This window comes from Janthinobacterium sp. SUN118, from assembly GCF_030397695.1.
Taxonomy (GTDB): Bacteria; Pseudomonadota; Gammaproteobacteria; order Burkholderiales; family Burkholderiaceae_D; genus Janthinobacterium.
In genome coordinates, this window is sequence record NZ_JAPUBV010000004.1 from 341025 (window position 1) to 456367 (window position 115343).

98 protein-coding genes and 10 tRNA genes (2 of these 108 cut by a window edge) are annotated in these 115343 nt (G+C 64.2%); 38 read left to right on the forward strand and 70 right to left on the reverse strand.

The features are described 5' to 3' along the window. On the forward strand, positions 1-551 hold the 3' portion of the coding sequence (locus tag O0880_RS23300) for an ATP-dependent DNA helicase (RefSeq protein ID WP_289889021.1). It extends 1723 nt beyond the left edge of the window; only the last 551 of its 2274 coding nucleotides appear in the window; the start codon falls outside the window, past its left edge; the stop codon is at positions 549-551. Positions 552-692: 141 nt separating this feature from the next. Here the strand turns inward: O0880_RS23300 and O0880_RS23305 are convergent, their stop codons facing one another. The 14 genes from O0880_RS23305 to pstS form a co-directional block, all read right to left on the reverse strand. Further along, a complete protein-coding gene (locus O0880_RS23305; RefSeq protein WP_289889136.1) occupies positions 693-1433 on the reverse strand; it encodes a LytTR family DNA-binding domain-containing protein in 741 nt (246 codons plus the stop codon). A gap of 11 nt (positions 1434-1444) precedes the next feature. After that, a complete protein-coding gene (locus O0880_RS23310; RefSeq protein WP_289889022.1) occupies positions 1445-2521 on the reverse strand; it encodes a histidine kinase in 1077 nt (358 codons plus the stop codon). Positions 2522-2527: 6 nt separating this feature from the next. Beyond that, complete coding sequence (locus O0880_RS23315) at positions 2528-3316, reverse strand: DUF5668 domain-containing protein (RefSeq protein WP_071324409.1); 789 nt, start codon at positions 3314-3316, stop codon at positions 2528-2530. Further along, positions 3306-3689 (reverse strand): DUF5668 domain-containing protein, encoded by a 384-nt coding sequence (locus O0880_RS23320; RefSeq protein WP_289889024.1) that lies wholly within the window; start codon positions 3687-3689, stop codon positions 3306-3308. Before O0880_RS23320 ends, O0880_RS23315 begins: the two co-directional genes overlap by 11 nt. Before the next feature lie 399 nt (positions 3690-4088). Further along, the gene (locus tag O0880_RS23325; protein ID WP_289889025.1) at positions 4089-4991 is read right to left on the reverse strand and encodes an NAD-dependent epimerase/dehydratase family protein; all 903 of its coding nucleotides are present in this window, start codon (positions 4989-4991) and stop codon (positions 4089-4091) included. 93 nt (positions 4992-5084) lie between these two features. Further along, the gene (locus O0880_RS23330) at positions 5085-7031 is read right to left on the reverse strand and encodes an ATP-dependent helicase (protein ID WP_289889026.1); all 1947 of its coding nucleotides are present in this window, start codon (positions 7029-7031) and stop codon (positions 5085-5087) included. Between the two features lie 33 nt (positions 7032-7064). Further along, positions 7065-8261, reverse strand: coding sequence for a selenoneine synthase SenA (gene senA / locus O0880_RS23335; RefSeq protein WP_289889027.1), 1197 nt, complete (start codon positions 8259-8261; stop codon positions 7065-7067). A gap of 81 nt (positions 8262-8342) precedes the next feature. Continuing rightward, complete coding sequence (gene phoR, locus O0880_RS23340; protein WP_071324412.1) at positions 8343-9659, reverse strand: phosphate regulon sensor histidine kinase PhoR; 1317 nt, start codon at positions 9657-9659, stop codon at positions 8343-8345. A gap of 11 nt (positions 9660-9670) precedes the next feature. Then, complete coding sequence (locus O0880_RS23345; RefSeq protein WP_034755074.1) at positions 9671-10360, reverse strand: response regulator; 690 nt, start codon at positions 10358-10360, stop codon at positions 9671-9673. 5 nt (positions 10361-10365) lie between these two features. Next, positions 10366-11076, reverse strand: coding sequence for a phosphate signaling complex protein PhoU (gene phoU / locus O0880_RS23350; RefSeq protein WP_070218051.1), 711 nt, complete (start codon positions 11074-11076; stop codon positions 10366-10368). Between the two features lie 49 nt (positions 11077-11125). Then, positions 11126-11920, reverse strand: a complete 795-nt coding sequence (gene pstB / locus O0880_RS23355; protein ID WP_029496304.1) for a phosphate ABC transporter ATP-binding protein PstB — start codon at positions 11918-11920, stop codon at positions 11126-11128. A gap of 26 nt (positions 11921-11946) precedes the next feature. Beyond that, complete coding sequence (pstA, locus tag O0880_RS23360; RefSeq protein WP_289889033.1) at positions 11947-12843, reverse strand: phosphate ABC transporter permease PstA; 897 nt, start codon at positions 12841-12843, stop codon at positions 11947-11949. Continuing rightward, the gene (gene pstC / locus O0880_RS23365) at positions 12840-13811 is read right to left on the reverse strand and encodes a phosphate ABC transporter permease subunit PstC (protein WP_083412161.1); all 972 of its coding nucleotides are present in this window, start codon (positions 13809-13811) and stop codon (positions 12840-12842) included. The genes pstA and pstC overlap by 4 nt, the downstream gene beginning before the upstream one ends. A gap of 342 nt (positions 13812-14153) precedes the next feature. Then, complete coding sequence (pstS, locus tag O0880_RS23370) at positions 14154-15203, reverse strand: phosphate ABC transporter substrate-binding protein PstS (RefSeq protein ID WP_071324415.1); 1050 nt, start codon at positions 15201-15203, stop codon at positions 14154-14156. A 271-nt stretch (positions 15204-15474) separates the two neighbouring features. On the opposite strand from pstS, the gene ppk1 reads away from it, so the two are divergent. The 3 genes from ppk1 to O0880_RS23385 all read left to right on the forward strand — a co-directional run bounded on the left by ppk1 (position 15475) and on the right by O0880_RS23385 (position 18582). After that, positions 15475-17568 carry a polyphosphate kinase 1 gene (gene ppk1 / locus O0880_RS23375; protein ID WP_289889034.1) on the forward strand — a complete coding sequence of 698 codons (2094 nt, stop codon included), beginning with the start codon at positions 15475-15477 and terminating at the stop codon, positions 17566-17568. A gap of 33 nt (positions 17569-17601) precedes the next feature. After that, a complete protein-coding gene (gene sixA / locus O0880_RS23380) occupies positions 17602-18060 on the forward strand; it encodes a phosphohistidine phosphatase SixA (protein ID WP_070304180.1) in 459 nt (152 codons plus the stop codon). A gap of 396 nt (positions 18061-18456) precedes the next feature. Then, positions 18457-18582 (forward strand): hypothetical protein, encoded by a 126-nt coding sequence (locus O0880_RS23385; RefSeq protein WP_257786856.1) that lies wholly within the window; start codon positions 18457-18459, stop codon positions 18580-18582. 207 nt (positions 18583-18789) lie between these two features. On the opposite strand, the gene O0880_RS23390 is transcribed toward O0880_RS23385, so the two are convergent. The 9 genes from O0880_RS23390 to O0880_RS23430 form a co-directional block, all read right to left on the reverse strand. Then, complete coding sequence (locus O0880_RS23390) at positions 18790-19905, reverse strand: polyamine ABC transporter substrate-binding protein (protein ID WP_289889037.1); 1116 nt, start codon at positions 19903-19905, stop codon at positions 18790-18792. A 114-nt stretch (positions 19906-20019) separates the two neighbouring features. Further along, positions 20020-22626: an ATP-dependent chaperone ClpB gene (clpB, locus tag O0880_RS23395; protein WP_289889039.1), complete on the reverse strand. Its 2607-nt coding sequence runs from the start codon at positions 22624-22626 to the stop codon at positions 20020-20022. A 121-nt stretch (positions 22627-22747) separates the two neighbouring features. Further along, complete coding sequence (gene moaE / locus O0880_RS23400; protein WP_289889041.1) at positions 22748-23221, reverse strand: molybdopterin synthase catalytic subunit MoaE; 474 nt, start codon at positions 23219-23221, stop codon at positions 22748-22750. Continuing rightward, positions 23218-25797, reverse strand: a complete 2580-nt coding sequence (locus O0880_RS23405; protein WP_289889042.1) for a DUF349 domain-containing protein — start codon at positions 25795-25797, stop codon at positions 23218-23220. Before O0880_RS23405 ends, moaE begins: the two co-directional genes overlap by 4 nt. A 191-nt stretch (positions 25798-25988) precedes the next feature. After that, positions 25989-26573 (reverse strand): hypothetical protein, encoded by a 585-nt coding sequence (locus O0880_RS23410; protein WP_071324420.1) that lies wholly within the window; start codon positions 26571-26573, stop codon positions 25989-25991. A 182-nt stretch (positions 26574-26755) separates the two neighbouring features. After that, positions 26756-29422, reverse strand: a complete 2667-nt coding sequence (locus O0880_RS23415; RefSeq protein ID WP_071324421.1) for a bifunctional acetate--CoA ligase family protein/GNAT family N-acetyltransferase — start codon at positions 29420-29422, stop codon at positions 26756-26758. 135 nt (positions 29423-29557) lie between these two features. Further along, positions 29558-30034: a serine acetyltransferase gene (locus O0880_RS23420; RefSeq protein WP_289889047.1), complete on the reverse strand. Its 477-nt coding sequence runs from the start codon at positions 30032-30034 to the stop codon at positions 29558-29560. Between the two features lie 229 nt (positions 30035-30263). Then, positions 30264-31256 carry a DUF2804 domain-containing protein gene (locus O0880_RS23425; RefSeq protein ID WP_289889048.1) on the reverse strand — a complete coding sequence of 331 codons (993 nt, stop codon included), beginning with the start codon at positions 31254-31256 and terminating at the stop codon, positions 30264-30266. Continuing rightward, positions 31253-32524, reverse strand: a complete 1272-nt coding sequence (locus O0880_RS23430) for a crosslink repair DNA glycosylase YcaQ family protein (RefSeq protein ID WP_289889137.1) — start codon at positions 32522-32524, stop codon at positions 31253-31255. The genes O0880_RS23425 and O0880_RS23430 overlap by 4 nt, the downstream gene beginning before the upstream one ends. Positions 32525-32940: 416 nt before the next feature. On the opposite strand from O0880_RS23430, the gene O0880_RS23435 reads away from it, so the two are divergent. Continuing rightward, positions 32941-36156 (forward strand): di-heme oxidoredictase family protein, encoded by a 3216-nt coding sequence (locus O0880_RS23435; protein WP_289889049.1) that lies wholly within the window; start codon positions 32941-32943, stop codon positions 36154-36156. Positions 36157-36183: 27 nt separating this feature from the next. Here the strand turns inward: O0880_RS23435 and O0880_RS23440 are convergent, their stop codons facing one another. Continuing rightward, on the reverse strand, positions 36184-37545 hold the full coding sequence (locus tag O0880_RS23440; RefSeq protein ID WP_289889050.1) for an ATP-binding protein: 1362 nt from the start codon (positions 37543-37545) through the stop codon (positions 36184-36186). A 249-nt stretch (positions 37546-37794) separates the two neighbouring features. On the opposite strand from O0880_RS23440, the gene O0880_RS23445 reads away from it, so the two are divergent. Further along, on the forward strand, positions 37795-39948 hold the full coding sequence (locus O0880_RS23445; RefSeq protein WP_289889051.1) for a TonB-dependent receptor: 2154 nt from the start codon (positions 37795-37797) through the stop codon (positions 39946-39948). A 62-nt stretch (positions 39949-40010) separates the two neighbouring features. Here the strand turns inward: O0880_RS23445 and O0880_RS23450 are convergent, their stop codons facing one another. Both O0880_RS23450 and O0880_RS23455 read right to left on the reverse strand, forming a co-directional pair. Continuing rightward, positions 40011-40679, reverse strand: a complete 669-nt coding sequence (locus O0880_RS23450) for a response regulator (protein WP_071324426.1) — start codon at positions 40677-40679, stop codon at positions 40011-40013. Positions 40680-40701: 22 nt separating this feature from the next. Beyond that, positions 40702-41073: a YajD family HNH nuclease gene (locus tag O0880_RS23455; RefSeq protein ID WP_034755042.1), complete on the reverse strand. Its 372-nt coding sequence runs from the start codon at positions 41071-41073 to the stop codon at positions 40702-40704. A 280-nt stretch (positions 41074-41353) separates the two neighbouring features. Between O0880_RS23455 and O0880_RS23460 the strand changes: the two genes are divergently transcribed. The 3 genes from O0880_RS23460 to O0880_RS23470 all read left to right on the forward strand — a co-directional run bounded on the left by O0880_RS23460 (position 41354) and on the right by O0880_RS23470 (position 49443). Beyond that, complete coding sequence (locus tag O0880_RS23460) at positions 41354-44377, forward strand: PAS domain-containing protein (RefSeq protein WP_289889055.1); 3024 nt, start codon at positions 41354-41356, stop codon at positions 44375-44377. Between the two features lie 64 nt (positions 44378-44441). After that, positions 44442-45668 (forward strand): exonuclease SbcCD subunit D C-terminal domain-containing protein, encoded by a 1227-nt coding sequence (locus O0880_RS23465; protein WP_289889056.1) that lies wholly within the window; start codon positions 44442-44444, stop codon positions 45666-45668. A 16-nt stretch (positions 45669-45684) separates the two neighbouring features. Beyond that, the gene (locus O0880_RS23470) at positions 45685-49443 is read left to right on the forward strand and encodes an AAA family ATPase (RefSeq protein WP_289889058.1); all 3759 of its coding nucleotides are present in this window, start codon (positions 45685-45687) and stop codon (positions 49441-49443) included. Between the two features lie 32 nt (positions 49444-49475). On the opposite strand, the gene O0880_RS23475 is transcribed toward O0880_RS23470, so the two are convergent. Further along, positions 49476-49643: a hypothetical protein gene (locus O0880_RS23475; protein ID WP_198043741.1), complete on the reverse strand. Its 168-nt coding sequence runs from the start codon at positions 49641-49643 to the stop codon at positions 49476-49478. A gap of 178 nt (positions 49644-49821) precedes the next feature. Between O0880_RS23475 and O0880_RS23480 the strand changes: the two genes are divergently transcribed. The 5 genes from O0880_RS23480 to O0880_RS23500 all read left to right on the forward strand — a co-directional run bounded on the left by O0880_RS23480 (position 49822) and on the right by O0880_RS23500 (position 52555). Continuing rightward, positions 49822-50031 carry a hypothetical protein gene (locus O0880_RS23480; RefSeq protein WP_034755039.1) on the forward strand — a complete coding sequence of 70 codons (210 nt, stop codon included), beginning with the start codon at positions 49822-49824 and terminating at the stop codon, positions 50029-50031. A 61-nt stretch (positions 50032-50092) separates the two neighbouring features. After that, positions 50093-50941: a hypothetical protein gene (locus tag O0880_RS23485; protein ID WP_289889059.1), complete on the forward strand. Its 849-nt coding sequence runs from the start codon at positions 50093-50095 to the stop codon at positions 50939-50941. 59 nt (positions 50942-51000) lie between these two features. Continuing rightward, complete coding sequence (locus tag O0880_RS23490; protein WP_289889061.1) at positions 51001-52179, forward strand: class I SAM-dependent methyltransferase; 1179 nt, start codon at positions 51001-51003, stop codon at positions 52177-52179. A gap of 90 nt (positions 52180-52269) precedes the next feature. Next, positions 52270-52346 (forward strand) — tRNA-Met (locus O0880_RS23495). Positions 52347-52478: 132 nt separating this feature from the next. Continuing rightward, positions 52479-52555: transfer RNA gene (locus O0880_RS23500), tRNA-Met, on the forward strand. A 59-nt stretch (positions 52556-52614) separates the two neighbouring features. On the opposite strand, the gene O0880_RS23505 is transcribed toward O0880_RS23500, so the two are convergent. Then, positions 52615-53184 (reverse strand): hypothetical protein, encoded by a 570-nt coding sequence (locus O0880_RS23505; protein WP_289889062.1) that lies wholly within the window; start codon positions 53182-53184, stop codon positions 52615-52617. A 142-nt stretch (positions 53185-53326) separates the two neighbouring features. Between O0880_RS23505 and O0880_RS23510 the strand changes: the two genes are divergently transcribed. From O0880_RS23510 to dbpA, 7 genes are all read left to right on the forward strand, one after another. Next, a complete protein-coding gene (locus O0880_RS23510) occupies positions 53327-53491 on the forward strand; it encodes a hypothetical protein (protein ID WP_289889063.1) in 165 nt (54 codons plus the stop codon). Between the two features lie 14 nt (positions 53492-53505). Beyond that, positions 53506-54024 (forward strand): sigma-70 family RNA polymerase sigma factor, encoded by a 519-nt coding sequence (locus O0880_RS23515; protein ID WP_071324435.1) that lies wholly within the window; start codon positions 53506-53508, stop codon positions 54022-54024. Position 54025: 1 nt separating this feature from the next. After that, positions 54026-55048 (forward strand): FecR domain-containing protein, encoded by a 1023-nt coding sequence (locus tag O0880_RS23520; protein WP_289889064.1) that lies wholly within the window; start codon positions 54026-54028, stop codon positions 55046-55048. Between the two features lie 102 nt (positions 55049-55150). Beyond that, positions 55151-57652: a TonB-dependent siderophore receptor gene (locus O0880_RS23525; protein WP_289889065.1), complete on the forward strand. Its 2502-nt coding sequence runs from the start codon at positions 55151-55153 to the stop codon at positions 57650-57652. Positions 57653-57768: 116 nt separating this feature from the next. Then, on the forward strand, positions 57769-59433 hold the full coding sequence (locus O0880_RS23530; protein WP_071324438.1) for an acid phosphatase: 1665 nt from the start codon (positions 57769-57771) through the stop codon (positions 59431-59433). Between the two features lie 217 nt (positions 59434-59650). Then, on the forward strand, positions 59651-59887 hold the full coding sequence (locus tag O0880_RS23535; RefSeq protein ID WP_071324439.1) for a hypothetical protein: 237 nt from the start codon (positions 59651-59653) through the stop codon (positions 59885-59887). 107 nt (positions 59888-59994) lie between these two features. Further along, the gene (dbpA, locus tag O0880_RS23540) at positions 59995-61422 is read left to right on the forward strand and encodes an ATP-dependent RNA helicase DbpA (protein ID WP_289889067.1); all 1428 of its coding nucleotides are present in this window, start codon (positions 59995-59997) and stop codon (positions 61420-61422) included. On the opposite strand, the gene O0880_RS23545 is transcribed toward dbpA, so the two are convergent. The 4 genes from O0880_RS23545 to O0880_RS23560 form a co-directional block, all read right to left on the reverse strand. After that, positions 61409-61960: a hypothetical protein gene (locus O0880_RS23545; RefSeq protein ID WP_289889069.1), complete on the reverse strand. Its 552-nt coding sequence runs from the start codon at positions 61958-61960 to the stop codon at positions 61409-61411. The genes dbpA and O0880_RS23545 overlap by 14 nt on opposite strands. Further along, the gene (locus O0880_RS23550) at positions 61953-62522 is read right to left on the reverse strand and encodes a hypothetical protein (RefSeq protein WP_289889070.1); all 570 of its coding nucleotides are present in this window, start codon (positions 62520-62522) and stop codon (positions 61953-61955) included. Before O0880_RS23550 ends, O0880_RS23545 begins: the two co-directional genes overlap by 8 nt. A gap of 61 nt (positions 62523-62583) precedes the next feature. Next, positions 62584-63960: a cysteine--tRNA ligase gene (gene cysS / locus O0880_RS23555; RefSeq protein ID WP_289889071.1), complete on the reverse strand. Its 1377-nt coding sequence runs from the start codon at positions 63958-63960 to the stop codon at positions 62584-62586. A 238-nt stretch (positions 63961-64198) separates the two neighbouring features. Further along, on the reverse strand, positions 64199-65350 hold the full coding sequence (locus O0880_RS23560) for an MFS transporter (protein WP_071326577.1): 1152 nt from the start codon (positions 65348-65350) through the stop codon (positions 64199-64201). Positions 65351-65587: 237 nt separating this feature from the next. On the opposite strand from O0880_RS23560, the gene O0880_RS23565 reads away from it, so the two are divergent. After that, positions 65588-66415, forward strand: coding sequence for a helix-turn-helix transcriptional regulator (locus O0880_RS23565; protein ID WP_071324444.1), 828 nt, complete (start codon positions 65588-65590; stop codon positions 66413-66415). A gap of 80 nt (positions 66416-66495) precedes the next feature. Here the strand turns inward: O0880_RS23565 and aqpZ are convergent, their stop codons facing one another. The 18 genes from aqpZ to O0880_RS23655 all read right to left on the reverse strand — a co-directional run bounded on the left by aqpZ (position 66496) and on the right by O0880_RS23655 (position 77541). Next, entirely contained in the window at positions 66496-67185 is a 690-nt protein-coding gene (gene aqpZ / locus O0880_RS23570; RefSeq protein WP_071324445.1) for an aquaporin Z, read from the reverse strand. Positions 67186-67388: 203 nt separating this feature from the next. After that, positions 67389-67802, reverse strand: coding sequence for a GNAT family N-acetyltransferase (locus O0880_RS23575; RefSeq protein WP_289889072.1), 414 nt, complete (start codon positions 67800-67802; stop codon positions 67389-67391). An 11-nt stretch (positions 67803-67813) separates the two neighbouring features. Next, on the reverse strand, positions 67814-68272 hold the full coding sequence (locus tag O0880_RS23580) for an Ivy family c-type lysozyme inhibitor (protein ID WP_289889073.1): 459 nt from the start codon (positions 68270-68272) through the stop codon (positions 67814-67816). A 74-nt stretch (positions 68273-68346) separates the two neighbouring features. Continuing rightward, entirely contained in the window at positions 68347-68757 is a 411-nt protein-coding gene (locus tag O0880_RS23585) for a hypothetical protein (RefSeq protein ID WP_289889074.1), read from the reverse strand. A 34-nt stretch (positions 68758-68791) separates the two neighbouring features. Beyond that, entirely contained in the window at positions 68792-69919 is a 1128-nt protein-coding gene (locus tag O0880_RS23590; protein WP_289889075.1) for an amidase family protein, read from the reverse strand. Positions 69920-70179: 260 nt separating this feature from the next. After that, positions 70180-70755, reverse strand: a complete 576-nt coding sequence (locus O0880_RS23595) for an elongation factor P (RefSeq protein ID WP_034778059.1) — start codon at positions 70753-70755, stop codon at positions 70180-70182. 135 nt (positions 70756-70890) lie between these two features. Then, positions 70891-72060, reverse strand: coding sequence for an elongation factor P maturation arginine rhamnosyltransferase EarP (earP, locus tag O0880_RS23600; protein ID WP_289889076.1), 1170 nt, complete (start codon positions 72058-72060; stop codon positions 70891-70893). A 97-nt stretch (positions 72061-72157) separates the two neighbouring features. Continuing rightward, positions 72158-72233, reverse strand: a tRNA-Glu gene (locus O0880_RS23605). A 78-nt stretch (positions 72234-72311) separates the two neighbouring features. Beyond that, positions 72312-72387, reverse strand: a tRNA-Glu gene (locus tag O0880_RS23610). Between the two features lie 122 nt (positions 72388-72509). After that, positions 72510-72585 (reverse strand) — tRNA-Glu (locus O0880_RS23615). A 242-nt stretch (positions 72586-72827) separates the two neighbouring features. After that, the gene (locus O0880_RS23620) at positions 72828-73904 is read right to left on the reverse strand and encodes a DUF5694 domain-containing protein (RefSeq protein ID WP_289889077.1); all 1077 of its coding nucleotides are present in this window, start codon (positions 73902-73904) and stop codon (positions 72828-72830) included. Between the two features lie 443 nt (positions 73905-74347). Continuing rightward, positions 74348-74423: transfer RNA gene (locus O0880_RS23625), tRNA-Ala, on the reverse strand. Between the two features lie 49 nt (positions 74424-74472). Continuing rightward, a tRNA-Glu gene (locus tag O0880_RS23630) sits at positions 74473-74548 on the reverse strand. Between the two features lie 51 nt (positions 74549-74599). Beyond that, positions 74600-74675 (reverse strand) — tRNA-Ala (locus O0880_RS23635). A 134-nt stretch (positions 74676-74809) separates the two neighbouring features. After that, positions 74810-74885 (reverse strand) — tRNA-Glu (locus O0880_RS23640). 67 nt (positions 74886-74952) lie between these two features. Next, positions 74953-75028 (reverse strand) — tRNA-Ala (locus O0880_RS23645). Between the two features lie 124 nt (positions 75029-75152). Next, complete coding sequence (gene gltX, locus O0880_RS23650; protein WP_289889078.1) at positions 75153-76559, reverse strand: glutamate--tRNA ligase; 1407 nt, start codon at positions 76557-76559, stop codon at positions 75153-75155. A gap of 70 nt (positions 76560-76629) precedes the next feature. After that, entirely contained in the window at positions 76630-77541 is a 912-nt protein-coding gene (locus O0880_RS23655) for a LysR family transcriptional regulator (RefSeq protein ID WP_289889079.1), read from the reverse strand. 101 nt (positions 77542-77642) lie between these two features. Between O0880_RS23655 and lysA the strand changes: the two genes are divergently transcribed. Together lysA and O0880_RS23665 are read left to right on the forward strand one after the other, a co-directional pair. Next, the gene (gene lysA / locus O0880_RS23660) at positions 77643-78887 is read left to right on the forward strand and encodes a diaminopimelate decarboxylase (protein ID WP_071324453.1); all 1245 of its coding nucleotides are present in this window, start codon (positions 77643-77645) and stop codon (positions 78885-78887) included. A 62-nt stretch (positions 78888-78949) separates the two neighbouring features. Then, positions 78950-80515: a phospholipase D family protein gene (locus tag O0880_RS23665; protein ID WP_289889080.1), complete on the forward strand. Its 1566-nt coding sequence runs from the start codon at positions 78950-78952 to the stop codon at positions 80513-80515. A gap of 232 nt (positions 80516-80747) precedes the next feature. Here O0880_RS23665 and O0880_RS23670 read toward each other — a convergent pair whose 3' ends face one another. From O0880_RS23670 to apbC, 3 genes are all read right to left on the reverse strand, one after another. Continuing rightward, positions 80748-82433: an alkaline phosphatase family protein gene (locus O0880_RS23670; RefSeq protein WP_289889081.1), complete on the reverse strand. Its 1686-nt coding sequence runs from the start codon at positions 82431-82433 to the stop codon at positions 80748-80750. A 164-nt stretch (positions 82434-82597) separates the two neighbouring features. After that, a complete protein-coding gene (locus O0880_RS23675; RefSeq protein ID WP_071324455.1) occupies positions 82598-83005 on the reverse strand; it encodes a DUF4399 domain-containing protein in 408 nt (135 codons plus the stop codon). 219 nt (positions 83006-83224) lie between these two features. Then, on the reverse strand, positions 83225-84313 hold the full coding sequence (gene apbC, locus O0880_RS23680; RefSeq protein WP_289889082.1) for an iron-sulfur cluster carrier protein ApbC: 1089 nt from the start codon (positions 84311-84313) through the stop codon (positions 83225-83227). A 147-nt stretch (positions 84314-84460) separates the two neighbouring features. On the opposite strand from apbC, the gene metG reads away from it, so the two are divergent. From metG to panC, 5 genes are all read left to right on the forward strand, one after another. Next, positions 84461-86614 carry a methionine--tRNA ligase gene (metG, locus tag O0880_RS23685; protein ID WP_289889083.1) on the forward strand — a complete coding sequence of 718 codons (2154 nt, stop codon included), beginning with the start codon at positions 84461-84463 and terminating at the stop codon, positions 86612-86614. A 16-nt stretch (positions 86615-86630) separates the two neighbouring features. Further along, the gene (locus O0880_RS23690; protein WP_071324458.1) at positions 86631-87110 is read left to right on the forward strand and encodes a GNAT family N-acetyltransferase; all 480 of its coding nucleotides are present in this window, start codon (positions 86631-86633) and stop codon (positions 87108-87110) included. 106 nt (positions 87111-87216) lie between these two features. After that, positions 87217-87426: a DUF3460 family protein gene (locus O0880_RS23695; protein WP_071324459.1), complete on the forward strand. Its 210-nt coding sequence runs from the start codon at positions 87217-87219 to the stop codon at positions 87424-87426. Positions 87427-87443: 17 nt separating this feature from the next. Then, on the forward strand, positions 87444-88370 hold the full coding sequence (locus O0880_RS23700; RefSeq protein WP_071324460.1) for a ScpA family protein: 927 nt from the start codon (positions 87444-87446) through the stop codon (positions 88368-88370). A 56-nt stretch (positions 88371-88426) separates the two neighbouring features. Beyond that, the gene (panC, locus tag O0880_RS23705; RefSeq protein WP_071324461.1) at positions 88427-89266 is read left to right on the forward strand and encodes a pantoate--beta-alanine ligase; all 840 of its coding nucleotides are present in this window, start codon (positions 88427-88429) and stop codon (positions 89264-89266) included. Between the two features lie 62 nt (positions 89267-89328). Here panC and O0880_RS23710 read toward each other — a convergent pair whose 3' ends face one another. Further along, positions 89329-89799, reverse strand: coding sequence for a hypothetical protein (locus O0880_RS23710; RefSeq protein ID WP_289889085.1), 471 nt, complete (start codon positions 89797-89799; stop codon positions 89329-89331). A gap of 124 nt (positions 89800-89923) precedes the next feature. After that, the gene (locus O0880_RS23715; RefSeq protein ID WP_289889086.1) at positions 89924-90463 is read right to left on the reverse strand and encodes a hypothetical protein; all 540 of its coding nucleotides are present in this window, start codon (positions 90461-90463) and stop codon (positions 89924-89926) included. Between the two features lie 217 nt (positions 90464-90680). Here O0880_RS23715 and O0880_RS23720 point away from each other — a divergent pair, with 217 nt between their 5' ends. Both O0880_RS23720 and O0880_RS23725 read left to right on the forward strand, forming a co-directional pair. Then, the gene (locus O0880_RS23720; protein ID WP_289889087.1) at positions 90681-91433 is read left to right on the forward strand and encodes an SDR family oxidoreductase; all 753 of its coding nucleotides are present in this window, start codon (positions 90681-90683) and stop codon (positions 91431-91433) included. A gap of 165 nt (positions 91434-91598) precedes the next feature. Continuing rightward, the gene (locus tag O0880_RS23725) at positions 91599-92492 is read left to right on the forward strand and encodes an SDR family NAD(P)-dependent oxidoreductase (RefSeq protein WP_289889088.1); all 894 of its coding nucleotides are present in this window, start codon (positions 91599-91601) and stop codon (positions 92490-92492) included. A gap of 70 nt (positions 92493-92562) precedes the next feature. Here O0880_RS23725 and cheY read toward each other — a convergent pair whose 3' ends face one another. The 14 genes from cheY to flhD form a co-directional block, all read right to left on the reverse strand. Further along, positions 92563-92961 carry a chemotaxis response regulator CheY gene (gene cheY, locus O0880_RS23730; protein ID WP_010396677.1) on the reverse strand — a complete coding sequence of 133 codons (399 nt, stop codon included), beginning with the start codon at positions 92959-92961 and terminating at the stop codon, positions 92563-92565. A gap of 147 nt (positions 92962-93108) precedes the next feature. After that, positions 93109-94179 (reverse strand): chemotaxis response regulator protein-glutamate methylesterase, encoded by a 1071-nt coding sequence (locus O0880_RS23735; protein WP_071324464.1) that lies wholly within the window; start codon positions 94177-94179, stop codon positions 93109-93111. Between the two features lie 163 nt (positions 94180-94342). Then, positions 94343-94951, reverse strand: coding sequence for a chemoreceptor glutamine deamidase CheD (cheD, locus tag O0880_RS23740; protein WP_071324465.1), 609 nt, complete (start codon positions 94949-94951; stop codon positions 94343-94345). 9 nt (positions 94952-94960) lie between these two features. Next, positions 94961-95833, reverse strand: a complete 873-nt coding sequence (locus O0880_RS23745) for a CheR family methyltransferase (RefSeq protein ID WP_071324466.1) — start codon at positions 95831-95833, stop codon at positions 94961-94963. Positions 95834-95903: 70 nt separating this feature from the next. Continuing rightward, positions 95904-97631 (reverse strand): methyl-accepting chemotaxis protein, encoded by a 1728-nt coding sequence (locus O0880_RS23750; protein ID WP_289889090.1) that lies wholly within the window; start codon positions 97629-97631, stop codon positions 95904-95906. Between the two features lie 342 nt (positions 97632-97973). After that, positions 97974-98480: a chemotaxis protein CheW gene (locus tag O0880_RS23755; protein ID WP_071324468.1), complete on the reverse strand. Its 507-nt coding sequence runs from the start codon at positions 98478-98480 to the stop codon at positions 97974-97976. Positions 98481-98509: 29 nt separating this feature from the next. Next, complete coding sequence (cheA, locus tag O0880_RS23760; protein WP_289889091.1) at positions 98510-100720, reverse strand: chemotaxis protein CheA; 2211 nt, start codon at positions 100718-100720, stop codon at positions 98510-98512. A gap of 43 nt (positions 100721-100763) precedes the next feature. Continuing rightward, positions 100764-101129, reverse strand: a complete 366-nt coding sequence (locus O0880_RS23765; protein WP_034758362.1) for a response regulator — start codon at positions 101127-101129, stop codon at positions 100764-100766. 83 nt (positions 101130-101212) lie between these two features. Then, positions 101213-101761: a chemotaxis protein gene (locus O0880_RS23770; RefSeq protein WP_071324470.1), complete on the reverse strand. Its 549-nt coding sequence runs from the start codon at positions 101759-101761 to the stop codon at positions 101213-101215. Positions 101762-101807: 46 nt separating this feature from the next. Further along, positions 101808-102785 (reverse strand): flagellar motor protein MotB, encoded by a 978-nt coding sequence (motB, locus tag O0880_RS23775; RefSeq protein WP_289889094.1) that lies wholly within the window; start codon positions 102783-102785, stop codon positions 101808-101810. 58 nt (positions 102786-102843) lie between these two features. Then, positions 102844-103704, reverse strand: a complete 861-nt coding sequence (motA, locus tag O0880_RS23780) for a flagellar motor stator protein MotA (RefSeq protein WP_071324472.1) — start codon at positions 103702-103704, stop codon at positions 102844-102846. 220 nt (positions 103705-103924) lie between these two features. Then, positions 103925-104686, reverse strand: a complete 762-nt coding sequence (locus tag O0880_RS23785; RefSeq protein WP_289889095.1) for a class I SAM-dependent methyltransferase — start codon at positions 104684-104686, stop codon at positions 103925-103927. A 118-nt stretch (positions 104687-104804) separates the two neighbouring features. Then, positions 104805-105368, reverse strand: coding sequence for a flagellar transcriptional regulator FlhC (flhC, locus tag O0880_RS23790; protein ID WP_071324473.1), 564 nt, complete (start codon positions 105366-105368; stop codon positions 104805-104807). Between the two features lie 135 nt (positions 105369-105503). Continuing rightward, entirely contained in the window at positions 105504-105821 is a 318-nt protein-coding gene (gene flhD / locus O0880_RS23795) for a flagellar transcriptional regulator FlhD (RefSeq protein WP_034758381.1), read from the reverse strand. Positions 105822-106428: 607 nt separating this feature from the next. On the opposite strand from flhD, the gene kynU reads away from it, so the two are divergent. The 6 genes from kynU (at position 106429) to O0880_RS23825 (ending at position 113498) form a co-directional block, all read left to right on the forward strand. Beyond that, a complete protein-coding gene (kynU, locus tag O0880_RS23800; RefSeq protein WP_289889097.1) occupies positions 106429-107679 on the forward strand; it encodes a kynureninase in 1251 nt (416 codons plus the stop codon). An 8-nt stretch (positions 107680-107687) separates the two neighbouring features. Next, positions 107688-108575, forward strand: a complete 888-nt coding sequence (gene kynA, locus O0880_RS23805) for a tryptophan 2,3-dioxygenase (RefSeq protein ID WP_071324474.1) — start codon at positions 107688-107690, stop codon at positions 108573-108575. 133 nt (positions 108576-108708) lie between these two features. Next, positions 108709-109257, forward strand: a complete 549-nt coding sequence (locus O0880_RS23810) for an alpha/beta hydrolase (protein WP_354669904.1) — start codon at positions 108709-108711, stop codon at positions 109255-109257. 107 nt (positions 109258-109364) lie between these two features. After that, positions 109365-111419 (forward strand): hypothetical protein, encoded by a 2055-nt coding sequence (locus tag O0880_RS23815; protein WP_289889098.1) that lies wholly within the window; start codon positions 109365-109367, stop codon positions 111417-111419. Positions 111420-111421: 2 nt separating this feature from the next. Next, complete coding sequence (locus tag O0880_RS23820; RefSeq protein ID WP_289889099.1) at positions 111422-112441, forward strand: hypothetical protein; 1020 nt, start codon at positions 111422-111424, stop codon at positions 112439-112441. Between the two features lie 31 nt (positions 112442-112472). Then, entirely contained in the window at positions 112473-113498 is a 1026-nt protein-coding gene (locus tag O0880_RS23825) for a hypothetical protein (RefSeq protein ID WP_289889100.1), read from the forward strand. A gap of 28 nt (positions 113499-113526) precedes the next feature. Here O0880_RS23825 and O0880_RS23830 read toward each other — a convergent pair whose 3' ends face one another. Next, the gene (locus O0880_RS23830; protein WP_289889101.1) at positions 113527-114564 is read right to left on the reverse strand and encodes a hypothetical protein; all 1038 of its coding nucleotides are present in this window, start codon (positions 114562-114564) and stop codon (positions 113527-113529) included. A gap of 134 nt (positions 114565-114698) precedes the next feature. On the opposite strand from O0880_RS23830, the gene O0880_RS23835 reads away from it, so the two are divergent. Beyond that, on the forward strand, positions 114699-115343 hold the 5' portion of the coding sequence (locus tag O0880_RS23835; RefSeq protein WP_289889102.1) for an alpha/beta hydrolase. 87 nt of this gene lie beyond the right edge of the window; the window shows 645 of its 732 coding nt (coding positions 1-645); the start codon lies at positions 114699-114701; its stop codon lies off the right edge, out of view.

The window sequence follows — 115343 nt, forward strand, 5'->3', positions numbered from 1 at the left end:
CCGCATCGCTGCTGCCCATCGCGCAACTGATGGCGCGCCAGTACGCGGAAACGCCAGGCAACTACCTGGCCTTTTTCAGCAGTTTCGACTACATGGAAAAGACGGCCACCCTGTTCGCCCAGCATTACCCGGACGTGCCCATCTGGCAGCAGCCGCGCCGCATGGATGACGCGGCGCGCGCGCAATTCCTCGGCCGTTTTGGCCTGGACACGCGCGGCATCGGCTTTGCCGTGCTCGGTGGCGCCTTCGGCGAAGGCATCGACTTGCCCGGCGCGCGCCTGATCGGCGCCTTCATCGCCACCCTGGGCTTGCCGCAGATCAATCCCGTCAACGAGCAGATCCGCCAGCGCATGGGCGACATCTTCGGCGCCGGCTACGACTACACGTATCTGTACCCGGGCATGCAAAAGGTGGTGCAGGCGGCTGGCAGGGTCATCCGCACGCAGTCGGACAAGGGCGTCGTCTACCTGATCGACGACCGTTTCTCGCGCCCGGAAATCCGCCAGCTGCTGCCGACGTGGTGGGATGTGCAGCCAAGCAGGCCGCTATAAATATTGCGATTTCTGACGTCCATTCGCGGCGCTCTGCGGTGTGGCCCGCCGCTGGCAGTGCCCGCACTGCGTCGCAACGGGCGCCTTGCAGCGCATCCGCTTCTGTTCTTCATAACGTCACAATAATTTCCCACGACCTGCTTAGCCAACCAGTACCTTGAGCTTCTGGTAGCCTGCCTTGCTGACGGGAATGCGCGTGTCGTCGCGCAGGATGGCCACGTGGCTGTCTTTCGTCGCCGCCTCGATGCGGCAGATGCCGTCGATATTGAGCAAGTACGACCGGTGCACGCGCACGAACTTGGCCGGGTCCAGCTGCGCCTCGAGTTCGGCCAGGGTCTGGCTTTTCAGGTAGGACTTGCCTTCCGCGCGAATGCGGATGTAGTCGTCCTGCGCCTCGATGTAGTCGATGCGGGCGCTGGCGATCACGTGGACCTTGGCGCCGTCGCGTATCAGCACGCGGGCCAGCGGCGCGGCGCGCGTGGCCGCCTCGCGCGCCGCCGCGTGCACGGCGGCTTGCACCTGGGCCGGCGCGCTGCGCTGCGCGCGCGCATGCGCCAGCGCCTGCTCGAAGCGCTGCTCGCTGTACGGCTTCAATAAATAATCGAGCGCATGGCATTCGAAGGCCTTCAAGGCGTACTGGTCGTAGGCCGTGACAAAGATCAGCCGCGTCTTCGCGCCGATCAGCTCGGCCACTTCGAAGCCGTCCAGGCGCGGCATCTGGATGTCGAGGAACACCAGTTCCGGCGCCAGTTCGGCGATGGCCTTGACGGCGTCGAAGCCGTTCGCGCATTCGGCCACGATCTCGATATCGTCATGGCGCGCCAGGTATTCGCGCAGCACGCCGCGCGCCAGCGCTTCATCGTCGACGATGGCGACCCGCATTCTTGCCTGCATCATTGCTCCTCCGTGTCGCCGGTCTGCGCCGGCATGGAAATCGTCACTTCGAAAGCGTCGCCGCGCCGCGTCCAGTGCACGCCGGCTTCGTGGCCATACGCGCCGGCCAGGCGCTGGCGCACATTTTCCAGGCCCACGCCATTGCCGCCGGCTGGCCCTTGATCCACGTCAACTGGGTTGCGCACCTCGATCTGCAGCAGACTGCCGGCACGGCGCACGGCCAGCGTGATGCGGCCGCCGTCCGTCAAGCCGCAGATGCCGTGCTTGACGGCGTTTTCCACCAGCGGCTGGATCAGCATGGGCGGCAGCAGGCACGCCAGCGCGGCATCGTCCACGGCAAGCGCCACTTGCAGGCGTTCGCCGAAGCGCACTTGCTCGATGTCGAGAAAATGGCGGATCAGCACCAGTTCCTGTTCCACGGTAATTTTCTTGTGCGCTTCCATGCTCAGGCTCTGGCGAAAGAAACTGGCCAGCTGCAAGGTCATCTGGCGCGCACCCGCCGCATCGATCGAAGTCAAGGCGCTGATGGAATTCAAGCTGTTGAACAGGAAATGCGGATCGATCTGCGTGCGCAGCATGCGCAATTGCGCCTCCTGCGCCACCAGCTGCGCTTCCAGGCCCCGCTGTTCGGCCGTCTTGGCGCGCACGAATTCCAGCAGCAGGTAATGCACGGCGGCGGCCAGGCAGTACAGCAGCACGCCCAGGCCGAAGAACAGGGCCAGCAGCGATTGCGCCAGGTGCACGCCCAGCCAGCTCACCTCGAGCAGCAGGCTGACGCTGTTGAGAAATTGCAGCAGGGTCGCCCACAGCAGGCCGGCGAACAGGGCCGCCACGGCCATCACGCCGGCAATCGCGGCCGGTTGGCGCTTGTTCAGCGGATAGGCGCGGCACAGGTAAAACGCGGAAAAGCCCGTGCCGATCCCATACACGAGCGTGGCGGGCGCCACCAGCAGGACGGCGTTGAGCCAGGGCGCATGGGCCACCCTGGCCAGGATGGAGGCCAGGGCCAGGCCCAGCGCGATGCAGACCAGGAACACCACCACGGCGCCGCGCCGCTTCGACAAGGGCCCCGACATGCGCGCCTAGTTGCGGATTTCCAGGCCGCCCATGATGGCGTAGCCCGTCACGTACAGGCGCTTGTCCTGGTTCGGCGGCACGATGGTCTTCTCTTCAAAACCGCCGAGGATGGGCGTGCCCTGCAGCACGACGCTCCAGTCGGGCGGGATCTTGATGGTGATGCCGCCGCACATGGCAAACACATTGAGCACGGCCTCGCCTTCGATCGACGCCTGGCGCAGGTCGATTTCGCAGCCGGCCATGATGACGTTGATATCGCCGCCCTTGAAGCGCTGCGACGACACGCGCCGCACATAGCCGCCCAGGATGGCCGTCACTTCGATGATGCTGTCTTCATCCACCTGGCCGCTGGCGCCGGGCGCGGCCGGTTCCTTGTCGAGCGAGACGGCGCCCTTGCGCGGCTGGCCGAAGTGATCGGCATCGTCGGCGGGCAGATGGCGGCGGCGCTGGCGCTGCTGTGCGCCGGGCAAGGACTTCGACACGACGGCCATGCCGACGGCGATGATCACCAGCGGCCACAGCATGCTCCAGTTGATGTAGAACAGGCCCATGGCTTTCAGGGTCCAGCTCACGCCCAGCAAGACCATCACGCCACCGACGATGTAGCCGGAGCGGCTATGGCTTTGCGAAATCTTCAGCAAGCCGAAAATGACGAGGATGGTGGGCCAGAAACGGAAGGTGTAGCGCACGTTGATGAAGCCGAGGTTATCGAGCAGGAACAGCAACCCCAGCCCGATGACGATCACGCCCAGCACGATCTGCGACGGCGAGTGCAGCTGCGGTTTATTTTTCATGCTCGGACTCCCGGTAGGCAATAAAATGTTGGTTCAACAGCGGTTCGAGCACCAGCCCCACGCCCCAGGCGATCAGCAGGGCCGGCCAGCTATTGTAGAAGTTCAAGTTCCACAGTTCCTCGTACGACACATACCACCAGGCGGCGAAGAAGATCAGCCACAGGCCGCTCAGTATCTGCCTGGCCGAGACGGGCGCCAGCAGCTTGTTGATGCCGAAGACGACCAGTATCAGCGGCCAATAATGCCATAGAGGATAATAATCGTGGAGGATGATCATATCGAGCCGGTCCAGCAGGATGACGGCGCCTATGGCAATGAGCAACACCCCCCACAGGAGCTGGGTGCGGCGGCAATACGCTTGTTCGGATTTCACGATACCCCCTTGATGTTGGTTGATCGTAAAGATACGCGCGATCGATGCGCAACGATAGCCCGCGTCGGCGAATGGCGGAAACGGCACGGTGAATGGCGGCGGGAACGGCGAATGGCGAAAAAAAGGGCCGGCAAACGCCGGCCCATAAGGGGTTAATGCAGCAGTACACGACTTGGGGAGCCCTTGCGCGATCCCGTGGCGGGACGCGCATGCGCAGGCAAAATCTGGTGCCGATCCTTGAGGCGACCGGCTGACCTGCTGGAAGATCGAACATGCCGCCAACTTCACGGCAGTGCGTCTCAACCAAGCAAAGTCATCATACTCCCGATCGCGAAAAAACACCGTTCGCTAGCGCACACAGAAGTGGCTTTACTGCGCTGTATCAAACCCTGCCCCCATTCAATGCGGCGGATGGAGCATATCGCGCTCGATCCAGTCGATCACCGATGGTCCCCGCGGCTGCCAGCCCAGCAGCTTGCGCGCCCGCTCGCCACGCACGCGGCTGTTCGAGCCGAGGCCGTACGAGGCCATTTCATAGCCCCACTCGGCGATGGCGTCCGGCAAGGGCCAGTCTTGTGCGGGGCCCAGTTGCAGGGCGCCGGCGATGGCGGCCGTCATGTCGCGGAACGCCGCTTCGCCCGACTCGACAAAGTAAAAGGTGCCGGCCGGCGACTTTTCCAGCGCCAGCAGGTACAGGCTGACGACATCGTCGATATGCACGTTGGACCAGATGTTGCGGCCCGGCCCCACGTGGCGCACGATGCCGCTCTTGCGCGCCTGCTTCAGCAGACGCGGCAGCTGCACGCTGTCGCGCGGCAAGGCGCCGTGGCCGTAGATCAGGGTATTGCACAGCACGCTGGCGCGCACGCCCTGCTGCGCGCTGGCCAGCACCAGCTCGTCGATGGCGACCCTGGCCGCCTTGTCGGCCGTGGGCGCCGGCAGCTTGTCTTCGTAATAAATCTGCTGCGTGCCCTCGCCGCCCGAGGCGTCGCCCACGATGGACGAGCCGCTGGTGTGCAGGAAGGGCTTGTTGGTGCCCGCCAGCGCTTCGATGATGGCTTCCACGGCGCCCCGGTGGTCGCTGCTGGCCGCGTTGATGACGGCGTCGGCCGCGCGCGCCTGCTCGATGATCAGTTCGCGATCATTCAGGGTGCCGACGACGCCCTGCACGCCGATGGTGGCCAGCTCGGCCACCTGCTCCGGCTTGCGCACGAGGCCCGTGACCTGGTGGCCGGCGCGCACGAGGCCCGCCGCGATGGAACTGCCGATGAAACCTGCCGCGCCTGTCAAAAATACCTGCATATTTACTCCCTGTCTGGTTAGATTGCTGTCAATCACACCAGCCCAGTATGCCCGCTTTCGTCTTTCGCAAAAAGCGTTCGCGCGGCAAAGGATTTATGACTTGGGCGCAACAATATTCTGTTTGAGCTGCAGGGCGGCGATGTAGCGGCTCCGGTAGGCGGGGTCTTCCGGCGTCAGCAAGGTGAGCCTGTCGCGCGCGCGCGTGGCGGCCACGTAGAAGCGGTTTTCTTCTTCCAGCGGATCGGTTTTGCTGCGCGGGAATTCATCGACGGCCAAATAAGGCAGGATCACATGGTTGTATTCGAGGCCCTTGATCTGGTCGATGCAGGCGATCACCAGTTTGGCCTTGCCGCTGGTCACGGCGACGGCGTCCTCCATCTCGCCCAGCCAGCCGGCAAAGCCGCCCAGCGCCACACCCGCTTCGCTGCAGACGGCGATGAAACCGTGCAGCGAACGGGCCACGACGCGCGCCTGGGCCGGGTCGACATAGATGCGACGCGCCGTCTGTTCCAGCTGCATCAGGCCAAAGATGTGCTGTAGCGCGTCGCCGGCCAGCGCATCGGGAGGCAAGGCGCGCAGGTAATCGACGGCAGCCAGGGTCAGCGCTGCCTTGTCCTGGTTCTGCGACTTGCCCAGCTGGTTGGTCAGGAATCCTTCCAGCAAGTCCGGATAATTGGCCACGTCGGCCTTCGCTTGCTGCAGCTCGCCGCGCGTAAACGGAATTTCCGCGAACGCCACCAGGGCTTCGAGGATCTCGCCGCGGCGCGGGCCGCTCTTGATCGCGTGCAAGTCCTTGCGGGCGATGGCTACCATGCCGCGCAGCATCAGCACTTCCTGGCTCAGCAAATAGCTGTTCATGTCCACCAGTCCATAGGCGATGCCGCTCTGGAACAGCGCCGTTTCCACGCGGATGGCCTGGTCGCGGTCGCGCAGCAGGATGGCCGTCGTGCCCGCATGGGCGTGCTCGAGGGCCGCGATCAGCTGCGCGCTGCACGCCTGCGGCAGCGCATGGTCGTACTGCAGCACCTCGATGTGGGTAGCGCGCGACAGCGCCGACACGCTGGCCTTGTTTTTCAGCACGCCGACGGCGTGCGCCAGTTGCGTGCCGTAGCGGTAGGACGCCGTCAGCGGCAAGCGCTGCAAGGCGGGAAATTCCTGCTCGAAGCGCTGGCGCAGGAAGCGGTGATCGGCGCCCGACCACGTGTAGATGACCTGGTCCTTGTCGCCGGCGCCGCAGAAAAATGCGTTGCCGCGGCGTATCAGCATGGTCAGCAGGCGGAACGATGCCTCGTTCAAGTCGTGCAATTCATCGGCGACGATGATCTGGAAGGCCGGCAACTGCTGGCGCAGCGGCTCGTCGCCATCGAGCATGCGCACCAGGTCGTAGGTGGCGTCGAACGGCGCGCGGAACTGGATATCGCCCGTGTCGGCGCCGCGCAAACCTTCATATTCGCGCAGCCACAGATAATGCGTGCGCGACATGCCCAGCAGCTCCAGGTTGTCGTCCAGGGAATTGCTCTCGAAATCGGGATTCTGGAAATCCAGGCGCGCCTTGGTGCGCAGCTGCAATTTGAGAAATTCGGCAATCGCCCCATTCGTCGTATTGATTTCCAGCGGGTAGCGGTGAGCGTATTTCTCCGACACCACCTCCAGCGCTTCCCACGCCACCGGGCGCAGCTCTTCATCGCTGCGCAGGAACGCCACCTGCATGTGTTCCAGCTGCAGCAGCACCTTGGCGGCAAATGCATCGAAGGTGTCGATGACGAGGCGCTTGACGACGCCGAGCGGCACGCCCACTTCCAGCAGGCGCTGGCGCAGGGCCACGCGCGCCGCTTCCGTGAAGACCAGGGCCAGCATGCGCTCGGGCGCGCGGCCACGGTGCAGCGCTTCGGCCAGGCGCAGGGCCAGGGTCGTCGTCTTGGCGGCGCCGGCATTGGCGTCGATCAAGACCACTTTCTTTTGCGCCGTCTGGATGGCGACCTGTTCCGGCGTAGGCGTGATGCGTTTGGGAAGGAACTGCGGGGCGTTATCTGTACTCAAGGGTATCCTGAAATAATGTCTGTTCTCGGCGCGCTACCAGGCGCAGGTGCGCAAGCCGGCAAAGATGTCGCCGCGCTCGGGCGCATGGAAGGCGCGCATGCGCGCCGACTGCAGGCGCGGCGGCGTGGCGAACGAGGCGCCGCGCAGCACCTGGTGGCGCATGAAATACGGCGCCGAATATTCGCGCCAGGCGTCGGGCGCAAAGCCCGGATACGGCTCGAACGGCGTCGCCGTCCACTCCCACACCTGTCCCCACTGGAAGCGCGGATGGCCGGACAGCGCAGCATACTCCCATTCCGCCTCGGTCGCCAGGCGCCGCCCGGCCCAGGCGCAATACGCTTGCGCCTCGTACAGATTGATGTGGCGCACGGCTTCGTTCGGCGCCAGGGTCACCGGCTGGCCAAAGCGCAGCGTGCGCCACTGCGTGGCGTCGCGCAGCCAGTACAGCGGCGACGAGCGCTCCTGCTGCATCAGCCAGGCGCTGCCGGCCGCGCTCCAGAACTGGCGGTTCTGGTAGCCGCCATCGGAGACGAAATCGGCGAACTGGGCGTTCGACACGGGCACGGCGTCGATGGCGAATGGCGCCACATAGCAAGGGTATGGCGGGCATTCATTGTCGAAGGCGAAGCCGGCGTCGCGGCGCGAGCCCAGCTCGATGCTACCGCCTGGAAAGGCGATCTCGCCCAGGCCCGCCGGCAAGGCGGGACTGGCCGCCAGGGTCCCGGGCGCTGCCAGGCCCAGCCATTGCAAGCCGGCCAGCAACTGCTCGCCGCACAAGTCTTCATGGGCCAGGGCCAGGCGGTACGGGTACAGGGCGCCGTCGACATTGGCTTCGCGCGACAGTTTATCGAGTACCCGGTCGAGCACTTCGTGGCAATACGTTTTCACGGCGCCGGGGCTGGGCAAGTCCAGCTTCCAGCGCGTGCGCTGCTCGACCATATTGGCGTCGAACAGATCGTCGCCGCGCGTCAGCAGGGAATTGTAGACGGCGTCCGCAGGATGGCTGGAAGCCGCTTCGCGCAGGATGAACCACTCGGCGAACCAGGCGATATGCGCGAGTTGCCACAATGGCGGATTGAGCTGTGGATGGCGGGGCATGCGGTCCACCACGTCCAGTCCGGCGGAAACATAACAGTCGAACAGGAACAGGGTGGCTTGGCGCGCGGCGAGCAGCGACTGGGCCAGTTGCTGCGCGCCGGCGTGGCGAAAAGAAGCGTTGATTAAAGTCATGGCCCGATTGTAACGACTTTTGCCAACATCGCACGACTCGCAGGGGAAACGCAGGGGCGCAAGCCCCCCTGCTCCCGCCAGCTACTTGACCAGCAATTCGCCCTGCAGCGGCGTGACGACGGACTTCGGCATGCTGACGATGAAACTGCTGCCCTTGTCGGCCACGGACTGGATGGCCAGGGTGCCCCCGTGGCGCAGCAGCACGTGCTTGACGATGGCCAGGCCCAGGCCCGTGCCCTGGGTTTCGCGCGACCGGCTCTTGTCGACGCGGTAGAAACGCTCGGTCAGGCGCGAGATATGCTCGGGACTGATGCCGATGCCCGTATCCTGCGCGATGAATTGCGGTCCCGCCGCGCCATCCTGCCAGCGCAGGGTGATGGTGCCGCCGGCCGGCGTGTAGCGCACGGCGTTCGAGGCCAGGTTGCCGAACGCGCTGTACAGCTCGTCGTAACTGCCCAGCACGTCAGGGCCCTTGCATTCCATCGTGATTTCGTGCTTGCCGGCCGACAAGCCCTTGGCATCGCGCAAGACCTGCTGCATGAGCTTTTTGACGTCGACGGGCTCGGGGCGCAGCGGATAGTCGACCGATTCCAGGCGCGACAGCGTCAGCATGTCCTCGATCAGATGCTGCATGCGGTGGCCCTGCTCCGTCATCAGCTTGAGGTGGGCGGCGCGCGTGGTGGCGTCCAGGTCCAGCTCGGCGGAGGCGATTTCCAGGAAGCCGACGATGACGGTCAGCGGCGTGCGCAATTCGTGCGAGGCATTGGCGATGAAGTCGCGGCGCATCATTTCGATGCGTTCCGTCTCCGTCACGTCGTGCGTGACGAGGATCTGGCGGCGGTTTTCAAATGGAATGATCTGCACGATCAGCTTGCGGTTGCGGAAGGTGATCGTCAGCGGCTGGTCGTAGCGGCCCAGGATGATGTAATCCATGAACTCGGGGCTGCGGATCAGATTCGTCACGCGCATGCCCTTGTCGCGCTCGTGCGTGAGGCCCAGGTGCTTCTCGGCGGCAGGGTTGCACCATTCGAGGAACAGCACGTCGTCCATGATGACGACGCCGTCCGGCAACAGGTGCATGGCCTGGCGGAAACGCGCCAGCCATTCCGTCAGCTCGGCCTGGTTTTTCTCGTCGTCGCGGCGCATGCGGTACAGGCGCGCGAAAATGCTGGTCCAGGCGCCCCAGCCGTCGGGCAGCTTGGCGCTTTGCGGATTGTCCAGCCAGTTACTCAGCTGGAACAGATAGGACAGCTGCACGAACACCATCATGGCCATCAGCACGAAGGCGATGCCCAGCGCATACGTGGCGCCGAACAGATACCAGACGACGGCCACGCCCAGCAGCGCCAACACCATGCGCAAGGCGGCCGGTACCCAGAACAGCAATTTCGGATTCATAGAGGCTAGCTTTATTTTTCAGACAACATGTAGCCGACGCTGCGCACGGTCTTGATCAGGCTTTCCGCCTCTTTCAAGGCTTTGCGCAAGCGCAATACGTGGACATCGACCGTGCGTTCCTCGATCACCACATGGTCGCCCCACACCTTGTCGAGCAGCTGGCTGCGCGAAAACACGCGCTCCGGATGGGCCAGCAGGAATTTCAGCAGCTTGTATTCGGCATGGCCGATATCGATCTTCTGTTCATCCATCATCACGGTGCAGCTGACGGGATCCAGCGCCACGTTGCCGGCGCGCATGGGCGCCTGCGCGTGTTCCGGGCTCTTGCGTCGCAACAGCGCCTTGGCGCGCGCCAGCAGCTCGCGCGGCGAGAACGGCTTGGTGACGTAATCGTCGGCCCCGCTGTTCAGGCCGGCCAGCTTGTCTTCTTCCATGCTCTTGGCGGTGAGCATGATGACGGGGATGGCGGCAAAATTGCGGTCGGCGCGGATGCGCGACAGCAGGCGCAAGCCCGTTTGATCCGGCAGCATCCAGTCCAGCAGGATCAGGTGCGGCGTGCGGTGCTGGATGAATTCCCAGGCATCGGCGACGTTTTGTACAGAACAGCAATTCCAGCCGGATTCGCGCAGCGAATAGGTCACCAGTTCAACGATGGCCGGCTCATCTTCAACAATCAATACCGTGGTTTTATCAGATGCCATAAAGCTTACTCAGGGAGCTCCTCGGAAATGGCGGGAGCAGCCACCTTGGTGTGGCGGATGTCCTTGCCTTCAACCACGTAAATCACGTATTCGGCGATGTTTTTCGCATGGTCGCCGATCCGTTCGATGGCCTTGGCCACCCACAGGGTGTCGAGCGCCGCCGAAATCGTGCGCGGGTCTTCCATCATAAAGGTGATCAAGTTGCGCATGATAGACCGAAACTCATGGTCGATGATGGCATCTTGTGCAATTAATTGTAATGCCTGCTTGCCATCGTTGCGCGCGAACGCGTCCAGCGCGTCGTGCAGCATGTCGGTGGCCGTGTTGGCGATGCCGCGCACCATCTCGTAATGGTTGACGACGGCGTTGCCGCGCTTGTGCAGATTCTTCGCCACGCGGGCGATTTTTGTCGCCTCGTCGCCTACGCGCTCGAGGTCGGTAATCACCTTGATGGTGGCCATGATGGTGCGCAAGTCGTTGGCGGCCGGCTGGCGGCGCACGATCAGGTGGCTGCAGGCGTCGTCGAGCGACACTTCCAGCTGGTTGACGACGTCGTCTTCGCGCATCACGCGGTCGGCGCGTTCCGGATTGCCGATGCGAAAGCACGTCATCGCGTCGAGGAACTGGGTTTCAACGATGCCGCCCATCAGGAGCACTTTCGAGCGGATCGCTTCGAGTTCGTTGTCGTATTGTTTGGATGAATGTTCGCCTATCATGCCGTCTCTCCGTATTCAGTTGTCTTGTATATATGGCTATGCGGGTGGATCAGCCGAAGCGGCCCGTGATGTAATCCTGCGTTTCCTTGCGGGCCGGATTCATGAAGATCTGGTCCGTTTCGCCGAATTCCACCAGTTCGCCCAGGTACATATAGGCCGTGTAGTCGGAGCAGCGCGCCGCCTGCTGCATATTGTGCGTCACGATGGCGATCGTGTAATCCTGTTTCAGTTCGCTGATCAGTTCTTCCACCTTCGAGGTCGAGATCGGGTCCAGCGCCGAGGTCGGCTCGTCAAGCAACAGCACGTCCGGCTTCACCGCCACGCCGCGCGCGATGCACAGGCGCTGCTGCTGGCCGCCCGACAGCGACAGGCCGCTCTTCGACAGCTTGTCCTTGACTTCGCCCCACAGCGCGGCCTTCTTCAGGGCCCACTCGACGCGCTCGTCCATCTCGCCTTTCGACAGGTCTTCATACAGGCGCACGCCAAAGGCGATATTGTCGTAGACGGACATGGGGAACGGCGTTGGTTTCTGGAACACCATGCCGACCTTGGCGCGCAGCATGTTGACGTCCTGGTCGGCGTCAAGCACGTTGCGGCCGCGGTACAGGATCGAGCCTTCCGCGCGCTGGCCCGGATACAGGTCATACATGCGGTTCAAGGTGCGCAGCAAGGTTGATTTACCGCAACCGGACGGGCCGATGAAGGCCGTCACCTTCTTCTCGTGGATATCGAGATTGACGTTATGCAAGCTTTGCGTTTTGCCGTAAAAAAAGTTCAGGCCCGAAATCTCGATGGTTTTCTTCTTTGGTGCCAGGTCTTGGGCTGGATTCATTTGCGTATTCATGTGGGTTCGCTTCGCTCGATATCTGTTTAATTAGGGACTTTTTGGCTGAACACGGTGCGCGACAGGATATTTAAGGCCAGCACGCTGAAGGTGATCAGCAGTGCGCCGCCCCAGGCCAGCGAGCGCCAGTTGTCGTACGGGCTCATCGCAAACGAAGCGATGACGGACGGCAAGTTGGCCATCGGCGCATTCATGTTGAAGCTTTGGAACTGGTTATTCAGGGCCGTGAACAGCAGCGGCGCCGTTTCGCCGGCGATGCGGGCCAGGGCCAGCAGCACGCCCGTGATGACGCCAGCCTTGACGGCGCGCAAGCGCACCAGGGTGGCGACCTTCCAGCGCGGCGCGCCCAGGGCAAACGCGGCTTCCAGCAGGCTGTTCGGCACCAGGCGCAGCATATTGTCCGTCGTGCGCACCACCACCGGCACGGCGATCAGCGACAGGGCGATGGCGCCGGCGTAACCCGAGAAATGTTTGACGTGGGCCACGTACAGCGCATACACGAACAGGCCGATGACGATCGATGGCGCCGACAGCATGATGTCCGTCACGAAGCGCGTCACTTGCGCCAGCTTGTTTTCTTCGCCGTATTCGGCCAGGTAGATGCCAGCCAGGATGCCGATCGGCGTGCTGACCACGGTGGCCAGGCCCACCATCAGGGCGCTGCCGACGATGGCGTTGATCAGGCCACCGCCTTCGCTGCCCGGCGCCGGCGTCGTTTGCGTGAACAGGTCGACCGACAGGGCGCCAAAGCCCTTCACCACCAGGGTGAACAGGATCCACACGAGCACGGCCAGGCCCAGGGCCATGGCGGCCACCGACAGGGCGATGCCGATGCGGTGCATCAGCAATCGCTTGCGGTAGACGGGGTTCATGGCCGGCTTGGCCGGAGCGTCGAGGGTGCTAACTTGGCTGAGCTGGCTCATTTCGTGCCTTCCTTGCGGGACATGCCAGCCAGCATCAGCTTGGCGGCGGATAAGACGATAAAGGTGATGACAAACAGGATCAGGGCCAGCGAGAACAGCGACGCCACGTGCAGCTCGGACTGCGCTTCGCCGAATTCATTGGCCAGCAAGGAGGTGATGCTGTTACCGGCGGCAAACAGCGACCACGACAGCTTGTTGGCGTTGCCGATGACGAAGGTCACGGCCATGGTTTCGCCCAGCGCGCGGCCCAGGCCCAGCATGACGCCGCCGACGACGCCCGTCTTGGTGTAAGGCAGCACGATCTTGCGCACCACTTCCCAGCGCGTGCAGCCCAGGCCGTAGGCCGATTCCTTCAGCACGGCAGGGACGATTTCAAACACGTCGCGCATCACCGAGGCGATGAAGGGGATGATCATGATGGCCAGCACCAGGCCGGCCGTCAACAGGCCGATGCCCATCATGGGGCCGCTGAACAGGGGGCCGATGATGGGCACGTTACCCAGGGTGGCTTTCAGGATGGGCTGGACGTGGTCGGCAAACAGGGGCGCAAACACGAACAGGCCCCAGATGCCGTAGATGATCGACGGCACGCCGGCCAGCAGCTCGACGGCCGTGCCCAGCGGGCGGCGCAGCCAGGCCGGGCAGATTTCCGTGAGGAACAGGGCGATGCCGAAGCTGACGGGGAACGCGATCAGCAAGGCGATGACCGACGTCACCAGGGTGCCGATGATGGGGATCAGGGCGCCGTACTGGTCATTGACGGGGTCCCACTCGGCCGAGACGATGAAATGCAGGCCGAAGGTGCGGAAGGCGGGAATCGATTCCATGATCAGCGAAATGATGATGCCCACCAGGACGATCAGCACCGACAGGGCGAACAGCATCGTCACCTTGTGGAACAAAAAATCCTGGATACGCTGCTTGCGCATGGTGGAAAGCATTTGCGCGTGACTGATGGAATCGGTCATGGTGCCGCCTGGCATGGGGATCGTGGAGGAGGTAGATTGTGCGCTCATATTGTGCCAGATGTGGGTGGTACTGCCGGTCTTGCTGTTTTAATACGCCTGTCAAAACCTGTTGCGCGTCGTCGGTCTCGGCCTGCGATGCTCGCCGTACCTTCGTACAGTGGCGCTTCTCGACCGCAACTCCCTTCCGCTCACGACGGTTTTGTCAGGTGTCGTTGCTTTTATTCTCTTTATTCTTTTAGCCGGGACCGTCTGCAAGGGCTTGCGGGCGGTCCTGGCTAACCCCCTGTCCCGCCGTGCTGCTGGCGGGACAAGGATCGGTACTTATATGCTCAAGCTAGCGGATCAGTAGATCGACTTGCCCGATGCGTCTTTCAGGTTGGCTTTCCACGATTCCTGCACCAGCTTGATGACCGATGCCGGCATCGGCACGTAGTCCAGTTCAACGGCAGCAGGACCGCCATTTTTGTAGGCCCAGTCGAAGAATTTCAGCACTTCTTTTGCCTTGGCTGCGTCAGCCTGGACTTTGTGCATCAGGATGAACGACACGCCCGTGATCGGCCAGCTGTTCTTGCCAGCCTGGTCGGTCAAGACCACGCCGAAGCCTGGGGTTTGCGTCCATGGTGCGGAAGCGGCAGCGGCCTTGAAGTTCTCGTCGTCCGGTTGCAGGAAGTTGCCGTCCTTGTTTTGCAGCTGGGTGTGCGACATCTTGTTTTTCTTGGCGTAAGCCCACTCGACGTAGCCGATCGAACCCTTGATACGCTGCACGTTGGCGGCGACGCCTTCGTTACCCTTGCCGCCTACGCCCACGGCCCACTTCACAGCCGAGCCAGCACCGATTTTCGATTTGAATTCCGGGTTGGTTTTCGACAGGAAGTCGGTGAACAGGAACGAGGTGCCCGAACCGTCGGCGCGGTGCACCACGGTGATTTCCGTATCCGGCAGCTTGACGCCCGTGTTCAGTGCGGCGATCTCGGGAGCGCTCCACTTGGTGATCTTGCCCAGGTAGATGTCGCCAACGACTTTGCCCGTCATTTTCAGCTGGCCTGGGGTCACGCCGTCCAGGTTGACGATGGTGACCACGCCGCCCATGATGGCCGGGAATTGCATCAGACCGGCTTCTTCCAGCTCTTCCGCCTTCAAAGGCATGTCGGATGCGCCGAATTCAACAGTCTTGGCCTTGATTTGCTTGATGCCGGCGCCGGAGCCGACGGACTGGTAGTTCAGGCCGTTGCCGGTGTTGGCTTTGTAGGTCTCAGCCCATTTGGCGTAGATCGGGTACGGGAAGGTTGCACCAGCACCTGTCATATCTGCCGCCATGACGGAAGCGGAAGAAAATGCCATCGCTGCCGAAGCACCCACGACGATAAATTTGAACATTTGCTTCATTTGCATATCAAGTCCTCAGGGTTGTTAGGGCTCAAAGTCCCGGTTGAATGCTGCGCAGTCTAGCAAGCGAATATGACAGCTTTATGACATGCGTCAGATTTCTTGAAATATTTGCCTACGCCCGGGAAATCGCCGTTTTGACGGCCGAAAATGACATCCGCTCCCATGCTTTATGACAGAATATGTCACGGCTACGTCATATTTCATGATTACACTCATTGCGCGTCATACAAGCAAAAATACCGCTAGAATTAATCATCTGCAAAGACAAAAGAATATGAAACCTGAACTGCACATGGAAGTGACCAAATCGGGCATCCTGCTTGACCGCGAGCTGTCGCAACTGACTTTCAACCGGCGCGTGATGGCCCAGGCGGAAGACCCGAACATTCCCCTGCTCGAGCGCCTGCGCTACCTGTGCATCGTCAGCAGCAACATGGATGAGTTCTTCGAGGTGCGCGTGGCCAGCCTGCTGGCGGCCGGCAGCATCGGCGGTTCGCTGGCCGGCCACCCTGTCCTGGCGGCCAACCTGGAGCGCATCGGCAAGGAATGCCATGCGCTGGTGGAACGCCAGTACGAGATATTAAATAGCGACGTCTTGCCGGCCCTGCGCGAAGCGGGCGTACATTTGCTGCGCGACAGCGACCGCAACGAGGCGCAGCGCGCGTGGGTAAAGCAATACTTCGACCGCGAAGTGCGGCCCCTGCTGACGCCGATCGGCCTCGACCCGGCCCACCCGTTCCCGCAAGTGGTCAACAAGAGTCTCAACTTCATCGTGTCGCTGAGCGGCAAGGATGCATTCGGCCGCGGCACGGCCATCGCCATCGTCAAGGCGCCCCGCGTCTTGCCGCGCGTCATCAAGCTGCCGGACGAGATTTCCGGCGACGGCGTGTCCTTCTGTTTATTGTCGTCCGTCATCCATGCGCACATTTCCGACCTGTTCGCCGGGCGCGAAGTGATTGCCTATTCGCAGTTCCGCGTCACGCGCGACAGCGACCTGTGGGTCGACGAAGATGAAGTCAAGAACCTGCGCCAGGCCCTGAAGGGCGAACTCGTGGGCCGTCAGTTCGGCACCTCCGTGCGCCTGGAAGTGGCACGCAATTGTCCGCCGGAATTGTCACAGTTCCTGCTCGACCAGTTCAACCTGGATCAAAGCCGCCTGTACCGCGTCAACGGCCCCGTCAACCTGGTGCGCCTGTCGGAGATGATCGACCACGTCAAGCAGCCCGCGCTGCGTTTCCCGCCGTTCTTCCCCGGCCTCGCGCACAAAGCCATCGGCAACGACATCTTTGCCGCGCTGAACAAGCACGACATCCTGCTGCACCACCCCTACCAGTCATTCCAGACGGTCATCGACTTCATCCGCAGCGCCGCCTACGATCCATCCGTCGTCGCCATCAAGCAAACCATCTATCGCACGGGCATGAACTCGGACTTGATGGAGTCTTTGATCACGGCGGCGAAGATGGGCAAGGAAGTGACCGTCATCGTGGAACTGATGGCGCGTTTCGACGAGGAAGCCAATATCAACTGGGCCGACAAGCTCGAGCAGGCTGGCGCGCAAGTCGTGTACGGCGTCGTCGGCCTGAAAACCCACGCCAAGGTGGCGCTCGTCATCCGTCGCGAAGAAGGCGCGCTGCGCTTCTATGCGCATTTGGGCACCGGCAACTACCACCCCACCACCACCAAGCTGTACACGGACTTCGGCTTGCTGACGGCGAACCAGGACCTGGCCGTGGAAGTGAATGAAGTCTTCATCCACCTGACCAGCCTGACCAAGCCGCACAACCTGAACCACCTGTGGCTGGCGCCGTTCGGCCTGCAAAGCGAGATCATCAAGGCTATCCGCAACGAGGCGAAGATCGCCCGCTCGGGCCGGCGCGGACGCATCATCGTCAAGGTCAACGCGCTCGTCGACGAATCCGTGATCCGCGCCCTGTATGCGGCCTCGACCGATGGCGTGAAGATCGACCTGATCGTGCGCGGCGCCTGTACCCTGAAGCCGGGCGTGCCTGGGCTGTCGGAAAACATCAAGGTGCGCTCCGTGATCGGGCGTTTCCTCGAGCATAGCCGCATTTATTACTTCCGCAATGACCTGGCGCACGATGTCTACCTGGCCAGCGCGGACTGGATGAGCCGCAACCTGTTCCGCCGCGTGGAAGTGGCCTTCCCGATACTCGACCGGGCGCTGAAGCGGCGCGTGATCGCCGAAGGCCTGAATCCGTATTTGAAGGATAATACGAATGCATGGGAACTGGAGCCGACGGGCCACTATGCGCGCCGCAAGCCGCGCGGCAAGCAAAGCCCGTTCAGCGCCCAGCAATACCTGATGCAGACACTGGGCACGCCGGGCGCGGAGGTCGGCGAATAAGCGATAACGACGTTCAACACAGAGGAGTACAGCATGGACCTCATCTTGTGGCGGCACGCAGAAGCCGAACCGGGCGTGCCGGACCTGGAGCGCGCACTGACAGTCAAGGGACAGAAACAGGCACGCCGCATGGGCGAATGGCTCGCTTCGCAATTGCCCGAGAATTGCCGCATCCTCGTCAGCCCGGCCCTGCGCACCCTGCAGACGGCCGAGGCACTGGGACGCAAGTTCAAGCTGATGCCGGAACTGGCGCCCGGCGCGGAAGCGGAAGACATCCTGAAGGCGGCCAACTGGCCCGGCGGCAAGGAAACCGTACTCATCGTCGGCCACCAGCCCACCCTGGGCCAGGCGGCCGCCCTGCTGCTGACGGGCGAAGAGCAGGAATGGGAAATGCGCAAGGCCAGCGCCTGGTGGTTCTCCCAGCGCGAACCAGGCGATCCCGTCAGCGTTTATCTGAAGGCCGTGATGGCGCATGATCTCGTCGTGAAATAGGGGAAATGCGCAAGGCCAGCGCTGGATGGACAGGTTTTCCCGGCACGAACCAGGCGAATCCGTCAGCGTGTATTGAAAGGCCGTGATGGCGCATGATCTCGTCGTGAAATAGGGGCAATGCGCGAGGCCAGCGCAGGATGGACAGGTTTTCCCGGCACGAAACGGACGAACCCGTCAGCGTGTATCTGAAGGCCGTGCTGGCGCATGGCCTGGTGGTCAGACAGGGAAAAATGAAAAATAATGCGCTGGAACAAATACTGGTGGAATTTACAACACGGCAGCCTTGTAAAGCGCGGCCGATCTGCTAGAGTTTAATTGCATCAACTACGTGTCGGAGCACTGCCCTGTCACCTTGAGCAACCCAGCGGACAGCCGTCCAACGGCGGCTGAAAGACCATGTTAACCTTCCTCGTTTTTCTCTTCATCGCCATCTTCGCCGCCATCATCGGCTTCGTCGCCTTTGAACTGATCGAAGAAATGCGCGGCAGCAACCACAAGCTGATGGATCGCTACCACGAGTAGTGTTCACCTCGGCACTATCGCATGGCGCCAGCGACGGCCTACAGGTCCGTCTCTCGCGCCATCCTTGTATCTCCCGACAAAACGTACTGCGCGTGGCGATTTGCAAGCGGCGATGCTCGCTGCCGCAGCGGCCCCGTGCACGGCACAGTTCCGCTTCGCGATCACAACGCCCTTGCGCCCGCCACCGTTTTGCAGGGCGCCCCTACCTCACACTCCCGTCTTGAACTTCGTATAGATGCGCGTCATCAGGCGGCGGATATCGGCCGTGGTCGCTTCCGGCGCGGCCATGCGCTGCTTGTCGGCGTCCGGCAGGAAGATGGCCTTGTTCTCGCCGATGTCCTTGCGCACATACTTGATGCTGGCAGGATTCGGATTCGCGTAGAAGACCTTGTTGCTCAGGCTGGCATGCACTTGCGGACGCAGGATGTAGTTGATGAACAGGTGCGCGTTGCCCGGGTGCGGCGCGTCGGCGGGGATGGCCATGGTGTCGAACATCAGCGCGGCCGTCTTCGGCACCAGCACCTGGATCACGTTGCCGTTTTTCGCGTCGATGGCGCGCTGGCGCGCGATATTGATGTCGCCCGACCAGCCCAGCGCAACGCAGACGGAGCCGTTGGCCATGTCATTGATGTAGCCTGACGAGCTGAACAGGGTAACGTAGGGGCGGATCGCCTGCAGCACCTTGCCCGCTTCCTGGTAGTCGGCGCTGGCTTTCGAATACGCGGGCTTGCCCAGGTATTGCAGCGCGGCCGGCAGCACTTCCGACGGCGAGTCGAGGAAGGAGACGCCGCACGACTTCAGCTTCGACGCGTATTTCGGGTCGAAGACCAGGTCCCAGGCGTTCTCGGGCATGGGCATGCCGCCCAGCGCCGCCTTGACCTTGTTGACGTTGATGCCCACGGTCGTGTAGCCCCACAGCCAGTCGACCAGGTAATCGTTGTTCGGGTCGATCTTCGACAGCTTCGCCTGCAGGCCCGGATCGAGGTTGCCCAGGTTCGTCAGCTTGCTCTTGTCGAGTTTACGCAGCAGGCCCGCATCGATCTGCAGGCGCGCCCACTGGGCCGTCGGCACGACGATGTCATAGCCGGACTTGCCCGCCACCAGTTTTGCGTTGAGGATTTCGTTGTTGTCGAAAACGTCGTAGCGCACCTTGATGCCCGTTTCCTTCTCAAAATTCTTGATCGTATCGTCGCCGATATAGTCCGACCAGTTGTAGATGTTCAGTACTTTCTCTTCCTGGGCGTAGGCAGGCAATGCCAGCACGGCTGCCGCCAAGGTCAATCCCACTCGAATGCGCCGCCCTGCTTGCCATGTGTTTGCCATCGTACCGCCTCCGGAATTAGTCAGAAAATAGTGCCGATGATAGCAAGAAGGGCGGCATCAGGTCCAGCCCGATACCGCCCTGCTTTCACTGCCGGGGCCAGGCCCCGGACAACGTTACACCTTGTCCAGCCCCACCGTGGCGCCCGTAAACACCAGGTTGCCATTCTGGGCGTCGATGCGGATCTCGTCTTTCGGGCCAAACTTGCCTTCCAGGATCAGCTTCGACAGCGGATTTTCGATCTGCTGCTGGATCGCCCGCTTCAGCGGACGCGCACCATACACCGGGTCGTAGCCCGCTTCGGCGATTTGCTGCAAGGCGGCGTCCGTCAAGCTCAGCGCCATGTCCATGCGCGCCAGGCGTTCTTCGAGAATCTTCAGCTGGATCTTCGCGATCGCGCCGATGTTTTTCTCGTCGAGGCCGTGGAACACGACGATTTCGTCGATACGGTTGACGAACTCGGGACGGAAGTGCGAGCGCACCTCGGCCATCACGGCCAGCTTCACGACACCGGGGTCATCGCTTTCCATGGCCTGGATTTTATGCGAACCGAGGTTCGAGGTCATGATGATGACGGTATTCTTGAAGTCCACCGTGCGGCCCTGGCCGTCCGTCATGCGTCCATCGTCGAGCACTTGCAGCAGCACGTTGAAGACGTCCGGGTGCGCCTTCTCGACTTCGTCGAGCAGGATCACGCTGTACGGCTTGCGGCGCACGGCTTCCGTCAGGTAACCGCCCTCGTCGTAGCCGACATAGCCGGGCGGCGCACCGATCAGGCGGGCCACGGAATGCTTCTCCATGAACTCGCTCATGTCGATGCGTATCATCGATTCTTCCGTATCGAACAGGAAGGTCGCCAGCGCCTTGCTCAACTCGGTCTTGCCGACGCCCGTCGGTCCCAGGAACATGAACGAGCCATATGGACGGTTCGGGTCGCTCAAGCCGGCGCGCGAACGGCGGATGGCGTCGGCCACGGCCGTGATCGCTTCATCCTGGCCCACCACGCGCTCGTGCAGTTTCTCTTCGATGTGCAGCAGCTTGTCGCGTTCGCCCTGCATCATGCGCGACACGGGAATGCCCGTCGCGCGCGACACCACTTCGGCGATTTCCTCGGCGCCCACTTCCGTGCGCAGCAGCTTCGGATGGTCGGGATCGACCTTCGGCATGCCGCTGTCGGCCTGCTTGAGCTGGGCTTCCAGCTGCGGCAGCTTGCCATATTGCAATTCCGACACTTTCTGCCAGTTGCTCTCGCGCGTCGCCTGCTCCATCTGCAGCTTGACGTTCTCAATCTCTTCCTTGATGTGCGTGCTGCCTTGCACCACGGCCTTTTCCGCCTTCAGGATTTCCTCGAAGTCATTGTATTCGCGCTGCAGCTTGGCGATTTCTTCCTCGATCAGGCCCAGGCGACGCAACGACGCATCGTCTTTTTCCTTCTTCACGGCTTCGCGCTCGATCTTCAGCTGGATCAAACGGCGTTCCAGCTTGTCCATCACTTCCGGCTTGGAATCGATCTCGATCTTGATCTTCGCCGCCGCTTCATCGATCAGGTCGATCGCCTTGTCGGGCAGGAAGCGGTCCGTGATGTAGCGGTGCGACAGTTCGGCCGCGGCAATGATGGCCGCGTCCGTGATTTCCACCTTGTGGTGCAGCGCATACTTGTCCTGCAAGCCGCGCAGGATGGCGATGGTCGCTTCCACGGTCGGCTCGTCGACCAGCACTTTCTGGAAGCGGCGCTCCAGCGCGGCATCCTTCTCGATGTACTTGCGGTACTCGTCGAGCGTGGTGGCGCCCACGCAGTGGAGTTCGCCGCGCGCCAGCGCCGGTTTCAGCATATTGCCGGCGTCCATCGCGCCTTCGGCCTTGCCGGCGCCCACCATGGTGTGCATCTCGTCGATGAAGACGATGGTTTGCCCTTCATCCATGGCCAGTTCCTTCAGCACGGATTTCAGCCGCTCCTCGAATTCGCCGCGGAATTTCGCGCCGGCCAGCAAGGCCGCCATATCCAGCGAGAGTACGCGCTTGCCTTTCAGCGATTCGGGCACTTCGCCGTTGACGATGCGCTGCGCCAGGCCTTCGACGATGGCGGTCTTGCCCACGCCCGGTTCGCCGATCAGCACGGGGTTGTTCTTGCTGCGGCGCTGCAGGATCTGGATGGTGCGGCGGATTTCATCGTCGCGGCCGATCACGGGGTCGAGCTTGCCCTTGCGCGCCCGCTCCGTCAGGTCCAGGGTGTATTTTTTCAAGGCTTCGCGCTGGCCTTCGGCCTCTTGCGAATCGACCTTGTTGCCGCCGCGCACAGCCTCGATGGCCGCTTCCAGCGCCTTGCGGCTCAAGCCATTTTCGCGCGCCAGCTTGCCGCAGTCGGACTTGTCTTCCGTCATCGCCAGCAAGACCATCTCGCTGGAAACGAACTGGTCGCCCGCCTTCTGCGATTCCTTGTCGGCCAGGTTCAGCAAGGCCACGAATTCGCGGCTGACCTGCACGTCGCCGCCCGTGCCCGACACTTTCGGCAGGCGTTCGATGGAGGCGCCCAGGGCCTTGGACAGGCCGCCCACGTTGACGCCGGCCCGCTGCAGCAGCGAGCGGGCGCCGCCGTCGTCCTGGTTCAACAGGGCCGTCAGCAGGTGGACTGGTTCGATATAGGGATTGTCATTGCCCACGGCCAAGCTTTGCGCATCGGCCAGGGCTTCCTGTAATTTGGTAGTCAGTTTATCTTGTCGCATGAAAAGCGCTCCCGGTTAATTAGTTGTTAACCAAATTGGGGTGAGGCAGTACTTTTCAAGCATACACAAAGCAGAAAACCGATGCACTTGGGCAAATGCTACCGTGTGCCGCGCGCACGCTTCAAATGGGGCTTGCTTTTGCCGCCCATTTGTCCAGGGCCGTCTCGTCGCTGTCGCGCGCATCGACCCAGCGCGCCCCGTCGGGCGTGTCTTCCTTCTTCCAGAACGGCGCTTCCGTCTTCAGGTAGTCGATGATGAACTCGCAGGCGGCGAACGCCTCGCCCCGGTGCGCGGACGACACGGCCACCAGCACGATCTGCTCCTGCGGCAGCAAGGGGCCGACGCGGTGGATCACCAGCGCACCGGACAGCGGCCAGCGCGCGCACGCCTGCTCGACGATGGCCTCGATGGATTTTTCCGTCATGCCCGGATAGTGCTCGAGCTCCATGGCCGCCACGTCCAACCCCTCGTTCATGTCGCGCACCGTGCCGACAAAGCCGACGACGGCGCCCACCTTGGGGTTGCCTGCACGCAATTGTGCGATTTCTTGAGTCAGGTCAAAATCGGCCTGCTGGACGCGGACGGAAGTGCTCATTTGGCATGGCCTCCGATGCGGCGCAGCAGGGTTTCGATGCGGCTGGCCGTGCGCGCATCGGTACTGGCGGGTATCGCGCACAGCTGCATCAGCTGCGACACTTGCGTGAGCGGCTTCTGGCCCGACTTCAGCGACGATTGCAGCACTTCCACCTGCATCTTCAGGCGGTCGCGGGCAAATTCGGCACCGCTGTCGACGCCGGCGACGATTTCCAGGCGCAGCACTTCATCGAGCAAGCGGGCCTGGTTGGCCTGCAATTGCTGCGCATAGGCGGCGCTGCCTTCGCCCAGCGCGGCCTGGGCGGCGGCAAAGCGCTGCTGCAGGCTGCGTTCGTACTGGGCGTCGAGCGGCGGCAAGGCGCTCCAGCGCTCGCCCCACGCTTGCGCGTCGGCGCTGTCGCCGCCATCGGCGATGACGGTCTCCAGCGCCTGCGCCAGGCGCAGCTTGTCGCGCAAGGCGTTCGCCTGCGCCGCGCCGGCACGCTCAGCGATGGCGTCGGCCTGCGCCTGCACGCCGGCAACGGCCGCCTGGTAGCGCTGCTCGATCTTCGCTTCGCTGGCACGCGGCACGGGACCGGTGGCGTTCCAGGCGGCGCGCGTGTCGCGCAGCAAGTGATTGATAAAAGCCGTGCGGGCCTTGTCGTCGCCGTCCGGCACGACCGCCGTTTCCAGGGCCGCGCACAGCGCTTCGCGCGCATGCAGGTGTTCGCGACGCTCGTGGTCGGCAGCATGGGCCGTTTCCTTGCGCCTGGCAAAGATATCGTCGCAGGCGGCGCGGAAACGCTGCCACAGCGCCTGTTCGGCGCGGCGTTCCAGCGGCAGGGCCTTGGCCAGCTCCTGCCATTTATCCTGCAGGGCTTTCAGCATGTCGACCGTGTTGCGCTCGGACGGCTTGAGCAAGCCCACTTCGACGATCAATTGTTCGCGGCGCGCCGTCTCGATCTGGCGCTGCGTGTCCAGCGGCTTCGACAGCGCATCCAGCGCGGCGCCGAACTCGGCGTCCAGGCGTTTCTTTTCCTTGCGGTCGATGGTGCCCAGGCGCGTCCAGGCCTGGCGCAAGCGCTGCGAGGCGGAAGCGATGTGTTTCCAGTCGGTACTTTCCTCGGCAGCCAGGGTCGCCGTTTCCGTAATCAGTTCCTGTGCCTTGGCCGCATTGCCGTGGCGTTCTTCGGCCAGCTGCTTGAAATGCTGGGCCGCCGGTGCGTACGCCACGCTGCAGGCCGCGTCGAAACGCTCCCACAGGGATTTGGGCGCCGGGCCGGACAGGGTATCGAGCGACTTCCAGCGTTCGCGCAGGCTGCCCACTTTCTTGGCCAGCTCGGCCATGGCCAGCTGCTGCGCCGGCAATTCCTCGCCCGCCTTGACCAGTTCTTCGCGCGAAACGTTGCCGCCCCAGCGCGCCCAGTCGGCCAGGCGCTTGAATTCGGCGCGCACATGGGCCAGGCGGTCGGACTGGGCCGGCGTCAGGCGGCCATGCTTGCTATCGCGCAAGGTCTTGTCGTGCTCGGAAGCCACGTGCAGCAAGCCATCCTGCAGCGCCGCTTCCATGGCGTCGAGGGTCTTGACAAACTGTTCCGTCGCTTCCTTGGACACGGGCGCATGCTCCTGACGCGGCTTGCGCGACGCTGGCTCGGCCTGCGCAGGCGTGGCGGCGGCCACGGCGCTGTGCGCGGGTGCCGGCGCGCTGGCCAGCAGGGCGGCAAATTGCTGCTGCAGGCTGTCGGACAGCGGCGACTCGGGCAGGCGCGGCAAGGCTTGCCAGGCGCGTTTCAAGGTGTCGGCGTCGAGCGTGGCAGCGTCCTGCGCCTGCCACCCGGCCAGCGCGACCTGGCGCGCATCGAACACGGCCTGGTGCTGCTGCAGCGCCTGCAGGGCGGACTGCGCCTGCTCGCGCGCCTGGGCAAAGTCGCTTTCCAGATGTTTAGGCAAGGAAGCGCGTTCGGGCGACTGCGCGTGGCGTGCATGCTGCGCGTCCAGGCTTGCCAGCGCCTGCGCCAGCTGCTCGGCGGACTGGCCATTGCTCGCCAGCGCGCGCGCGGCGGCCACGGCGTCGATCACGGCGCGCTGCAGCAGCACTTGCGCTTCCAGGCGGGCGGCCAGCGCGGCACGCGCGGCGGCAAAGGCGGCGGCCAGCTCGGGCGTGGCCTTGATGACCTGCCATTGGCGGTCCAGCTCGGCCACCTGGTTCGGGCTCAGCTTTTCATCGCTCAACAGGCGCTGCGCCGTGTCGATGCTGGCCTGGGCGCGCTGCGTCTCGGCCGCCTGATGGCGGATCAAGTCGATACGGCCCTGCATCAACTTGGCAACGCGGCGGTCCGTGTTGCGCATGGCCTGGTGGACTTTTTCCAGCAGGGGCAAGGCATGGACGTGTTCGGCAGCGATCAGACGGGCATCGGCAAATTCGCTGGACACGATGAATTCAACGGCGGCGGCTTCGTCGCCCGCCACGGCATGGGCACGCGCCACCTGTTCGGCGCGGCGCGATGCGCTCTGCGCCGAGGCGGCGGCCTGTTCTGCCACGACAGGGTCTGGTGCGGATGGCTTGCTGGCAGAACGCTTGAAAAGAAATTCGAACATGACGGGTTTCGCGTGGATCAAAACCACCATCATAACAAAGCCCGGGGTATCGCATCGGACAGGGCTGAACAAGTTATCAAATGAATCAAGTAAAAATTAAAGCAAGCATTTTCCCCATGCCAGCGCCGCCTTCACGGCAAAACCGCGGCAGCGGCCCGTGCCGCCCTGCGCCGTGTGCGCTCGCTACCGGTTCAAGCCCGCGCGCGCTGCGGCTGATCCGGTGCAAGCGGCCCGGCGCCGGCAGCGGCGTCCGGGATTGCCGTGGCGGCGTCCGGCGTGCCAGCGGCCGGCAACACGAAAGGCAGCACTTGCGCCCGGCCGCGGCGCGCCTCCTGGGCGCGCGCATCGTGGGCGAGGAATTGGTAGGCGATGGCGAACCATGCCTCGCCCACGATGACCTTGCGCGCCAGCGCAAACAGTTCGCGCTCCTCCTTTTCCAGGCGCTGCAGCAAGGCGGCGCAAAAGGCGTCGATGGCCGCGCACAACTGTTCGGCCTGCAATTCGGAATTGTCGATGGCGGCGCCCGCGCGCTGCTGCACGGCATTGATGCTTTCCAGCGCGGCGTGGTTCAAGCCGTTCAACTCATTGAGCAAACCATCGGCATGGGGCGTGGCCTGGCGGATGGCGGGAATCAGATACATCTCCACCTTGCGCCAGTAGCCCCCCTGGTACAGCCGGCTCAACCAGTCTCCCGTGTACTGCATCTGGGCCAGGCTCAGGCGGCTCTGGTGACGCAGCTGCACATGCATGTATTTTTGAAAGGCAAGCAAACTCATGCGAATACTCGCCTGCTCCACTGACAGGGAAACCAATATGTATGTTGCCGTTAGCATGCACTCACTCCCAAAGCGTGCCGGATAGATCATCCTGGAAATGAAAGTGTAAAGACTACCGACAGGGGCGGGTTTGATCCTGCACAAACCCGCAGCGGGCCAGCCGCGCTTTCTCGCGCTTTCCTTTACGGCGCGCGCAAGCCGATATGCAGGTTGACGACGCCCGGCTCTTCCGACGGCGTGACGTCGCCGCCAAAGCTTTTCACCAGCCGCTGCATGCCCTTGTTGCGCGCCATGGCCTCGCCCACCAGCGCCTCCGTGCCGCGGCTGCGGAAATAGTCGACGAGCTTTTCAAACAGGATATGCCCGAGTCCCTTGCCCTTCAGGGCCGAGCGCACGGCGATGGCGAAATCGGCATGGATATTGTCCGGGTCGGCCACGGCGCGCACCACGCCCAGGGTTTCCGGCTTGCCGTCCGGCCCCGTGTGCGTGGCGATGAAGGCCATGGCGCGGTCGTAGTCGATCTGCGTCAGGCGCGCCAGCTGCGATACGGGCAGTTCGCGCATGGAAGTGAAAAAGCGCAGGCGCACGTCGTCCGGGTCCAGCGCGTGGAACAGTTCCATGTGCTGCGGCGCATCCTCGGGACGGATGGGACGCAGCAGGATGGGCTGGTCCATCCACGTCACCTGCTCTTCCAGTTCCTGCGGATACGGGCGGATCGCCAGGCGGTCGCTCTTCTGGCCCGGCTGCAGGCGGATGCGCGCATCGAGGGCAATCACGCCGTGGGCATCGGCCAGCAGCGGGTTGATATCGAGTTCGGCCAGCTCGCCGATGTCGGCCACCAGTTCGGCCACCTGGATCAGCGTGTAGCAGATGGCGTCGATGTCGGCCGGCGGCTGGTTGCGGTAGCCGGCCAGCAGTTTCGACACGCGCGTGCGCGCCAGCATGTCGCGCGCCAGCACCATGTTCAGCGGCGGCAGGCCGATCGCGTGGTCGGCAGTCACTTCCACGGCGATGCCGCCCTGTCCCACCAGGATGACGGGGCCGAAGGCGGCGTCCGTCGTGACGCCGACGATCAGTTCATGCGATTGCGGACGGCGCGCCATCTGCTGCACCGTGAAGCCGTCGATCAGCGCGTCGGGACGCATGCGGCGCACGCGCTTCTCCATGGCCGCCGCCGCCGTGCGCAGGATATCGGGCGTATCGAGGTCGAGCGCCACGCCGCCCACGTCGGACTTGTGCGCGATGTCGGGCGAATGGATTTTCAGCGCCACCGGGTAGCCGATGTCCGCCGCCACGGCCAGCGCCTCTTCCACGTCGGCCGCCATGCGCGTGGTGGCCACGGGTATGCCATAGGCGGCCAGGATTTCCTTCGAGCGGCATTCGCCCAGCACCGTCTGGCCGGCGGCCAGCGCGGCGGCGACGATTTCGCGCACGCGCGCGCGGCGCGGCGTGGCCGACATGGGCAGCTGCGCCGGCACCTGCATCAGGGTTTCCTGGTTGCGCCGGTACTGCACGATCTGCATGAAGCCGTGCACGGCTTTTTCCGGCGTGTCGTAGGTGGGAATGCCGGCGCGGTTGAAGATCTGGCGCGCGGGCGCCACGGTGGTGCCGCCCAGCAGGCAGGACAGCACCGTGCGCGACGTGGCCTTGATCAGCGGCGTGACGGCTTCGGCGATGTCGACCGACGACACCATGGCCGTCGGTGCGTGCAGCAGCAGCAAGGCGTCCGCCTGCGCTTCGTCGAGCAGCGGTGCGATGGCGTCCACGTAGCGCTGCACGGGCGCGTCGCCGGGCAAGCCGACGGGGTTGTCGTGCGACCAGCCGCGCGGCAGCGCCTTTTCCAGTGCGATCACGGTATCGGGCGACAGCTCGGCCAGCTTGCCGCCGCTGCCCACCAGCGCATCGGTGGCCATCACGCCCAGGCCGCCGCCGTTGCACAGGATCGCCAGGCGCTCGCCGCGCTGCGAGCGGATATGCGTGAGCGTTTCCACGGCGTCGAACAGTTCCTCGGCCGAGTACACGCGCAGCATGCCGGCGCGGCGGATGGCGGCGTCGTAGACGGCGTCCGAACCGGCCAGCGCGCCCGTGTGCCAGGCCGCCATGGCCGCGCCTTCCGCTTCGCGCCCCGCTTTCAGCACGATGACGGGCTTGCTGCGCGCGGCCGCCCGCGCCGCCGACATGAACTTGCGCGCCGCCTGGATATCTTCCATGTACAGCAGGATGGCGGCCGTGTCGATGTCGCCGGCCAGGTAGTCGAGCAGGTCGCCGAAATCGATGTCGTAGCTGGCGCCCAGCGAAATAAACTTGGAAAAGCCCACGCCATGCGCGTTGGCCCAGTCGAGCACGCCCGACACCAGCGCCCCCGACTGCGACACGAAGGCGATCTTGCCGGCCGTCGCCCCCAGGTGGGCGAAACTGGCGTTCAAGCCCAGTTTCGGCACCAGCAAGCCCATGCTGTTCGGCCCCAGGATGCGCAGCAGGTGCGGTTTTGCCGCTTTCAGCATGGCCAGGCGCAGCGACTGCTCGCGCACGGGGTCGAGGCCCGACGTCATGACGATGGCGGCACGCGTGCCCAGCGCGCCCAGTTCGCGGATCAGGGCCGTGATGGTGGCCGGCGGCGTGCAGATGATGGCCAGGTCCGGCGCCTTCGGCAGCTGCGCCAGCTTGCGGTAGCATTTCAGGCCCATCAGCTCGTCGTACTTGGGATTGACGGGCCAGAGATCGCCCTGGTAGCCGCCGCCCAGCAGGTTGTACAGGGCGATGGCGCCCAGCTTGCGTTCGCGCGCGGTGGCGCCGATGAGGGCCACCGAGGCCGGCTTGAACAGCTTGTCGAGATTACGGATGCTCATGTTCTGGCCTCATGGATTGCCGGAGCGGCTAGGCGCCAGTGTATAGGATGCGCCGGCAAAAAAACTTGACCTTGCGGTGCGTTTCTCCAAAAAACTTCGCTACCCGGCTACCAACGTCTGGCCAGAAACACGACATTAGGCGGTCACGGCAATCTCCCCCGTCAGTTCGGCAAGCACGGCCGCATCGTCCACCTCGCACCAGTCGCCATCCTGGAAATATACCCACCTGCCGCGAAAACAATAATAACGGTTATCCTGGCGCGCCTCGCGCACGATCGTGCGCTGCTGGCCGGACAGCACCACGCTGTTGTCCGGCACATCGTTATAGACGACGGTATTCGCGCCTATCCGTACATTATTGCCAATACGAACCCTGCCGATGATCTTGGCCCCTGCGCCGATATAGCAGTTGTCGCCGATCTCGGGCGCGCCCATGCCCTTGGAATCGGGCATCGTATTCGAGCCTATCGTCACCTGCTGGAAAATGATGCAGTTGCGGCCGATACGCGCGCCGCCGGAAATGAAAATGGTCTTGATGCCGTGCGGAAAATACGGCTTGCCCAGGAAGGTCGAATTCCATGCGATCGAGCTGCTGTTCTCGTATTGGTACAAGCCATAAACCTTAATCAGGAAGTGCTTGAGCCGCGCGTTCCGGACTTCGTTGCACAGTGCCTTCAGCTTCCAGTCGGAGCCAAAAACCGATATCGCTACGCGCATTAACATGTCCCGCCCCTGCCATCTTAAAAGATGTATTATATACAATTATTATAAAATAAGTATACATCTTGATAACAAAATGACTGCCGGCCCGCGTCCCGGGGCGGCGCGGGAGCCACGGCGCCTACCAGCGCGAACGGTGGCTTTCCGTCACGCCCGCCAGCTGCGCCACGATGCGCTTGGGACTATCCGCGCTGGCGCGCACCCAGCCACTGAAGGTGCCGACAGGCTGGATGTAGCGGCTGGCCGCGATCCACAGGTTCTTGTCCTCGCGCCGGGCACCCTCTGGCCTGAAGTGCAGGTCGAGCAAATCGTCGTCCGTCCACACATGCCACGGCGCCAGCGGGTTGTCGGGGTTGAAGTCGAAGTGGGCGCGTCCCAGCGGGTACAGCTGGCCGTCGAGCCACAGCGCATTTTCATGCGCGCCGAAATAGCCGGCCTGCAGGTTGAAGCCCAGGTCCAGGCCGTGCGCAGAGGCCCAGCGCCATTCCGTCTCGCGCGCCAGCAAGCCGTTCGAATAGTCGAAGCTGGCCACGCCGTCATCGAGGCTGTAGCCCATGGCGCCGCACCGCACCGTGCCCCACAGCGGCAGGCCGCCCGACTTTTGCGTCGCGTGCACGCTGCCGCCCTCGCCCACGGGCCCGACGGCGAGCAGGGTGGGCGCCACGGGCGGGCCGAATTCCGCATCGATGCCAAAAAGACCGCAGTCGAGCAGCAGGCGATAGCGGTGCTGGGCCTGGGCTTCGATGGAGATGCTCTGCGACAGGAAGCGGAAACGGCTGCTGGCCCCCGCATGCGGCGCCACCGAAGCGCTCAGGCCGGGCAAGCCGTCCTGCGAAAAGGCGGCCACGACCTTGCCCTTGTGGCGGTCGAAGGCATAGGCGAAGGCGGTGCTGGTCCAGCCCAGGTCGACGATGGCCACGCCGCAGAACACGCTGGGCGTGGACAGCGCCACGTAATGCCAGCGCTTGTGATGGAACAGACGCCAGATGGCGCCGCGCGCATGCGGCGGCGCCAGCGCGGCCCAGTCGAACGCGCCGGCCAGGCCCGCATAGCGGCCAAAACGGGGCACGCCATCGGCGTCCAGCACCTGGGCAGGGGCAGGCGGCAGCATCATGCGGCCCGCCTTGCCGCGTCGCCCGCATCTTGCAGGGCGGCCGCCAGTTGCACGCCGAACGCGGCCGGCTGTGCTTGCGCAATATCGACATCGGGACAGGCATGCCAGCCGGCCAGGCGCCGCACGGCGCCGGCCACGTCCTGCACCAGGCGCGGGCTGATGCGCACGCCATCCTCCAGCGCCAGCGACTTGATTTCAAAGCGCCCCTGCGCGCGGTGCGCCTTGGCGTCCAGCCGGCCCACCAGCGCGCCGCGGCGCAGGATCGGCAAGGTAAAGTAGCCGTGGCGGCGCTTCTCGGCCGGCGTGTAGCACTCGAGCCGGTAGTCAAAGCCGAACAGTTCCAGCGCGCGCCGCCGGTCCCAGACGACGGGATCGAACGGCGACAATATCGTCGTCAAGGTGGGCGCCAGGCGGCCGCAAGCAGCGCTGCGCGCCAGTTCCGCATGCTCGGCATGCACGTACACGGCGTCAATCCAGCCCTCCACCGTGCAGCACAACAGCGCGCCCTCCTCCACCAGCGCCCGCAGATCGTGCGCCAGGCTGACGCGCGATTGCTTCGTGCGGAAGTAGTCGCTGATCCAGCTGGCACGCGCCAGGCCCAGCGCCTTCACGCTGGCCAGCAGCAGGCGCCGGCGCACCGCGTCTTCGGCTGGCAGCAAGCCGTCGTGCCAGCCCGGCAGCACTCTTTCGGCCAGGTCGTAATAGCGCTGGAAGTTGTGGCGCCTGGCGATCATCAGCACGCCCGACGTAAACAGCACTTCGAGCGAGCGCTTTTCCGGCTTCCAGCTCCACCAGCCGCCGCCCTTGCCATCCGTGCGCTCGAAGTCGGCCGAGCGCGCGGCGCCGTTGGCGCGGATGTGCGCCAGCACGGCGGCCACGGCGTCGCCCTGCTCCGCCATCCATTTCACCGAGTACTTCCAGCCCATGGCGGCAGGATCGAGCATGCGATGGCGGTACAGGCCGTAATCCTCGATCGGCACGAAGCACGCTTCGTGCGCCCAGTATTCGAACAGCGCGCCCTCGGCCAGCAACTGTTCGAGCCAGGGCTGCGGATAGTCGCCCAGCCGGCTCCACAGCACCAGATAGGGACTGCGCGCCACGACGTGGATGGTATCGATCTGCAGCACGCCCATCTGGCGGATGGCGGCCAGCACGTCGGCCTTCACGGCCTTCTTGCGCCGCGTCTGCAACAGGCCCTGCGCGGCCAGGTGCAGCGCGCGCGCGGCGGCCAGGGAAAGCGGCGGGAGGTTCGGTGCGGCGGGCGGAATCGGCAAGGTCAGTTCTTCCTCAAAAAAAGGGGGCACGCGTCGTCGGCAGGCATTTCAGGAAGATACCGCATTCCCGCCGCGCGCCACGCATTTTTTCCTGAATTTTATTCATGCTATCGCGCAATTTCATTCACCTTGCGCACCGCCATAGTGCAAAAAACCCGGGCAACATGAGCAGTTGATGACAACTGCACGAGACCTCTTGACATGCCTCATGGGCTTCTATAACTTGAGAAAATATTGCCGCATGGCAATTAAAAACCGCTCCCCGATCCTTGCCCGCCATGCCCTTCCTTGCCGCCCCCTGGCCGCAAGGCGCTGCCGTGACGGTGCAGCATGCACAACAGCATGGACGGGGATACGGCGACGGCCAGTCTGACCAATCTCGCATAATCAATAAAAACAAGGAAGATAGCATGCACACATCCCTGCTTCGGCCCCGGCGGCACCAGGCCGGTTTTATCCACTTTTCCAGGCGGCGCCTGCCGCTGGTGCTGGCCCTGCTGCTGGCCGCATGCGGCGGCGGTGGCGGAGATGGCGCCAGCGCGCCGCCCATGGCGCAGCGCCTGCTGGCGGAAACGTCGCCTGAAACGGCGCTGACGCCGGTCGCCGCCACGGCAAGCTCGGCGGAACGGGGCGACCTGTCGGCCAGCGCCGCCATCGACCGCAATGACGGCACGCGCTGGGGCAGCGGCTTCTCCGACAACGAGTACCTGACCCTCGATTTCGGCACCTCGCAGCGCATCACGCGCGTGCATATCGCCTGGGAAAACGCGCACGCCAGCGCCTACCTGCTGCAGGTCTCGGACGACAACGCGCACTGGACCACCGTCCAGCGCATCGACGACAGCAAGGGCGGCATCGAGGACATCACGGGATTTACCGCGCAGGGCCGCTACCTGCGCATGCAGGGCGTGAAACGGGCTGGCCAGTACGGCTATTCGATCTTTGAAATCCAGGCCTTTTCGGGCACGCCAGTGCTGCCGCCCGTGACGCCGCCCGTCACCGAACCGCCCCCCGTCACCATCGACCCGAACCAGCCCGGCGTGGCCATCTCGCCCGTGGCCGCCACCTCGTCGCCCGTGGAAAACAACGGCATGTCGGCCGCCATGGCGATCGACGGCAAGACGAATACCCGCTGGGCCAGCAAGTTCGAGGACGGCGCCTGGATCCAGTTCGACTTCGGCGCGAAGACGCCCATCGGCTACATGAAGCTGCTGTGGGAAAACGCGTACGGCAAGCAGTACGCGCTGCAAGCGTCCGACGACGGCCAGCAATGGTCGCAAATCCGCTACGTGACGAATGGCCGCGGCGGCACGGAGGAATTTTTCAACCTGGGCGTGAACGCGCGCTATCTCCGCCTGCAGGGCGTGGCGCGCGCCACGCAGTATGGCTACTCGCTGCTGGAAGTGGCATTCAAGACGCCGGGCAGCGACAACAGCCTGCCCACAAGCGCCACCTCGGCCCTGAAATTTCCCGTCGACGGCCATGGCTGGACGCCGCTGCCCGCCGCCGCGCAGCCGCTGGAAAGCCTGCAATTCAGCCTGGCCGACGGCACCCTGGTGACGCGCTTTGGCGCGCGCGGCCTGGCGCGCCACGGCCGCGAACGGGGCGAGGAATGGAACGAGATCGGCTACGGCCCGAATGAAACGGTCGATCCCGTCACGGGCCTGCCACGGGACAAGGGGCCGGGCAACTATCTGACCTTCGTGCCGCAGTACTTCAAGAACCGCACCTGGGGCGTGGAAATCATCGACAACAGCAAGGTGCCCGGCGTCGTCAAGCCCACGCTGATCGTCAACCAGTACACGACCGTCGACTTCCTCTCCGGCGGCGTGGCCTTCTTCCGCGGCTTCGACCGTCCCGGCGTGACGGGCTATGGCTGGATGTCGCCGGGCGAACTGGTCGACCGCAACGTCCCCGTCTGCAAGCCCATGGCCTACCCCGCCAACGACCGCCTGACGAACGCCAATGGCATCAACGGCGCCTGCACCCTGCTGATCAAGGAGTACCCTGGCCATGGCGGCCTCGATGCGAACGGCATGCCGAACGGCACCGACGTCAAGTCCCGCGCGCTGACGGCCGGCGACATCATCGAAGTGTCGCCGTCGATGTTTTCCACCACCGCCTCGATGGCCTCGAAAGGCGACGATGGCGGCATCCGCTACTACTCGTACGAATGGACGTATGTGGTGGGCGCAGGCCTGCGGCCGTGGTATGGCGTGCAGCCGCGCCTCAATTCCGTGCCGCTGCCGGAAGAAACGCTGTCGGGCGGCCTCGGTTCCGTGTCCTACAATTACTCGGACAACGCCCTGTTCATGTTCCAGCAGCCGCACAACAATATCGGCATGCAGAACATGCAGCGCTTCGTCGAAGGACGCCGCCTGGTGCACACCAACTTCACCACGGGCGAGCACAATGAGGGAGGCAACGACCGCTACGCGCCGGCCGTCAAGCTGCAGGGACAGCGCTACGGCCAGTCGGCCTGCATCGCCTGCCACGTCAACAATGGCCGCAGCCCGGCACCCGTGGCCCTGAACCAGCGCCTCGACACGATGGCCGTGCGCGTCGCCAGCCTCGATGGCGCGGGGCAGCAGGTGCCGCATCCGCAATACGGCACGGCGATCCAGATGAATGCCGTATCGCCATCCGGCGTGGCGCAAAACTGGGGCAACAGCGTCAGCGTGGCAGGTTTTGCGACCAGCAAGACGATCCTGGCCGACGGCACGGTGGTCGAACTGCGCAAACCGACCCTGGCCTTCGAAGGCCCCGTGCCGGCCATCGTCTCGCTGCGCGCGGCGCCGCCGATGATAGGCGCGGGCTTGCTGGAAGCCGTGCCGGAAGCCGACATCCTGGCGCGCGCCCGTTCCACGCCGGACGCCGACGGCGTCAAGGGCCAGCCGAACTATGTGTATGAGCCGGAAACGGGCGCCGTGCGCCTGGGCCGCTTCGGTTGGAAGGCGTCGAAGGCCACCTTGCGCCACCAGGCGGCCGATGCGCTGCTGCTGGACATGGCCGTCACCTCGCCCGTGTATCCGAACCGCGCCTGCATGGCGGGACCGGTGGCCTGCGCGGCGGGCGGCCGCCAGCCGGGCATCTCGGAAGCGGACCTGCAGTCGATCACCCAGTACCTGGCCCTGGTGGCCGTGCCGGCGCAGCGCAGCCTGGCCAGCGGTTTCCCGAAAGGCGTGGCGCCGATCGACGAACTCAAGGTCGACCCGCAGCAGGTTGCCGCTGGTGCCAAACTGTTCCAGGGCATGCGCTGCGCTGCCTGCCATACGGCGGAAATGAAGACCGGTTCCGGCCATTTGTTTGCCGAATTGCGCAACCAGACCATCCGCCCCTACAGCGACCTGCTGCTGCACGACATGGGCCCCGGACTGGCCGACACCTTCACGGAAGGCCAGGCGCAAGGCAGCATGTGGCGCACGGCCCCGCTGTGGGGCATCGGCTACACGGAAAAAGTCATCGGCAATGGCGGCAAGGCCGGCTACCTGCACGACGGCCGCGCGCGCAGCCTGACGGAGGCGATTTTGTGGCACGGCGGCGAAGGGACTCGGGCGCGCCAGCGCTTCGAGCAGCTGTCGGCACGCGACCGCGAGGCGCTGCTGGGCTTCCTGAAGTCGCTGTAGACGTTTGCAGCACCGCTGGCGGCACCATCATGGAAAGATGACGGTCACCGCCAGCCCCCTGCCCTGCAGGCCGGTGCCGAGGACGATGTCCGCGCCGTGGCGTTCGGCGATGCGGCGCACGATGGACAGTCCCAGTCCGCTGCCGGGCTGCTGGGTGCCGCCCAGGCGCACGAAGCGTTCGAACACGCGTTCGTGCAGTTCCTCGGCGATGCCCGGCCCGCTGTCGGCCACGCGCACGAAGCTGCGCCCCGCTTCCACGCCACAGCTGATCGCGACGACACCGGGCGCCGGCGTGTAGCGCAGCGCATTCTCGAGCAGGTTGCGCAGCAGGATCTGCAGGCTGTCCGCATCCAGCGCGCATGGCGCCGGCGCCATGCTCACCGCCAGCGACAGCTGATGCTGCCGGCCCCATTGCCGCCACTGCGCCGCCTGCTCGGTCAACAGGTCGGCCAAGTCTCCCGCGCGCAGGTCGACCGCCGCGCCCGCCTGCGGGTCGAGCTGCGCCAGCGCCAGCAGCTGGTTGACGAGGCGCGTGGCGCGCTCCACGCTGGCGCCCAGCGCGGCGATGAATTCATCGCGCTCGGCCCCGCTGCGGGCCCGCTGCAGCACTTGCAGGTTGGTCTTGATGGCGGCCAGCGGCGTGCGCAATTCGTGCGCCGCATCGGCCGTGAAGCGCTGCTCGTTGTCGCGGCTTTGCCGCACGCGCCCGAACAGGCGGTTAATTTCCAGCAGCAGCGGATGCAGCTCCGCCGGCGCGCCCACCAGGTTGACGTCGGCCAGCTCGTTCGGCGTGCGCGCCGACACCTCCTGCGCCGACGTTTGCAGCACGCGGAACACGCGGTGGATGCTCCACCAGATGGCGATGGTGGCCAGCCCCACCAGCAGCAGCCCGAACACGGCGATGCGGCAAAAGAAGCCGCGGCTGATGTCGTCGCGGTGGCTGGTCGGCTCGGCCACCAGCAGCTGCAGGGTGCGCGCCTGGTTCCACAGCGCATACAGGCGCCAGCGCTGGCCGCCGATGCCGGTCCACGACAGGCCGTCCGGCGCGCTGCGCGACAGCGCGATGTCGGACGCCGCGTCATTGCGGTACAGGACGCGCTGCTGCGCATCGCGCACCTTGAACAGCAAATAGTGGTGCGGATTGGGCTGGCCCCGCATGGGCAGGTCGACGGGCCCCGTCAAACCGTGCTCGCGCACCTCCTTTTCCACCAGCGACATCAGCAGGTGGCCCGTTTCCACCAGCGACTGGTCGAACAGCTCCTGGCTTTCGCGGCGCGCCTCGACATACACGATGGCGGCGCTGCCGACCCACAGGCTCAAGGTCAGGCCCAGCAGGACGGTCAGCAGGGTGCGCCGCAGCGACCAGGCGCTCAGGGCGCGCCCGCTCATGCCGGCGCCGGGCAGGCGCCCGCTTTCCAGCCGGTTTCGGTGAGAACAATATGCATGGGAAGGGCCTGGGATGAAATTCGCATGATGCCGCGGGCTGGTTAAGAATCTCTTAAGAACTCCTGCGCAAGATTCTGTGCGAAATATTTTTTGGGAAATAACGGCCGCAATTGTAAATGATTCTTATTTTCCCCATGATTCCCATTACTTCAGCTGCATAAACCAATAACTAATCAACGATCAGGAGTTTGCATGTCCAACAGCACCCGCCGCGCCAGCCTGCCGCGCCCCACCACCGTGGCCCTGGCCATCGCCGCCCTGTCCTGCCTGCCAGCCGCCGCCCAGACGGGCGCGCCGGCCAGCATGCCGGAAGTGGTGGTATCGGCCGCCGGTTTCGAGCAGGATATCAAGCAGGCGCCGGCCTCGATCACCGTGCTGACGCGCCAGGAACTGTCGAAGGAACGCTTCGGCAACCTGACGCAGGCGCTGGAAAGCGTGGAAGGCATCGACGTGGGCGCGGCGGGCGACAAGACGGGCGGCATGAACATCAGCATCCGCGGCATGCCCAGCGACTACACCCTGGTGCTGATCGACGGGCGCCGCCAGAATGCGGCCGGCAATGTCACGCCGAACGGCTTCGGCGGCACGCAGACGAGCTTCATGCCGCCGCTGGCCGCCATCGAACGTATCGAGATCATCCGTGGCCCCATGTCGACCCTGTACGGTTCGGACGCCATGGGCGGCGTGATCAACATCATCACGCGCAAGGTGGGCAAACAGTGGATGGGTTCCGTCTCGGCCGACTACACCTTGCAGGAAGAATCGGCATTCGGCGACGTCAAGGCCGGCCGCTTCTACCTGAGCGGCCCGCTGGTCACCGACACGCTGGGCCTGTCCCTGCGCGGCAGCAAGCAGCGCCGCGACGCGGCCGACATCCGCCACAGCAACGCGGCCGGCGTGCAGGTGCCCGCCAGCATGGGCGCCAACCCCGTGCGCTCGGACGTGGACAACTTCGGCGCGCGCCTGGCGTTCACGCCCAACCGCTTCCATACCGTCATCCTCGACGCCGACGCGGGCCGCCAGACCTACGACAATTCGAAGCAGCAGCTGGGCACCCTGGGCCTGCAGGGCGGCTACGGCCCGGAACAGAAATACAAGCGCGACCAGTGGACCCTGTCGCACACGGGCCGCTTCGGCTTCGGCACCCTCGACAGCAGCTACATGGTGAACAAGACGGAAACCCTGGGCCGCACGATCCCGCCGGGCACGCCAGGCGCCGTGGCCGGCAGCGCGCGCACGCTGGAAGTGGAAAGCCAGGTCTTCGACACCAAATTGGTGTTGCCTTTAGGTAAGCACATGGCCACCGTCGGCGCGCAATGGTGGAAAGCTGAAATGACGGACGGCGTGGCGCCAAAGACATTCGAATTCACGCAAAAAGCCCTGTTCGTCGAAGACGAATGGCAGGTGCTGGACACCGTCGCGCTGACCTTCGGCGCCCGTTATGACGATCACAGCATCTTTGGCGGCCAGACCAGCCCGCGCGCGTATGCCGTGTGGAATGCGACGCCAGGCTGGACCGTCAAGGGCGGCATCAGCAAGGGTTACAAGACGCCGCGCGTGGAACAACTGTCCCCAGGCATCAACGGTTTCGGCGGCCAGGGCACGATTCCCCTCGTCGGCAGCCCGAACCTGAAGCCGGAAACGAGCACGACGGCGGAAATCGGCGCGTATTTCGACAACCTGGCCGGCTGGACCGCCAGCGGCACCGTGTTCAACAATGAATTCAAGGACAAGATCACGACGGGCACGGGCCTCGTCAACTGCGACTACCGTCCCTCGCCCAACCGTCCCGGCTGCGTCAGCTTCGGCAACTGGCCCAACGTCGATGCGTTTGGCCAGTCGATCAACGTGGACGAGGCCGTCACGCGCGGCGTCGAGCTGAATACGCGCTTCCCCTTGAGCAAGACGCTCTCGGCCAGCGCCAACTACACGTACACGGACAGCGAGCAGAAGAGCGGCAGCAACGCCGGCAAGCCGCTGAGCGACACGCCCAAGCACGCCGTCAACGCGCGCCTGAGCTGGGATATCTCGCGCGAGTGGAACGGCTGGCTGCGCGCCGAATACCGCAGCGAGCGCTTCCGCGATCCCGGCGCCTCGGCCTCCACGCGCGCCGCCAAGGCCGCGCTGGGTGACTACAAGGGCTACACCATGCTGCACCTGGGCACCAGCTACCAGCTGAGCAAGCGCGTCACCCTGAATGCGGCCGTGTACAACCTGCTCAACAAGGACTTCATCGATTACCAGCCTTACCGCGCATCGTCGGCACCGACGCTGACCTACGCCAATCGCTACGTCAACAGCCTGGACGGCCGCCGTTTGTGGCTGTCGGCCACCGTGGATTTCTGATGCGTTGATGGCTGAACCGCCATCGAACGCCACGGGCCGCCTCAGGGCGGCCCTTTTTTTCGTCAGGCCGCCGCCACCTTGTCGATGCAGTAGCCGATCGCATGCACCGTGCGGATCAGCTCGCGCCCCAGCTTCTTGCGCAGGTGGTGGATATGCACTTGCACGGCGTTGCTTTCCACTTCGCCGCCCCAGCTGTACAGGCTTTTTTCCAGCTGTTCGCGGCTCAGCACGCGGCCGCTGTGCTCGAGCAGCAGGAGCAGCACGCGGAATTCCTTCAGGGTCAGGGCCACCGGCTGCCCTGCTTTCTTCACCTGGCGGTCCGCGATATCGAGCACCAGGTCGCCATGCACGATGTTTTCGCGCAGGCGCCCGCTGGCGCGGCGGCAGGCGCTGCGGATGCGCGCGGCCAGCTCATCGAGGTCGAACGGCTTGACGATGAAGTCGTCGGCGCCCGCATCGAGGCCGGCGATGCGCTCGCCCACCTTGTCGCGCGCCGTGACGACCAGCACGGCGCCGCCGTAGCCGCCGTCGCGCAGCACGCCCAGCGCCTGCATGCCATCCTGTCCCGGCAAGCCGAGGTCGAGCAGGATGCAGGCATAATCGTGCAGACGCACGGCCGTATGGGCGTGCTCGGCCGTCGTGACCCAGTCGACGGCATAGCCGCACTGTTCCAGGCCGATCTGCGTGGCGCGGCCCAACTGCGGGTCGTCTTCAATGAGCAAAATGCGCATGGGGGGTAGCGGCGCGGTCCGCTCAGTCCTTTTTCTTGATCAGGCCGGCCAGCGCGGCAAACGGATTGTGCGTGGCGGGCGCCACCTCGGCCGACAGCAGGCCGGCGCCGCGGTCCGCTTCCAGGTAGCGCGAGTGCTCGTTATCGTGGCAATACAGGCACAACAGCTCCCAGTTGCTGCCGTCGGGCGGGTTGTTGTCATGGTTATGGTCGCGGTGGTGCACCGTCAGCTGTTGCACGTTGGCGCGCGTAAATTCGCGCATGCAGCGGCCGCATACCCACGGGTACATCTTCAACGAGCGTTCGCGGTAGCCGCTCTCGCGCTGGTCGGCGGCGCGGCGCGCTTCGGCCACGATCTTGTCCAGTCTTGCCGCGTCGGGCTTTTTACTCTGCATGACAACTTTCGATATGGGAGGATGAAGCGCCCATTTTAATGAGGATAGGGCGGGATTTGTACTTTTTCTGCCACGCCGCAGGCCCGTGTCGCCGCTGGCGGGCCTTTTTTAGCATGTGCGGCGCCACAGCTACTTGATTTAACGCAAAATAAGACCAGCGACAGACCACGAACAGACGACGGGAGTGACGGCAACGGGTTCCGCGCAGGGCGGCCGATTTCGGCTATCATGCGCGCCACGCCTCCCGGCCCCTTTCCATGACACTTGCCTGCAAGCGCCCGTGATATCGATAACGAGACCCCTGCAACGCCTTGCCCGCCGCCTGTACCGCTTCAGCCTGGTGCCCCTGTTCGCGCTGCTGTTGCTGCTCGTGATATGGGGCGCCGTCATCTATCAGGTGGGCCAGGAGCGCGCCAGCGCCGTGCGCGATGCGGTGGCCGGCAGCCAGTCGCTGGCGCGCACGCTGGCCGACCATACCGGCTTCATCCTGCGCCAGACCGACCACGCGACGCAATTGTTCAAGCTCAAATACGAGGAATCGGATGGCGCCCTGCGCCTGAATGAATTCACGCGCCGCCAGGGACTGCTCGACAGCGTGCTGCCATCGAAGCTCGAGCTGCCGATCGCCCTCGTCGACGCGCATGGCAACGTGATCGACAGCGCCAACGCCTACCTGCCGGAGAACCTGGCCCGCCAGCCCTTCTTCCGTACGCTGGCCAGCAACCCGGCCGACACGGCCCTGGTCGACACGCCCATGCTCGACGCGGAGAGCAAGCACTGGGCCATCCGCCTGGCACGCCGCCTGAACGATGGCAAGGGCAACTTCGCCGGCGCCATCATCATCCTCGTCGACCCCACGTATTTCGTCGACGACTACGACCGCCTGGACCTCGACGAAAACGGCGTGCTGATGCTGGTGGCGCGCGACAGCGGCCTGACGGTGGGACGCATCGGCGAACAGCTGATCCTCAGCGACCGCATCGACTTCCGCATGCCCGGCCCGCCGCAGCACGCCGCCGAAGAACTGGTGATCGAACCGCCCGTCGACGCCACCGCGCGCCTCTACAGCTACCGCGAGCTGCCGCGCTACCCGCTGCTGGCCGTGGTGGGCGTGAGCCGCGCCGTCGCCCTGGCCCGCTTCGAACACCGCCGCCACGTGTATTTCGGCGCGCTGATCGCCGCCAGCCTGCTGATCGCCGGCTTTACCGCCCTGCTGACGCGCCAGAGCGCGCGCCTGCGCCGCAGCATCCGCCAGCAGAAGGAAGCGCAGGCGCTGCTGCGCGCGGCGCACCAGGGCAGCCTGGACGCCGTGCTGCTGCTGAAAGCCTGGCGCCCCGGCCCGGGCAAGCCGGTGGAAGACTTCATTTTCGCCGACATCAACGAGCGCGCCGCCGACATGCTGGGCAAGCGCCGCTCCGAGCTGCTGGGCCAGCGCGTACTGGCCCAGGTGCCGCTGCTGCGCGGCGAGCGCTTCTTCAAGCGCTTCGTGCTGGTGATGGAGACAGGGCAGCCGCTGGAGGACGAATTCGAGCTGAAACTGGCCTCGGGCGGCACGCGCTGGCTGCGCCACCAGGTCGTGCCGATCAGCGATGGCGTGGCCGTCACCTCGCGCGACATCAGTGCGCGCAAGCACGACGAACTGGCCCTGCAGGACAACCGCAGCTTCCTGCAATCGCTGATCGACCACTTGCCGGTGCTGGTGTACGTGAAAAGCGCGCGGCCCGAGAATTTCGGCCAGATGGAAGTGTGGAACAAGGCCGCCGAAGACATCACGGGCATCCTGGCGGGCGCCGTCATCGGCAAGACCGATTGCGCGGCCTTCCCGCCCGACTTCGGCCTGCATGACGCCGAGGACGACCGCGCCATCCTGGCCGAACGCGGCGTCATCGACCACACCGAAAAGCCGCTGCGCCTGGCCGACGGCAGCCTGCGCTACCTGCATGCCGTGTCCGTGCCCGTCTTCGACGAGCGCCAGCAGATCGAGCATATCCTGTGCATCGCCGAAGACATTTCGCAGCGCCGCCAGCAGGAACTCGAACTGCGCCAGAAGCAGGCCGAACTGGCCGCCGTCACGGATGCGTCTCCGCTGGGACTGGTGCGCCTGGACCGCCAGCGCCGCTGCACCTACGCCAACCGCACCTTCGAAGCGATCACCGGCCTGCCGCGCGCGGCCGCCCTGGGGGCCGGCTGGACCAGCGCCCTGCACCCGGACGACTACCCGCTGATGCACGTGGCCCTCGAACAGCTCACGCGCAGCCATGCGCCGTTCCAGTCCACCCTGCGCTGCCTGCACCGCGACGGCAAGCTGGTCTGGGTCTCCGTGAAGATCGCCCCCATCCTCATCGACGACCGCATCGAAGGCTATGTGGGCAGCCTGGACGACATCACCACCTTGCGCGAATCGGAAGTGGCGCTGCTGGAAAGCGAGGCGCGCCTGCGCACCATCGCCGACACCCTGCCGGCCATGATCGCCTACATCGACGCCGACCAGGTCTACCGCTTCCTGAACATCGCCTACGAACGCGAATTCGGCCTGACGGGCCAGCAGGTGCTGGGCAAGAGCGTGCTCGAGACGGTGGGCGCGGCGCGCTACGGCACCGTGGCGCCGTACATCGCGCGCGTGCTGGCGGGCGAGACCTTGAGCTTCGAGGAAGAAGACTTGAAGGAAGGCATCGAGCGCTGCATGGAAGTGATCTACATTCCACAGATCGGCGAAGACAATCTGCAGGTGGCGGGCTTTCACGTGATGCGCCAGGATATCACCGTGCAAAAGCGCGAAAAACAGCGCCTGCTGAAGCTGGCCCAGGTCGATGCCCTGACCGGGCTGTCGAACCGCGCCGGCTTCCAGCAAAAACTCAGCGACGCCATGCACGCCAGCCGCCAGCAGCGGCACCTGATGGCCGTCATGTACATGGATATCGACCGCTTCAAGCCCGTCAACGACACGCATGGCCACGGCACCGGCGACGCGCTGCTGCGCGCCTTCGCCCAGCGCCTGACGCAGACCATGCGCGTCACCGACATCGTCGCCCGCCTGGGCGGCGACGAATTCACCATCATCATGGAGCAGATCGCCAGGCCCGACGACGCCGCCTTGCTGGCCGAGAAAATCGTCGCCGCCATGCAGCAGCCGTTCGAACTCGATGGCATCACCGTGCGCATTTCGGCCAGCATCGGCCTGGCCTACTACCGCGACGAAGACATCAGCCCCGCCGTGCTGCTGCAGCGGGCCGACGTGCTTTTATATCAAGCCAAGCAGGATGGCAGGAATACGTACCGGGCCGGTACGACGGTGGACGGATAAACAGCCCTGCGCAGCGCGCCATTCCTGCTATATTGGCGCCTGTCTTCCCTACCATCGCCCCACCATGCGCCTGCTGCACACCTCCGACTGGCATCTGGGCCAGACCCTGCATAACCACGAGCGGGGCTACGAACACCAGCGCTTCCTCGACTGGCTGCTCGACACCCTCGTGGCCGAGCGGGTCGACGTGCTGCTGGTGGCCGGCGACGTGTTCGACAACGCCAACCCGTCGGCCGCCTCGCAAAAGCAGCTGTACGTGTTCCTGCAGCAGGCGCGCGCGCGGCTGCCCGCGCTGCAGCTGGTCGTCGTCGCCGGCAACCACGATTCGGCGGGACGGCTGGAAGCGCCCTCCCCCTTGCTGGCCGCGCATGGCACGCACGTGATCGGCCACCTGCTGCGCGACGAAAATGGCGAGATCGACCTGGAACGCCTGCTGCTGCCGCTCACCGACAGCGATGGCAAGGTGCAGGCCTGGTGCCTGGCCGTGCCCTTCCTGCGCCCCGGCGACGTGCCGAAACTGCCGGCCGGCGACTCCCAGGACGCCTATCTGGGCGGCATCGCCCTGCTGTACCGCCAGCTGGCGGACCTGGCGCTGGCGCGCCGCCAGCCCGGACAAGCCCTCATCGCCATGGGCCATTGCCACATGGTGGGCGGCGAAATGTCGAACGACTCCGAACGCCGCATCGTCATCGGCGGCACCGAGATGCTGCCGTCGGGGATCTTCGACGCCTCCATCGCGTATGCGGCGCTGGGCCACCTGCACAAGGCGCAAGCCGTGGGCGGGCAGGCGCATATCCGCTATTGCGGCAGCCCGATCCCGCTCTCCTTCGCCGAGGTCAACTACCGGCATCAAGTACTGTGCCTCGACGTCGACGGCGAACAGCTGCGGTCCGTGCGCGCCATCGACGTGCCGCGCGCCGTGCCCCTGCTGCGCGTGCCTGCCACGCCGGCGCCGCTAGACGAGGTGCTGGCGCAGCTGGCCGCCCTCGACGTGCCCGCCGCGCCACCGGAAGCGCAACCGTTCCTCGAAGTGCGCGTGCGCCTGGACGCGCCCGAGCCGGGCCTGCGCACGCGCATCGAGACGGCCCTCGACGGCAAGAGCGTGCGCCTGGCAAAGATCGAAACGTCGAGCGCCGCGCGCAGCAGCGCGCCGGAAAGCATGACCCTCGACCAGCTGGGCCAGCTGCAGCCCGACGACATCTTCCGCCGCCTGTACCAGCAAAAATACGCCAAGGATGCACCGCCCGAACTCCTCTCGGCCCTGGCCGAACTGCTGCTGCCCGGCGCTTGAGCGCACCTGAAGAACCATGAAAATCCTGAAAATCAGCGGTAAGAACCTGGCTTCGCTGGCCGGTGAATTTGAAGTCGACTTCCAGCAGGAGCCGCTGGCGTCCGCCGGCCTGTTTGCCATCAGCGGCCCCACGGGCGCGGGCAAGAGCACCCTGCTCGACGCCCTGTGCCTGGCCCTGTACGATGCCACGCCGCGCCTGCTGAAGGTGCTGGGACGGGGCAGCGCCCTGCCCGACGTCGGCAAGGAAACCGTCAACGCCCAGGATACGCGCACCCTGCTGCGCCGCGGCACGCCGGAAGGCTATGCACAGGTCGATTTCGTCGGCAACGACGGCGCAAGCTACCGCGCGCGCTGGAGCGTGCGCCGCTCGCGCACCCGCGCCGAAGGCGCGCTGCAAGCCACCGCCATGAGCTTGCACCAGCTGCCCGCGCTGCAGCCCATCGGCGGCACCAAGACGGAAGTCAAGGAAGAAATCGAGCAGCGCATCGGCCTCTCGTTCGACCAGTTTACGCGCGCCGTGCTGCTGGCGCAGAACGAGTTTTCCACCTTCCTCAAGACGGAAGACAATGAACGCGGCGAGCTGCTGGAAACGCTGACGGGCAGCAGCATCTATACCGACATTTCCATGCGCGCCTTCGAACGGGCGAAGAAGGAAAAGCAGATCCTCGAACGCCTGGGCGACAAACTGGCCGACCAGCGCCCCCTGTCGCCGGAAGAACGGGCCGACACCGAGGTGCTGTGCGGCGCGGCCGAAACCACGCTGCAGCACATCGACCTGCGCAAGGCAGTGCTGGAACTGCAGCAGCGCTGGCACCAGGAAAAGCACAAGCTGCAAGGCCAGGCGACGGCGGCGCAAGAAGCGTTCGACAGCGCGGCCGCCGACGGCGCCGCAGCGGCCGGGCGCCACGCGGCGCTGGCGCAATGGGAGTTGCTGCAGCCGGTGCGCCCCCTGGCCGACGACGTGACGCGGCTGGCGAACGACATCGCCGGCACCGGCGCCGCGCTGGAAGCGGCGCGCGTGCAGACGGCGCAAGCGGCGGCGACCGAAGCGCAACTGGCCGCCAGCGCGCAGCTTGCGGCAGCAGCCTTGCTGGCGCACGAAGCGGCGCAGCGCGATGCGGCGCCCCTGCTGGACCAGGCGAAGGCGCTCGATGCCCGCATCGGCGCCCACGTGCCCGCGCACCGCCAGGCCAGGGACGGGGCGCAGGCGGCCGATCAGGCCAACGACACGGCGCGCGGCGCACTGCAGGCACTGCAGCAGCGCCAGCAGACCATGCAGGCGGAGCAGGAAACGGGCCGCCTGTGGCTGGCATCGCACCAGCACTGGCAGGCGCTGGCCGCGTCGTGGCAATTGTCGGATCAGTTGTTCGCGCAGGCCGGCCAGGCCGCCGCGCAAGCCGATGCAGCCGATGCGGCGGTGGCGCAGGCGGCGCAACTGCTGCGGCACGCCGGCGGCGCGGCGCGCGAAGAGCAGGCCGCGCTGGTCGCTGCCGCCCTGGCGCTGGCTGCGCGCGATGCGGAGCGGCGCGAAGCGGCTGGCGCCGTGCAAGCCATCGACGCACAGCTGCTGCAGGAACAGCGCGGCCAGCTGGAAGAGCATGCGCGCCAGTTGCATACGGCGGAAAAGACGTGGACGGAGCTGGCGCGCCAGCAGCAGGCGCTGGCGCACGGACAGGCGCGGGCCGCCCAGCTGGCGCAGGCCGCGCAGGCGGAAAACGCGGCGCTGGCCGCGGCAGCAGCACAAACAGCGCTGCTGGAAGCGGGCCTGGCGCAGGCGGAAAAGTCCTTGAAAGGCGCGGAAGCGGCGTGCGCGGCCAGCGTCGAGCAGTTGCGCGCCACCTTGCAGGACGACCAGCCCTGCCCCGTCTGCGGTGCGCTGGAACACCCGTACAGCCACGCCGACGACGCCTTGCAGGCAATGCTGGCCAGCTTGCAGGACGAAGTGCTGGCCTGCCGCACGCAGGCACGCGGCAATCTGGAACAGCTGGCCACGCACAGGGCGGCACTGGCCACGACTGCGCGCGAGCAGGCGCAAACGGATGCCGAACTGGCATCGCTGCCGCCCGCCATCGCCGCCCTGGACGCGCAGTGGCAGCCGCATGCGGCCACCCTGCAGCTGCCGCCGGAATCCCAGCGCGCGGACTGGTTCACGCAGCAGCTGGCGGCCACCGCGGCCGGCTTGCAGGCGCTGGCGCAGCAGGAGGCGGCGCTGCGCCAGGCCAGCGCGCGGCGCGAGCAGGCGCAGGCGGCGCACGAACTGGCCGGCGCCGAACACGCGCGCCTGACGGCTGCCGTCGCCGAAACGCAGACGCGGCTGGCGCAGTTGCAGGCGCAGCAGGCGGCCAGCCAGGACAAGGCAGAGACGTCGCGCAGCGCACTCGATGGCTTGCTGGCGCAGCTCGATGGGGCCTTTGCCGACACGGATGGCGCCGAAGACTGGAAAGATGGCTGGCGCGCCGGCCCTGCCGCCTTCCGCGCGGCGCGCGAAGCGGAAAGCCGGCAATGGCTGAAGCAGCACGCGGAGCAGGATAGCCGCAGCCACGCGCTGGCGACCCTGGCCGCGCAGCTGGAGGCGGCCGGCGCGGCCGCGCATACGACGGCGCAGCTGGCACTGGCGGCGCACACGGCATTTGCCGCCCTGGACGCGCAGCTGAAGGTGCTGCACACGCAACGCGCGGCGCTGTGGGATGGCCGGCCCGTGGCTGACGTGGAGCGCGCGCTGGCCGGCGCCATCGCGCTGGCCAAAGATCAGCTGGCGCAACGGCAGGCGGCGGCGCAAGCGGCCAGCCAGGCGCGCGCGCGTCTCGACGAGGCATGCGCGCAAACGGCGCTGCGCCTGGACGCCTTGCGCCAGCAAGGCCACGACGCGGCGGCAGCGCTGGAGCACTGGCTGCGCCAGTTCCAGCTTGCCCATCCGGCCCATGCGCCCGCCGATCTGGCCGGCCTGCGCGCGCGCCTGGACGTCGCGCCGGAAGCCATGCGCTTGGAACGGGCCGCCCTGCAAGTCATCGCCGACCGCCACACGACGGCGCTCTCCGTGCTGGCCGAACGCCGGCAGCGGCATGCGGACCACCTGGAGCGGCCACCGGAAGCGCTGGAAACGGACGAGGCCGTGCTGCAGGCAGCGCTCGACGCGCTGGGCGCCGAGCGTCAGGCGGCGAACCAGGAAGCGACCCGCCTGCGCCTGGCCATCGCGCAGGACGAGGCCAGGCGTCACGGCGCGCAGGCGATGCTGGCGCAAATCGAGGCGCAAGCCCTCATCGAGCGACGCTGGGCCAGCCTGAGTGAGCTGATCGGTTCGGCTGACGGCAAGAAATTCCGCAACTACGCGCAGCAATTCACGCTGGAAGTGCTGCTCGGCTATGCGAATGCGCATTTGAACCACCTGGCGCGCCGCTACCAGCTCGAACGCATCGACAATCCGAACAATCCGTCGCTGGGCCTGATGGTGCGCGACCAGGACATGGGCGGCGAGCTGCGCTCCGTGCACTCGCTGTCGGGCGGCGAATCGTTCCTCGTTTCGCTGGCCCTGGCGCTGGGGCTGGCCTCGCTGTCCTCGAACCGCGTGCGCGTGGAGTCGCTGTTCATCGACGAAGGCTTCGGCAGCCTGGACACGGAAACCCTGCGCGTGGCCATGGATGCGCTCGACGGCTTGCAGGCGATGGGACGCAAGGTGGGCGTCATCTCGCACGTGCAGGAAATGACGGAGCGCATCGCCACCCGCATCCTCGTGCAGCCCGGTTCCGGCGGCAAGAGCGTGGTGACGGTGCGCTAGCGGCGCACCAGCGAGGCGGCAAGGGCGGGACGTCAGCGCGGCACGGCCTCCCTTCCCAGCCTCAGCAGTTCCCAGCCCAGTTCGCGGCGGATCTGCTCGGGGTCAGGCGGCGGACGGCGCTGCGCCAGTTCCGCTTGCAACCATTTCCTGACCAATTCCTTGCCAGGTTGCTTCGGCTGTTCCTTGTCACGCTTTTCCATGATGCTACCTCTTCAATGGCGGCCAGACGACCTCCTATATACGTTCAACGTCATGGCGCGGATTCAGTTGACTTGGGCGTGGCGCAGTTGCAACAGTATGTAAGCAGGCGCGGAGTGGGTTAAAATCCCGGCCTTCGCGCAGCAACCGCCTACGCCCCGCAACAGTTCAAGGAATCCCATGAAAGCCGCCCGCAGCCTCACCTTCAAGTGCGTCAAATGTCACAAATCCATGCAGGTCTACCTGCAAAAAGTCTCCGCCTGCTCGCATATCCAGCCCTACCAGGGCATTTGCGCCTGCGGCGAGCTCAAGCGCCACGCCACGGGCCAGGCCGATGCCGTCAAGTCCTACCTGGAATCGGCGGACGGTAGCTGGTCGCACCACCACTAATGGTTAAAGAATGGGCCATGGGTGCCGTTAATTGGGTACTTGCCCATTCAAGAATGTCACCATGTTCCAGCTTCCCGCCCTCATTGCCGGCTCGCGCCAGCCTGCCGCCAACGCCCTGGCGGGACCCGCCTCCCAAAAATCCGGCGCCAGCCAAACCGGCCTGGCGGCCTCGCCACTGATGCAGCGCACGGCGCAGGACGTGGTGGCGCTGTCGAAAAATGGCCTGGACCTGTCTGCCAGGGGGCTGGAACAGCGCACGGACGCGCTGGGCCACGCCACCGTCGACGTGGCGCAGGACTTCCTCTCCACCATGACGCGCCAGCTGTTCGGCGACGGCGCCAGCATCGCCTTCGACAAGGTCGACCTGCAGGCCGGAGCCAGCTTCGGCAGTGGCAGCGTCTCGGGCACCGGCAGCCGCATGGCCGCCTTCAGCCTCGATGAAAGCGCCCACTTCATCGGCAAGGGCAAGATCACCACGGCCGACGGCCAGACCTTCGATTTCGAAGTGGAAGTGCAATACCAATCGACGATCAGTGCCGGCTTGCTTGAGCAAACGCACGGTCCCGATGCGCCGCAGCCGGACGCTGCCGCCGATGAGGCGGACCTGCCCGCCAGAGAGCTGCCCGCCACGGACTTCGCCGGCAATCTGCACGACCTGTTCAAGCTGCTGGGCCAGCAGCTGCAAAGCCAGGTCTACCATGGCAAGCGCGACGCAGACGGCGTCAGCGGCAGTGCTGGCGACCCGGCAGGCAACCTGAGCTTGCGTTTGCTCAATCTGGTACAGCCGGACAAGCCGGCCGACGCCGGCAAGAAAACGGCAGAGGCCACGCCCGAAGCGCAGGCGCGCGCCCGCGCGCTGGCCCAGGCATATGGCACGGAAGGTTCAGGCAGCACGGGCAGCGACGTATAATAGAAGACGGCCTGCGCAGGCGACCATGCCGCGCGCCCACCTTCTTTCGATTGAAACCCATGTCCGACACTTCTTCAAATACCGCCCATCCGCAGATCCACTGGAGCGAAAACGGCGCCGAGCATTCGGCCCGCTGGCGCTCGGAAAGCGGCATGCCGCCGCCCAAGCGCGTCGTCATCGCCGACGACCGCACGACGGCCGACCAGGCTTACCGCCTGGCCTGCGAAGGCACGGCCATGCTGTGGCGCGGCGACTTCCAGAATGCGCGCCAGCTTCTGCAGGCGCTGGCGCGCCGCGCCGACCACAAGAACGACAAGCCCGGCAAGAAGGCCAAGGCCGCCAAGCTGGCCAAGCCCGAGCCGTCCGCCACGGAAGCGTTCCACCTGCACCGCCAGGCCCAGTCGCAGCGCGCCCGCACGCTGGCCATGCTGCTGCTGCCCTTCGATGCCGAATACACGATTCCGCTGCGCCGCGCGCCGGACGTGAAACTGGCTTGCAATGAAGCGTATGGCCGCGGCGAAGAGCCGTTCGTCGCCTCGCTGCGCGAGCTGCTGGGCCTGATCGGCGCGCATGAATGGCGCCGCACGGGCGTGGAATTGCCGGCCCTGGGCCAGCGCATCCACCCGCATTACGGCGTGTTCGCGCCGATCCGCGGCGAATACGTGGGCCTGGTGGCCGAGGCGCCGCTGCCCGCGCGCGCCAAGCTGGCCTTCGATATCGGCACCGGCACCGGCGTGCTGGCCGCCGTGCTGGCGCAGCGCGGCATCGAACGCATCGTCGCCACCGACCAGGACCCGCGCGCCCTGTCCTGCGCGCGCGAAAACCTGGCGCGCCTCGACTTGCAGGACAAGGTCGACGTCGTGCAGGCCGACCTGTTCCCCGCCGGCCGCGCGCCGCTGGTCGTGTGCAATCCGCCCTGGCTGCCGGCCCGTCCCAGCTCGCCGATCGAATACGCCGTCTACGATCCAGACAGCCGCATGCTGCGCGGCTTCCTCGCCGGCCTGGCCGACCACCTGGAGCCTGGCGGCGAAGGCTGGCTGATTTTGTCCGACCTGGCCGAGCACCTGGGCTTGCGCCCACGCACGCAACTGCTCGAGTGGATAGCACTGGCGGGCTTGAAAGTCATCGACCGCCTGGACGTGAAACCCACGCACCCGCGCGTACAGGACGCCAGCGACAGCCTGCACGCGGCCCGCTCGCAGGAAACCACGTCGCTGTGGCGCCTGGCGGCGGCCTGAGGCGGGACTCAAACAGGACTAACAACGGGACTTGAACAGGGATCGGCACCCGGTCATTGCGCATTGCAGCAAACTCCGCTATAATTCGCCTGCGGGGTGGAGCAGTCTGGCAGCTCGTCGGGCTCATAACCCGAAGGTCACAGGTTCAAATCCTGTCCCCGCAACCAATACCAAAAAGCCGCTGATTCCTGCAAAGGAATCGGCGGCTTTTTCCATTCCGGCGCAACATGTCCGTGCCCCGCATGCAAGCCGATGTCATCGGCTCTTTCGCAACGCAGCAAACTCGTATATAATTCGCCTGCGGGGTGGAGCAGTCTGGCAGCTCGTCGGGCTCATAACCCGAAGGTCACAGGTTCAAATCCTGTCCCCGCAACCAATACCAAAAAGCCGCTGATTCTTGCAAAAGATCAGCGGCTTTTTCATTGCTGGCCGCCTTTATGCGGTGGCGGCGCTTGCCCTGATCTGCCTGGCCGCCGCATGCAGGCTGGCCGCCACCCGCTCCAGCTTGTCGGCGCCCGCCGTTTCCGCCAGCGCGGCAAATGCGCTGACATGAAACGTGGCCACCATCGCCGGCGAGACGTCGAGCTCCAGCGCCGTCTTGCTCAATACCGTCGACGCCTCGAGGTAAGGCTCGCTGCCCGCCTCGAACGCCTGCTTGGTTTCCAGCAACTCCTGCCCGCCCTCGGCCTTGGCCAGGCAATCGTCGACCTTTTGCTGGAAGGCCGGCAAGCTATCGCGCAGCGGCCCGGCGTCCGGCACCGCTGCGGGCTCCGGTTCCGCGGGCGCAGGCGCGGCGGGCGCTGGCTTGTCCACCGTCGGCATGTCGCGCAGCGTGAGCCAGCGCTCGACGGCGAGGAAATCGGCAAACGGCTCGGCCACCTTGGGATTCATCAGCCAGACCTCGCCCGTGCGCCAGTCGATCCTGGCGCCGCGCTCATTTCTCGCCAACAAGATATCCTTGCCGCCATCGGCATTCGACACCCGGCCGATATCCAGCCAGTTCATCAACTCCGCCTGGCGCGACATCGCGTTGACCCGGTGGAAGTAGGCCAACCATAAAAATCTGGCGACCAGAAGAACCAGGGCACCGCCAACCATCCACATCATTTTTCGCTCCGCACCACATCAACAGCCCGCATTTTCTCACATGAAAGCTTGCGCCAAGGAAACTTTTACATCTGCCGTGCGGCAGCGCAAATCCCTGGCCGCACGCGGCCCGGGCGCGCAGTCGCATTTCAACAACGCCGCGTTTTCCCTGATTGCCTGGCGCGCGCCGCTGCGCTATTATGAGAACAATTCTCATTTAGATTAAGGCGTCCTGCACGCATGTTGTCCGCCCCCTCCCCGTCGTCCGATTTCCAGGCCCTGTATGCCGAGCACCACGCGTGGCTGCTGCACTGGCTGAAGCGTCGCCTGCACGATGCGGGGCTGGCCGGCGATCTGGCGCAGGATACCTTCATCAAGATCTTCGTTGCGCGCAGCAGCGCCGGGATCGCGCAGCCGCGCCCTTTCCTCGCCACCATCGCGAAACGCCTGCTGGCCAATCACTGCCGCCGCGAAGAGCTCGAGCGCGCCTACCTCGACGCGCTGCTGCACCAGCCGCAAGCCTGCACGCCATCGCCGGAAGCGATGTCCATCCTGCTCGAATCGCTGCAACGGATCGACCGCGCGCTGGACCGCCTCTCCGCCAAGGCAAAGGCCGCCTTCCTGCTGGCCCACCTGGACGGCATGAGCTACGCCGAGATCGCCGCCGAACTGGGCACCACCACGCACTCCGTCAAAAAATACCTGAGCAAGGCCAATCTGCTGTGCTTTTTCGCCGTGCCCGATTTTGCCGCGCCCTGACATGCGCGGCGCCACCGTCTACGCCCAGGGCCAGCCCATCGACCTGGCCATCGCCATGCAGGCGGCCGAATGGCTGACCACCCTGATGAGCGGCGCAGCCACGCCGGCGGAAAAAACGGCCTGGCAAGCGTGGCGCCAGGCACACCCCGACCATGAGCGCGCGTGGAAACACATCGAAAGCGTCAGCGGCGGCTTGCGCGAACTCGATGCCCAGGCCAGCCGCAAGGCGCTGCTGCAAGGCCCCAATGCGCGCTCCCGTCCTGCCTCGCCCATCTCGCGGCGCACCAGCCTGCAACTGCTGGCATGGGTATCGACCATCGGCATCACGAGCTGGTTCGGCGCGCGCTCGCCCTACGCGCCCGACTTCGCCCGCGCCGCGCTGGCCGACCTGTCCACCAGCGTGGGCGAGCGCCGCGAACTGACCCTGCCGGACGGCAGCCATCTGCACCTCAACAGCGGCAGCGCCGTCAACATCCGCTACACGGGCACGCAGCGCCTGCTGCAGCTGGTGCAGGGCGAAGTCTTCATCGCCACCGCCCGTGAAACGGGCCGCCCCTACCGCCCCTTCCTCGTCGAGACCGCGCACGGCCATGCGCAGGCGCTGGGCACGCGCTACTCGGTGCGCCAGGCCGAGGGCAGCACCGTGGTCGCCGTCGAGGAAGGCGCCGTCCGGCTGCTGCCGCGCCATGGCGACGGCAAGCAGCTCGTCCAGGCGGGTCAGGCCGCCAGCATGACGGCGCAGCAGGTCTTGCCCGCGCACGCCGTCTCGCCCGACATCTGGGCCTGGCGCCAGGGCCTGCTGCTGGCCGACGCCATGCCGCTGCGCGACTTCCTGCATGAACTGAGCCGCTACCGCCACGGCTTGCTGGGCTGCGACGACACGGTCGCCCATCTGCGCATCTCCGGCGTCTTCCCGCTGGCCGACCTCGATGCCGTGCTGCTGTCGCTGCCCGAATCCCTGCCGGTGGACGTGCGCCTGCGCACGCGCTACTGGGTGCAGGTGGAAGCGCGCCAGCAGCGCTGAAGATGTATTTTGATGCCAGCGCAAAAAAAACTTACCCGCTTTCGATTCTCGCGTGACCTGTGTAGGCAACGTTCTTTTTGACGACTACACCACAAGGTAACCATGTCTCCAGTTATGTCTTCCCAGTCCCGGCCGCGCATCAAGCGCATGGCGCATGCCGTCCAATTCGTCTTCATCGGTTCGGCCCTGTTGCTGAACGCCCAGGCGCCCGCCCTGGCGCAGGACAGCACGGCGGCGCCAGCGGCCAGCCAGGACTTCCAGGTGCCGGCCGGCGACCTGGCAACGGCGCTGCGCCAGGTCGCCAGCCAGTCCAGAGTCATCCTCAGCTTCACGCCGGAACAGACGCGCGGCAAGACCTCTTCCAGCCTCACCGGCCGCCACGACGTGCTGGCCGCCCTGAACGGCGTCTTGCGCGGCACGGGCCTGAAGGCGGAACGCAGTGCGAATGGCAGCTTTGTCCTGCGCCCGGCCGATGCCGAAGCCAGGGGCGAGGCGCTGTCCATGATGCCGGAAGTGTCGGTCAAGGCGCAGCAGGATGTCACCGAAGGCTCGGGCGCGTATGCCTCTCCCCTGCCGATCGCCACGGCCACGCCGCTGGGCCTGTCGATCAGGGAAACGCCGCAGTCGGTCAGCGTCATCACGCAGCAGCGCATGCAGGACCAGGGCTTGAGCACCATCGCGCAGGTGATGGCGCAAACGCCGGGCATCACCCTGTTCGCGCTGGGCAGCGAGCGCACGGGCTTCACTTCGCGCGGCTATTCGATCACCAATTACCAGCTCGATGGCGTCAGCACGCATTCGGAAAACCTGGGCCTCAATGCTATACCGTCGCAAAGCCTGGCCGACATGGCGCTGTACGACCGCATCGAAGTGCTGCGCGGCGCCTCGGGCCTGATGACGGGCGCCGGCGACGCCTCGGGCGCCATCAACATGGTGCGCAAGAAGCCGACGGCGCAGTTCCAGGCGTCCGTCGAGGGCGAGCTGGGTTCCTACGATGAACGGCGCGTCATGGCCGACGTTGCCGGCCCGCTCAACGCAGCGCGCACGCTGCGCGGCCGCCTGGTGACGGTGTACGAGGAAGGCGACAGCATCATCGACGGCTACAGCCGCGACAAGAAAGTGGTGTATGGCGTGATCGAGGCGGATCTCTCGAGCGACACGAAACTGACGGCCGGCGTCACGCACCAGCGCAAGCGCTCGAACGGATCCCTGTCCTACCTGGGCTTCCCCCTGTTCTACAGCAATGGCGCAATGACGGACCTGCCCCGCTCCTTCAGCCCGGCGGCCACGTCGAACCGCTTCGGTACCAGTTCGACCGACCTCTTCGCCACCCTGGAACACGCACTGAGCAACGACTGGAAGCTGAAAATCTCGGCCAACCGCGTGCAATCGTCGCAGGAAGAGCGCGCCGTCTACCTGAACGTGAGCGAGGGTTTTCCCGACCAGGCCACGGGCGATGGCCTGCGTTTGAGCGCCGACTACCGCGATTACCAGCTCCAGGTCAACAGCGTGGACGTCAATGTGCGCGGCCCGTTCAGCGCGTTCGGCCGCCAGCACGAATTGGTGCTGGGCATGGACTACAACGAATTTCAAAGCACGACAGACGGCAGGTTCGACTGGAATATCCAGGGCAAGGCCGCCAACCTGTACCGCTGGAATCGCACGGCAACGCCCGTGTTTGGCGACACCTATGTCACCTACGACAGCACGCGCCGCCAGGCCAGCGCGTATGCCGCCACGCGCCTGAACCTGTCCGAGCGCCTGAAACTGATCGCCGGCGCGAAGGTGCTGCGCTACAGCGAGAACTACATCTCGGATGCGCCTTCCGTGAATTTTTACAGCGCCTCCCCCGCCTCGGAAAGCCGCGTCTTCACGCCATACGGCGGCCTGGTGTTCGACATCGACGGCACGCACAGCGCCTACGCCAGCTATTCCACCATCTACCAGCCGCAGGCCCAGCAAGACCGCTACGGCAAGCTGCTGGCGCCGCGCGAGGGCAAGACCCTGGAAGCGGGCGTCAAGAGCGGCTGGCTCGATGGCCGTCTGAACACCTCTGCCGCGCTGTACCAGATCCGCCAGAGCAACCTGGCCGAATCGGATCCCGGCTACACCGTGCCGGGCACGAACAATCCCGCGAACCGCGCCATCAAGGGCGCCAAGACCCAGGGCGTGGACCTGGAAGCGACGGGCGCCCTGACGCCGGACTGGAACATTTCGGCATCGTGGTCCTACAGCCAGACGGAAAACAATACCGGCAAGGCGATCCTGACCACCTTCCCGCGCCACCTGGTGAAACTGTGGACCACCTGGCGCCTGCCCGGCGACTTGCATCGCCTGACGGTGGGCGGCGGCGTGAACTGGCAAAGCCGCGTGTATTCCGACATCGATGCGTGGCAAATCAACAGCACCCTGCACTGGGAACAGAAGGCGTATTCGGTGGCCAGCCTGATGGCGCGCTACGACGTCAGCGACAAGCTCTCTGCCACCGTGAACGTGGCCAACCTGTTCGACAAGCAGTACACGGCTTCCGTGTCGGACTGGTGGTACTCGGGCATGTATGGCCCGGCGCGCAAGGTGGCGTTGAGCGTGCGCTACCAGTTCTAGGGTCGGCTGAATATTTCACATTGGCGCAGGGCCGGTGATACAATTTTCCCGCTTCACGGGCGTTGCCGGTCATTGCCGCCAACGCCCGTGCCCATAGAGACACCCAAGGAGAATGTGTGAAGGACCTCGCCCCCGCCCTGCCAGCCGATCCGGCCGACCAACCCGCCAATCCCTCGCGCCGGCGCATTTTCCAGGCTGCTTCCGCAGTCGGCCTGGCCGCCAGCCTGCCGGCGCTGGCCGACGCCGCGCCAGCCAGGAAGACCATCGTCAAGGGTTCGCTCGACGCGAAACTCAAGGCGCACGTCAAGAACGTGGTCGTGATTTACCTGGAAAACCGCAGCTTCAACAACCTGTTCGCCAACTTCCCCGGCACCAGCGCGCCCCTGTCCGCCGTCACGGCGGAACAGGCGCAGCAGCTGGACCGCGACGGCAAGCCGCTGGCCACCCTGCCGAAGATCTGGGGCGGCCTGGTGCCGAACCAGCAGAATATCGGCGGCATCGATTACCTGATCAAGGAAGACCAGATTTCCGGCCTGCCGAACGCGCCCTACAAATTGAGCGACGCGGCCGGCAAGCCTCTGCCCGAGAGCATCATCACGCGCGACCTGGTGCACCGCTTCTATAACAACCAGATGCAGATCAACGGCGGCAAGAACGACGGCTTTGCCGCCTGGGCCGACAGCGGCGGGCTGGTGATGGGCCACTACGGCGAAACGTCGAAAAACCTGAATCTGTGGCAGATCGCCGAACAGTACACCCTGTGCGACAACTTCTTCATGGCGGCCTTCGGCGGCTCCTACATGAACCACCAGTTCCTGGTCACGGGCCGCGCCAACGAATACTTCAACGCATCCGAGACGGCGGCGAAGAAAAAGATCGCCGTGCTGTCGGACGGTCCGCAAGGCGTGCGCCTGGCGATTTCGCCCGAGTGCCCGGCCTCGGCCCTCGAGGGCAAGCCGAAATACGTGAACGACGGCGCCATCACGCCGGACGGCTATGCCGTCAACACCATGGCGCCGCCCTACCAGCCCAGCTACATCCGCCCCGCCTTTGACGGCGACCCGCTGCATGCCGATCCGGCCGATGCGAATACGCTGCCGCCGCAAACCTACGACACCATCGGCGACCTGCTGTCGCGCAAGGGCGTCAGCTGGGCGTGGTATGGCGGCGGCTGGCAAGCGGCGCTCGACCACAAGGGCGGCGGCAGCAAGCCGAATTTCCAGTTCCACCACCAGCCGCTGAATTACTTCAAGCAGTTCGCCCCCGGCACGGCGGCGCGCGCCGAGCACCTGCGCGACGGCGGCACGGGCGACAGCCCGATTTCGAACAAATTCCTCGCCGCCGCCGTGGCGGGCAAGCTGCCGGCCGTGACCTTCTACAAGCCGCAGGGCAATTTGAACCTGCACGCCGGCTATTCGGACATCGAGTCGGGCGACCAGCACGTGGCCAACATCATCGCCCACTTGAAGGCGTCGCCGCAGTGGAAGGACATGATCGTGGTGATCACGTTCGACGAAAACGGCGGCTGGTGGGATCACGTGGCGCCGCCGAAGGGCGACCGCTGGGGCCCGGGCACGCGCATTCCCGCCATCGTCGTCTCGCCATACGCGAAGAAAGGCGCCGTCGACCACAGCTTCTACGACACCACGTCGATCCTGCGCCTGATCACGCGCCTGCACGACCTGCCGCTGCTCGAAGGCCTGAAAGTGCGCAACGACGCGTTCGCGGCCCGTGGCGCGCTGCCGCCCGGCGACCTGACGGGCGCCCTGAGCTTCCGCTGATAGAACAACAGCGCATCCCACAATGCGGCACGCCTGTGATACACTGCGTGCCGCACTTAAATCCGCAGGACAAGTTTTCCTGATGGTTGTCCCAACAATGAGCCCGACTCCAGTAGCCGGGCTTTTGTTTTGTGGATGAAGTTAAAGCGTATTGACATAGGCGGGCAACACCTTGCCCGCCCCCTGGCTTTCGCAAGCCAGGGACAGAGGTTAGCAAATGAGAGATAAAAAAGACAACGCCACCATCGATTTGCCCGGCTTCGGCCCGCCGCCGGCGCCCGACGCGCCAGAGCCGGCGCCGGAACCGCAGCGCCGCGTGCGCACGCGCAAGGTGGCCTTGAAACAGGTGCAGCTGGAATTGCTGGAGCCGACCGATGCCACGGGCTTGCCCGTCTGGACGCGCGACCCCGGCCTCGACCTGACCGGCTTGCCGGTCTGGGCGCCCGACAATTGACCCCATGCCGGCGGCCGTTTGCCGCCAGCTTCCACACCACCATCCGCACAAGGGCGTAAGCCTGTAGACTGTGCCCATCCACCCGCCTTTTACCGGTTACGCCCCCTATGAACACCACCTCCGACACCACCACCGCTTTTTCCAGCCTGCCGCTGACGCCCGCCTTCCTGGCCAACCTGGACTCGCTCGGCTATCACGAGATGACCACCATCCAGGCGCAAAGCCTGCCGGCGGTGCTCGACGGCCGCGACCTGATCGCCCAGGCCAAGACGGGCAGCGGCAAGACCGCCGCCTTCGGCATCGGCATTCTGCACAAGCTAAATCCGGCCTGGTTCGCCGTGCAGGGCCTGGTGCTCTGCCCTACGCGCGAACTGGCCGACCAGGTGGCCAATGAACTGCGCCGCCTGGCCCGCGCGGCCGGCAACATCAAGATCCTGACCCTGACGGGCGGCGCGCCGATGCGCCCGCAAATCGCTTCGCTGGAACACGGCGCGCACATCGTCGTCGGCACGCCGGGCCGCCTGCGCGACCATCTGGGCCGCGGCACCATCAACCTGAACCACGTGCAAACGCTGGTGCTCGATGAAGCGGACCGCATGACGGACATGGGCTTTTACGAGGAAATCGCCGGCATCGTCAGCGCCTGCCCGGCACGCCGCCAGACCTTGCTGTTCTCGGCCACGTACCCGGAAGACATCCGCCGCGCCACCGCGTCGTTCCTCGTCAACCCGCTGGAAGTGACGGTCGAAGCGCAGCATGACAACGACAAGATCGAACAACGCTTCTATGAAATCGGCTTCGACGAGCGCAATGCGGCCGTCGGCAAGCTGCTCAAGCACTTCAAGCCGGAATCGACACTGGCCTTCTGCAACACCAAGGTGCATTGCCGCGAACTGGCAGAAGAACTGCGCCAGCAAGGCTTTTCCGCGCTGGCCCTGTACGGCGAGCTGGAACAGCGCGAGCGCGATGAAATCCTCGTGCTGTTCGCCAACCGCAGCTGCTCCGTGCTGGTGGCCACCGACGTCGCCGCGCGCGGCCTCGACATCTCCGACCTGGGCGCCGTGATCAACGTCGACGTCTCGAAGGATACGGAAGTGCACATCCACCGCATCGGCCGCACGGGCCGCGGCAGCAAGAAGGGCCTGGCCCTGTCGCTGTGCGCGCCGAACGAGAAAAAATGGGTCAAGCTGATCGAACAATACCAGAACAGCGCCGCCGAATGGCACGCGCTGAAGGAACTGGACGAGGACGACGGCGCCGAGGCGCTGCCGGCGCCGATGGTCACCCTGTGCATCATGGGCGGCAAGAAGGACAAGCTGCGTCCGGGTGACCTGCTGGGCGCGCTGACGGGCGACGCCGGCCTCACCAAGGAGCAGGTGGGCAAGATCAACGTGTTCGAGTTCATGACCTATGTGGCGCTCGACCGCAACGTGGCCGAAGCGGCCTTCAAGCGCCTGAACGCGGGTAATACTTTGGGGCGCGACTTCGGCAACATCAAGGGCCGCAGCTTCAAGATGCGCTTTATCGAGGCGTAAGCGCCTGCAAGGCACGCAGGGTCGCCATGACCCTGCGCCCCGGATAGTCTGCCCAGGCGGGGTACCGCCTGCGGTAATAGCAGTTCCAGTAGCTGGCGACGCGCCGCTCCAGGGTCGCGACATACGCGGGGTTCTCCCGCAGATGGCGCGCCAGCGCATCGGCATTCCAGGCCGGCAGCGCCGCCCCGATTCTTTCCACGATCTCCAGCACGTATTCGCCGCACAGGTGCACGAGGAACGGCACCGTCCACGGCCGCTCCTGCCGCAACAGCTGCGCCACGCAGTGCTCGCGCAAGTGGCCGTCATGGTGGCGCGTGCCCAGGCACAGGGCGATCACGCCCGCGTCGCCAGGCAGCCGCGTGCAAGCGAGCAGCTGCTCGCGGCCATAATACGTGCGCAACGGTATGCGCAGGAGGTGGCCATCCTGGCGCACCTCGAACACGCCTGCGGGAGCGTGCGGCTGCCCGCTGGACAAGGCGGGCAACAGGTGCGCCAGCGTATCGGCCAGCACCGCCGGGAAGGCCTGTGCTTCAACCATCGCCAGCCTCCAGGCAACGCTTGCGCACGCCCAGCGCAGGTTTATCCCTCTTTTCAAAGATCACATTCGAATACCATTCGGCCGGATCGCCGTCGCTGGGCTTGCCCAGCGAAATATAGTAGCCGTCGTGCGCAAACACGGCCGTGGTTTCCTTGCCCGGCATGGCGGCCCGCAGGAAGGCGGGATACGCCGCCGCGTCCAGCCGGGCAAAGTGCGCGGCCAGCAGCGCCAGCAGGCGCGCGTGCGTCTCCGGCGCATACGGGAACAGGTACAGGTATTCGACCAGTTCATTGCCGTCGGCCAGGCGCGTGACGGCCGCCGTCGCTGCTTCCGCCACGCCACCGAAGCGGCACAAGGTGCCGCCGCTGTAGACGAAGTCGATGACGGTCTGCGGCGCGCACGCCTGCCGTTCGCGGTCGATGCCGACGGGCGGCAGCGCGCGCACCTGTGCCAGCAGCGCCTCGCCGGACGTGGCCAGCACGGGGAAGCCCGGGCATTCGCTGGCCGCCTGCGCGGACGAGAAGGCAAGACAACAACTGAACAACAGCACAGCACGCTTCACGGCATCTCCCGTTTCCATCAGGCGGCCATTATGCATGGCCGGCGCAGATACGGCCACACGCTCACAAGGGGCGCGCCCGCTGGCCCTGCGGCGTATCCTCGATCTCGTAGCCGGCCGCCCGCGCCAGTTCTCGCAGGCGGTCCGCCTCGGACCACAGCCGCTGCGCGCGGGCCACGGCGCGCTCTTCCAGCCACGCCCGTACCTGCTCCGGCACGGCCGCCGGCGCCGGCCGCCAGCGCAGCAGGTCGAGTCCCAGCGCCGCATCGAAGCGGGCCATGCTGGCCTTTTTCACGGCATCCGGCATATCGCTTTTCAGCAGTTCCCAGGCCACGGCCAGCGCGCGCGGGTAATTGAGGTCATCGTTGAGCTGTGCCGCGAAGCGCACCAGCCATGCGGCATCGGCATCGCCCGCCGCCTCGCCCAGGCCATGTACGGTCGCGCGCAGGCGCGCCAGGCCGCTGGCGGCGGCGCGCAAGGCATCGTGCGTGAAATTGAGGCTGCTGCGGTAATGGGCGCCCAGGCACAGGTAGCGGTAGGCGAGCGGATCGACGCCCTGCTCCAGCAGGCTGTGCAAGCGCAAGAAGTCACCGGAAGATTTCGACATCTTCGCATCCTGCGTCTTCAGGAAGGCGCCGTGCAGCCAGAAATTGGCCAGGCGCGTGCCATGGCGCGCTTCCGTCTGCGCGATCTCGTTGCTGTGGTGGACGGCCACGTGGTCTTCGCCGCCGCAATGGATGTCGAAATACGCGCCCAGGTGCTTTTCCGCCATCGCCGAGCATTCGATATGCCAGCCGGGAAAGCCCAGGCCCCAGGGGCTGTCCCATTCCATCTGCCGCTGCCCCGGCGCACCGCTGAACTTCCACAGCGCGAAGTCGCAGATATCGCGTTTCTCGCCCAGCTCCACGCGCTTGCCCGCCTGCAGGCCATCGCGCTGCAAGCGCGCCAGTGTTCCATAGCTGTCCTGGCGCGTCGTGTCGAAATAGATACCGTCACTAGTGCGGTAGGTATAGCCCTTCGCTTCCAGGTCGCGGATGAAAGCGATCTGCTCGGGAATGTGATCGGTGGCGCGGCACCAGACGGTGGGCGGCAGGATATTCAAGCGCTGCAGATCGTCTTCGAACGCGCGCGTGAATGCGGCGGCGATATCCCAGGCCGATTTGCCGCTGCGGGCGCTGCGCGCTTCGACCTTGTCGTCGCCGCTGTCCGCATCCGACGTCAAATGGCCCACGTCCGTGATATTCATCACGTGACGCACCTGCAAGCCGTTGAACTCGAGCGCGCGGCGCAAGCCGTCGACGAACAGATAGGTGCGCAGGTTGCCGATATGTGCGTAATCGTAGACGGTGGGGCCGCACGCATACAGGCCCGCCTGGCCCGGGGCGATGGTTTCGAAGGGCCGCAGGCTGCGGCTATACGTGTCGTACAAATGAAGTGTCATGCGGGACTTTCATGCGCGTTGCGGAAAAAGAAAATGGCCACAGGTTTTTCAACACTGTGGCCATCGGAATGAGGAGTAAAAACTTATCGGCGCAAGGCCGCATCCTCTCGGGGCCAGGTACACGGACACAGCGCGGCAGCGGCGCGGTATGCAGGGACTGGATGGAGGATGAAAGAGGTCATGTGGGAGAATATCGCATGCGCGCCGGCGGGCCGTCAAGCCCGTCGGCGGCGCTGTCTTATTTTTTCGCCTGCTCGATATGTGGCAGCAGCACCGTCAGGATGCCCAGCAGCGGCAGGTAGGAGCAAATCTTGTAGACATAGGCGATGCCCGAGACGTCGGCCAGGTGGCCCATGGCGGCGGCCGCGATGCCGGACACGCCGAACATCAGGCCGAAGAAGATCCCCGCGATCATGCCCACCTTGCCCGGCACCAGTTCTTGCGCGAAAACGACGATGGCGGAAAACGCGGAGGAAATCACGAAACCGATGATCACCGTCAATACGGCCGTCCAGAACAGGTCGACATACGGCAGCAACAGGGTAAATGGCGCCGCGCCCAGGATGGAAATCCAGATCACGCGCTTGCGGCCGATGCGGTCGCCGATGGGGCCGCCCATGAAGGTGCCCGCCGCCACGGCGGCGAGGAAGAGGAACAAATACAGCTGGGCATCGCCGAGCGACAGGTGGAACTTGTCGATCAGGTAAAACGTGTAGTAGCTCGACAGGCTGGCCATATAGATGTACTTCGAGAACACCAGCAGCGCCAGCACGCCCAGCGCACCCATCACCTTGTTGCGCGACAGGTTGGGCCCCTGGCCGCCCGCCTTCGGCTTGAAGCTGGCCAGGTGGCCGCTATACCAGTGGCTGACCTTGTACAGCACGCCGATGGCCAGCACGGCCAGCAGGCTGAACCAGGCGATATTGCCGTGGCCACGGTTCACGATGACGGCGGCCGCCAGCAGCGGGCCCAGCGCGGAGCCGACGTTGCCGCCCACCTGGAACAGCGACTGGGCAAAGCCGTAGCGCCCGCCGGAGGCCATGCGCGCCACGCGCGATGCTTCCGGGTGGAAAGTCGAGGAGCCGACGCCGATCAGGCCCGAGGCGATCAGCAGCGTCGGGAAGGTCGTGACGACGGACAGCATCAGCACGCCGGCGAGGGTAAAGCACATGCCAACAGGCAACAGGAATGGCAGCGGACGGCGGTCCGTGTACAAGCCGATCCAGGGCTGCAGCAGCGATGCCGTGCACTGGAACGTCAGGGTGATGAGGCCGACCTGGGTAAAACTGAGTGAAAACTCGGCTTTCAGCATCGGATAAATCGACGGCAATAATGCCTGGATCAGGTCATTGAGCAAATGCACGAAGGCGACGGCGCCCAGGATGTGCATGGCCAGGCCTGATTGTTGTTGGGAATTATGGAGCGCAGGGGCCGCCGGCATCGGCGTGGCCAATGTCGGGGCAGGTGTGGTTGTGTGCATGGTTCATCCGCAGTGATCGGGCCCGGCAGGCGGCCCGGCAAAGAAAGCAGTATAGTATGGTCGCTGGACTGATAACTTCCAATAATCGTCGCTTAAGTGACAACCCTGAGACACGCGCGGCGACCTGGCCGGCGACACACAACACGCATGCATACCGACCACCCTGTCCTGGCCCAGCCGGACGGCATCCCATTCAGCCGCAGCACCAATGCGCACGACTACCAGCACGTGCCGCGCCCCGTGACGGCCATGTCCAAGCAATACGCGGCGGGCGACCATACGGCGCCGCACAATCATGTGCGGGCCCAGCTGCTGTACGCCACCGAAGGCGTCATGCGCGTAACGGCCGAGCACGGCGTGTGGATATTGCCGCCGCGCCGCGCCCTGCTGATACCGGTCGGCGTCGTGCATGAAGTCCACATACTTAGCGAACTGAGCATGCGCACCGTATACATCGATGCGCAGGTGGCCGCCCCGTTCGGCCCCGATTGCAAGGTGCTCGAGGTCAGCCGGCTGCTGCGCGAGCTGATCCTGGCGCTGCTGGCCGAGCCCGTCGAGTACGCGCTGGCGGGCCGCGGCGACTGGCTGGCGCACCTGATCCTGTCCGAACTGACCCTGGCCGACACCGTGCCGATTGCCATCCCCTGGCCGCGCGACCGGCGTCTGGTGGCCGTCTGTTCCGCCATCATGGCGGCGCCCGGCAGCCGGCGCAGCATCGAGGACTGGGCCCATGACGCGGGCGCCAGCGCGCGCACGCTGATCCGCCTGTTCCCCAAGGAAACGGGCTTGCATTACCGTCAATGGCTGCAGCAAGTCCACCTGGCCGAGGCCTTCTGCCGCCTGGACCGGGGCGAAGGCGTGGCCGCCATCGCCTATGCGCTCGGCTACGCCAGCCCCAGCGCCTTCAGCGCCATGTTCCGCCGCATTCTGGGACGCACGCCGCAGCATTACCTGGGCGAATGGCGCGGCGCGTAGCTCGGCTTAGCGTGGCAAGGCCGCGCGTAAGCCGACAAGCTGCACTGGCTGTCGGCTTACGCCCTGCGGGCTAAGCCGCCCTACTTCTTCTCGCCGGAAATCAGGCGGTAGGCCAGCGCACCGAGCAAGGCGCCGATGATAGGCGCCAGCCAGAACAGCCACAGCTGGCTCGTGGCCCAGTCGCCCACGTACAGCGCCACGCCCGTGCTGCGGGCCGGATTGACGGAGGTATTGGTGACGGGAATGCTGATCAGGTGAATCAGGGTCAGCGCCAGGCCGATCGGCAGTGGCGCGAAGCCGGCCGGGGCGCGCTTGTCGGTGGCGCCAAGGATGACGATCAGGAAGAACATCGTCAGGACGATTTCGATGACGAGGGCCGACAGCATCGAATAGCCGCCCGGCGAATGGGCGCCGTAGCCGTTCGAGGCAAAGCCCTTGCTGACGTCGAAACCGGCCTGGCCGCTGGCGATCACGTACAGCACGCCGCCGGCCACGATGGCGCCCAGCACTTGCGCGATGATGTAGGGCAGCAATTGATTGGCGGGAAAGCGGCCACCGGCCCACAGGCCGATCGACACGGCGGGATTCAGGTGGCAACCCGAGATGTGGCCGATGGCGTAGGCCATCGTCAGCACCGTCAAGCCGAACGCCAGCGCCACGCCGGCAAAACCGATACCGAGACCGGGGAAGGCGGCGGCCAGCACCGCACTGCCGCAGCCGCCCAGCACCAGCCAGAACGTACCGAGAAACTCGGCTCCATATTGTTTCATGATGTATTCCTTCAAAGTGACGAGAAAACGCGCTAGGGATGACCAACCGCACTTCAGTTCCGCCTCCGTTCGACCCGGATGGCCACAACGACAGCAGGCAACGCTCCACATCGAGCCGCAGAGCGCGCATAATGACACAACGTCATTATCAAGGCAACATTATTATGTATAATAATGTTAATGGTTCTCTTGACACCTAAAGGCTATTTTAATAATTTTCCTCGCGCCTCGCGGCGCATGTATTTGTGTGGCGCCGCCAGTGGCGCAAAGCCGAAGCCCGCATACAAGCCATGGGCGTCATCGGTGCCCAGCATCCAGGCAACATCGCGCAAACGTTCGTCATTGAGCACGGCAGCCACCAATTGCTTGCCATATCCCCTGCCCTGGCAGGCGGGCAGCACGAAAACGTCGCGCAAGTACGCAAAGTCCGTGCAATCGGTGATGACCCTGGCGAAGGCCACTTGCTGGCCATCCACATAGCCGCCGAAACACAGGGCGTTGTCGATGCCCTTGCGTACCATTTCCAGCGCCACGCCGCGCTTCCAGTACGATTGCTCGCTCAGGTAGCGATGGATCATGGCGACATCGAGCTCGCCGCGGTCGGTGGAGATGCGCATGCTCGCCTTCATCAGTTCTTGATCAGCACGTCGGCTTCCGCGATGCTGGGCTCACCGAAGTACACGGTGCGCACGCCGCCCTTGTCGTCGCTGCCGATATACACGCCCGTCATGCTGCGCTGTGCCGGGTCATACAGGATGCTGTAGCGGTGACCGCAATTGTGCGGCTCGCAGACACTCGTCAGGAGGAGCGCCTTGCCATCGATTTCGATGGGCTTGAGCGGACTCGTCACGCCGTTCGGCACCCAGCGTTGCTTCTTCAGCCCAGCCCTCTTCAAGCCCACATTGAAGGCGGTGCGAAATGCGTAGTCCGCCTTGTAGACATCAGGGAAATACGGGCAGGCCGAGCTGCCGTCGCAGCTTTGCGCCTGCTCGATCAGCGACAGTTTGGGCGTGCGCGCCTGCGCCGGCATGACGGCCAGCGCCATGGCAGCGCTGACGAACAGGGGGAATAGCGAACGTGCGTGCATGAAATCTCCTGAAAGCAACAAATAATGCGCACAGCATAGCATAGCAGAATGGCATGTTTACCCCTGGCACGGCATCACGGCGAGCAGCGGATGCCAACCACGCCGTTGACCTTGCCTTCCGGCCAGTCCGTCTCGCGCCAGCGGTACACGCCGGGGGCGACGAAGATCAGTTGCCACTCCACCAGCTTGCCATTCGCATTCGTGCGGGTTTCATTGTCGTAGCGCAAAGTCAGGCTGCGTTCCGTTTCCGCCATCACCGTCGCGGCAAAGCGGTTGGTCTCGCCCAGCTTGCTTTTCCAGGTACGGTCATTGAAGATCGCCAGCCGCTGATGATCATCAGACAACTGCATGCGCGTAAAGTGCCGTGCTTCGTCGCACACGCTATTCGTATTGAAGCTGTCGGACCAGCTGCCCGACAATTGCGTGACATCAAACGGTACGGGAGCGGCAGTCACGGCCGCGCTCAGCAGCAAAGTTGCAAGCATAGGAGGTCAATAAAGAACGAAAAGAAAGGATAAATCATGGCAGGCGCAGCGCCAGGGTGATGCTGGACGGCAACGCAGGCGTACGCCGGTGCAAGGTCGCCTGTTCATACGCATAGGCCATGGCGATCAGCTGCGCCTCGGCATGCAAGGCCCCGATGAAAGACAGGCCGACCGGCAAGCCGTGCACGGCGCCGGCCGGTACCGTGATCTGCGGCTGGATGGCATGCGCCGGCGGCACGGCGTGGCACGTGGGGCCCACCAGCGCATCGAGCGCCTGCGCGCGCAGCAATTCTTCGATGGCGCCCGGCACGGAGGCTGGCGGCAGTTCGACCAGTTCGGCGCCCTGCCCGCGCAATACCTGCAGCGCCTGCTCGATCACGGCATCGGTCGCGGCGCAGCGGCCAAACAGGCCGCGCGCCACGCCGATGCGGCGCCCGTGCAGGCCAGCAACATCCAGCGCCGCGCCATTGCTTGCGGTGTCGCCGCACAGGGCGGCCAGCAGCCAGGCCGCCTCGCGCACGCTGGGCGCCATCGGACCTGCCGCGGCCGGTTCGCCCGCCTGCCCGGCGGCTGCCCTGCCCGTCGGCTGGATGGCGACCAGGCCGCACGTGGAGGCGGGCGCAACGATGGAGCCGTCCGCCTCGCTGTCGACGGCCAGGATGGTCAGGCCCGCCCAGCTGGCACTCGCATGCGGCACGCTGACGGCGGCCCACTGGCGCAAATTGCTCTTGCCGATGATGACGGCGCCGGCCGCGCGCAAACGGGCGGCGACGAAGGAATCGCAGCGCGCATGCGTGGCCGCCGGCGCCTGCGTGCGCGTCGTCATGCGGTCGCCCGTGGCGATATTGTCGCGCAAGACGACGGGGATGCCGTGCAAGGGGCCGCGCACCTTGTGCCCCTGCCGCTCGCGGTCCATTTCCAGGGCAATTTTCAAGGCGTCGGGATTGATTTCAATGCCGGGATAGGCGCGCGCGCCGATGCTGCACAGCGAACGGATGCGCGCCAGGTACTGCGACGTCAGCGCATGCGAACTGAGCTTGCCCGCCTGCATCATCTGCTGCTGCGGCAAGACCCCGGCATCGAGCAAATGGGCCATGGGGCTGGCTGGCGCCGTGGCGCGGGCCAGCACGGGACGCGAGGCGCGTGCCGGAACAGCCGTCACGGCAGGCGTCGCGCCCCGGGATGGGCCATTCCGTAACAGGTGACTGCGCTGCATGCTATCTCCAGAGAACTTCAATGTTGCTAACGCAACAGTGTGCTTGCCATAGCATAGCAGTCCTGGCCAGCAAATAGTTGCGATAAGGAATTATTTTTTAAGCAAAAAAAACGCCGCCCGAAGGCAGCGTTTCTTGATGACCGACAACTGGGGCAAGCCAGGCCGGCATTCGCCAGGCCCCGCATGCAACGCAGTATGACGCTCTCTTAGTTGCGTACGACACGCTTGTATTCGTTGGTACGGGTGTCGATTTCGATGACATCGTCTTGCGCAACGAACAGTGGCACTTGCACGGTGTGGCGGTGCGCATCGATGGCGTTTTCGATCTTGGCTTCTTTCAGGACGTTGCCCGACGTATTGCCCTTGACTGCAGGCTCCGAGTACACCACTTGACGGGCGATGGTCGTAGGCAGTTCAACGGAGATGGCTTTGCCGTCGTAGAAAATGGCTTCGCATTCCATGCCATCTTTCAGGTAGTTCAGCGCTTCGCCCAGGTTTTCTTCTTCGATTTCGTACTGGTTGTACTCGGCGTCCATGAAGACGAACAGCGGATCGGCGAAGTAGGAGTACGTCACTGGCTTTTTATCCAGAACGACCACGTCGAACTTGTCGTCGCCGCGGAACACGTTTTCCATCGGGGTGTTCGTCAGAAGATTTTTCATCTTCCATTTGTAGGTGAAGCCCGTGCGGCTCGAACCGTTGACATCAGAACGCAACACGATCATTGGCTTGCTGTCGACCATGATGATATTGCCAACACGAATTTCTTTTGCGGGTTTCATAGGAATGTACGTAAAAAGTGGGTTGCATGAAGACCATCTGCCGCTTCGGAGCCATCAGCGCCGCAAGCTTGCGTTTGATCGGTTAAAAATACGTTAGAAATAACCGGGCATTTTACCTTAATTTTTGGCAAGCGCCTATCTCGTCGCACCGGCGAACGCCAGCAAGTTACTTGCCAGATCGCCATGGGCTTGCATCTGCCGCTGCCAGTCCTGCGCGCGCGCGCCGATGCGCGGCATGTCGGCCTGCAATGCGGGCCACAGCGCCGCCCAGTCCAGCGCCTGCGCGCCGGCGCCATTCCAGGCCAGCGCCGCCTGCACCAGGCTGGCGATCGGCCCCTCGGCGTCGATCGCATAGCGCTGCAGGAATGCACGCAACTTGACGTGATGCAAGTTTTCATCTTGCAGGTAGATATGCCAGAGAAAAGGCTTGCCGGCCCATTGCGCGCGCACGAAGCTATCCTCGCCGCGCACCAGGTTGACGTCGCAAGCCCACAGCAGGCGGTCGTAATCGTCCTGCGGCACGAAGGGCAAGATGCGCGCGGTCAGCGCGCCGCGCGTGCGGGCCGCGCCAGCGATGGCCGCATCGTCGCCGATAAAGGCTTGAACGGCATCGAACGCGACGCCTTCCGGCACCAGGCACACCACGGGCTCGCTTCCCGCCTGCCAGGCCGAAAACAGCTCGGCGACGGGGGCGGACGGGTAGCAGAACAGCGATACCTTCAAGGCGGCCATCTCTGCCGGCGTCACGCCGAACTGCCCGAGGAATGCCGCCATGGCGCCCGCATCGGCCTGGAACGCCAGTTTTTTCTCGTCCAGCGCCGCCTCGCGCAGCAAGCCGCCCGTTTTATGCGTGAAGCCAGGAAAGAAGAAATGCTTGATCATGCCGTGGCGCGGCGACGTCAGCGCGTGGCAGCCCTCGACCCACTCTTCCGCCGTCAAGCCTTCCAGGTTCAGCCACACCGGGTGCGGCGCACACTGCGCCATGGCGGCGATATAGCCGGGCGGAATGTCGCAGGCAAAAAACTCGATGACGATGTCGGCCACGTCGCCGGGCACGAACACGCCATCCTGGCCGCGCCAGTGGCGCACCGTCACGCCGGATGCCTGCTGCACTTCGGCGCGCACATCGATATCGGGGCAAATGCGCTTGAAACTGGACAAATCATCGACCCACAAGGTGACGGCCACGCCATGCTCGCCGCACAACTGCCGCGCCAGACGCCAGCAAATGCCGATATCGCCGTAGTTGTCGACGACTTTGCAGAAGATGGCCAGAGATGGTGCGCGATCGGTAGGCAGTGGCATGAATAAGCGAAAAAATGAGAAACGTTGGCATGGCGGCGGAAAACAAAAAAGCCGCGCTGTTACCAGGCGGCTTTGTTGTTGGCTGATTCAGCCGGTCTGGCGTCCCCAAGGGGATTCGAACCCCTGTACTCACCGTGAAAGGGTGATGTCCTAGGCCTCTAGACGATGGGGACAGAAAATCTGTCCTGAATGCGCTGCTTTGCACCCCGACCTGTTATTTACACTGCTACTTGCTTGACTACTTGCGAATCTGGCGTCCCCAAGGGGATTCGAACCCCTGTACTCACCGTGAAAGGGTGATGTCCTAGGCCTCTAGACGATGGGGACAGAAATCTGTCCTGAATGCAAAAAAGCATCCTGACCTGGTACGACAGCAATGCTGCAGAAACAAAAAAAGCCTGACTTGTCAGGCCCATTCAGCACTGCAATATTACTTTACAACTAAATCCTGGCGTCCCCAAGGGGATTCGAACCCCTGTACTCACCGTGAAAGGGTGATGTCCTAGGCCTCTAGACGATGGGGACCTGTGCTGGCTTTACTCTCAGCGGACTCTTCGTTGAAGGCTTCGCTTAGCCCCTCAAAAAAGCGTGCGCGAAGTTTAACACGAAGCGATTCACGAAATCAACTGCTGGCCTTCTTTTTTCCACCTTATTTGCATCATCCTCCCCTATGAGGACAGGATGATGGCAGGAAGATATGGAAAGCGCTGGTACGCCAGGCACGCAGGAAAAACCGCGCCAACCTTCCGGCGCGGCAAAAGCATTCCTTAGCGCAAGATATCATCCGTACTGATGATGCGCACATCATGCATCTGGTCCAGATACGCCTCCAGATAGCCCTTGTGGGATGCGCCGACGATGACCAGGGTGCGCATGCCCGGACGCGCCGTCATGATTTCGCGGATATTCGATGCCATGCGCAAGTTACGCACCTCCCAGGAGGCGACGTAGTTGCGACCATAATGCTGTGGCGACGGCTCTTCCAGCGCCGCACCAAAATCGCCACGGACTGCCAGATCCGCCTCTGCGCGCCCGTTATAGGCGCGATATACCGCCAGCACACCGGCCGGCGTAGTCATTTGCCCTTCAAACCCGGCGTGAATGCGCTTGCGCTCCGCGGAAAAGGGGTTATCCCAAGCCGCCCTGATCGCCTTGGCATAAGCCTTCACATCGGCAACAGGCATATCGGCCGTGTGGTCATCCATGCCATACACCCGCTCGTGCCCACCCTTCGCCGCCAGCACGGCAGCAATCTGATAATCCTCGTTGCGCTCCTCCCGCAGGGAATTGAGCTGCGCGACCAAGGGCTCGCTCAAGCCGTCACCGGCGCGCCGCTCTTCCACGGGCAGGCGCAGCCATTGCACCAGCGCCGATGCACGCTCGCCACCAGCCAGGAACAGCGAGGCCAATGTACGCCGCTGCGCGGCGGACGGCGCCGCCGGCCAGGCAGCCAGCAAACGCTGCGCCTGCGCCGTTGCCGCGACCACATCGAGTCCCGTGGCGGCCCGCGCGGCCGCAGTGTCATAGCAATAGCCTTTTGCCGTATCTTCATAACGCTGCGGATAAACGCGCATGTAAGCGCACTGCAGGCCGGAAAGCGCCTCGATCGCAATCGCGTCCGGCCGCCAGTCCGCCAGGCGCTCATTGAGCAAGCTCAACTGAGTCAAGTCAAACGATTTCGGCAGTTGCGACAAATGGGGCGAGCCAAGCACCAGCACGTCATTGGTCGGCCCCCTTTGCAACTTCAGCGCACCAGGATCGAATCGCGCCGCAGGCGACGCATCCGCTTGCGCGGGAATGTGAATAACGGCGGCAAGAAAAAAACTGGCAAATAAGCGGTGCATCCTGTCTCCTGAATGTGATGGTCCATTGTTAATCGCAGGCCATGATGAATTCAACCTGCCGGCCAACTTTAACCGCTCCGAAAGTCACTGTCAGTTATACCCCAGCAACCAACAGAAACAAAAAAGCCGCCCAAGGCGGCCTCAAATAAACCAATACACAAATTCTTTCGACTCAATATACCCCATGCATGTACTCTCGCATGCAAGACAAAAACTCCGAAGCAAATAAAAAAAGCCGCTCGAGGCGACTTTGATTTATTCCTACAATTGACTACCTGTTTCTGCGCTGCTGGTGGAGGCAAGCGGGAGCTAAGCGCTGACCCATTGCATGCCATGCCAGCGCGCTAACAGCTTAGTCCTATTCCCCCGAGCGAATAAACGACCAGCACAAATAAAAAAAGCCGCTCGAGGCGACTTTGATTATCATGTGATTTCTGCGCTGTTGGTGGAGGTAAGCGGGATCGAACCGCTGACCTCTTGCATGCCATGCAAGCGCTCTCCCAGCTGAGCTATACCCCCCGGGCGCAGAAACACTGCTACTTCTTTACTGCCAAACACCAGACTGAACTGGCGTCCCCAAGGGGATTCGAACCCCTGTACTCACCGTGAAAGGGTGATGTCCTAGGCCTCTAGACGATGGGGACCTCGGTACTACATTTTTACTTCTACAATTTGTAGCTTTACTCCTGCGCTGTTGGTGGAGGTAAGCGGGATCGAACCGCTGACCTCTTGCATGCCATGCAAGCGCTCTCCCAGCTGAGCTATACCCCCCGGGCGCAGAAATAATAAAAGCCGCACTTGGCGACTTTGTTCCACTACTTGCTTTCCATCCAGGCTCCGCTTTTTACGGCCCCGAACTTACAACAATCAGTACAAACAACTGCCACTACTATAACACAACTACCTGGCGTCCCCAAGGGGATTCGAACCCCTGTACTCACCGTGAAAGGGTGATGTCCTAGGCCTCTAGACGATGGGGACCGCGGAACTTCCAAACAACATCTGCACCACTTCAACGACTAACAAAACCTGACTGCGATTTTGCTGCTGGTGGAGGTAAGCGGGATCGAACCGCTGACCTCTTGCATGCCATGCAAGCGCTCTCCCAGCTGAGCTATACCCCCGTTGGTGCAGAAACAAGAGTATAGCAAAGAAGTTTCACTCTGCAAATACCCTTTTTCGTCCATCAGCAACTTTTCATAGGGGCGGTTTCTGCGCTGCGTTTACACGCTCAATTCGGCGCGGCGATTACAGCCACTTTGCCAGGCGCGCCAGCACGGTGTCGCGGCCAAATACCACCACCACCTGGTCGATGGCCGGCGTCTGCAGCTGCCCCGTCAAGATCAGGCGCAAAGGCATGGCCAGCAGCGGCATCTTGATGGTGTTGGCGGCCAATACTTCCTTGATCATGGCCGCCACGGCTTCCTTGCTCCACTCCACCGTGGCGATGCGCTCGGCAAATTGCCCCAGCACGGGCTTGATGGCGTCCGTGATGTGCTGCGCCACCAGGTCGGCATCGGGCTGCGGCTCGCGGAAGAACAGCATCGAGGCGGCGGCCAGCTCGTTGACCGTGTTGGCGCGCTCCTTCATCATGCCCAGCACCAGCGCCAGATCCGGCGCGCCTTCGAAGACGGCGCCCGCTTCCAGCATCTGCGGGCGGGCCAGGTCGGCCAGGCGCGCATTGTCGGCTTGCTTGATGTAGTGGTTATTGAGCCACTTGAGCTTTTCGAGATCGAACTGCGCGGCCGACTTGGTCAGGTGATCGAGGTTGAACCATGCGCAGAACTGCTCCACCGAGAACACTTCATCGTCGCCGTGGCTCCAGCCCAGGCGCGCCAGGTAGTTCAGCATCGACTCCGGCAGGAAACCCTGCGCCGGGTAATCCATCACGCTGACGGCGTCGCGGCGCTTGGACATCTTCTGGCCGTCCGAACCCAAAATCATCGGCAGGTGGCCGTACAGCGGCAGCGGTGCGCCGATGGCGCGCAGGATGTTGATCTGGCGCGGCGTGTTGTTGACGTGGTCGTCGCCGCGCAGAACGTGCGTGATGCCCATGTCCCAGTCATCGACGGCGACGCAGAAGTTGTACGTTGGCGTGCCGTCCGGACGCGCGATGACCAGGTCGTCCAGCTCGCGGTTCGAAATCGTGATCGTGCCCTTGACCACGTCATCCCAGCTGACGTCGCCGTCGAGCGGATTCTTGAAGCGCACGACGGGCTTGCGGTCCGCCGGCACGGCAGGCAGGGTCTTGCCCGGCTCCGGACGCCAGGTGCCGTCGTAGCGCGGCTTTTCGCCAGCGGCGCGCATGCGCTCGCGCATCGCTTCGACTTCATCCGGCGACGAGTAGCAATGGTAGGCCGTGCCTTCGGCCAGCATTTGCGCCACCACTTCGCGGTAGCGGTCCATGCGCTGCATCTGGTAGAACGGGCCTTCGTCGTGGTCCAGACCCAGCCACTGCATGCCTTCGATGATGGCTTGCACGGCTTCCGGCGTCGAACGCTCCACGTCCGTGTCTTCGATGCGCAGCACGAACGTGCCGCCGAAGTGACGGGCAAAGGCCCAGCTGTACAAGGCGGTGCGGGCGCCGCCCAGGTGCAGATAGCCGGTCGGGCTGGGAGCGAAACGGGTACGAACGGGAGTAGCGGTTGTGGTCATCGAAGTAATCAGGCTTGAATAAGTAAAACGCCATTTTACTCTGTTGACCGCCGCCGCTCCACAAGCGCGCTTACAGCTGCTGCAAGCGCCGTTTGACTTCCTCCGCCTGCGCATGCAGCGCCTGCTCGAACAGGGCAACCAGCTGCGACAGGGGCCGGTGCAGGGGCTTGACGATGTTCACGGTGAACGGCAGCGACACGCCGAAGCGGCGGATCTGCAAACCCTGCCCCGCATAGTCAAGCGCCGTCAGCGGATTGACGATGGCCAGCCCCACGCCTTCGCGCACCATGGCGCACACGGAGGCGGCGCTGTGCGTGTCGAGCGCCATGCGCCGCTCCACGCCAGCCTGCGCGAAGATGGCGTCGATCTGCTGGCGGTAGGGGTCGACAGCGGCCAGGCTGATGAAAGGCTGGCCGGCAAAATCGGCCGGCTGCAGTACGGCCTTGGCTGCGAGCGCATGGCCATCGGGCAGCACGCATACTTCATCGACGGACATCAGCACGTCGAACACGGTGCCGGGCGGCGCGCTGCCCACTTCCGTCAGGCCGATATCGTGGCGCTGCGCCGACAGCCACTCTTCCAGCAGCGGCGACTCCTGCGGCGTGATGCTGATGCTCACCTTGGGAAAATCGGCCACGAAGCGCTTGCATGCCTGCGGCAGCAGGGACTGCGAAAACACGGGCAGGCAGGCGATCGACAGCTGCCCCTGATCGAACTGGCGCAAGGCCGCCGCCGTGCTGACGATGCGCTCCAGGCCGAAATACGCGCGCTGGACTTCCTCGAACAGCTGCAGCGCCTGGGCCGTCGGGCGCAGCCGCCCCCGCTCGCGCTCGAACAGGGTCAGGCCCGTCAAATGCTCGAGGCGCGCCAGCTCGCGGCTGACGGTAGGCTGCGAAGTGTGCAGCATGGCGGCGGCGGCCGTCACGCTGCCCGTCGTCATGATGGCGCGGAAGACTTCGATATGGCGCAAGGAGATAGTCATGGTCATATCATAAATGAATAAGGTAGCCTCAAATAGATATTTTATAGTCGAAGCACAATCGGCCATCATGCAGTCATCTCTCATTCCCCCGAAAGCACACGATGAAGCCCGTCCCCGACCAGACCCTCGCCCAACTCGCCCAGGAACACGGCACGCCCCTGTGGGTCTACGACGCGGCCACCATCCGCGCGCGCATCGCCCAGCTGGCGCAGTTCGACACGGTGCGCTTCGCGCAAAAGGCCAATTCGAATATTCACCTGCTGACATTGATGCGCGAAGCGGGCGTGCACGTGGACGCCGTCTCGCTGGGCGAGATCGAGCGCGCGCTGCAGGCGGGCTTTACGCCGGCGCAAACGAACGGCGCCGCCGGCCTGGTGTTCACCTGCGACTTGTTCGACCGCGCCACCCTGGCGCGCGTGGCGGCGACGAAGATCGAAGTCAATTGCGGCTCCGTCGACATGCTGCGCCAGCTGGGCCCAGTGTCGCCCGGTCACCGCGTCTGGCTGCGCATCAATCCCGGCTATGGCCATGGCCACAGCAACAAGACCAATACGGGCGGCGAAAACAGCAAGCACGGCATCTGGCACGAGGAACTGCAGGAAGCGCTGGCCGTCATCCGCGCCCATGGCCTGCACCTGGTGGGCCTGCACATGCATATCGGCTCCGGCGTCGACTACAGCCACCTGGAAACCGTCTGCGGCACCATGGTCGACCTGGTGAAAAACATGGGCCACGACATCGAAGCCATTTCCACGGGCGGCGGCCTGTCCGTGCCCTACCGCGAAGGCGAGCAGCCGGTCGACACGGACCACTACTTCCAGCTGTGGGATGCGGCGCGCAAGCAGATCGAGGCGCACCTGGGCCACGCCGTGCACCTGGAAATCGAACCGGGCCGCTTCCTCGTGGCCGACAGCGGCCTGCTGGTTGCCGAAGTGCGCGCCACCAAGCAAATGGGCGGCAACCATTTCACTTTGTTGGATACGGGCTTCAATGAGCTGATGCGCCCCGCCATGTACGGCAGCTACCATGAAATGTCGCTGATCGCGCATGACGGCCGCGCGCTCGATGCCAGCCCGGCATGCGCCACCGTCGTCGGCGGCCCCCTGTGCGAATCGGGCGACGTGTTTACGCAGCGCGACGGCGGCGTGGTGGAAACCCGTTTGCTGCCGGCAGCGCAGGTGGGCGACTATGTCGTCTTCGAAGGCGCGGGCGCGTATGGCGCGTCGATGTCGTCGAACTACAACAGCCGCCCGCACGCGGCGGAATACCTGGTCGACGGCGAGCAATCGCGCCTGATCCGCCGCCGCCAGACAGTGGCCGAGCTGATCGCGCTGGAACAGTTGTAAAACCCCGCCCCGTGCGGGCATGCGCATCTGCTAACATCGGGGCAACTCGATGAAAGCCCGCCATGCCCGCCACCACCCTCTTCCGCCGCCGCGCCGCCATGGCGCTGCTGCCCCTGCTGTTGTCCGCCCTCCTCGCCGGCTGCGCATCGCTGCCTTCGCTGGACGGCCGCATCGCCTCCACCGTCATCACGGATACGCAACACACCCGGCTGGGCACGGCCATCGCGCCGCTGGCGGCGCAGCACCCTGGCGTATCGGGCATCTACCCGCTGGCCGACGGACGCGATGCGTTTGCCGCGCGCGCCCTGCTGGCCGCCGCGGCCCAGCGCAGCCTGGACGTGCAGTACTACATCTGGCACAAGGACATCACCGGCACGCTGCTATTCGACGCCCTGCGCCAGGCGGCCGAACGGGGCGTGCGCGTGCGCCTGCTGCTCGACGATAACAACACTGCGGGGCTGGACCAGACCCTGACGATGCTGGGCAAGCAGCAGAATATCGAAATCCGCCTGTTCAATCCCTTCGTGCCCCGTTCGCCGCGCGCGCTGGCCTTTGTCACCGATTTTTCCCGCGTCAACCGGCGCATGCACAACAAATCGTTCACGGCCGATAACCAGGCCACCATCGTCGGCGGGCGCAATGTGGGCGACGAATACTTCGGCGCGGCCGGCGACGTGCTGTTCGCCGACCTCGACGTGCTGGCCGTCGGCCCCGTCGTCGACGACGTCTCGCGGGAATTCGACCGCTACTGGAACAGCGCCTCGGCCTATCCTGCGCAACTGCTGCTGACCAGGCCTGTCGAGGGTGACGCGGCCACCATCGCGGCCGAAGCGGACCGCATTGACGATACCCAGGCCGCCGAGGAATACGTGCAGGCGCTGCGCACTTCGCCCTTTGTCCGGCAGATGATGGAACGCACCCTGCCATTCGAATGGGCGCAGACGCGCATGGTCAGCGACGACCCGGCCAAGGTGCTGGACAAAGCCAGGCCAGGCACCGGCGTGGCGGAAAACCTGCAAAACCTGCTCGGCGTGCCGGAAAAGGAGGTAGACCTGATTTCACCGTATTTCGTGCCCGGCAAGTCCGGCACCCAGGCCTTTGCCGACCTGGCGAAAAAAGGCGTGGGCGTGCGCATCCTGACGAATGCGCTGGAAGCGACGGACGTGGCGGCCGTGCATGCCGGTTATGCGAAGTGGAGAAAGCCGCTGCTGGAGGCGGGCGTGCTGCTGTATGAGTCGCGCCGCTCGTGGGAAGCAGGCGACGCGCGCGAACAGCCCGGACGCTTCGGCAGTTCCGCCTCCAGCCTGCACGCGAAGACGTTTGCCGTCGACGACCGGCGCATCTTCGTCGGCTCCTTCAACTTCGACCCGCGCTCCATCGAATTGAATACGGAAATGGGCCTCGTCATCGACAGCCCCGCGCTGGCCCGCCAGCTGGGACAGGCCATGCGCACGACGATACCGCAGCGCGCCTATCAGGTCATGCTTGGCGCCGACGGCGCGCTGTACTGGGTCGCCCGCAACGCCAACGGCACCACCACGCGCTACGACACGGAACCCGGCACCAGCGTCTGGAAGCGCATGGGCGTGGCGATTCTGTCGGTGCTGCCGATAGACTGGCTGCTGTAAGTAGCTGGGTCAACAATGTGTCGGATTACGCGTGGCCTTGCCCCGCTAATCCGACCTACGCTCCTCGCAAGGTCCACGCAGGTCGGGTTAGCGCCCCGCGCGTAAGCCTACCTGTGCAGTTGCCGGATTACGCGTGGCTGTGCCCCGCTGATCCGACCTACGTTCTTCGCAAGATCATCGTAGGTCGGGTTAGCGCAAAGCGCGTAAGCCGACAGGCGCGCAGCACCTCCTTTTATCGCACCGCTTCCGTCAAAATCCGCCCTTCCGACGCCGACGGCTGGCGCACGCGCAGCAGATGGGCCAGGGTCGGGGCGATGTCGACCACTTCCGCATACTGGCCATAGGCGCCCGGCTTGATCCAGCGCGGGCCGTACACCATCAGTGGCACGTTGGTGTCATACGTGTACGGCGTGCCGTGCGAAGTACCGCCAACGCCCTTGCCGAAGTACCAGGCCGGCTTCGTCACCAGCATCAGGTCGCCCGACAACTGGCGGTTCCAGGCGCGGCGCATCAGGGTATCCATGCGCGTGGCCACGGCGCCCGTTTCCATCTGCGTGCGCGTATAGACCTGCGCCAGGCCGTCCTGCTGCAGCAGGAAGCGGGCCGCCGCGTCTTCCAGCGCGGCGCGCTGGATGCCGCTCTTTTCCGCCAGCGCGTAATCGAGGTAGATATTCGGCAGCGACGACACGGTGACCAGCTTGTCCACGCCCAGGGTCGCGGCCAGGTGCTGGTTCAGCGCATCGACCAGTTTGGCGCCATCGATGCGCCTGGCCGAGAAGCCGCGCGTTTCGGCAAATTCCGGCACGTTGGCAAAGCCATGGTCGGCCGTCAGCACCACCAGCACGTTGTCCATGCCGACTTTTTTATCCAGGTCGGCAAAGAAGCCGGCCAGCATGCGGTCGAGGCGCTGCAGGTGGTCGTGCGACATCTTGCTTTCCGGCCCGTAGGCATGGTTCACGTAGTCGTGCGCCGACAGGCTTACGCCGAGGATATCGGGCACGCCGGCCGGATTGCGGCCCAGGTTCTCGCCATCGATGGCGGCGCGGGCGAATTCCAGGGTCAGCTCGTCGAGGAAGGGGCCGGACTTCAAGCGGCTGTAGTATTCGCCGTCGAGCTTGCCGCTGTCGCTGTAGTAGGCAAACGGGAAGGTATTGCGCGTGCCCGGCTTGGCCGGCACAAGATCATCACGGGCGTCCCGCGCATAGGCCGAATCGGCCAGCAGCGGCGTCCAGCTCTTGCCGTAGTAGCGGTCCTGCGGCCTGGCCGCCTGGTAGCGCTGCACCCATTGCGGATGCTGCTGCATATAGTAGGTGCTGCTGGCGAAGTTGCCCGTCTTTTCCATGTACATATAGGCCGTGCCCGTTTTCCCGGCCAGCAGGATGGCGCCGCGGTCCTTGCCGGATACGGTGACGACCTTGGCCTGGTCGCCCGTGGAATAGCGCAGTTCGTCGCCCAGGGTGCTCACGCGCAGCCTGGTCGGCGCCGTGCCGTCGTCGGGCTGCGTTTCTTCGCCGATGTAGTGGAAATTGCCGTCCTCGGTGCAGTACACGGATTTTTTCGTGACGGGATCGATCCAGTTATTGCCGATCACGCCATGCTGGTAAGGATAGGCGCCCGACAGCACGGCCGAGTGGCCGATGGCCGTCACCGTGATGCCGTGCGCCTGGTGCGCATCGCTGAACCAGGCGCCCTGCTCCAGCAGGCGGCGGAAACCGCCCTGGCCAAACTGGTCGCGGTAGCGCGTCACCTGCTCTTGCGGCAAGCCATCGACCACCAGCACCACCACCAGCTTCGGCTGCGCCACGGCGGCGGAAGCGGCAGGAGCGGCCTTGGCCGCATGCGCCTGGCACGCCGCCACGCTCGACATCAGCAGCAGCGCATGCGCCAGTTGCCGGGAAAGGGAAAAATGTTTCGTCATATCCGCTCGTTTATCAAAACACATTATAGGGATGCCATACGCTGGCCACCGGGCAGCATACGCAGACTATATGACGCAATGATGACAATAAGCAATACTATGAAAAAGGCCGGATTCCTGCGGGAGTCCGGCCTGTCGAGGTCTTGCGTGGAATGGCTTGGCGACTACTTGACCGTCACCTGGATGCTTTTGCTCAGCTCGGGGCCGTAGGACTGGTGCGCGCCGTTGGCGAACTGCATGGTGAGGGTGTACTGGCCTGGCGGCAGGGTGACATCCGTTTCCGTCTGTCCTTTGCCGAAATGCAAGTGCTTGTCGTCCATGGGAATCATCTCGCCCGCCTTCATCGCCCCCATATTGATCAGCAGATGATGGTGGCCCGTCTTGGCCGTCATGTCGCCGGCCGGCTTGACGGCCATGCCGCTGACGGCAAACTTGACCTTGAACGGGCTGCTCACCGTCGCGCCATCCGCGGGCTCGACGAACGAGACGGATTGTGCAAAGGCGCTGGCGGCCAGCAGGCTGCCAGCAATTACGGCTGCGGCTTGGCGCAGGAATGTCGTGTTCAAATGCATGATGTCTCCTCTTGTTTAGTAACAACACGGACTGCATGAAACCATATTCCTGCCGGTCGTGGCGCCGGGGAAGAGTGAATCCAATGGTGCCACGGTGGTCTTGAAAACCGTAGCGAGCAAGCTCAATATCGGGTTGAGTAACGCAACCGTACTTTAGTACGGTGAGTAACGCCGACCCGAAAGTGAGCTGCGCAGTAGGTTTGCAAGACCACCCAGCCGCTAGTCGTTCTTGATGACGATGCTAGGGAACTTGCTGGTCATGTCCTTCGCCTTTTCCGCCACCTTGATGGCGATGGTGCGGGCGATCTGCTTGTAGATCACGGCGACGGGGCCTTCCGGCTCGGCCACCACGGTCGGCGTGCCGGAATCGGTCTGCTGGCGGATGGCCATGGTCAGCGGCAAGGCGCCGAGGAATTCCACGCCGAAGTCCGCGCACATCTTCGCGCCGCCGCCGGCACCGAAGATTTCTTCCGCATGGCCGCAGTTCGAGCAGATGTGCGTGCTCATGTTTTCCACCACGCCGAGGATGGGAATGCCGACTTTCTCGAACATTTTCAAACCCTTGCGCGCGTCCAGCAGCGCGATGTCCTGCGGCGTCGTGACGATGACGGCGCCCGTGACGGGCACTTTCTGCGACAGGGTCAGCTGGATATCGCCCGTGCCTGGCGGCATGTCGACGATCAGGTAGTCGAGGTCGCGCCAGTTGGTCTGGTCCAGCAGCTGCTGCAGCGCCTGCGTGACCATGGGGCCGCGCCACACCATCGGCTCGTCCGGATCGATCATGAAGCCGATCGACGACACTTGCAGGCCGTGGTTTTCCATCGGCTCCATGCTCTTGCCGTCCAGGGTCTTCGGCTGGCCGCTGATGCCCAGCATCATCGGCTGCGACGGGCCATAGATATCGGCGTCCAGCATGCCGACGGTCGCGCCTTCGGCGGCCAGGGCCAGGGCCAGGTTGACGGCCGTCGTCGATTTGCCCACGCCGCCCTTGCCGGAAGCGACGGCGATGATGTTTTTCACGTTGCTCATCGGCTTCAAGCCGCGCTGCACCGTGTGCGAAATGATTTTCGACGACACGCCGACGCTGACATTGCCCACGCCCGGCAGCACGCGCAGGGCGGCCAGCACGGACTTGCGGATCAGGTCGATCTGGCTTTTCGCCGGATAGCCGAGTTCGATGTCGAGCGAGATATCGCCGCCATCGACCTTCAGATTCTTGACTGTTTTACTGGAAACGAAGTCTTTATTTGTATTTGGATCAATAACCTGCGCCAGTGCGGCTTTAACGTCTTCTACTGTGATGCTCATGACTATCTCCGTATGCAATACGCGCAGTCTAGCGCAAAATTGCATGGCGCGATGGAGACAAAAGCACTACTTGCCGGCGCTGCATCTGCTCATATTACGTTTCCGCTGTTAAAATGCCCTATTATCCATCCCAAAAGTGCATCAATCATGACTCGCAAGCTGTTCGTCACCACTGCCCTGCCTTACGCAAACGCCGCTTTTCACATTGGCCATATCATGGAATACATCCAGGCTGATATCTGGGTCCGGTTCCAGCGAATGCAACGCGATGGCGCGGCCGGTCGTGAAGTGCACTTTGTGGGCGCCGACGATACGCATGGCACGCCCATCATGATCGCCGCCGAAAAGGAAGGCATCACGCCGCAGCAATTCGTCGCCAACATCGCCGCCGGCCGCGCCCAGTATCTGGACGGCTTCCATATCGCCTTCGATAACTGGTATTCGACCGACTCGCCGGAAAACGTCGACCTGTCGCAATCGATCTACCGCAAACTGCGCGATACGGGCCTGATCGTCACGAAAACCGTCGACCGCTTCTTCGATCCGGTCAAAGGCATGTTCCTGGCCGACCGCAACATCAAGGGCGAATGCCCGAAATGCGGTGCCAAGAACCAGTACGGCGACAATTGCGAAGTGTGCGGCGCGGCCTACCAGCCGACCGACCTGGTCAATCCGTTCTCCGTATTTACCAATGCGACGCCCGTGATGAAGCCGTCGGAACAGTACTTCTTCAAGCTGTCCGACCCGCGCTGCTTCGAATTCCTCAAGGATTGGCTCAACACGCCAGGCCGCTTGCAGCCTGAAATGGTCAACAAGGTCAGCGAGTGGCTGGGCGAGGCGGGCGAAAAGCTGGCCGACTGGGATATCTCGCGCGATGCGCCCTACTTCGGCATCCCGATTCCCGATGCGCCGGGCAAGTTCTTCTATGTGTGGATGGACGCGCCGGTCGGCTACCTGGCCAGCCTGAAAAACTATTGCGACAAGAAAGGCCTCGATTTCGACGCCTTGCTGAACGATCCGGCCACGGAACAGATCCACTTCATCGGCAAGGACATCGTTTCCTTCCACCTGCTGTTCTGGCCCGCCATGCTGAAATTCGCCGGCCACCCGGTGATCGACAAACTGAAAGTCAATGTCCACGGCTTCCTGACGGTCAATAACGAAAAAATGTCGAAGTCGCGCGGCACCGGCATCTCGCCGCTGCGCTACCTGGACCTGGGCATGAACCCGGAATGGCTGCGCTACTACATCGCCTTCAAGCTGAACTCGAAAGTGGAAGACCTGGACTTCAACGGCGACGACTTCGTGGCCCGCGTGAACAGCGACCTGATCGGCAAGTACGTGAACATCGCCAGCCGCTGCGCCGGCTTCATCGCCAAGAAGTTCGACGGCAAGCTGGCCACCACCCTGTCGCCGACGGCCCAGGGCTACATCTGGCGCGCGCTCACGTACAAGGTGCAGTCCGGCGACGAAGTGCTGAACAAGGAACGCCAGGCCAGCATCGCCCAGCACTTTGAAAACCGCGAATTCGGCAAGGCCTTGCGCGAAATCATGGAAATCGCCGACATCACCAACCAGTATGTCGATGAAAACAAGCCGTGGATCCTGGCCAAGGATGCGGAGAAGACGGCCGAGCTGCACGAAGTGTGCACCACGGCCCTGATCCTGTTCCGCCAGCTGACGATCCTGCTGTCGCCGGTGCTGCCGGGCGTGGCAAAGAACGTGGCCGGCTTCCTCAACGACGAGCAATTCACCTGGGCCGACACGCAAGTCGACGCCGTCTCGACCAGCATGCTGGGCCGCACCATCGGCACCTATAACCACCTGATGACGCGCATGGATGCGAAGATGATCGAAGCGCTGTTTGACGCGCCGCAAGCGGTAGCCGCCGCGCCCGCCATCGAAGCAGCAGGCGACGCCGCCGCAGCCGCTCCTGCCACGGCGATCGAGGAACTGGCGCCGGAAATCAAGATCGACGACTTCCTCAAGGTCGACCTGCGCATCGCGAAGATCGTCAACTGCGAACTGGTCGATGGCTCGGACAAGCTGCTGCGCCTGACCCTGGACGCGGGCGAAGGCCGCCTGCGCAATGTGTTCTCGGGCATCCGCTCGGCCTACCAGCCGGAAGAGTTGGTCGGCAAGCTGACGGTGCTGGTGGCCAACCTGGCGCCGCGCAAGATGAAGTTCGGCATATCCGAAGGCATGGTCATGGCGGCCTCAGCCGCCGACGAGAAGGCGAATCCGGGCATCTACATCCTGAACCCGTGGCCAGGCGCCGAACCTGGCATGCGCATCCGCTAAGCCCCAAGGAACGATGATGAATATCGTGGTGCGCGAAGCAACAAATGCCGATGCACAACTGATCGCCGAGCTGACCCGCGCTGCGTGGGCCGGCAAGGTGGCCGCGTCTTCCAGCGGGCACCACGAGACGGCGCAGCAGGTGGAAGAGCAGCTGCGCCACGGCGGCGGCTTCCTGTTGCTGATCGACGACGTCCCGGCCGGTTCGCTGCGCTGGATGCCGCTCGACAGCGATCCCGCCATCTGGAAGATTTCGCGCATGGGCGTGCTGCCCGCCTACCGGGGCAGCCACGTCTCGCAGCACTTGCTCGAAGCCATCATTCATCACGGACTGTCGTGCCAGGCCGAGGAATTGCGTCTGGCCGTGCGCCGCGACCAGCGCAAGCTGATCGATTTTTATGCGGCCTTCGAATTCGACCTGGCCGAGGAACTGGAATATTCGCACGCCAACCCCGCCGAACCGGCGCCGATGGTGATGCGGCGCTTGCTGCGTTATTGATTTTTAGCATTTTCGCCCCGGCTTGCCGATAAGACAACCCGCCGCCGCACGCGGCACGGTAAAATACGGCCGGCTGACCTTACTTACAAGACACTCAGAAGAGAATATGAAACTGCCTGCAAAACACAACAACTATGTTTCCGACCACACCCTGTTCATCGCCGAACTGAAGGCCAAGAACCCTGGCATGGAAGCGGGCCAGCAAGCGGGCCGCGCCTTGCTGTGGGACAAGCCATCCGTCAGCCTCGATGAGCAGGAACGCCAGATGGCGTCGGCCATCAAGCAACAGGCTTACGTTTACCAGAACAAGAACTAAGAGCCGGAACCGGCACGATGTTGCCTGAAGAGTCGGCGAGCACGCCCGGGCTGGATGCACCGGACGCGAGCGCAGTCATCGAGTCGCCCGAACCCGTCGCTAGCGGCGACGGCGGCGGCGACCCTGCAACATCTGCAACAACGGACGCGGCGCCCGCCGCCGATCCACTGGGCATCGCCCGCCTGTATGGCGAGCCCATGCTGCGCATGCCCACGGACCTGTACATTCCGCCGGATGCGCTGGAAATCTTCCTCGAAGCCTTCGAAGGCCCGCTCGACTTGCTGCTCTACCTGATCCGCAAGCAAAACTTCAACATTCTCGACATTCCGATGGCGCAGGTGACCCTGCAATACCTGAAGTACGTCGACCAGATCCGCGTGCGCAACCTGGAACTGGCCGCCGAGTATCTGTTGATGGCGGCCATGTTGATCGAGATCAAGTCGCGCATGCTTTTGCCCTCGCGCAAAAGCGACGTCGAGGAAGATGGCGGCGATCCCCGTGCCGAACTGGTGCGCCGCCTGCTCGAATACGAGCAGATCAAGCTGGCCGCCTACGACCTGAATGCCATTCCCCAGTTCGAACGCGATTTCGTGCGCACGCAGATCTTCATCGAGCAAAGCCTGACACCCACCTGGCCCGACGTCGAGCCGGTGGACTTGCAGCAGGCGTGGCTCGACGTGCTGAAACGCGCCAAGCTGACCCAGCATCACCGCATCAGCCGCCAGGAACTGTCCGTGCGCGAGCATATGTCGAGCATCCTGCGCCATTTGCAATCGTCGCGCTTCGTCGAATTCAGCGAGCTGTTCGACATTGCCGGCGGCGTGCCCGTGGTGGTGGTCAACTTCGTGGCCCTGCTGGAACTGGCCAAGGAAACCCTGATCGAAATCACGCAAGCCGAACCGTTTGCCCCCATCTACGTCCGGCTGGCTTATTCGCCCGCCTGATACCCTCTCCCTTTGTCACTGACCACCGTACAACGGGGTTTTAGCGAAAGCAATCAATGAAAATTATTTCCGACATCGAAGAATTGCGCGACCAGCTCAGCGGACAGCTGCGCACGGCGTTCGTTCCCACCATGGGCAACCTGCATGAAGGCCATCTGTCGCTGATGCGCCTGGCGCGCAAGCATGGCGACCCCGTCGTCGCCTCGATCTTCGTCAACCGCCTGCAGTTCGGCCCGAACGAGGATTTCGAGAAATATCCGCGCACCATGGAAGCCGACATCGCCAAGCTGGAAAAGGAAGGCGTGTACGTGCTGTTCGCGCCGACGGAAAAGGAACTGTATCCGGAACCGCAGGAATACCGCGTGCGCCCGCCCGATGACCTCGGCAACACCCTGGAAGGCGAATTCCGCCCCGGCTTCTTCGAAGGCGTGTGCACGGTCGTCACCAAGCTGTTCTCGTGCGTGGGCCCGCGAGTGGCCGTGTTCGGCAAGAAGGATTACCAGCAACTGATGATCATCCGCAACATGGCGCGCCAGTTCGCGCTGCCGACGGAAATCATCGCCGCCGAAACGTATCGGGCCGACGATGGGCTGGCTTTGTCCTCGCGCAATATGTACCTGTCGGAAAGCGAACGCGCCGAGGCGCCGGAACTGTACAAGGGGCTCAACTTCGTCGCCGAGGAAGTGCGCAAGGGTAATCTGGCCGTGGGTGAACTGGAACAGGCCGCCATGCAGCTGTTGAATGGCCGCGGCTGGAAATCCGATTACATCGCCGTGCGCAAGCGCGCCAACCTGCAGGCGCCAAACGCCGCCGAACTGGCCGCAGGCGAACCGCTGGTGGTGCTGGCCGCCGCCAAGCTGGGGCAGACGCGATTGATCGACAACCTGGAAATTTAACCGGCTGTCTCAACGCCACTGTCACGACAACGGGGCCGATCGGCCCCGTTTGCAAATCTTTCCTACTTCTCCAGCCCCACCAGTCTCAACTCGGCATACAGCAACTTGCCTCTGCCGCGTGCCGCCTGCAGCATGTCGTAGCTGGCCGCATCGAGCACGATTTCCTGCCCTCCCCATAGCTTGCGCTGATGCGCGGGCAGCTTCAGGCTGCGCAGCATGGCCCGCGCCTGCGCCGGATCGGCAGCCAGCAGGCGGATGGCGCGCACATGGCGCCGCACCCCCGTCAGGATGGGCAAACCGCCCTGCGGGCCACTCTGATTCAGGCTGACATAGTCGTGGCCACCCACGCGGTGCAGGTAGGCATGCCTGCCATCGCCCTCGGCGGCCGGCTGCACGGTCGCTTCCTGGGCATCGGATGGCAGCGCGGCAACAGCTGGCGCGACAGGCGCCACGGCGGCTTGCTCAATGCTCACGCCGCAGGCGGCCAAGAGGGCCGTGCTCAAGGCAAAAAATAATACGGGTGCTCGGCGCATGCTGCGCTCCTTCTTGTCGGGGTCGGGGACAAAGGGGAAATACTGCAGCGATCATGGGCCAAATTATTTGACGTGTAAAGTTAACCTTTGGAAATATTTCATTCATTTGGGAAATTAATCACCATTAGTCGATCTGCCGCAACAGCTGCCCGTAATACTGCTCGCCCTGGCGCACATGCGCGTCGAAATCGTAGCCTTGCTCGCGCATGCGGGCAAAATCCGCCGCCGCGATGCGCAGCACATAACTGTGCCGGTTCGCCACCAGCCGCGACGCCAAGGCGGTCCCTCTCACGGCGTCGCCGCCATACCATTTGCCTGCCCCGTCGTGCAGCGCCGGATGGATTTTCCCGCCCGCCTCCACCTGCCAGCCACCGTCGAGCAATATCCAGATGGCGCCATCGGCGTCGCCGCTGCTGGCGATGACGGTGCCGGCCCGGACTTCCCACTCGTGCGACTGCGCGATGACGGTGCGCAGCTGCGCCGCGGTCAACTGCGTGAAGAATGGCGTCTTGCGCAACAGGTGCGGATAGGTGACGGAAGCTTGCATGGCGGGGGGCACCTGGGCGGCATTGACTGACCAGGCGTAGCGGGCCAGCGGCAGGAACAGCGCGCCGGCGGCAAGGACAACAAGGGAGAATCGTGCAACGGTCATGCGTCGGGACATGCTGGGCTCCATGGAAAAAGCCTCACTATAGGCAGGCCCGCCAGGCGCATAAAGGGGGTATTCCTGCCTGCATCATGCCAAATGGCTCAACAATCATTATTGATCTAAATTGCACACTGAAAGCATTTTTACCACCTTTATCCACATATAAATAAAGCTCACAATGGCTGCACTGGCTCGCTCTTTCGGGCCTTTCCACCACGACAGGAGAACCACCATGAATACAGCATCCACCCCAGCCAGGGTCGCCATCGTCACCGGCGCCTCGCGCGGCATCGGCGCCGCCATCGCCCGCCGCCTGGCCCGCGACGGCATGCAAGTCGTCGTCAATTACGCCAGCGGCAATGTCGAAGCAGACAAGCTGGTGGCGACCATCGTGGCCGACGGCGGCGCGGCCATCGCCGTCAAGGCCAACGTGGCCGATGCGGGCGAGGTGCAAGCGCTGTTCGATGCGGCGGAAGCGGCCTTCGGCGGCGTCGACGTGCTGGTGAATAACGCCGGCATCATGCCACCCGTGCTGCCCACCCTGGCCGACACGGACGACGCCACCTTCGACAGCCTGTTCGCCATCAACGTCAAGGGCAGCTTCAACACCATGCGCCAGGCGGCCAGCCGCTTGCGCCATGGCGGCAGCGTCGTCAATTTCTCCACCAGCGTGATCGGCCTGGCCCTGCCCGGCTACTCCGTCTACGCCGCCACCAAGGCGGCCATCGAGACGATGACGAATATCTTCGCCAAGGAATTGCGCGGCAAGGACATCACCGTCAACGCCGTCGCCCCCGGCCCCACGGCCACGGCCCTGTTCTTGAACGGCAAGACGGAGGAAACGATAGAGCGCATGAGCAAGATGGCCCCGCTCGAGCGCCTGGGCACGCCGGACGACATCGCCGCCGCCGTCGCCTTCCTGGCCGGAGCGGATGGCCGCTGGGTCAATGGCCAGACCCTGCGCGCCAACGGCGGCCTCGTATAGCGCCAGCCAAAACCGGCTGCGCGTCGCGCCTTGCGGCCTGCGATGCTCGCCGTACTTTGCTGCGGTTGCGCTTCCCGGCCACAAATCCCTGACGCTCGCCACGGTCTTGTCAGGCGTCATGAAGACTCAATCAATCGCTCAATCGATCAATCAAAGGAATCCATCATGCAACAAGTCATTCTGATTACGGGCGCCTCGACCGGCATCGGCGCCCTCTCCGCCCGCGCGCTGGCCGCCGCCGGCCACACGGTCTATGCCAGCATGCGCGACACGCTGGGACGCAATGGGCCGCGCGTGCAGGAATTGCGCGACTACGCCACGGCCCGTGGCGCCGACTTGCGCGCGCTGGAACTGGACGTGCTGTCGCAAGCGTCGGCAGATGCCGCCATCGCCGCCATCCTGGCCGAACAGGGCCGGCTGGACGTCGTCGTCCACAATGCGGGCGGCCTCGTCACCGGCCCCATGGAAGCGTTTGCGCCGGCAGAGATCCAGCACGTCTTCGACACCAACGTGATCGGCGCCCAGCGCGTCAACAAGGCCGCCCTGCCCGCCATGCGGGCGCAAGGCAGCGGCTTGCTGCTGTGGATCAGCAGCACCACCACGCGCGGCGGCTTTCCGCCGTTCATGGGGCCGTATGCGGCCGCCAAGGCGGCCATGGATTCCATCGCCGTCACCATGTCGTATGAATTGACGCGCTTTGGCATCGAGACGTCCATCGTCACGCCGGGCGCCTTTACGCGCGGCACGGCGCACTTCCCGAACGCGGGCAAGCCGGCCGACCAGGCGACCAGCGCCGCGTACGCGCGCTATGACAGCTTGATGGACGAGGTGGGTGCGCGCCTGTCGGCCCTGACGCCGGACGATGCCGACCCGCTGGCCGTGGCCGAGAAAATCGTGCGCGTCGTGGGCCTGCCCGCCGGCCAGCGGCCGTTCCGCACGGTGATCGACTTTATCGGCGACGGCGCGCAGGAAGTATCGGCAGTGGCTGAACAGGTGCGCATCAGCTTTGCCCGCCGCATCGGCATCGACGACCTGCTGTCCATCCCCGCTGCCGCCTGAGGCAGACGACGAAAAAAAAACGCTGCCAGTTCGCACTGGCAGCGTTTTTTTCAAGCGTGGCAAGCCGTAATCAGGCGCCAGCCTTTTCCAGTTTCTCGAAAATCTTGTTCAGTTTTTCATCGAGGGTCGCGGCCGTGAACGGCTTGACGACATAACCGCTGGCGCCAGCCTGGGCGGCGGCGATGATGTTTTCCTTTTTCGCTTCGGCGGTGACCATCAGCACGGGCAGTTTGGCCAGTGCCGGATCGGCGCGGATATGCTGCAGCATCGTCAGGCCGTCCATGTTGGGCATGTTCCAGTCCGAGACGACGAAATCGTAGGATTCCGCGCGCAGCTTGGCCAGGCCCATCACGCCGTCTTCCGCCTCGTCGACGTTGGCATAACCCAGTTCCTTCAACAGATTCCGGACAATGCGGCGCATCGTCGAAAAATCGTCAACGACTAAAAATTTCATCTTTGGATCAGCCATGAATAACTCCGTTGTTTCTGTAGCGGTTTGTTAATAATATCGACATGAATGCCGACATTATGGTCGACACTACGGCAGCAAGTTATAGGATAGCATTTTCGTTGCTTTTAGGCGAACAAACTTGCCGCAGATCATATAAAACGTGGCTTACACGCGCAAAGCGCGCATGCCATGCGCAGCCAGGTGTCCCAGCACCATGCCAGGCAGCGCCGTCAAAGCGCCAACCTCATGCGTGGCGCCGATGGCGATCGCCTCGCGCGGCATGCCGAAGACGACGCAACTGGCTTCATCCTGGGCAAAATTATACGCTCCCGCCGTCTTCATCTCCAGCATGCCCTGCGCGCCATCCTTGCCCATGCCGGTGAGGATCACGCCGACGGCATTCTTGCCAGCCGATTGCGCGGCCGAACGGAACAGCACGTCGACGGACGGGCGATGGCGGTTGACCGGCTCGCCCTGGTCGATCTTGGTCATGTAGTTGGCGCCGCTGCGCGTCAGGGTCAGGTGCGAATGGCCGGGCGCGATATACGCGTGGCCAGGCAGGATACGCTCGCCGCCAGCCGCTTCCTGCACCGAGATCTTGCACAGCGAATCGAGGCGGCGCGCGAACGAGCGCGTAAACCCTTCCGGCATGTGCTGCGTGATCAGGATGCCGGGGCAATCGGACGGCATCTGCATGAGGAATTCGCGGATCGCTTCCGTGCCGCCCGTGGAGGCGCCCACGATGATCAGCTTTTCGCTCGACGTCAAAGGGCTGCGCAAGGCTGGCAGCGGCGCCGCCGTCTTGTCGCTGGCCGACGGCAAGGTGCGTGCGCGGATGCGCGCCTTGGAAGCCGCGCGGATCTTGTCGGCGATCATGTCCGTGTATTCGCGCATGCCGCTCTGGATCGAGATCTTCGGCTTGGTGACGAAATCGACGGCGCCCAGTTCCAGCGCGCGCATGGTGATTTCCGAACCGCGCTCGGTCAGCGACGACACCATCAACACCGGCATCGGGCGCAGGCGCATCAGCTTTTCCAGGAAGTCCAGGCCATCCATCTTCGGCATCTCGACATCCAGCGTCAGCACGTCGGGATTGGTCTGCTTGATCATCTCGCGCGCCACCAGCGGATCGGGCGCCGCGCCCACCACTTCCATGTCGGGCTGGCTGTTGACGATTTCCGTCATCACGCTGCGGATCAGCGCCGAATCATCCACGATCAAAACTTTGATCTTCATAGTTATCCTTCCAGGCCTTGCGGCCCTTATTCTTAATCGGTAAGAACGCCTGACAAAACCGCCGCGAGCGGCTGCGAACTGTGGCCGAGAAGCGCAACCGTGCCGGGGCACGGTGCGCATCGAAAGCCGCAAAGCGCGACGCGCAGCAGGTTTGGTCCGGCGTTTAGAACAGTTCGATCTCGCCGCCGACCGGCGCCACCTTGAGGCGGCTGGCGTAATCGAGCTCGCGGCGCACCAGGGTGTCGTTATGCGTCTGCATCAGCTTTTTCACCAGCACCTTGCCGCTGCGCGGGAAGAAGTACACCTTGCGCGGGTGGATGTCGTTGAGGTCTTCCGCCACCACGCGCATCTTCTCCGCCTTCAGGTAATTGATGACGAAAGCCGCATTGCGCTCGCCGACGTTGATCGCCGTGAAGCCGCGCAGCACGGCGCCGCCGCCAAACACCTTCGCTTCCATGTTCTCGCGCCGTGCTCCCGCCTTCAGCAAGTCATTGATCAGGATCTCCATGGCGTAGGTGCCATACCGCATGGAGGCCGAGATCGGGCTGTTGGTATCGCTGCCGCCGTCGGGCAGCATGAAATGGTTCATGCCGCCCAGCCCCGTGACCCGGTCGCGGATGCAGGCAGAGACGCAGGAGCCGAGCACGGTGACGATCAGCATGTCCTTGTTGGTGAAATAATACTCCCCAGGCAGGATCTTGGCGGCGTCACAATTGAACGTCCTGTCGTAATAGACGTTAGTGGCAAATTGCTCTTTGGGTTCCAGGCTCATATCTCACTCTCATGTACGATGCAACGATGCCTTGGGGACGCTGCCCCGTGGCTGGTCGAGCTCATAAACTGTTTTACCGCGCAGCTTCAATGAATCCGACACGTACAGAAAATTCTCCGAATGGCCGGCAAACAGCAGGGCATCTGGCTTCATCAACGGCACAAAGCGCGTCAGGATCTTGCGCTGCGTCGCCTTGTCAAAATAAATCATCACATTACGGCAGAAGATGACGTCGAACTGCCCCGTCAGGGGCCAGCTGTCGGCCAGCAGGTTGAGCGGCTTGAACGTGATCATCTGGCGCAACTCGGGGCGCACCCTGACCTGCCCCTCGCGATCGCCCTTGCCGCGCAAGAAGAAGCGCCGCGCGCGGTCGGCCGGCATCTTGTCGAGCCGGTCCAGGTTGTAGACGCCGTTGGCGGCCGTGGCCAGCACATTCGTATCGATATCGGTGGCGATGATGGTGACCGGCGGCGTGAGCGTATTGAAGGCCTCGCACACCGTCATGGCGATCGAATACGGCTCCTCGCCGGTGGAACTGGCCGAACACCAGATGGTGATCGGCCCGCTCAGCTTCTTCACATGCTCGGCCAGCAGCGGGAAGTGATGCGCCTCGCGGAAAAATGACGTCAGGTTCGTCGTCAGCGCATTCGTGAACGCTTCCCACTCGTCGCCCATGCGGCCCGCTTCCAGGTCGTCCAGGTAGCGGACGAACGAGGAAATGCCCGTCGCGCGCAGACGCCGCGCCAGGCGGCTGTAGACCATTTCCTGCTTGCTGTCGGCCAGCGCGATGCCGGCCCGCTTGTAAATCATGGCCCGAACCCGCTCGAAGTCCTTGCCGGTGAAGTCAAACTCCTTGACCGAATCCGTTTTAGTTTGCGGCATTTGTTTTTACCTCTCTATGACTACTCTGAACAATGCCTTTGCAATGCTACCTAGCGGGACCGGGTTGGCGTCAGAACTCTTCCCAGTCATCGCCGCCGGCTGCCGCCAGCTTTTTCGCCGGCGCCGGCGCAACGGCTTGCGCCGCCTTTGCCAACCGCCGTGTACTCGTCGCCGCCGCCTTCAGGGCCGGGCGCGCCACGGCCGCCTTGACGGATGCAGGCGCCGCAAGCGGTGCCTGCGGCGCCATGCCGTCGCCATCGAGCTTGAAGATGCTGACGGCGTCGGCCAGTTTCTGCGCCTGATCCTGCATGCTTTCGGCGGCCGCCGCCGCTTCCTCGACCAGCGCCGCATTTTGCTGCGTCATCTGGTCCATCTGCGCGATGGCCTGGTTGACCTCTTCGATGCCATGGCTCTGTTCCTGCGTTGCCGCCGTGATTTCGCCCATGATGTCGGCCACCTGCCGGATCGACGTGACGATCAGGCCCATGGTCTGCCCCGCCTCGTCCACCAGGCGGCTGCCCGCATCGACCTTGTCGACCGAGTCGCCGATCAGGCCCTTGATCTCTTTCGCTGCGCCGGCGGATCGTTGGGCCAGATTACGCACTTCGGACGCCACCACCGCAAAGCCGCGGCCCTGCTCGCCCGCGCGCGCCGCCTCCACCGCGGCATTCAACGCCAGGATGTTCGTCTGGAACGCGATGCCGTCGATGACGCCGATGATGTCGACGATCTTGCGCGAACTGTCCTTGATCGAACCCATGGTGTCGACCACCTGCGCCACCACGCTGCCGCCCTGCTCCGCCACCGACGATGCCGACACGGCCAACTGGTTGGCCTGGCGCGCATTGTCCGCGTTCTGCTTCACGGTCGACGTCAGTTCTTCCATCGACGACGCCGTCTCTTCCAGCGAGCTGGCCTGCGTTTCCGTGCGCGCCGACAGGTCGGCATTGCCGCTGGCGATTTCGCGCGAGGCCACGGTGATCGTGTCCGTGCCGTTGCGCACGTCGCTGACGGTCTTCACCAGGCTCTCGTTCATGTCCTTCAGCGCCTGCTGCAGTGCGCTCGTTTCATCCTTGCCCTCGACCACCACGTGCGACGTCAGCTCGCCCGCCGCCACTTTCTGCGCCACGGCCAGGGCGCCCGACAGCGGCACAGTGATCGAACGCGTGATGAACACGGCGCACCAGGCGCCGATCGCCACGGCCGCGCCGCCGAGGATCAGCAGCACCGTCATCAGGCGCGCATCGGCCGCCAGCGAACCATCCATGAAGCTTTGCTGCGCCACATGCTGCAAGTCGAGCAGCTTGTTGATATCGGCCAGCGTCTTCTTGTTCAGCGGGTCGATGCGCGTGGCAATCACCTTCGCCGCGCCCTCGCTGTTAAACGCCAGCACTTGCCCCATCGCCTCCTTGAAGGCGGCATCGACTTCGCCGTCGGCCTTGGCGATATTGGCCAGCAGCGCCTTCTCGCTGTCGGACAGTCCCAGGCTGGCCAGCTTGTCGCGCGCGCCGTCATACAGCTTGCGGTGCTCGCGCACCTTGCCTTCTTCCGCCTGCATCAGGCCGACATCGCCCTGCAAGCCGATATTGCGCATGGCAATACCCGTTTCCAGCATCGCGCTTTTCATCAGCGATGCCTGCGTATTTTTCTCGCCGGCCAGCGCCAGGCCGGACAACAGCTCGGCCTTGTTGCGGTAGTTCAGGGCATTGGCCGATACCACTACCACCACGAGGATGGCGAGGATGCTGCCAAAACCGATGCCCAGCCGCGTACCTATCTTGAAATCGCGCAAACTCATTACAGTCTCCAATATTTATGTGAACGGCGCCCGCTCAACCGTGCGGTACCGTGTTATGGCCGGGTCTCTGACGGACCTTGCAGCCTGCCGGCGCGCCTCAAGTAAGCAACCCCCAATAAATTATTCTGACTTCTGACTTCCGTAACCGGCGCCGTGCGGTGTTGCCCGCAGCTAGCAGTGCGCGCACTGCTAGCTGCAGGCGCCTTGCACGGCATCCGGTTCTGTTCGTCATAAATTCACAATAATTTCCCGAGGATTGCTTTCCCGCGCCGGTACATGCATATCTGTAGTGATTCTTTGCGTGGTCAAACGGCGGCGCACCGGGCGCCGCCTTGCTGCCGCTTACGCCGCCAGCTTGTCGATCAGGCCCATCTCGCTGCTCGACATCAGCTTGTCGATATCGACCAGGATCAGCATGCGCTCGTCGATGGTGCCCAGGCCGATCATGTAATCGGTCGAGAAGGCCGTGCCCATTTCCGGCGCCGGCTTCACCTGCTCCGGCGTCAGCGTGGTGACGTCGGAAACGCTGTCGACCACCATGCCGACGATGCGGCCGCCGATGTTCAGGATGATCACCACCGTGAACTGGTCGTACACGGGCGTGCCCAGGTTGAACTTGATGCGCATGTCCACCACGGGAATGATGATGCCGCGCAGGTTGATCACGCCCTTGATGAACTCCGGCGCGTTGGCGATGCGGGTCACCGCTTCGTAGCCGCGGATCTCCTGGACCTTCAGGATATCGATGCCGTACTCTTCGGAGCCCAGGGTGAAGGCCAGGAATTCACGGCCGGCGATGTCCTTGCCGTCGCCCGGTTTGCTTCCGGATGTTTGTTGAGTATCTGACATGGTGGTTTCCTATCTTTTATCTATCGGTGTTACGAAAAAATGGACTCGTCAGCCAGCTGACGAGAGGAACGGATCAGGGCGGCGACGTCGAGAATCAGCGACACGCCGCCATCGCCCAGGATGGTGGCGCCGGAAATGCCCACCACCTTGCGGTAATTCGATTCGAGGTTCTTCACCACGACCTGCTGCTGTCCGACCAGGTCATCGACAAACAGCGCCGCCTTGCGCCCTTCCGTCTCGAGGATCACGCAGATGCCTTCCGATGGACTGGTGAAGCGCGGCGCGATGTCGAACATCTGGTACAGCGGGATCAGTGGCAGGTATTCGCCGCGCACCTTCACCACCTGGCCGCGGCCAGCGATGTCCTTGATGTCTTCAACGGCCGGCTGCAGCGATTCGATGACAAAGCCCAGCGGTAAAATATACACTTCGTCGCCGACGCGGATCGACATGCCGTCCAGGATGGCCAGGGTCAGCGGCAGCGAGATGGAAATCGTCGTGCCGAAGCCCTTCGCCGAGCGGATGTCGACGACGCCGCCCATGGCGCTGATATTGCGCTTGACGACGTCCATGCCCACGCCGCGGCCCGACACGTCGGTGACCGCTTCGGCGGTGGAAAAGCCGGGCGCGAAAATCAGCTGCCACACCTCGGCGTCGCTCATGCTCTCGGACACGTCCAGCCCCTGCTGCTGCGCCTTGGCCAGGATGCGTTCGCGATTCAGGCCGGCGCCGTCATCGGATACTTCGATGATGATGTTGCCGCCCTGGTGGCTGGCCGAGAGGAACAAGCGGCCCGCCTCGGTCTTGCCGGCGGCCACGCGGGCGGCCGGCATTTCCACGCCATGGTCGATGCTGTTGCGCACCAGGTGCGTGAGCGGATCGACGATGCGCTCGATGAGGCCCTTGTCCAGTTCCGTCGCCGCCCCATTCGTGATGAAGTCGACCTTCTTGCCCAGTTTCGTCGCCAGGTCGCGCACCATGCGCGGGAAGCGCGAGAAGACGAAATCCATCGGCATCATGCGGATCGACATCACCGCTTCCTGCAGGTCGCGCGTGTTGCGCGTCAGGTGGCTGACGCTGTCGAGCAGTTTTTCATGCAGCATCGGGTCCAGCGCGCCGGCGCGCTGCTCGATCATCGCCTGCGTGATCACCAGTTCGCCCACCAGGTTGATCAGCTGGTCGACCTTTTCAATCGAGACGCGGATCGACGACGATTCGGCGCCCGCCTTGTCGCCCTCTTTCTTCGACGGCTTCTTGTCCTGCTCCACTTCGGCCACGAGGCTGGCCACGGCTTGCACGATGGCCGCGCCGGCAGTGGCGGCACCGGCCTTGGCGGCATCGGCGCGGATCTGTTCGAGCGGCTGGAAGAAGCCATAGCCACGCTGGGCATCGCTGGACTCGCCCTGCGCGGCGGCGCGGATTTCCTCGATCGGCTGGAAGAAGCCGTAGCCCGGATCTGCTGCCGCCTGCGCGGCGGGAAGGCCGGGCAAGGGGTCGAAGAAGCCATAGCCCTGCGCCTTTTCCTGCGCCGCGCGGGCCGCATCGGCTTCGCCTGGCGCCAGCGGCGGCGCCTGCGTGATCACCATGTCGTCCGGATTGAGCACGAACGAGCAGATGGCCAGGATATCGTCCAGGCTTTCATGCGTCGTCACTTCCAGCACGCTGCGCGCGTCGGGCAGCGCCGACACCGCCACGTCGCCCAGCAAGCCCAGTTCGGCCGCCAGCGCATCGACTTCGCGCTGCTCCATGGCCGGCAGTTCCAGGCGAATGCGCTGGCCGCCGGCATGGCTGACGGCTTCCTTTTCCGCCGTATGGAAGGCTGGCGCCACGGGCGTGAGCGCGGCCACCGGCACGTCCTGCGAGAACGACTGCAGCATCATGCGCACATTGGCCACGGCGTCCTGGTCGACGGCGCTGCCCAGGCGATGGCCGTCAAGCTGCATCTTGAGGATGTCCTTGGCGGCCAAAAAGGCGTCGACGTGTTCCGCCGTCAGGGCCATCTGGCCCTGGCGGATGCGGTCGAGCAGCGACTCGAGGATGTGCGTCACCTCGCTCATGTCGCTCAGGCCGAACGTCGATGCGCCGCCCTTGATCGAATGGGCGGTGCGGAAAATCGCATTCAGGTCTTCGGCGTCGGGCGCCGCAATATCGACGGCCAGCAGCAGCCGTTCCTTTTCAGCCAGCAGTTCCTCGGCCTCATCGAAAAAGACCTGGAAAAACTGGCTAATATCGATGGTCATATGGTGACTCCGTCAATTGCATCGTTGCGCTGCGCGGCTGGCATCAGCCGATCACCTTCTTGACCACCTCGATCAGGCGTTGCGGATCGAACGGCTTGACCAGCCAGCCATTGGCGCCGGCGGCACGTCCCTTCGACTTCATTTCGTCCGACGACTCCGTCGTCAGCATCAGGATGGGTACCTTCTGGTAGGTCGGTAGTTCACGCAGCAGCTTGATCAGCTCCAGGCCGTCCATGCGCGGCATGTTCTGGTCCGTCAGCACCAGGTCCACGGTTTGCAGCTTGGCTTTTTCCAGTCCATCCTGGCCGTCGACGGCCTCCACCACCTGGTAACCGGCGGCTTTCAGGCTGAACGCCACCATCTGGCGCAATGAGCTGGAATCGTCCACTGCAAGTATCGTTTTGGCCATCTTTGCTCCCACTTATTCCGGGCATCCTGCCCGAGTATTTGATTAATCAATCCATGCAACCGCAAGCGTTCCGCACTGGCATGCTAGAACAGCTCGATGTCGCCACTTTCCAAATGCTGCTGACTGACAGCCTTGCGCAGCACGCTGCGCAACTCCAGGCTTTGAATCGCCAGCGCCATGCTGACCCGCCCCAGCAGGGCGACAATTTCTTCATTATCGCTCTCTGGCAACATCTCGGCGCCATGCGAGCCCAACGTCCCGAGGAACTCGCGCAAGCCCGTCACCCGTTTCAGGGTGCGCTCGATCAGCTGGCTGGTCATGTCCTGGAATTGCAGGCTGGTGATGGCGGCGTTGACATAGCCGCCCACCTCGTCCTGCAGCGCCAGCAGCCTTGTACGCTGCTCCTCCGGCGGCACGCCGCCTTCGAGCAGCATGGCGATGGTGTCCTGCTGCGCCGCGACGGCCGCGTGGATGGCCATGAAATTGAAGGACAGCTTCTCGATCGCCTCTTCCAGCAAGATGCCGGTCTGCACCAGGTCGGTTTCCACCTCCGTCAAGTGCTTGCGGCCATGGTCCGACACGCCAGACAACAGGCGCTTTACATGCGAGCCAAGTATTTTCTTTCTTGTCATAAAGGTCTCATTGTTTCAATACACCACGCGTTGACGGCCTTGCGTGTTATTTTTTCGCCGCTGCCGGGCTGGGGGCGGGCGCCGCGGGGGGCGGCGAACCGGCCACCAGCCCCGAGGCGACTGCGGCGCTGGCGGCATCGGTCACCGGCAGCTCCATCGCCGAGCCATCGCGCAGGACGTTCTCTTCCGTGCGCTTGTTCATGACGATGATACTGATGCGCCGGTTGATCGGGTTGAACGGGTCGAGCTTGTCCAGGTGGGCAGCCGAACCGAGTCCCACGACGCGCAGGACCTTGTCTTCATTCATGCCGCCGATCACCAGTTCGCGCCGCGACGCATTCGCGCGGTCGGCCGACAGTTCCCAGTTGCTGTAGCCGGCGTCGCTCATGTAGGGCGTCGAATCCGTATGGCCGGACAGACCGATGCGGTTCGGCACTTCATTGAGCACGAAGCCGATCGCATGCAGGATTTCCTTGGTGTACGGTTGCAAGTTGGCATTGGCCAGGGCGAACATCGGACGATTCTGCTCGTCGACGATCTGGATGCGCAAGCCTTCGCTCGTGATATCGAGCAGCAACTGGTTCTTGTATTTTTTCAGCAGGGGATTGGCGTCGATGGTCGCTTCGATGCGCGCCTTCAGCGCCTGCAGGCGCCGGCCTTCCTCGCGTTCGAGCGCGGCCTTGGCCGAATTGAGGTCGAACGACTTGCGCTGCTGCTCTTCCTGCGCCTTGCGCACCTGGCCATCCTGGCGCGACAGGTCCTGACCGCCGCCCTGGATCACGGAGTTGCTCTCGCCGCTGCCGGAACCGCCTGCCATCGCCACCTTCAGCGGCGTCTTGAAGAATTCGGAGATGCCGTTCAAGTCGCCCTTCGACGTCGAGCCAAGCAGCCACATCAGCAAGAAGAAGGCCATCATGGCCGTGACGAAGTCGGCGTAGGCGATTTTCCACGCCCCGCCATGGTGTCCGCCAGCCGTCTTCTTGATGCGCTTGACGATAATCGGGCGCATGCCTTCATCGGCCATGGCGTTCCCCTTCCCTGCACTGCAATTGACTCATGGTATCTGTACGCGTCTTCACTGCTTACTTCGTTTTCGATTTCTTGATGTGCTCTTCCAGCTCGTTGAACGTCGGACGCTCGGTCGAGAACAGCACCTTGCGGCCGAATTCCACGGCCAGCGCCGGCGCATAGCCGTTCAGGCTGGCCAGCAGGGTCACTTTCACGCACTGGAACATCTTGCTCGACTCTTCCAGCTTCTGCTCGAGCAGGCTGGCCAGCGGACCGACGAAGCCGTAGGCCAGCAAGATGCCGAGGAAGGTGCCGACCAGCGCGTGCGCGATCAGCATGCCCAGCTCGGCCGGCGGGATGCCCACCGATTCCATCGTGTGCACCACGCCCATGACGGCGGCGACGATACCGAAAGCGGGCAAGCCGTCGCCCACCTTGGCGATCACGTGGGCCGGCACCGCGCCTTCGTGATGGTGCGTCTCGATCTCGTTATCCATCAGGTTTTCGATCTGGAACGCGTCCATGTTGCCAGATACCATCAGGCGCAGGTAATCGGTCATGAACTCGACGATATGGTGGTCGGCCAGCACGGCCGGATACTTGGAAAACAGCGGGCTTTCCTGCGGGCTGTCGATATCGCCTTCGATCGACATCAAGCCCTCCTTGCGCACCTTGCTGAGCACTTCGAACAGCAGCGACATCAGCTCCATGTACAGCTCTTTGGTATAGCGCGATCCCTTGAACAGGGTCGGCAGGGCCGCCAGGGTGGCCTTGATGGCCTTGTTATTGTTACCAACAAGGAAGGCGCCCAGGGCGGCGCCGCCGATCATCAGCAGCTCCACCGGCTGGAACAACGCCGCCAGATGGCCGCCCGCCAGCGCGAAACCGCCAAAAACCGAGGCGCAGACGACGATGTATCCGATTATGACTAACAAGTGCCCTGACTCCCAAATAGGGCCGGGCTGACGCGCCCGGCATGCTCAAACCAGTTCCCTGCAGCCGGAGGCTGTGCCACGGGCGGGGAACAGCGGCAAAAAATGTAACCAAAGGTAGATTGAAATGCCCCGCTTTTCAACCCAAATCCAACAAAATGCTGTGTGGAACTACAATAACGTGAGATTGTCCTCCGGGCAAGCAAATAACGCAGACAATTGCTTAAAAGCACCATATGTAGAGCAAGGGGCCACTCTCTGTGGCGGCAATGGTCTTATCGGGTTCGCGTGCCGCAATCTTGAATTCGTAACTAAGAAGCATGCTTCCGGGCAACATTTCCGCTTCAGCCTTAATCCACAGGGCCGACATGACGGCCGGCGACAGGTAGGCAAACACCACGTCGTAGGCACTGAAATCGAGCGCCGCGTAATCGCCGCGCAGGAAGCGCGCGCGGCTGCCGCCGGCGCGCGCGCGCAGCCGGCTCACCAACCACGGCAGCGGCGCCAGTTCGATGCCGGCAAAATGCCCGTCGGGACGGCGCCGCGCCAAGTCCAGCACCAGGCCGCCGAGTCCGCTGCCGATGTCGACCAGGCGCACGCCGGGCCGCCCGGCGATCAGCTGCGCCACGGCTTGCCATACTTTCGGACCCGACGGATAGAACGGCACTTGCGTGCGAAACGTGGACCAATACAGGCTCAACAGGAAAACAAAGGCGACCAGGAAGACGGCAGGCGGCAAGTCCAGCTGGCTGGCGCCCAGCAGGGCCGGCGCGAACAGCAGGCCGATGGCGCACCACCAGCGCGCCAGGCCCGCGCGCCAGGTGATGATCGCCGCCAGCGCACCCTGCACGCCGGCCACGGCCAGCAGCGACATGGCGACACCGAGGCGCGCCAGGGCATACACCAGCAACAGCATCAGGGGAAAGGCCAGTACCTGGATCAGGATCGCCTTGAGCGCGGGCGCGCGCAGGATTTGTTGCAGCATGTGGGCAAGCTCGAAAGGGAAAGCGCCAGTGTACGGCGAAAGCGCCATGAAAAAGCCGGAGTCCGGTCTCGCGACCGGCTCCGGCATTCACTGTATATATATGTTGGGGAGGATGGTGTCAGGCAGCCAGGCCGGACGGCGCTGCCGCGGCCGCCTCGTCGCGCGCCTTCTTGGTCTTGCCGGCACGCGAAGGCATGTGGCACAGGCCGCAGACATAATCGGCGTTCAGGTCGAGGCAATTGACGACAAACTTGCCGCCGCACTTGCCGCAAGGCGCCATGTCCAGCATCTTGCTGCTGAAAAAGCGCACCAGGGTCCAGGCGCGGGTCAGCGACAGCAGCGGCTCTTCGCCCGCTTCGGGCGGCATCTGCTCCAGGTACAGCTTGTAGGCCTTCATCACCGCCTCGATGCCGGTGGCGCCGGCGTGGTCGACGAGGAATTTGTGGATATTGATGAACAGCGAGGAATGGATATTCGGTTGCCAGGTAATGAACCAGTCGGTGGAAAACGGCAGCATGCCCTTCGGCGGCGAGACGCCCTTCAATTCCTTGTACAGGTTCAACAGGCGTTCGCGCGACAGCGAGACTTCGGTCTCCAGCAATTGCAAACGGGCGCCAAGCTGTATCAATTCGATGGCCAGCTGGATTTCCTGCGCTTCCGATACGACACTTTTCTTGGCCATGCTGACTACTCCGGATGTGACTGATGCTGACTGAAGGTTGCCGGCAAAAATATTCAGGGCAAGCCGCGTTGCCGAAAACGGTAAGAATGTACTGCGAGGCAAGGCAACGCCGCCATGGGCGCTTTGCCGGGAACCTTATGCGATTTCTTCGACGCCCTGGCCTGCCATCAGGATGGCGGCGTGCGACTGGGCCAGCGAGCGGTCTTTATTGTAGTTCGTCAACATGCCAAGGATGGCGCTGTCGTCGAAGCGAAAACGGGCCAGCATCATGTTGCCGCCAGCCAGCTTCAGGATTTGCGCGTTGCTCATGCCTTCGATCAATTCGGCGATTTCAGCGGCAATGCCGAGACGGAAGATGGCCGTTACCTTGTCTGCACGAATCATTTGCTGAGCCAGCATCAGGTAGCTCAGGTTAGCGTCGCGAATCTCAGCCATCATATCGTTAGCAGTCATTTCCATCTCCTCAATCCGTTGAATTCAGCTGGCGTTGTTTGTTGCCAGTGAGATACATTCTGCAGGAGCAACATCAAACGCAACAGAGGCGTAGCGCTGTATTTTTGGTCGGGGAATGGCGGGCAGGAGCGTAGGTGTTTGTCTGACAAACACCGCTCAATGGGGGTCGCACGCCAGCAACGGCGCGGATTCCGGAAGTATGCAAGGGGTCAGAATCAGCTGACTTTTGACCTGCAATAAATATCACTTTTTTACAACAGCTTGACCTGAATCAAGCCCATCTACCTATGTAACGGCAGCTCCGACGAGAACTTTAGGCCTTTTTTAAAAAATATTTAAAAAAACCTGCGGTTCTTGTTCGGCGGATTTCCGCGTGTCATGTATTCATTGACGGCGGCGTTTGGAGGAACTTTAGGGTTTTTTGAAAATATTTTTAAAAAGCGTGATTTTTTTCGTTGACGCCCCGCAAGCGCGCATTTTTCCGTGGCCCGCCGCCGCCGGCAATCGCGCTTTCCTGCCGGGATTTGCTACACTGCTGCTCTCGCGTGATACTTTAAGCCTCAAGCAATATCATGCCATCCAGATAAGTATCAATATGAAAGCCACCATGACTTCTCGACAAGACTGCACTGCGCGCGACCTCGATGACCCACTGGCGCCCCTGCGCCTGCAGTTCGACCTGCCCGCCGGCGTGATTTATCTCGACGGCAACTCGCTCGGCGCGCGGCCGAAGGCGGCCCTGGCCCGCGCCCAGCAAGTCATCACGGCCGAGTGGGGCACGGACCTGATCCGCAGCTGGAATACGGCCGGCTGGTTCGACTTGCCCAAGCGCCTCGGCGACCGCCTGGCCCCGCTGCTCGGCGCGCAAACGGGCGAAGTGGCCATCACCGACACCACTTCCGTCAACCTGTTCAAGGCCCTGGCCGCCGCCCTGCAGATGCAGGCATCCGATCCGGCGCGCGCGGCGCGGCGCGTCATCGTCAGCGAACGCAGCAACTTCCCTACCGACCTGTACATGGCGCAAGGCCTGGCCGCCTGGCTGGACCGCGGCTACCAGCTGCGCCTCGTCGACAGCCCCGAGGAACTGGCGCAGGCCATCGATGCCGAGTGCGCCGTCGCCATGCTCACGCACGTCAACTACCGTACCGGCTACCAGCACGACATGGCCCTTGTCAGCAGCCATTGCCACGCGCAAGGCGCGCTGACGCTGTGGGACCTGGCCCACTCGGCCGGCGCCGTGCCGCTGGACCTGAATGGCGCCGGCGCCGACCTGGCCGTCGGCTGCACCTATAAGTACCTGAACGGCGGCCCCGGCTCGCCCGCCTTCATCTGGGTGCCGGAAAAGCACCAGGCCCGCTTCCGCCAGCCCCTGTCCGGCTGGTGGGGCCACGCCACGCCGTTCGCCATGGATCCTTCCTTCGCGCCGGCCGACGGCATCAAACGCGCCCTGTGCGGCACGCAGCCCATCGTTTCGCTGGCCCTCGTCGAATGCGGCCTGGAGATCTTCGCGCAAACCAGCATGGAGGCCGTCCGCCGCAAGTCGCTGGCCCTGACGGACCTGTTCATCGCCCTCGTCGAACAGCGCTGCGCCAGCCACCCGCTGGGGCTCGTCACGCCGCGCGCACATGCGCGGCGCGGCAGCCAGGTCAGCTTCACGCATCCGCACGGCTACGCCGTGATGCAGGCGCTGATCGCGCGCGGCGTCATTGGCGACTACCGCGAGCCGGCCATCATGCGCTTCGGCTTCACGCCCCTGTACACGAGCTTTACCGACGTCTGGGATGCCGTCGAGATCCTGCGCGACATCCTCGACACGCAAGCGTACGACATCGCCGCCAAGCGCGACGCGGTCACCTGAACCATCCCATGAGCGACGAGAAGAATATGAACAAGGACAATACCAGCGGCTGCCCCATGCATGCCGGCGGCCAGGACGCGCAGTGGCATGGCGCACAGATGGATTTCAGCGAGTCCATGAGCTACGGCAACTACCTGGCGCTGGACCGCATCCTGACGGCCCAGCATCCGCTGTCGCCCAACCACAACGAGATGCTGTTCATCGTGCAGCACCAGACCAGCGAATTGTGGATGAAGCTGATGCTGCACGAGATGCACGCCGTGCGCGCCAACCTGCAAAACGGCGAGCTGGCGCCCGCCTTCAAGATGCTGGCCCGCGTGGCGCGCATCATGGACCAGCTGGTGCACGCGTGGGACGTGCTGGCGACCATGACGCCGCCCGAGTACACGGCCATCCGTCCCTACCTGGGGGCCTCGTCCGGTTTCCAGTCCTACCAGTACCGCGAAATCGAATTCATTTTGGGGAACAAGAACGCGGCCCTGCTGAACGTGCACACGACGGCGCCCGACACCTACAAAGTGCTCGACTCTGCCCTGCGCACGCCATCCGTCTACGATGAATCGATCAAGCTGCTGGCGCGCAGCGGCCTGCATATCGCCCCCGAACGCCTGGATGCCGACTGGACCCTGCCGACCAGCGCAGACGCGTCCGTGAAGGCGGCGTGGCTGGAAGTCTACCGCGACCCGTCGAAACACTGGGCGCTGTACGAACTGGCCGAAAAGCTGGTCGACCTGGAGACGGCGTTCCGCTTCTGGCGCTTCCGCCACGTGACGACGGTCGAGCGCATCATCGGCTTCAAGACGGGCACGGGCGGCACGGCCGGCGTCAGCTACCTGCGCAAGATGCTCGACGTGGTATTGTTCCCGGAACTGTTCGCCCTTCGCACTGAGTTATAAAACTGCCAGACCAAATCTGCCGCGCGGCGCGCCTTGCGGCCGGCGATGCTCGCTGTGCATGCGCACCGCTGCGCATCCCGGCTACAACGCACTGCCGCTCGCTACGATTTTGTCAGGCATGTTAATAGGAGAAATGATGTCGCCTCTCGTCCTGACCCTGGCCGGCCTGTGGAATTCCGGGCCGCAGCACTGGCAAACCCACTGGGAGGCGCGCCACCCCGACTGGTCGCGCGCGCCGCACCGCGAATGGCAGGCGCCGGACAGGGACGAATGGGTGACGGAGCTCGATCGCGCCATCGCCGCCTGTCCCCGCCCGCCCGTGCTGGCGGCGCACAGCCTGGCCTGCGCGCTGGTCGCCCACTGGGCTGCCAGCGGCTCGCCGCACCGGATCGCCGGCGCCTTTCTGGTCGCGCCCAGCGACGTGGAAGCGCCCTCTTACCCGCAAGGCACGACGGGCTTCGCCCCCATGCCGCTGCAAGCCTTGCCGTTTCCCAGCCTGGTGCTCGCCAGCGGCGACGATCCCTATGTCAGCGTCGCGCGCGCGCAAGCCTTTGCCAGCGCCTGGGGCAGCGATTTCACCCTGATCGGCGACGCCGGCCATATCAACGGCGACGCCGGCTACGGCCCCTGGCCGCAAGGCGAGCGGATGCTGCTGGAGTTCTGCGCCGTGCACCAGCACTGACGGCCAGGGCGCGCAGCGCACACGATACGCGCGCGCATTTGCCCACAAGGAAGAACGCAGGCAGAATCGTGGCCTTTCCATTGCGGCGCCCCGGCGCCAGCCTCACGATGAAACGTCTGCTTCTGCCTTTGCTCCTCTGTTCTGCGCTGGCCCACGGCGCGCCTTTTTACGAAGGCAAGATCCTCGCCCATCCCGCCATTGCCGCCTCGCAGGATAGCGGCCTGGACATCGCCTTCCTCAAGGAAAAGGATGGCGTCAACGGCTATTATTGCGAATGCACGGGCGCCAGCGCGAAAACCCTGCCGCTCGACCGGTTCGGCAACGCCGCCATCCGCTCCGTCTTCTACGCCTCGCTGGACAAGGAATCGGACAGCAGCGTGCAAACCATGCTGGTGCTGTTCCGCCAGGACGGCAAGAACGGCTTGCGCGCCTACCGCTACGACCGCAGTTCCGGCAAATACCGGCGCCTGGACGGCTTGCAGCCGGCGCTGAACCGCATCGTGGCGCAAGGCACCAGTCCCAACGCGGGCCAGGTCAAGGCGGCGCTGGCCAGGCTGGCGCCGATGGACTACAGCGTCGCCCGGGGCAAGAGCGGCAATGCGGACTTCGACGCCATCGACCATACGCAAGGCACGGTGGTCGGCTATTACAGCGACGATGGCACGCCCGTGGCGGCAGGCGCCAAGGACGCCATCACCTACAAGAAAACCTTCGAGAAAAAGGGCGAGCGCTTCCTGACGGCCAGCTACACGCTGTACAGCGACGCGGGCGCCGGCATCCTGCCCAACTACCGCCTGTGGCAAGTGACGTGGGAAACGGCGCCGCGGCAATTCACGGGCAGCGAGGACGGCCCGTCCGTCATCTACAGCCTGGCCTGGGACGACGGCACGGTCGTCGAGCGCGGCCAGTACGTGAAAGGCAAGCGCCAGGGCCTGTGGGTGCGTGAAGGCATGCACGAAGGCAGCGAGAAAGGCCATTTCGTCAACGGCCTGCGAGAAGGCCTGTGGCACTTCGACTATCCCAAGCAAAGCGAGAGCGGCATGTACCGGGCCGGCAAGCGCGAAGGCCGCTGGACAGTCGTCAACTATGCCGACGAAGACGAAGTGACGGGTTTCGATACCTACGCGGGCGGCCAGCTGAATGGCCCGCACGAACGCCGCATGGCCGGCAAGCTGCAAACGCATGGCAACTACGTCAACGGCGCGCGCCATGGGCCGTGGATCACGGAAGACGGCGACGGCAGCTTCATCGACGGCTTGCGCGACGGCCCCTGGAAACTCAAGCTCAAGGACAAGGCCACGCAAAGCGTCACTTTTGTGAAAGGCAAAAAACAGGGCGAGGCGCTGGACACGGACGCCGGCGGCGCGCTGCGCCTGCGCGACCATTACCAGGCCGGCGTGCTCGATGGCGCGCGCACGCGCTACCTTGGCCCGGCCGGCAAGGAGTACGTCGTCTACACGGCCACCTTCCGCAACGGCCAGCTCGACGGGCGCGAGCAGGCGTTCGACGACAGCGGCAAGATCCTGCGCCTCGATACGCTGTGGGACAACGGCAAGAAACAGGGCCTGGACGCGCGCTACTACCCAAACGGCAAGCCGGAGCGCCTGGCCGTCATCGACCAGGGCCGCCTGCTCACGCACCTGCGCGAATACTATGAAGACGGCCAGCTGCTCAACGACATCCACCGCTGCACCTTCAAAGAGTACGGCAGCACGCGCGACGACGTGTGCGAATACCATCACATGTACTACCCGGACGGCAAGCCGCAGTATTACTACGCCTTCCAGTACGGCCAGCGCCAGGAAGGCTATTCGAACTACCCGAACGGCAAGCGCAAGGACGAACTGCTGGTCGACCGCGCGGCCGACACCTCCGTCGTCAACGCATATTACGAAAGCGGCCAGCTCAAATGCACGGAACCGCGCCGCGGCCACAGCACGCGCACGGTGAATAGCGAGTCGATGATCAGCTACGCTTCAGCCGACCGCGATGGCGACAATATCTGCTACCACCCGAACGGCAAGGTGGCCAGCATCTATACCTTCCGCCAGCGCGTGCTCGTCGCGTGCGGCAAGCGCTACGACGACACGGGCAAGCAGACCTTCCCGGGGCCGGAAGGCTGTCCGCCCCCCAGGCAGGTAAGCTACCCCATAGGACTGTGACGATGACGCAAGCAACACGACCGCAGTGCATCCAGAACCCCGAGCACATCGACGCCACGGCGATCCGCGCCGCCATCGCCGATGGCAAGCAGGTGCTGGTGCAGTTCAATACCCTGGGCGAGCCGGAGCCGCTGCTGGCCGACCTCGACGCCCTGGCCGCCACCTGCGGCACGGCGCTGACCATCCGTATCTACGGTTACGACCCGCGGGTGTTCGATACCCGCATCCTGCGCGCGTTGCCGCATGTGGCCAGCCTGTCCATCGACTGCCACCGCAACGCCCTGTATCTTGAAACCCTGGGCGAGCTGCGCCACCTGAAGCGCCTGAGCCTGGGCGTGTACGAGCTGGCGCAAGCCGACATCCTGCAGCTGGAGAATTTGCGCGGCCTCGAGCACCTGCATCTGGGCGAATCGGCCAAGGACAATATCGACCTGGCGCCCCTGCGCCACTATGCACACCTGTCCAGCCTGACCATCGAAGGCCACCACCAGCACATCGACACCCTGGCCGGCCTGCCGGCGCTGCATGACCTGTCGCTGTACCGCATCAAGAACAAGGTGGCGCTGGATTTTGTGTCTGGCATGGAGCGCCTGCGGCAGCTGAAACTACAGCTGGGCGGCCGCGAATCGCTGGCGGACATCGAAGCGCCATTGCTGGAACAGCTGGAAGTGATACGCGTGCGAGGACTGCAGCAGCTGGGCGATATCGGCCGCTTCCCGCTACTGCAGGCGCTATGGGTGGAAGACCAGATCAAGCTGCGCCAGGTCGTGCTGGGCCCGAACACCGCTCTCGAACGCCTGAACCTGCACACCTGCAAAACGCTCGACAGCCTGCCCGGCCTTGCCGCCCTGCCTGCCCTGCGCCAGCTGTCGGCATCGGAAACCCTGCTCGACGTGGACGCGCTGCTGCAGGATCTGCCCGCGTCGCTGACGCACGTGCGCCTGCGCACGGGCAAAAAAACACGCGACGACGCCATCGCGGCGCAGCTGGCGGAGCGCGGCTACAGCAACGCGCGCCTGTAAGGCAGCGCTCTTCTCGCACAGGAATCACCCCATGTACCAGCCTCCCACCCAACACCGCATCCACCAGCCCGCGCGCATCGACGCGGCGGCCATCCGCACGCTGATCGGCAACGGCGAGCAGGTCACCGTCCAGTTTACGCAGGACCGCTTGCCGGCGCCGCTGCTGGCCGACCTCGACGCACTGGCCGCCACCTGCGGGCCGGCGCTGGAAATCCGCTTTTTCGGCGCCAGTGCCGAACCGTTCGACGCCGACGTGCTGCGCGCGCTGCCGCATGCCGTCAACCTGTCGCTCGACTGCCACATGCGCGCCATTCACCTCGAGCGGCTGGGCGAGCTGGGCCGCTTGAAGCGCCTGCACCTGGGCGTGCATCACCTGGCCGAACTCGATATCCTGGCGCTGGACACCCTGCGCGGCCTGGAAGCACTGAGCCTGGGCGAAACGGGCAAGGGCCAGATCGACCTGGCGCCGCTGCGGCACTGGCCGCAGCTGGCGCAGCTGCACACGACGGGCCACGCGAAAAACATCGACGCCATCACGGCCCTGCCCGCGCTGACGCAACTATCGCTGTCGCAGATCAAGAGCAGGGATGAGGTGGACTTCGTCAGCGCCATGCCGGCGCTGACGCGGCTGCGCTTCATCCTCGGTGGACGCGCATCGATCGCCCACGTCACGGCGCCGCGGCTGGAAGAGCTGGAAGTGGTACGCGTGCGGGGAATGGAAAACCTGGGCGATATTGGCCGCTTTCCACTGCTGGCGCGGCTATCGGTGGAAGAGCAGATCAAATTGACGGAAATCAGCCTGGGCGCCAATCCGATGCTCGAATGGCTGGTTCTGCGCAACTGCAAGACGCTGCTGCGCTTGCGCGGCGTCGCGGCACTGCCTGCGCTACGCGCCCTGGCGGTGAGCCAGACGCAGCTCGATTTCGACATGCTGGTGGCCGAGGGCTTGCCGCGCGCACTGCGGCAGTTCAGCTTTGGGACGGGGAAAAGACAGCGCGATAAGGAAATCGACGCGCAATTGACGCAGCTCGGTTACGCCAAGGCGCCCTACTATTGAAAACAGCGTGTTGAAAACGGCGTTGACATCAGCGGCTGGCAGCCAGCTTGCGCTGCCATAGCGCGACGTCGATCATCACGCCGTCCGTGCCCGTATTGCGGATGTAGACGCGGTAGCTGCCCTGCCCCATGTCGCCATCGAGGTAGGCGGTGCGCTCGTTGCGCTGCACCCTGGCGCCCTTGGCCATCTGCCGGTAGAGTTCCACCACGGTGTCGAAGCTGGCATAGCTGCGCAGCGCCACTTCCAGGTCGCGTGGCGGCCGGCCTTCGGCCTGGTCCAGCACATTGTTCTGCTTCTTGCCCTTGAGGGTGAGCGGATAGGCAAATACGCCGGCGCCGGCCGATGTCAGCACCGTGGATTTATCGAGCAGCAGCGGCAGCAGCGCCGGCGGAAACGCGGGCGGCAACTGCGCGCGGTTCCAGCCTGGCAGGGCCGGGCGCGCCAGCACGTATTCGACGCTGGCGATCTTTTGCCCGTCGGCGCCCGCTTCCTTGTCGGCGGCGATCAGCGCCAGCATCGGCGGCAGCTGCCTGGCCCACGCCAGCAGCGGCGCCGCTTCGTCGACCAGCATGCCCTTGCGGTGAAACACGGTCAGCACGGCGTTCGGATCGGGATTGCAGGTCTTGGCCAGCGGCCGCCCTTCGAGGCGACAATGGCCGTTGACGAGGCCGAAGGCGATCAGGGCGCCGCGCTTGTCGAGCAGCATGGCGCCCCGTTCACGCCCCTGGTTGCGGTCATTCATCGACGCCAGCAACTGCCGGCCATCGGGCAGCACGGTGCGCGTGGCGTCGCGCTTTTCGCTGATCGCTTCGAGCGCCTGCTCCAGCAGCAGCTCATCATCTTCCGTGTAGCTGCCGCGCGCATAGCCGAAAAAATCGAACAGCGCGGCGCGTACCTGCGCATCCTCGCTCAGGCGCGGCAAGGGGCCGCGCGCCAGCAGCGTAGACAGGGTTTTTCCCGCTGGCGCCGACGGTGCCGCCGTGGCATGCGCGGCTGGGGAAAGGAGGCTGGCGGCCACCAGCAAGGCGCCGCCCATGGAGCGATAGTTCGATAAAGTGATATGCATGTTTCTGTCTGCCCGGGATCTACCCGTTATTCCGGCCACGCGTGGCCTGTCGGGGATTCTAGCATGGCGCCAGCGCCCATGCCGTGCGGCTGGCGCGCGGCGCAAGGGCGCCGCCGGCTGCTATGATGGCCGCGATGACGACACTTGCACACGCCTCCCCCCTTCTGGTCCTGCTGCCCGGCATGGATGGCACGGGCCAGCTGTTCCGGCGTTTTGATGCGGCCCTGCACGCGCAAACGGCCATGGACCGCCTCTCCATCGCCTACCCTGCCGCACCGCTCGACTATCCGGCGCTGGAAGCGTTCGTGCGCGAACGGCTGCCGCGGGACCGTCCCTTCGTCGTGCTGGCCGAATCGTTTTCCGGGCCGCTGGGCGCCGCCCTGCGCGCCGATCCGCCGCCCGGCATGCGCGCCCTGATCCTGTGCTGCTCGTTCGTGCGCAATCCGCGCCCCCTGCTGGCGCCGCTGCGCCACCTGCTGGGCCTTGTACCCTTCGGCGCCCTGCCCGGCATCGCGCTGCGCCAGGCGCTGCTGGCGCCCTACTCTACGCCGGCCCTGCAGGCGGAACTGGCGGACGCCCTGGCACAGGTGCCGCCCGCCGTGCTGCGCCAGCGCCTGCGCGCCGTGCTGGAAACGGACGCCTCGCGCAGCTTCGCGCGCGGCGGCTTGCCGGTGCTGTATCTGCGCGCGCGCCATGACCGCCTGGTGCCGCCGGCAAACGCCCTGCAGATCCTGCGCCTGGCGCCCGGCGCGCAGCTGCTGGACATCGCCGCGCCGCAC

Coding starts and splice junctions, on each gene's coding strand:
- O0880_RS23305 (WP_289889136.1), bottom strand. CDS start 1,433: ATGCGGGTCGCCATCGTCGACGATGAAGCGCTGGCGCGCGGCGTGCTG.
- O0880_RS23310 (WP_289889022.1), bottom strand. CDS start 2,521: ATGTCGGGGCCCTTGTCGAAGCGGCGCGGCGCCGTGGTGGTGTTCCTG.
- O0880_RS23315 (WP_071324409.1), bottom strand. CDS start 3,316: ATGAAAAATAAACCGCAGCTGCACTCGCCGTCGCAGATCGTGCTGGGC.
- O0880_RS23325 (WP_289889025.1), bottom strand. CDS start 4,991: ATGCAGGTATTTTTGACAGGCGCGGCAGGTTTCATCGGCAGTTCCATC.
- senA (WP_289889027.1), bottom strand. CDS start 8,261: ATGACTTTAATCAACGCTTCTTTTCGCCACGCCGGCGCGCAGCAACTG.
- phoR (WP_071324412.1), bottom strand. CDS start 9,659: ATGAATCCGAAATTGCTGTTCTGGGTACCGGCCGCCTTGCGCATGGTG.
- O0880_RS23345 (WP_034755074.1), bottom strand. CDS start 10,360: ATGGCATCTGATAAAACCACGGTATTGATTGTTGAAGATGAGCCGGCC.
- phoU (WP_070218051.1), bottom strand. CDS start 11,076: ATGATAGGCGAACATTCATCCAAACAATACGACAACGAACTCGAAGCG.
- pstB (WP_029496304.1), bottom strand. CDS start 11,920: ATGAATACGCAAATGAATCCAGCCCAAGACCTGGCACCAAAGAAGAAA.
- pstA (WP_289889033.1), bottom strand. CDS start 12,843: ATGAGCCAGCTCAGCCAAGTTAGCACCCTCGACGCTCCGGCCAAGCCG.
- pstC (WP_083412161.1), bottom strand. CDS start 13,811: ATGACCGATTCCATCAGTCACGCGCAAATGCTTTCCACCATGCGCAAG.
- pstS (WP_071324415.1), bottom strand. CDS start 15,203: ATGCAAATGAAGCAAATGTTCAAATTTATCGTCGTGGGTGCTTCGGCA.
- ppk1 (WP_289889034.1), top strand. CDS start 15,475: ATGAAACCTGAACTGCACATGGAAGTGACCAAATCGGGCATCCTGCTT.
- sixA (WP_070304180.1), top strand. CDS start 17,602: ATGGACCTCATCTTGTGGCGGCACGCAGAAGCCGAACCGGGCGTGCCG.
- O0880_RS23385 (WP_257786856.1), top strand. CDS start 18,457: ATGTTAACCTTCCTCGTTTTTCTCTTCATCGCCATCTTCGCCGCCATC.
- O0880_RS23390 (WP_289889037.1), bottom strand. CDS start 19,905: ATGGCAAACACATGGCAAGCAGGGCGGCGCATTCGAGTGGGATTGACC.
- clpB (WP_289889039.1), bottom strand. CDS start 22,626: ATGCGACAAGATAAACTGACTACCAAATTACAGGAAGCCCTGGCCGAT.
- moaE (WP_289889041.1), bottom strand. CDS start 23,221: ATGAGCACTTCCGTCCGCGTCCAGCAGGCCGATTTTGACCTGACTCAA.
- O0880_RS23405 (WP_289889042.1), bottom strand. CDS start 25,797: ATGTTCGAATTTCTTTTCAAGCGTTCTGCCAGCAAGCCATCCGCACCA.
- O0880_RS23410 (WP_071324420.1), bottom strand. CDS start 26,573: ATGAGTTTGCTTGCCTTTCAAAAATACATGCATGTGCAGCTGCGTCAC.
- O0880_RS23415 (WP_071324421.1), bottom strand. CDS start 29,422: ATGAGCATCCGTAATCTCGACAAGCTGTTCAAGCCGGCCTCGGTGGCC.
- O0880_RS23425 (WP_289889048.1), bottom strand. CDS start 31,256: ATGATGCTGCCGCCTGCCCCTGCCCAGGTGCTGGACGCCGATGGCGTG.
- O0880_RS23435 (WP_289889049.1), top strand. CDS start 32,941: ATGCACACATCCCTGCTTCGGCCCCGGCGGCACCAGGCCGGTTTTATC.
- O0880_RS23440 (WP_289889050.1), bottom strand. CDS start 37,545: ATGAGCGGGCGCGCCCTGAGCGCCTGGTCGCTGCGGCGCACCCTGCTG.
- O0880_RS23445 (WP_289889051.1), top strand. CDS start 37,795: ATGTCCAACAGCACCCGCCGCGCCAGCCTGCCGCGCCCCACCACCGTG.
- O0880_RS23450 (WP_071324426.1), bottom strand. CDS start 40,679: ATGCGCATTTTGCTCATTGAAGACGACCCGCAGTTGGGCCGCGCCACG.
- O0880_RS23455 (WP_034755042.1), bottom strand. CDS start 41,073: ATGCAGAGTAAAAAGCCCGACGCGGCAAGACTGGACAAGATCGTGGCC.
- O0880_RS23465 (WP_289889056.1), top strand. CDS start 44,442: ATGCGCCTGCTGCACACCTCCGACTGGCATCTGGGCCAGACCCTGCAT.
- O0880_RS23470 (WP_289889058.1), top strand. CDS start 45,685: ATGAAAATCCTGAAAATCAGCGGTAAGAACCTGGCTTCGCTGGCCGGT.
- O0880_RS23475 (WP_198043741.1), bottom strand. CDS start 49,643: ATGGAAAAGCGTGACAAGGAACAGCCGAAGCAACCTGGCAAGGAATTG.
- O0880_RS23480 (WP_034755039.1), top strand. CDS start 49,822: ATGAAAGCCGCCCGCAGCCTCACCTTCAAGTGCGTCAAATGTCACAAA.
- O0880_RS23485 (WP_289889059.1), top strand. CDS start 50,093: ATGTTCCAGCTTCCCGCCCTCATTGCCGGCTCGCGCCAGCCTGCCGCC.
- O0880_RS23490 (WP_289889061.1), top strand. CDS start 51,001: ATGTCCGACACTTCTTCAAATACCGCCCATCCGCAGATCCACTGGAGC.
- O0880_RS23505 (WP_289889062.1), bottom strand. CDS start 53,184: ATGAACTGGCTGGATATCGGCCGGGTGTCGAATGCCGATGGCGGCAAG.
- O0880_RS23510 (WP_289889063.1), top strand. CDS start 53,327: ATGAAAGCTTGCGCCAAGGAAACTTTTACATCTGCCGTGCGGCAGCGC.
- O0880_RS23515 (WP_071324435.1), top strand. CDS start 53,506: ATGTTGTCCGCCCCCTCCCCGTCGTCCGATTTCCAGGCCCTGTATGCC.
- O0880_RS23520 (WP_289889064.1), top strand. CDS start 54,026: ATGCGCGGCGCCACCGTCTACGCCCAGGGCCAGCCCATCGACCTGGCC.
- O0880_RS23525 (WP_289889065.1), top strand. CDS start 55,151: ATGTCTCCAGTTATGTCTTCCCAGTCCCGGCCGCGCATCAAGCGCATG.
- O0880_RS23535 (WP_071324439.1), top strand. CDS start 59,651: ATGAGAGATAAAAAAGACAACGCCACCATCGATTTGCCCGGCTTCGGC.
- dbpA (WP_289889067.1), top strand. CDS start 59,995: ATGAACACCACCTCCGACACCACCACCGCTTTTTCCAGCCTGCCGCTG.
- O0880_RS23545 (WP_289889069.1), bottom strand. CDS start 61,960: ATGGTTGAAGCACAGGCCTTCCCGGCGGTGCTGGCCGATACGCTGGCG.
- cysS (WP_289889071.1), bottom strand. CDS start 63,960: ATGACACTTCATTTGTACGACACGTATAGCCGCAGCCTGCGGCCCTTC.
- O0880_RS23560 (WP_071326577.1), bottom strand. CDS start 65,350: ATGCACATCCTGGGCGCCGTCGCCTTCGTGCATTTGCTCAATGACCTG.
- O0880_RS23565 (WP_071324444.1), top strand. CDS start 65,588: ATGCATACCGACCACCCTGTCCTGGCCCAGCCGGACGGCATCCCATTC.
- aqpZ (WP_071324445.1), bottom strand. CDS start 67,185: ATGAAACAATATGGAGCCGAGTTTCTCGGTACGTTCTGGCTGGTGCTG.
- O0880_RS23575 (WP_289889072.1), bottom strand. CDS start 67,802: ATGCGCATCTCCACCGACCGCGGCGAGCTCGATGTCGCCATGATCCAT.
- O0880_RS23580 (WP_289889073.1), bottom strand. CDS start 68,272: ATGCACGCACGTTCGCTATTCCCCCTGTTCGTCAGCGCTGCCATGGCG.
- O0880_RS23585 (WP_289889074.1), bottom strand. CDS start 68,757: ATGCTTGCAACTTTGCTGCTGAGCGCGGCCGTGACTGCCGCTCCCGTA.
- O0880_RS23595 (WP_034778059.1), bottom strand. CDS start 70,755: ATGAAACCCGCAAAAGAAATTCGTGTTGGCAATATCATCATGGTCGAC.
- earP (WP_289889076.1), bottom strand. CDS start 72,060: ATGCCACTGCCTACCGATCGCGCACCATCTCTGGCCATCTTCTGCAAA.
- O0880_RS23620 (WP_289889077.1), bottom strand. CDS start 73,904: ATGCACCGCTTATTTGCCAGTTTTTTTCTTGCCGCCGTTATTCACATT.
- gltX (WP_289889078.1), bottom strand. CDS start 76,559: ATGACCACAACCGCTACTCCCGTTCGTACCCGTTTCGCTCCCAGCCCG.
- O0880_RS23655 (WP_289889079.1), bottom strand. CDS start 77,541: ATGACTATCTCCTTGCGCCATATCGAAGTCTTCCGCGCCATCATGACG.
- lysA (WP_071324453.1), top strand. CDS start 77,643: ATGAAGCCCGTCCCCGACCAGACCCTCGCCCAACTCGCCCAGGAACAC.
- O0880_RS23665 (WP_289889080.1), top strand. CDS start 78,950: ATGCCCGCCACCACCCTCTTCCGCCGCCGCGCCGCCATGGCGCTGCTG.
- O0880_RS23670 (WP_289889081.1), bottom strand. CDS start 82,433: ATGACGAAACATTTTTCCCTTTCCCGGCAACTGGCGCATGCGCTGCTG.
- O0880_RS23675 (WP_071324455.1), bottom strand. CDS start 83,005: ATGCATTTGAACACGACATTCCTGCGCCAAGCCGCAGCCGTAATTGCT.
- apbC (WP_289889082.1), bottom strand. CDS start 84,313: ATGAGCATCACAGTAGAAGACGTTAAAGCCGCACTGGCGCAGGTTATT.
- metG (WP_289889083.1), top strand. CDS start 84,461: ATGACTCGCAAGCTGTTCGTCACCACTGCCCTGCCTTACGCAAACGCC.
- O0880_RS23690 (WP_071324458.1), top strand. CDS start 86,631: ATGAATATCGTGGTGCGCGAAGCAACAAATGCCGATGCACAACTGATC.
- O0880_RS23695 (WP_071324459.1), top strand. CDS start 87,217: ATGAAACTGCCTGCAAAACACAACAACTATGTTTCCGACCACACCCTG.
- O0880_RS23700 (WP_071324460.1), top strand. CDS start 87,444: ATGTTGCCTGAAGAGTCGGCGAGCACGCCCGGGCTGGATGCACCGGAC.
- panC (WP_071324461.1), top strand. CDS start 88,427: ATGAAAATTATTTCCGACATCGAAGAATTGCGCGACCAGCTCAGCGGA.
- O0880_RS23710 (WP_289889085.1), bottom strand. CDS start 89,799: ATGCGCCGAGCACCCGTATTATTTTTTGCCTTGAGCACGGCCCTCTTG.
- O0880_RS23715 (WP_289889086.1), bottom strand. CDS start 90,463: ATGTCCCGACGCATGACCGTTGCACGATTCTCCCTTGTTGTCCTTGCC.
- O0880_RS23720 (WP_289889087.1), top strand. CDS start 90,681: ATGAATACAGCATCCACCCCAGCCAGGGTCGCCATCGTCACCGGCGCC.
- O0880_RS23725 (WP_289889088.1), top strand. CDS start 91,599: ATGCAACAAGTCATTCTGATTACGGGCGCCTCGACCGGCATCGGCGCC.
- cheY (WP_010396677.1), bottom strand. CDS start 92,961: ATGGCTGATCCAAAGATGAAATTTTTAGTCGTTGACGATTTTTCGACG.
- O0880_RS23735 (WP_071324464.1), bottom strand. CDS start 94,179: ATGAAGATCAAAGTTTTGATCGTGGATGATTCGGCGCTGATCCGCAGC.
- cheD (WP_071324465.1), bottom strand. CDS start 94,951: ATGAGCCTGGAACCCAAAGAGCAATTTGCCACTAACGTCTATTACGAC.
- O0880_RS23745 (WP_071324466.1), bottom strand. CDS start 95,833: ATGCCGCAAACTAAAACGGATTCGGTCAAGGAGTTTGACTTCACCGGC.
- O0880_RS23750 (WP_289889090.1), bottom strand. CDS start 97,631: ATGAGTTTGCGCGATTTCAAGATAGGTACGCGGCTGGGCATCGGTTTT.
- O0880_RS23755 (WP_071324468.1), bottom strand. CDS start 98,480: ATGTCAGATACTCAACAAACATCCGGAAGCAAACCGGGCGACGGCAAG.
- cheA (WP_289889091.1), bottom strand. CDS start 100,720: ATGACCATCGATATTAGCCAGTTTTTCCAGGTCTTTTTCGATGAGGCC.
- O0880_RS23765 (WP_034758362.1), bottom strand. CDS start 101,129: ATGGCCAAAACGATACTTGCAGTGGACGATTCCAGCTCATTGCGCCAG.
- O0880_RS23770 (WP_071324470.1), bottom strand. CDS start 101,761: ATGACAAGAAAGAAAATACTTGGCTCGCATGTAAAGCGCCTGTTGTCT.
- motB (WP_289889094.1), bottom strand. CDS start 102,785: ATGGCCGATGAAGGCATGCGCCCGATTATCGTCAAGCGCATCAAGAAG.
- O0880_RS23785 (WP_289889095.1), bottom strand. CDS start 104,686: ATGCTGCAACAAATCCTGCGCGCGCCCGCGCTCAAGGCGATCCTGATC.
- flhC (WP_071324473.1), bottom strand. CDS start 105,368: ATGGCCAAGAAAAGTGTCGTATCGGAAGCGCAGGAAATCCAGCTGGCC.
- flhD (WP_034758381.1), bottom strand. CDS start 105,821: ATGACTGCTAACGATATGATGGCTGAGATTCGCGACGCTAACCTGAGC.
- kynU (WP_289889097.1), top strand. CDS start 106,429: ATGACTTCTCGACAAGACTGCACTGCGCGCGACCTCGATGACCCACTG.
- kynA (WP_071324474.1), top strand. CDS start 107,688: ATGAGCGACGAGAAGAATATGAACAAGGACAATACCAGCGGCTGCCCC.
- O0880_RS23810 (WP_354669904.1), top strand. CDS start 108,709: ATGATGTCGCCTCTCGTCCTGACCCTGGCCGGCCTGTGGAATTCCGGG.
- O0880_RS23815 (WP_289889098.1), top strand. CDS start 109,365: ATGAAACGTCTGCTTCTGCCTTTGCTCCTCTGTTCTGCGCTGGCCCAC.
- O0880_RS23820 (WP_289889099.1), top strand. CDS start 111,422: ATGACGCAAGCAACACGACCGCAGTGCATCCAGAACCCCGAGCACATC.
- O0880_RS23825 (WP_289889100.1), top strand. CDS start 112,473: ATGTACCAGCCTCCCACCCAACACCGCATCCACCAGCCCGCGCGCATC.
- O0880_RS23830 (WP_289889101.1), bottom strand. CDS start 114,564: ATGCATATCACTTTATCGAACTATCGCTCCATGGGCGGCGCCTTGCTG.